At 64.7% G+C, this 111292-nt stretch carries 115 protein-coding genes (2 of these 115 running past the window's edge); 57 read left to right on the top strand and 58 right to left on the bottom strand.

Annotated features, from left to right (window positions below; translation table 11 throughout):
- The 3 genes from ABSY17_RS25100 to hemC all read right to left on the bottom strand — a co-directional run.
- Positions 1-128 carry the 5' portion of a COG4223 family protein gene (locus ABSY17_RS25100; protein ID WP_378947010.1) on the bottom strand. 1234 nt of this gene lie to the left of the window's left edge, so only the first 128 of its 1362 coding nucleotides appear in the window; the start codon lies at positions 126-128; its stop codon lies beyond the left edge, outside the window.
- Between the two features lie 121 nt (positions 129-249).
- A complete protein-coding gene (locus tag ABSY17_RS25095) occupies positions 250-966 on the bottom strand; it encodes a uroporphyrinogen-III synthase (protein WP_378947007.1) in 717 nt (238 codons plus the stop codon).
- The gene (gene hemC, locus ABSY17_RS25090) at positions 967-1896 is read right to left on the bottom strand and encodes a hydroxymethylbilane synthase (RefSeq protein ID WP_378947004.1); all 930 of its coding nucleotides are present in this window, start codon (positions 1894-1896) and stop codon (positions 967-969) included.
- A 98-nt stretch (positions 1897-1994) separates the two neighbouring features.
- Here hemC and tsaD point away from each other — a divergent pair, with 98 nt between their 5' ends.
- From tsaD to ABSY17_RS25065, 5 genes are all read left to right on the top strand, one after another.
- Positions 1995-3080 carry a tRNA (adenosine(37)-N6)-threonylcarbamoyltransferase complex transferase subunit TsaD gene (tsaD, locus tag ABSY17_RS25085; protein ID WP_378953012.1) on the top strand — a complete coding sequence of 362 codons (1086 nt, stop codon included), beginning with the start codon at positions 1995-1997 and terminating at the stop codon, positions 3078-3080.
- On the top strand, positions 3077-4060 hold the full coding sequence (locus ABSY17_RS25080; RefSeq protein ID WP_378947001.1) for an NAD(P)H-dependent glycerol-3-phosphate dehydrogenase: 984 nt from the start codon (positions 3077-3079) through the stop codon (positions 4058-4060). The genes tsaD and ABSY17_RS25080 overlap by 4 nt, the downstream gene beginning before the upstream one ends.
- Positions 4061-4082: 22 nt before the next feature.
- Positions 4083-4376: a YciI-like protein gene (locus tag ABSY17_RS25075; RefSeq protein WP_378946998.1), complete on the top strand. Its 294-nt coding sequence runs from the start codon at positions 4083-4085 to the stop codon at positions 4374-4376.
- A 55-nt stretch (positions 4377-4431) separates the two neighbouring features.
- Positions 4432-4866 carry an EVE domain-containing protein gene (locus ABSY17_RS25070; RefSeq protein WP_378946995.1) on the top strand — a complete coding sequence of 145 codons (435 nt, stop codon included), beginning with the start codon at positions 4432-4434 and terminating at the stop codon, positions 4864-4866.
- Positions 4867-4933: 67 nt separating this feature from the next.
- Positions 4934-5533, top strand: a complete 600-nt coding sequence (locus ABSY17_RS25065) for a class I SAM-dependent methyltransferase (RefSeq protein ID WP_378953009.1) — start codon at positions 4934-4936, stop codon at positions 5531-5533.
- 3 nt (positions 5534-5536) lie between these two features.
- Here ABSY17_RS25065 and gcvA read toward each other — a convergent pair whose 3' ends face one another.
- A complete protein-coding gene (gene gcvA, locus ABSY17_RS25060) occupies positions 5537-6454 on the bottom strand; it encodes a transcriptional regulator GcvA (RefSeq protein WP_378946993.1) in 918 nt (305 codons plus the stop codon).
- A gap of 131 nt (positions 6455-6585) precedes the next feature.
- Between gcvA and ABSY17_RS25055 the strand changes: the two genes are divergently transcribed.
- Positions 6586-6834 (top strand): hypothetical protein, encoded by a 249-nt coding sequence (locus tag ABSY17_RS25055; RefSeq protein WP_378946990.1) that lies wholly within the window; start codon positions 6586-6588, stop codon positions 6832-6834.
- Here the strand turns inward: ABSY17_RS25055 and ABSY17_RS25050 are convergent.
- Positions 6831-7334: a L,D-transpeptidase gene (locus tag ABSY17_RS25050; protein ID WP_378953006.1), complete on the bottom strand. Its 504-nt coding sequence runs from the start codon at positions 7332-7334 to the stop codon at positions 6831-6833. The genes ABSY17_RS25055 and ABSY17_RS25050 overlap by 4 nt on opposite strands.
- Positions 7335-7510: 176 nt before the next feature.
- On the opposite strand from ABSY17_RS25050, the gene ABSY17_RS25045 reads away from it, so the two are divergent.
- Positions 7511-8194, top strand: coding sequence for a response regulator transcription factor (locus ABSY17_RS25045; protein WP_378946987.1), 684 nt, complete (start codon positions 7511-7513; stop codon positions 8192-8194).
- A gap of 73 nt (positions 8195-8267) precedes the next feature.
- Positions 8268-8723: a cyclic nucleotide-binding domain-containing protein gene (locus ABSY17_RS25040; RefSeq protein ID WP_378946984.1), complete on the top strand. Its 456-nt coding sequence runs from the start codon at positions 8268-8270 to the stop codon at positions 8721-8723.
- 367 nt (positions 8724-9090) lie between these two features.
- Here ABSY17_RS25040 and ABSY17_RS25035 read toward each other — a convergent pair whose 3' ends face one another.
- From ABSY17_RS25035 to ABSY17_RS25025, 3 genes are all read right to left on the bottom strand, one after another.
- The gene (locus ABSY17_RS25035) at positions 9091-9897 is read right to left on the bottom strand and encodes an exodeoxyribonuclease III (RefSeq protein WP_378946981.1); all 807 of its coding nucleotides are present in this window, start codon (positions 9895-9897) and stop codon (positions 9091-9093) included.
- A 137-nt stretch (positions 9898-10034) separates the two neighbouring features.
- Positions 10035-10694, bottom strand: coding sequence for an outer membrane lipoprotein carrier protein LolA (locus ABSY17_RS25030; protein WP_378946978.1), 660 nt, complete (start codon positions 10692-10694; stop codon positions 10035-10037).
- Between the two features lie 104 nt (positions 10695-10798).
- Positions 10799-13456, bottom strand: a complete 2658-nt coding sequence (locus ABSY17_RS25025; protein ID WP_378946976.1) for a DNA translocase FtsK — start codon at positions 13454-13456, stop codon at positions 10799-10801.
- Positions 13457-13664: 208 nt separating this feature from the next.
- Between ABSY17_RS25025 and ABSY17_RS25020 the strand changes: the two genes are divergently transcribed.
- On the top strand, positions 13665-14330 hold the full coding sequence (locus ABSY17_RS25020) for a pentapeptide repeat-containing protein (RefSeq protein ID WP_378946973.1): 666 nt from the start codon (positions 13665-13667) through the stop codon (positions 14328-14330).
- 21 nt (positions 14331-14351) lie between these two features.
- Here ABSY17_RS25020 and ABSY17_RS25015 read toward each other — a convergent pair whose 3' ends face one another.
- A complete protein-coding gene (locus ABSY17_RS25015; protein ID WP_378946970.1) occupies positions 14352-15269 on the bottom strand; it encodes a hypothetical protein in 918 nt (305 codons plus the stop codon).
- Positions 15270-15695: 426 nt separating this feature from the next.
- On the opposite strand from ABSY17_RS25015, the gene ABSY17_RS25010 reads away from it, so the two are divergent.
- Entirely contained in the window at positions 15696-16115 is a 420-nt protein-coding gene (locus tag ABSY17_RS25010; RefSeq protein WP_378946967.1) for a hypothetical protein, read from the top strand.
- Between the two features lie 143 nt (positions 16116-16258).
- Here the strand turns inward: ABSY17_RS25010 and ABSY17_RS25005 are convergent, their stop codons facing one another.
- The 3 genes from ABSY17_RS25005 to ABSY17_RS24995 all read right to left on the bottom strand — a co-directional run bounded on the left by ABSY17_RS25005 (position 16259) and on the right by ABSY17_RS24995 (position 19092).
- On the bottom strand, positions 16259-17638 hold the full coding sequence (locus ABSY17_RS25005) for an ammonium transporter (protein WP_378946964.1): 1380 nt from the start codon (positions 17636-17638) through the stop codon (positions 16259-16261).
- 30 nt (positions 17639-17668) lie between these two features.
- A complete protein-coding gene (locus ABSY17_RS25000) occupies positions 17669-18007 on the bottom strand; it encodes a P-II family nitrogen regulator (RefSeq protein ID WP_378946961.1) in 339 nt (112 codons plus the stop codon).
- Between the two features lie 221 nt (positions 18008-18228).
- On the bottom strand, positions 18229-19092 hold the full coding sequence (locus tag ABSY17_RS24995; RefSeq protein ID WP_378946958.1) for an acyl-CoA thioesterase: 864 nt from the start codon (positions 19090-19092) through the stop codon (positions 18229-18231).
- A gap of 93 nt (positions 19093-19185) precedes the next feature.
- Here ABSY17_RS24995 and ABSY17_RS24990 point away from each other — a divergent pair, with 93 nt between their 5' ends.
- A complete protein-coding gene (locus ABSY17_RS24990) occupies positions 19186-20448 on the top strand; it encodes a ubiquinone biosynthesis hydroxylase (RefSeq protein WP_378946955.1) in 1263 nt (420 codons plus the stop codon).
- A gap of 116 nt (positions 20449-20564) precedes the next feature.
- Complete coding sequence (locus tag ABSY17_RS24985) at positions 20565-20990, top strand: OsmC family protein (RefSeq protein WP_378946952.1); 426 nt, start codon at positions 20565-20567, stop codon at positions 20988-20990.
- Between the two features lie 49 nt (positions 20991-21039).
- Here the strand turns inward: ABSY17_RS24985 and ABSY17_RS24980 are convergent, their stop codons facing one another.
- Positions 21040-22083: an AraC family transcriptional regulator gene (locus tag ABSY17_RS24980; protein WP_378946950.1), complete on the bottom strand. Its 1044-nt coding sequence runs from the start codon at positions 22081-22083 to the stop codon at positions 21040-21042.
- Positions 22084-22202: 119 nt separating this feature from the next.
- Between ABSY17_RS24980 and ABSY17_RS24975 the strand changes: the two genes are divergently transcribed.
- Positions 22203-22355 carry a hypothetical protein gene (locus ABSY17_RS24975; RefSeq protein ID WP_378946947.1) on the top strand — a complete coding sequence of 51 codons (153 nt, stop codon included), beginning with the start codon at positions 22203-22205 and terminating at the stop codon, positions 22353-22355.
- A 234-nt stretch (positions 22356-22589) separates the two neighbouring features.
- Here ABSY17_RS24975 and ABSY17_RS24970 read toward each other — a convergent pair whose 3' ends face one another.
- The 4 genes from ABSY17_RS24970 to sdhC are packed head-to-tail and all read right to left on the bottom strand — an operon-like array spanning position 22590 to position 26032.
- Positions 22590-23369, bottom strand: coding sequence for a succinate dehydrogenase iron-sulfur subunit (locus ABSY17_RS24970; protein WP_378946944.1), 780 nt, complete (start codon positions 23367-23369; stop codon positions 22590-22592).
- A gap of 15 nt (positions 23370-23384) precedes the next feature.
- Positions 23385-25214 (bottom strand): succinate dehydrogenase flavoprotein subunit, encoded by a 1830-nt coding sequence (gene sdhA, locus ABSY17_RS24965; RefSeq protein WP_378946941.1) that lies wholly within the window; start codon positions 25212-25214, stop codon positions 23385-23387.
- A gap of 4 nt (positions 25215-25218) precedes the next feature.
- On the bottom strand, positions 25219-25614 hold the full coding sequence (sdhD, locus tag ABSY17_RS24960) for a succinate dehydrogenase, hydrophobic membrane anchor protein (protein WP_378946938.1): 396 nt from the start codon (positions 25612-25614) through the stop codon (positions 25219-25221).
- Position 25615: 1 nt separating this feature from the next.
- Complete coding sequence (gene sdhC / locus ABSY17_RS24955) at positions 25616-26032, bottom strand: succinate dehydrogenase, cytochrome b556 subunit (protein WP_378946935.1); 417 nt, start codon at positions 26030-26032, stop codon at positions 25616-25618.
- Positions 26033-26435: 403 nt separating this feature from the next.
- Here sdhC and ABSY17_RS24950 point away from each other — a divergent pair, with 403 nt between their 5' ends.
- On the top strand, positions 26436-26816 hold the full coding sequence (locus tag ABSY17_RS24950; RefSeq protein ID WP_378946932.1) for a hypothetical protein: 381 nt from the start codon (positions 26436-26438) through the stop codon (positions 26814-26816).
- A gap of 22 nt (positions 26817-26838) precedes the next feature.
- Here the strand turns inward: ABSY17_RS24950 and ABSY17_RS24945 are convergent, their stop codons facing one another.
- From ABSY17_RS24945 to rplS, 5 genes are all read right to left on the bottom strand, one after another.
- Entirely contained in the window at positions 26839-28062 is a 1224-nt protein-coding gene (locus ABSY17_RS24945) for a diguanylate cyclase (RefSeq protein ID WP_378946930.1), read from the bottom strand.
- Positions 28063-28231: 169 nt separating this feature from the next.
- Positions 28232-29641, bottom strand: a complete 1410-nt coding sequence (gene leuC / locus ABSY17_RS24940) for a 3-isopropylmalate dehydratase large subunit (RefSeq protein ID WP_378946928.1) — start codon at positions 29639-29641, stop codon at positions 28232-28234.
- A 239-nt stretch (positions 29642-29880) separates the two neighbouring features.
- On the bottom strand, positions 29881-30699 hold the full coding sequence (locus tag ABSY17_RS24935) for an amino acid ABC transporter permease (protein ID WP_378946925.1): 819 nt from the start codon (positions 30697-30699) through the stop codon (positions 29881-29883).
- A 119-nt stretch (positions 30700-30818) separates the two neighbouring features.
- On the bottom strand, positions 30819-31616 hold the full coding sequence (locus ABSY17_RS24930) for a transporter substrate-binding domain-containing protein (protein ID WP_378946922.1): 798 nt from the start codon (positions 31614-31616) through the stop codon (positions 30819-30821).
- 178 nt (positions 31617-31794) lie between these two features.
- Positions 31795-32319 carry a 50S ribosomal protein L19 gene (rplS, locus tag ABSY17_RS24925; protein WP_378946919.1) on the bottom strand — a complete coding sequence of 175 codons (525 nt, stop codon included), beginning with the start codon at positions 32317-32319 and terminating at the stop codon, positions 31795-31797.
- Between the two features lie 357 nt (positions 32320-32676).
- Between rplS and ABSY17_RS24920 the strand changes: the two genes are divergently transcribed.
- The 3 genes from ABSY17_RS24920 (at position 32677) to ABSY17_RS24910 (ending at position 34251) form a co-directional block, all read left to right on the top strand.
- Complete coding sequence (locus tag ABSY17_RS24920) at positions 32677-33432, top strand: sulfite exporter TauE/SafE family protein (protein ID WP_378946916.1); 756 nt, start codon at positions 32677-32679, stop codon at positions 33430-33432.
- A 79-nt stretch (positions 33433-33511) separates the two neighbouring features.
- Complete coding sequence (locus ABSY17_RS24915) at positions 33512-33808, top strand: type II toxin-antitoxin system HigB family toxin (RefSeq protein ID WP_378946914.1); 297 nt, start codon at positions 33512-33514, stop codon at positions 33806-33808.
- Positions 33808-34251, top strand: a complete 444-nt coding sequence (locus ABSY17_RS24910; protein ID WP_378946911.1) for a type II toxin-antitoxin system HigA family antitoxin — start codon at positions 33808-33810, stop codon at positions 34249-34251. The genes ABSY17_RS24915 and ABSY17_RS24910 overlap by 1 nt, the downstream gene beginning before the upstream one ends.
- A gap of 118 nt (positions 34252-34369) precedes the next feature.
- Here the strand turns inward: ABSY17_RS24910 and trmD are convergent, their stop codons facing one another.
- Both trmD and rimM read right to left on the bottom strand, forming a co-directional pair.
- The gene (gene trmD / locus ABSY17_RS24905; protein ID WP_378953003.1) at positions 34370-35062 is read right to left on the bottom strand and encodes a tRNA (guanosine(37)-N1)-methyltransferase TrmD; all 693 of its coding nucleotides are present in this window, start codon (positions 35060-35062) and stop codon (positions 34370-34372) included.
- Positions 35059-35661, bottom strand: a complete 603-nt coding sequence (gene rimM, locus ABSY17_RS24900; RefSeq protein WP_378946908.1) for a ribosome maturation factor RimM — start codon at positions 35659-35661, stop codon at positions 35059-35061. The genes trmD and rimM overlap by 4 nt, the downstream gene beginning before the upstream one ends.
- A 70-nt stretch (positions 35662-35731) precedes the next feature.
- Here rimM and ABSY17_RS24895 point away from each other — a divergent pair, with 70 nt between their 5' ends.
- The 3 genes from ABSY17_RS24895 (at position 35732) to ABSY17_RS24885 (ending at position 38327) form a co-directional block, all read left to right on the top strand.
- Positions 35732-36670 (top strand): tyrosine recombinase XerC, encoded by a 939-nt coding sequence (locus ABSY17_RS24895; RefSeq protein WP_378946905.1) that lies wholly within the window; start codon positions 35732-35734, stop codon positions 36668-36670.
- A gap of 55 nt (positions 36671-36725) precedes the next feature.
- Positions 36726-37796, top strand: coding sequence for a TraB/GumN family protein (locus tag ABSY17_RS24890; protein WP_378946903.1), 1071 nt, complete (start codon positions 36726-36728; stop codon positions 37794-37796).
- A gap of 144 nt (positions 37797-37940) precedes the next feature.
- Positions 37941-38327 (top strand): hypothetical protein, encoded by a 387-nt coding sequence (locus tag ABSY17_RS24885; protein ID WP_378946900.1) that lies wholly within the window; start codon positions 37941-37943, stop codon positions 38325-38327.
- A gap of 72 nt (positions 38328-38399) precedes the next feature.
- Here ABSY17_RS24885 and lpdA read toward each other — a convergent pair whose 3' ends face one another.
- From lpdA to acnA, 9 genes are all read right to left on the bottom strand, one after another.
- Positions 38400-39806 (bottom strand): dihydrolipoyl dehydrogenase, encoded by a 1407-nt coding sequence (lpdA, locus tag ABSY17_RS24880; protein ID WP_378946897.1) that lies wholly within the window; start codon positions 39804-39806, stop codon positions 38400-38402.
- Between the two features lie 25 nt (positions 39807-39831).
- Positions 39832-40587 carry an SDR family oxidoreductase gene (locus ABSY17_RS24875; protein ID WP_378946894.1) on the bottom strand — a complete coding sequence of 252 codons (756 nt, stop codon included), beginning with the start codon at positions 40585-40587 and terminating at the stop codon, positions 39832-39834.
- Complete coding sequence (locus tag ABSY17_RS24870) at positions 40584-41051, bottom strand: hypothetical protein (RefSeq protein ID WP_378953000.1); 468 nt, start codon at positions 41049-41051, stop codon at positions 40584-40586. Before ABSY17_RS24870 ends, ABSY17_RS24875 begins: the two co-directional genes overlap by 4 nt.
- Positions 41052-41197: 146 nt before the next feature.
- Positions 41198-42454 (bottom strand): 2-oxoglutarate dehydrogenase complex dihydrolipoyllysine-residue succinyltransferase, encoded by a 1257-nt coding sequence (odhB, locus tag ABSY17_RS24865; protein ID WP_378946891.1) that lies wholly within the window; start codon positions 42452-42454, stop codon positions 41198-41200.
- Between the two features lie 25 nt (positions 42455-42479).
- Positions 42480-45467 (bottom strand): 2-oxoglutarate dehydrogenase E1 component, encoded by a 2988-nt coding sequence (locus ABSY17_RS24860; RefSeq protein WP_378946888.1) that lies wholly within the window; start codon positions 45465-45467, stop codon positions 42480-42482.
- Positions 45468-45661: 194 nt separating this feature from the next.
- Complete coding sequence (sucD, locus tag ABSY17_RS24855) at positions 45662-46564, bottom strand: succinate--CoA ligase subunit alpha (protein WP_378946885.1); 903 nt, start codon at positions 46562-46564, stop codon at positions 45662-45664.
- Positions 46565-46568: 4 nt separating this feature from the next.
- A complete protein-coding gene (sucC, locus tag ABSY17_RS24850) occupies positions 46569-47765 on the bottom strand; it encodes an ADP-forming succinate--CoA ligase subunit beta (protein WP_378946882.1) in 1197 nt (398 codons plus the stop codon).
- Positions 47766-47774: 9 nt separating this feature from the next.
- Positions 47775-48743: a malate dehydrogenase gene (mdh, locus tag ABSY17_RS24845; RefSeq protein WP_378946879.1), complete on the bottom strand. Its 969-nt coding sequence runs from the start codon at positions 48741-48743 to the stop codon at positions 47775-47777.
- Positions 48744-50378: 1635 nt separating this feature from the next.
- Entirely contained in the window at positions 50379-53069 is a 2691-nt protein-coding gene (acnA, locus tag ABSY17_RS24840) for an aconitate hydratase AcnA (protein WP_378946876.1), read from the bottom strand.
- Between the two features lie 283 nt (positions 53070-53352).
- Between acnA and ccmA the strand changes: the two genes are divergently transcribed.
- The 4 genes from ccmA (at position 53353) to ABSY17_RS24820 (ending at position 55727) form a co-directional block, all read left to right on the top strand.
- Positions 53353-53964: a heme ABC exporter ATP-binding protein CcmA gene (gene ccmA / locus ABSY17_RS24835; RefSeq protein ID WP_378946873.1), complete on the top strand. Its 612-nt coding sequence runs from the start codon at positions 53353-53355 to the stop codon at positions 53962-53964.
- A 231-nt stretch (positions 53965-54195) separates the two neighbouring features.
- Positions 54196-54861 (top strand): heme exporter protein CcmB, encoded by a 666-nt coding sequence (gene ccmB / locus ABSY17_RS24830; protein ID WP_378946870.1) that lies wholly within the window; start codon positions 54196-54198, stop codon positions 54859-54861.
- A 120-nt stretch (positions 54862-54981) separates the two neighbouring features.
- A complete protein-coding gene (gene ccmD, locus ABSY17_RS24825; RefSeq protein ID WP_378946867.1) occupies positions 54982-55152 on the top strand; it encodes a heme exporter protein CcmD in 171 nt (56 codons plus the stop codon).
- Positions 55149-55727 carry a DsbE family thiol:disulfide interchange protein gene (locus ABSY17_RS24820; RefSeq protein WP_378946864.1) on the top strand — a complete coding sequence of 193 codons (579 nt, stop codon included), beginning with the start codon at positions 55149-55151 and terminating at the stop codon, positions 55725-55727. Before ccmD ends, ABSY17_RS24820 begins: the two co-directional genes overlap by 4 nt.
- A 37-nt stretch (positions 55728-55764) precedes the next feature.
- Here ABSY17_RS24820 and ABSY17_RS24815 read toward each other — a convergent pair whose 3' ends face one another.
- From ABSY17_RS24815 to dapF, 5 genes are all read right to left on the bottom strand, one after another.
- Positions 55765-55932, bottom strand: coding sequence for a hypothetical protein (locus tag ABSY17_RS24815; RefSeq protein WP_378946861.1), 168 nt, complete (start codon positions 55930-55932; stop codon positions 55765-55767).
- Between the two features lie 166 nt (positions 55933-56098).
- Positions 56099-56752, bottom strand: a complete 654-nt coding sequence (locus ABSY17_RS24810) for a septation protein A (RefSeq protein ID WP_378946858.1) — start codon at positions 56750-56752, stop codon at positions 56099-56101.
- A gap of 3 nt (positions 56753-56755) precedes the next feature.
- The gene (ftsY, locus tag ABSY17_RS24805; protein WP_378946855.1) at positions 56756-58387 is read right to left on the bottom strand and encodes a signal recognition particle-docking protein FtsY; all 1632 of its coding nucleotides are present in this window, start codon (positions 58385-58387) and stop codon (positions 56756-56758) included.
- 13 nt (positions 58388-58400) lie between these two features.
- The gene (gene mtaB / locus ABSY17_RS24800) at positions 58401-59684 is read right to left on the bottom strand and encodes a tRNA (N(6)-L-threonylcarbamoyladenosine(37)-C(2))-methylthiotransferase MtaB (RefSeq protein WP_378946852.1); all 1284 of its coding nucleotides are present in this window, start codon (positions 59682-59684) and stop codon (positions 58401-58403) included.
- A complete protein-coding gene (gene dapF / locus ABSY17_RS24795; protein ID WP_378946850.1) occupies positions 59684-60568 on the bottom strand; it encodes a diaminopimelate epimerase in 885 nt (294 codons plus the stop codon). Before dapF ends, mtaB begins: the two co-directional genes overlap by 1 nt.
- Positions 60569-60787: 219 nt before the next feature.
- Here dapF and ABSY17_RS24790 point away from each other — a divergent pair, with 219 nt between their 5' ends.
- The 5 genes from ABSY17_RS24790 (at position 60788) to ABSY17_RS24770 (ending at position 64996) form a co-directional block, all read left to right on the top strand.
- The gene (locus ABSY17_RS24790) at positions 60788-61321 is read left to right on the top strand and encodes a protease inhibitor Inh/omp19 family protein (protein ID WP_378946847.1); all 534 of its coding nucleotides are present in this window, start codon (positions 60788-60790) and stop codon (positions 61319-61321) included.
- 32 nt (positions 61322-61353) lie between these two features.
- The gene (zapE, locus tag ABSY17_RS24785; protein WP_378946844.1) at positions 61354-62544 is read left to right on the top strand and encodes a cell division protein ZapE; all 1191 of its coding nucleotides are present in this window, start codon (positions 61354-61356) and stop codon (positions 62542-62544) included.
- Positions 62545-62789: 245 nt separating this feature from the next.
- Positions 62790-63563, top strand: a complete 774-nt coding sequence (locus ABSY17_RS24780; RefSeq protein ID WP_378946842.1) for a DUF1223 domain-containing protein — start codon at positions 62790-62792, stop codon at positions 63561-63563.
- A 393-nt stretch (positions 63564-63956) separates the two neighbouring features.
- Positions 63957-64343 carry a DUF2794 domain-containing protein gene (locus tag ABSY17_RS24775; protein WP_378946839.1) on the top strand — a complete coding sequence of 129 codons (387 nt, stop codon included), beginning with the start codon at positions 63957-63959 and terminating at the stop codon, positions 64341-64343.
- A 131-nt stretch (positions 64344-64474) separates the two neighbouring features.
- On the top strand, positions 64475-64996 hold the full coding sequence (locus ABSY17_RS24770) for a GNAT family N-acetyltransferase (protein WP_378946836.1): 522 nt from the start codon (positions 64475-64477) through the stop codon (positions 64994-64996).
- A 135-nt stretch (positions 64997-65131) separates the two neighbouring features.
- Here ABSY17_RS24770 and ABSY17_RS24765 read toward each other — a convergent pair whose 3' ends face one another.
- From ABSY17_RS24765 to ABSY17_RS24735, 7 genes are all read right to left on the bottom strand, one after another.
- Entirely contained in the window at positions 65132-65683 is a 552-nt protein-coding gene (locus tag ABSY17_RS24765) for a DUF308 domain-containing protein (protein WP_378946833.1), read from the bottom strand.
- Between the two features lie 128 nt (positions 65684-65811).
- Positions 65812-66678 carry an SDR family NAD(P)-dependent oxidoreductase gene (locus tag ABSY17_RS24760; protein ID WP_378946830.1) on the bottom strand — a complete coding sequence of 289 codons (867 nt, stop codon included), beginning with the start codon at positions 66676-66678 and terminating at the stop codon, positions 65812-65814.
- 86 nt (positions 66679-66764) lie between these two features.
- Positions 66765-67208, bottom strand: a complete 444-nt coding sequence (locus ABSY17_RS24755) for a nuclear transport factor 2 family protein (protein ID WP_378946827.1) — start codon at positions 67206-67208, stop codon at positions 66765-66767.
- A gap of 19 nt (positions 67209-67227) precedes the next feature.
- The gene (locus ABSY17_RS24750) at positions 67228-68133 is read right to left on the bottom strand and encodes an NAD-dependent epimerase/dehydratase family protein (protein ID WP_378946824.1); all 906 of its coding nucleotides are present in this window, start codon (positions 68131-68133) and stop codon (positions 67228-67230) included.
- Between the two features lie 84 nt (positions 68134-68217).
- Positions 68218-69870 carry a copper resistance CopC/CopD family protein gene (locus tag ABSY17_RS24745; RefSeq protein WP_378946822.1) on the bottom strand — a complete coding sequence of 551 codons (1653 nt, stop codon included), beginning with the start codon at positions 69868-69870 and terminating at the stop codon, positions 68218-68220.
- A gap of 1 nt (position 69871) precedes the next feature.
- Complete coding sequence (locus ABSY17_RS24740) at positions 69872-70402, bottom strand: copper chaperone PCu(A)C (RefSeq protein ID WP_378946819.1); 531 nt, start codon at positions 70400-70402, stop codon at positions 69872-69874.
- 105 nt (positions 70403-70507) lie between these two features.
- A complete protein-coding gene (locus ABSY17_RS24735; protein ID WP_378946817.1) occupies positions 70508-70888 on the bottom strand; it encodes a hypothetical protein in 381 nt (126 codons plus the stop codon).
- 189 nt (positions 70889-71077) lie between these two features.
- Here ABSY17_RS24735 and ABSY17_RS24730 point away from each other — a divergent pair, with 189 nt between their 5' ends.
- The gene (locus ABSY17_RS24730; protein ID WP_378946814.1) at positions 71078-72019 is read left to right on the top strand and encodes an acyl-CoA thioesterase; all 942 of its coding nucleotides are present in this window, start codon (positions 71078-71080) and stop codon (positions 72017-72019) included.
- A gap of 66 nt (positions 72020-72085) precedes the next feature.
- Here ABSY17_RS24730 and ABSY17_RS24725 read toward each other — a convergent pair whose 3' ends face one another.
- Positions 72086-73600, bottom strand: a complete 1515-nt coding sequence (locus tag ABSY17_RS24725; RefSeq protein ID WP_378946811.1) for an aldehyde dehydrogenase family protein — start codon at positions 73598-73600, stop codon at positions 72086-72088.
- Between the two features lie 949 nt (positions 73601-74549).
- On the opposite strand from ABSY17_RS24725, the gene ABSY17_RS24720 reads away from it, so the two are divergent.
- A complete protein-coding gene (locus ABSY17_RS24720; RefSeq protein WP_378946809.1) occupies positions 74550-75188 on the top strand; it encodes a protein-L-isoaspartate(D-aspartate) O-methyltransferase in 639 nt (212 codons plus the stop codon).
- A 4-nt stretch (positions 75189-75192) separates the two neighbouring features.
- Here ABSY17_RS24720 and ABSY17_RS24715 read toward each other — a convergent pair whose 3' ends face one another.
- From ABSY17_RS24715 to ABSY17_RS24700, 4 genes are all read right to left on the bottom strand, one after another.
- On the bottom strand, positions 75193-75768 hold the full coding sequence (locus tag ABSY17_RS24715) for a GNAT family N-acetyltransferase (protein WP_378946807.1): 576 nt from the start codon (positions 75766-75768) through the stop codon (positions 75193-75195).
- A gap of 102 nt (positions 75769-75870) precedes the next feature.
- Positions 75871-76650 (bottom strand): Bax inhibitor-1 family protein, encoded by a 780-nt coding sequence (locus tag ABSY17_RS24710; RefSeq protein ID WP_378946804.1) that lies wholly within the window; start codon positions 76648-76650, stop codon positions 75871-75873.
- Positions 76651-76845: 195 nt separating this feature from the next.
- Entirely contained in the window at positions 76846-79389 is a 2544-nt protein-coding gene (locus tag ABSY17_RS24705; protein WP_378946801.1) for an ABC transporter permease, read from the bottom strand.
- Positions 79390-79531: 142 nt separating this feature from the next.
- Complete coding sequence (locus tag ABSY17_RS24700) at positions 79532-80239, bottom strand: ABC transporter ATP-binding protein (RefSeq protein ID WP_378946798.1); 708 nt, start codon at positions 80237-80239, stop codon at positions 79532-79534.
- Between the two features lie 66 nt (positions 80240-80305).
- Between ABSY17_RS24700 and ABSY17_RS24695 the strand changes: the two genes are divergently transcribed.
- Positions 80306-80938, top strand: a complete 633-nt coding sequence (locus tag ABSY17_RS24695) for an arylesterase (protein WP_378946796.1) — start codon at positions 80306-80308, stop codon at positions 80936-80938.
- Between the two features lie 137 nt (positions 80939-81075).
- On the top strand, positions 81076-81672 hold the full coding sequence (thpR, locus tag ABSY17_RS24690) for an RNA 2',3'-cyclic phosphodiesterase (RefSeq protein WP_378946793.1): 597 nt from the start codon (positions 81076-81078) through the stop codon (positions 81670-81672).
- Here the strand turns inward: thpR and ABSY17_RS24685 are convergent.
- Positions 81576-82094 carry a low molecular weight protein-tyrosine-phosphatase gene (locus ABSY17_RS24685; RefSeq protein WP_378946790.1) on the bottom strand — a complete coding sequence of 173 codons (519 nt, stop codon included), beginning with the start codon at positions 82092-82094 and terminating at the stop codon, positions 81576-81578. The genes thpR and ABSY17_RS24685 overlap by 97 nt on opposite strands.
- Before the next feature lie 54 nt (positions 82095-82148).
- On the opposite strand from ABSY17_RS24685, the gene ABSY17_RS24680 reads away from it, so the two are divergent.
- From ABSY17_RS24680 to ABSY17_RS24670, 3 genes are all read left to right on the top strand, one after another.
- Positions 82149-82445 carry a 4a-hydroxytetrahydrobiopterin dehydratase gene (locus ABSY17_RS24680; protein ID WP_378946787.1) on the top strand — a complete coding sequence of 99 codons (297 nt, stop codon included), beginning with the start codon at positions 82149-82151 and terminating at the stop codon, positions 82443-82445.
- A gap of 61 nt (positions 82446-82506) precedes the next feature.
- Positions 82507-82875: a YkvA family protein gene (locus ABSY17_RS24675; RefSeq protein ID WP_378946784.1), complete on the top strand. Its 369-nt coding sequence runs from the start codon at positions 82507-82509 to the stop codon at positions 82873-82875.
- Between the two features lie 247 nt (positions 82876-83122).
- The gene (locus tag ABSY17_RS24670) at positions 83123-83626 is read left to right on the top strand and encodes an invasion associated locus B family protein (protein WP_378946781.1); all 504 of its coding nucleotides are present in this window, start codon (positions 83123-83125) and stop codon (positions 83624-83626) included.
- 37 nt (positions 83627-83663) lie between these two features.
- Here ABSY17_RS24670 and ABSY17_RS24665 read toward each other — a convergent pair whose 3' ends face one another.
- Positions 83664-83993 (bottom strand): DUF1294 domain-containing protein, encoded by a 330-nt coding sequence (locus ABSY17_RS24665; protein WP_378946779.1) that lies wholly within the window; start codon positions 83991-83993, stop codon positions 83664-83666.
- Positions 83994-84129: 136 nt separating this feature from the next.
- On the opposite strand from ABSY17_RS24665, the gene rlmN reads away from it, so the two are divergent.
- From rlmN to ABSY17_RS24650, 3 genes are read left to right on the top strand one after another with little or no spacing between them, the layout of a single operon-like run.
- Positions 84130-85365: a 23S rRNA (adenine(2503)-C(2))-methyltransferase RlmN gene (rlmN, locus tag ABSY17_RS24660; RefSeq protein ID WP_378946776.1), complete on the top strand. Its 1236-nt coding sequence runs from the start codon at positions 84130-84132 to the stop codon at positions 85363-85365.
- Positions 85362-85853 (top strand): hypothetical protein, encoded by a 492-nt coding sequence (locus ABSY17_RS24655; RefSeq protein WP_378946773.1) that lies wholly within the window; start codon positions 85362-85364, stop codon positions 85851-85853. Before rlmN ends, ABSY17_RS24655 begins: the two co-directional genes overlap by 4 nt.
- A 39-nt stretch (positions 85854-85892) precedes the next feature.
- Positions 85893-86525 carry a GNAT family N-acetyltransferase gene (locus tag ABSY17_RS24650; protein WP_378946771.1) on the top strand — a complete coding sequence of 211 codons (633 nt, stop codon included), beginning with the start codon at positions 85893-85895 and terminating at the stop codon, positions 86523-86525.
- Positions 86526-86540: 15 nt separating this feature from the next.
- Here the strand turns inward: ABSY17_RS24650 and ABSY17_RS24645 are convergent, their stop codons facing one another.
- The 4 genes from ABSY17_RS24645 to cas9 form a co-directional block, all read right to left on the bottom strand.
- Positions 86541-87218, bottom strand: a complete 678-nt coding sequence (locus ABSY17_RS24645; RefSeq protein ID WP_378946768.1) for an outer membrane protein — start codon at positions 87216-87218, stop codon at positions 86541-86543.
- Between the two features lie 100 nt (positions 87219-87318).
- Positions 87319-87960, bottom strand: coding sequence for a LysE family translocator (locus tag ABSY17_RS24640; RefSeq protein ID WP_378946766.1), 642 nt, complete (start codon positions 87958-87960; stop codon positions 87319-87321).
- Positions 87961-88114: 154 nt separating this feature from the next.
- The gene (locus tag ABSY17_RS24635; RefSeq protein WP_378946764.1) at positions 88115-89380 is read right to left on the bottom strand and encodes a Glu/Leu/Phe/Val dehydrogenase; all 1266 of its coding nucleotides are present in this window, start codon (positions 89378-89380) and stop codon (positions 88115-88117) included.
- 82 nt (positions 89381-89462) lie between these two features.
- Positions 89463-91688 (bottom strand): type II CRISPR RNA-guided endonuclease Cas9, encoded by a 2226-nt coding sequence (gene cas9, locus ABSY17_RS24630; RefSeq protein ID WP_378946761.1) that lies wholly within the window; start codon positions 91686-91688, stop codon positions 89463-89465.
- 429 nt (positions 91689-92117) lie between these two features.
- Between cas9 and ABSY17_RS24625 the strand changes: the two genes are divergently transcribed.
- From ABSY17_RS24625 to ABSY17_RS24595, 7 genes are all read left to right on the top strand, one after another.
- Positions 92118-93179 carry a dipeptidase gene (locus ABSY17_RS24625; protein ID WP_378946758.1) on the top strand — a complete coding sequence of 354 codons (1062 nt, stop codon included), beginning with the start codon at positions 92118-92120 and terminating at the stop codon, positions 93177-93179.
- Between the two features lie 32 nt (positions 93180-93211).
- Positions 93212-94852 (top strand): ABC transporter substrate-binding protein, encoded by a 1641-nt coding sequence (locus ABSY17_RS24620; protein WP_378946756.1) that lies wholly within the window; start codon positions 93212-93214, stop codon positions 94850-94852.
- Between the two features lie 131 nt (positions 94853-94983).
- A complete protein-coding gene (locus tag ABSY17_RS24615; protein ID WP_378952997.1) occupies positions 94984-96030 on the top strand; it encodes an ABC transporter permease in 1047 nt (348 codons plus the stop codon).
- A complete protein-coding gene (gene nikC, locus ABSY17_RS24610; protein ID WP_378946753.1) occupies positions 96027-96944 on the top strand; it encodes a nickel transporter permease in 918 nt (305 codons plus the stop codon). The genes ABSY17_RS24615 and nikC overlap by 4 nt, the downstream gene beginning before the upstream one ends.
- The gene (locus ABSY17_RS24605; RefSeq protein ID WP_378946750.1) at positions 96941-97774 is read left to right on the top strand and encodes an ABC transporter ATP-binding protein; all 834 of its coding nucleotides are present in this window, start codon (positions 96941-96943) and stop codon (positions 97772-97774) included. Before nikC ends, ABSY17_RS24605 begins: the two co-directional genes overlap by 4 nt.
- Positions 97771-98520 carry an ABC transporter ATP-binding protein gene (locus ABSY17_RS24600; protein ID WP_378946748.1) on the top strand — a complete coding sequence of 250 codons (750 nt, stop codon included), beginning with the start codon at positions 97771-97773 and terminating at the stop codon, positions 98518-98520. The genes ABSY17_RS24605 and ABSY17_RS24600 overlap by 4 nt, the downstream gene beginning before the upstream one ends.
- 141 nt (positions 98521-98661) lie before the next feature.
- Positions 98662-99102, top strand: a complete 441-nt coding sequence (locus ABSY17_RS24595) for an RbsD/FucU family protein (protein ID WP_378946746.1) — start codon at positions 98662-98664, stop codon at positions 99100-99102.
- Positions 99103-99306: 204 nt separating this feature from the next.
- On the opposite strand, the gene ABSY17_RS24590 is transcribed toward ABSY17_RS24595, so the two are convergent.
- The gene (locus ABSY17_RS24590; RefSeq protein WP_378946743.1) at positions 99307-100089 is read right to left on the bottom strand and encodes an IclR family transcriptional regulator; all 783 of its coding nucleotides are present in this window, start codon (positions 100087-100089) and stop codon (positions 99307-99309) included.
- Between the two features lie 227 nt (positions 100090-100316).
- Here ABSY17_RS24590 and ABSY17_RS24585 point away from each other — a divergent pair, with 227 nt between their 5' ends.
- From ABSY17_RS24585 to ABSY17_RS24550, 8 genes are all read left to right on the top strand, one after another.
- Positions 100317-101066, top strand: a complete 750-nt coding sequence (locus ABSY17_RS24585) for an SDR family oxidoreductase (protein WP_378946740.1) — start codon at positions 100317-100319, stop codon at positions 101064-101066.
- Between the two features lie 15 nt (positions 101067-101081).
- Entirely contained in the window at positions 101082-101966 is an 885-nt protein-coding gene (locus tag ABSY17_RS24580; protein ID WP_378946737.1) for an amidohydrolase family protein, read from the top strand.
- Complete coding sequence (locus tag ABSY17_RS24575) at positions 101963-103501, top strand: sugar ABC transporter ATP-binding protein (protein ID WP_378946734.1); 1539 nt, start codon at positions 101963-101965, stop codon at positions 103499-103501. Before ABSY17_RS24580 ends, ABSY17_RS24575 begins: the two co-directional genes overlap by 4 nt.
- Positions 103498-104496: an ABC transporter permease gene (locus ABSY17_RS24570; RefSeq protein WP_378946731.1), complete on the top strand. Its 999-nt coding sequence runs from the start codon at positions 103498-103500 to the stop codon at positions 104494-104496. The genes ABSY17_RS24575 and ABSY17_RS24570 overlap by 4 nt, the downstream gene beginning before the upstream one ends.
- 98 nt (positions 104497-104594) lie before the next feature.
- Positions 104595-105542 (top strand): ABC transporter substrate-binding protein, encoded by a 948-nt coding sequence (locus ABSY17_RS24565; RefSeq protein WP_378946728.1) that lies wholly within the window; start codon positions 104595-104597, stop codon positions 105540-105542.
- Positions 105543-105607: 65 nt separating this feature from the next.
- On the top strand, positions 105608-106462 hold the full coding sequence (locus tag ABSY17_RS24560) for a fumarylacetoacetate hydrolase family protein (RefSeq protein WP_378946725.1): 855 nt from the start codon (positions 105608-105610) through the stop codon (positions 106460-106462).
- Positions 106463-106483: 21 nt separating this feature from the next.
- The gene (locus tag ABSY17_RS24555) at positions 106484-107761 is read left to right on the top strand and encodes an L-fuconate dehydratase (RefSeq protein WP_378946722.1); all 1278 of its coding nucleotides are present in this window, start codon (positions 106484-106486) and stop codon (positions 107759-107761) included.
- Positions 107762-107772: 11 nt separating this feature from the next.
- A complete protein-coding gene (locus ABSY17_RS24550; protein ID WP_378946720.1) occupies positions 107773-108549 on the top strand; it encodes an SDR family oxidoreductase in 777 nt (258 codons plus the stop codon).
- A 9-nt stretch (positions 108550-108558) separates the two neighbouring features.
- Here ABSY17_RS24550 and cls read toward each other — a convergent pair whose 3' ends face one another.
- Entirely contained in the window at positions 108559-110016 is a 1458-nt protein-coding gene (gene cls / locus ABSY17_RS24545) for a cardiolipin synthase (RefSeq protein WP_378946717.1), read from the bottom strand.
- A 178-nt stretch (positions 110017-110194) separates the two neighbouring features.
- Here cls and ABSY17_RS24540 point away from each other — a divergent pair, with 178 nt between their 5' ends.
- The 3 genes in view from ABSY17_RS24540 to ABSY17_RS24530 are tightly spaced (each overlapping or abutting the next) and all read left to right on the top strand, a layout consistent with a single transcriptional unit that may run on beyond the window.
- A complete protein-coding gene (locus ABSY17_RS24540; RefSeq protein WP_378946714.1) occupies positions 110195-110503 on the top strand; it encodes a PqqD family protein in 309 nt (102 codons plus the stop codon).
- A complete protein-coding gene (locus ABSY17_RS24535) occupies positions 110500-110967 on the top strand; it encodes a lasso peptide biosynthesis B2 protein (protein ID WP_378946711.1) in 468 nt (155 codons plus the stop codon). The genes ABSY17_RS24540 and ABSY17_RS24535 overlap by 4 nt, the downstream gene beginning before the upstream one ends.
- Positions 110960-111292 carry the 5' portion of a hypothetical protein gene (locus tag ABSY17_RS24530; protein ID WP_378946708.1) on the top strand. It continues 684 nt past the right edge of the window, so 333 of the gene's 1017 nt are visible here — the first part of the coding sequence; it begins with the start codon at positions 110960-110962; the stop codon falls past the right edge of the window. Before ABSY17_RS24535 ends, ABSY17_RS24530 begins: the two co-directional genes overlap by 8 nt.

The raw sequence follows: 111292 nt of genomic DNA, 5'->3' as shown, positions 1-111292 counted from the left end.
GCATCCTGGTTAGCCGCCGCCGGCTGACCTTCGGCCGCCTCGACGCGCGACACCGCACCGGGCTCCAGTTCGATCGTCACTGGCTCACGATGCGTCTTCGAATGGCGCGTCTTCGGCGTCTTGACCATGTTTGCGGCTCCGCGATTTGTTGGCACAGGCCCCGCGACGGATGCGAGGATCGAAGAAGAAAATCAGTAACACCCACCGTCCAGCTAAAAAAGGCCGCGTGATGGCAAGGGTCAGGAGCAGTCAATCCGGCATGCCCAAAAGCTCAAAAAGGGCATCCTCATTGGGGGCGGGTGCTATTTCTGCACGCAAGCTGCCTCCAAGCGCCGCAGCGATGCGCCCCGACAAGCAAAGACAGCGCGCCGAGGCAATCAGACGCTCGGCCTCCGGCTGCATGGCCATCAGTTCGCTGAGGGCCGTGGCCGACGTCGCCGAATAGACCAGCACGGCATCGACCGGCTGTCCGCCGAACTGCTGTCGGACAATCGCCTCATCGGGCGTGAGCGCCACAGTGTCATAGGTTTCGATCGCCACGATGCGCGTGCCGTTCATCTCGAGCCGGCGCTCGAAATCCGGCATCCGCACCCGGCCGCAAAGATAAGCGAGCGTCGCGCTGCCGAATTCCCTGGCGATCTGGTCGGCAAGTCCCTCTGCATCACCAGGGCCTTCGCGCACGGAAAAGAAGCCGGCTTTGCTTGCATGCGCCGCCGTCCGGGTGCCGACGGCATGACAGGGCAGGCTGGCGAGGCGCTCGATCAGCCCGCTCGGCGCGTGGCGTAGCGCATTGGCGCTGGTCACCGCGACCGCCACGGCATCGGAAGGCACGCTATGGCGCGCGACGGGCAGCGCGCGCGTCTCGGAAAGCGGCAGCAGCACCGGCTCGAAGCCGAGTGCTTCAAGGCGCCGCGCGGTGCGGGTGGCGCCGGGATCCGGCCTCGTCACCAGCACGCGGCGTGTCATTTAGCTCCACCCCTCGAAAAACTTCTCGCCGGCGCGCGCCCGCACATCTTCGCCGGCCTTGCGGCCGATTTCGGCGGCGTCCGCTGCACGGCCCTCGGCCTTGGCGTCATGCCACTTGGTGCCGTCGGGCGTCAGGATCAGCCCCGAAAAGGACAGCTTGTCGCCGTCGATCACCGCATGACCGGCGATCGGCGTGCGGCAGGAGCCGTCGAGCGCTGCGAGAAACGCCCGTTCGCAGGCCAGCGCCTGCCCTGTCGGCTTATGGTCGATCGCCGCGAGCAGGTCGGTGATGCGCTTGTCGCCGATCCGGTTTTCGATGCAGATCGCCCCCTGCCCCGGCGCCGGCGGAAAGACGTCGAGCGGCATCAGGTCGGTGATGATGTCTGCGAGACCGAGACGCCTCAGCCCGGCATTGGCAAGCATCGTGCCCTGCGCCACGCCCTCGTCGAGCTTGCGCAGCCGCGTCTGCACGTTGCCGCGGAACATCACGACGTCGAGGTCGGGACGCATGCGCCGGATCAGCGCCTGCCGCCTGAGCGACGACGAGCCGACTACCGCCCCCTCGGGCAGGTCCATGATCCTGGGTGCTGCGCGACCGATGAAGGCGTCGCGCACGTCCTCGCGCGGCAGGAAGGCCGACAGTTCGAGCCCGTCGGGCAGTTGCGTCGGCATGTCCTTGGACGAATGCACGGCGAAGTCGATCTCGCCCGAATAGATCGCCTCTTCCAGTTCCTTGGTGAACAGCCCCTTGCCGCCGGCCAGCGCCAGCGGCCGGTCCTGGATGCGGTCGCCGCTGGTGGAAATGACCACGATCTCGAAGGCTTCTTCGGGCAGGCCGTGCGCCGCCATCAGCCGTGCGCGCGTCTCATGCGCTTGTGCTAGCGCCAGCAGGCTGCCGCGGGTTCCGATTCTCAAGGCTTTTGTTTGCATGTCGCCCAGTCCGTGATAACCCCGCGCTGGCGGGGCGGTGCCGTCCCTCCTATCTAGTAAACTACCACCGGGCAATCATGCAGGGTAGCGACCAATTGATCCGTGTTCTGGGCATCGAGACGAGCTGCGACGAAACCGCCGCCAGCGTGGTGGCGCTCGAAGCCGGCCAGGCGCCGCGCATCCTGTCGAGCACCGTACTCAGCCAGATCGAGGAGCATGCGGCCTTCGGTGGCGTCGTTCCCGAAATCGCAGCCCGCGCCCATGTGGAGGCACTCGACGGCATCGTCGAGGCGGCACTTGAGGATTCGGGCGTCTCGCTTGACGACATCGACGCCGTCGCCGCCACTGCTGGCCCCGGCCTCGTCGGCGGCCTGATCGTCGGGCTGATGACGGCCAAGGCCATCGCCGCCGCCTCGGGCAAGCCGCTCATCGCCATCAACCATCTCGAAGGCCATGCGCTGACTGCGCGGCTGACAGACGGTCTCGACTTCCCCTACCTGCTGCTTCTCGTCTCCGGCGGCCACACCCAGATCGTGCTTGTGCGTGGCGTCGGCGACTATCAGCGCTGGGCCACCACCATCGACGACGCGCTCGGCGAGGCCTTCGACAAGACCGCCAAGATGCTCGGCCTGCCCTATCCCGGCGGCCCCAATGTCGAGAAGGCCGCCGCCACGGGCGACGCCACACGTTTCGTCTTCCCGCGCCCGATGAAGGGTTCGGCCCAGCCCGACTTTTCCTTCTCTGGCCTCAAGACGTCGGTGCGGCAGGCCGCGACAGCCGTGGCGCCGTTGAGCGACCAGGACGTCGCCGACATCTGCGCCTCCTTCCAGGCCGCCGTCACCGACACGCTTGCCGACCGCGTCCGCCGCGCGCTCGACCGCTTTCGCAAGGAATTTCCCCAAAGCAACCAGCCAGCGCTCGTCGTTGCCGGCGGCGTCGCCGCCAACAAGCAGATCCGCGCCAAGCTGGAACAGCTCTGCGCTGACAACGGCTTCACCTTCACGGCCCCGCCGATGGCGCTGTGCAGCGACAATGCCGCCATGATCGCCTGGGCCGGCATCGAGCGGCTGCGCGCCAACCTTGTTGAACCAGACGCATTCGATTTCGTGCCGCGCTCGCGCTGGCCACTGGACAGCGTCTCGACACCGGTCGTCGGCTCCGGCAGGCGGGGAGCCAAGGCATGAGCGCATACAAGGTCACGGTTCTCGGCGGCGGCGCATGGGGCACGGCCCTGGCGCTTGCCATGCTGCGCGCCGGACACGCCGTCACCCTCTGGGCCCGCGACGCCGCAAGCGTCGAGGCGATCGCGCAGGGACAGAATCCGCGCTACCTGCCCGGAATCACTTTTGAGACCGGCATCGCCACCACCACGGACCTTGCCACCGCACTTTCCGGCACCGACTGCGTTCTCGTCGTCACCCCGGCGCAGGCGCTTCGCGCCGTGCTCACGGAGGTCAAGCCGCATCTCGCCGCCCATGTGGCGTTGGTGCTCTGCGCCAAGGGTATCGAGCGCGACACCGGTCGGCTGCTGTCCGACATCGCGGCCGAAATCCTGCCCGACAATCCGGTCGCAGCCCTTTCCGGCCCGAGCTTTGCCACCGACGTTTCGCGTGGCCTGCCGACCGCCGTCGTCGTCGCCGCCGAGGACGAGGCGCGTGCTTCGGCGCTGGCGCTACGCTTTTCCGCCGCCAATCTTCGCTGCTATTCGTCCGACGACCTGGTCGGCGTCGAGATCGGCGGCGCGCTGAAAAACGTCTTCGCCATCGCCGCCGGCGCAGTAGCTGGTGCTGCCCTTGGCGCCAGTGCCCAGGCAGCACTCGTCACCCGCGGCTTCGTCGAACTGCGCCGCATCGGCGCGGCCTTCGGCGCCCGGCCCGAGACGCTGATGGGCCTGTCCGGCCTCGGCGACCTGATGCTCACCTGCTCGTCGGCCCAGTCGCGCAATTTCGCCTACGGCATGGCGCTGGGTCGGGGCGAGGAACTGTCCGGCCGGCCGCTCGCGGAGGGCGTCGCCACCGCCTATATCGCCGCCCGCCTGACCCGCGAGCGCGGCGTCGACGCGCCGATCGTTCAGGCGGTCGTCGCCCTGCTCGACCGCGCCATCACCATCAACGAGGCGATTGCCGGGCTGATGTCGCGGCCGCTGCGCGCCGAAGCCGACTGATTTGATTGTTGGAGAGGACAACATGCTTTTCGCACTGATCTGCAAGGACAAGCCGGGCCATCTCCAGGTCCGCCTCGACACCCGCCCCGAGCACGTCGCCTTCCTCAACGACCTCAACGCCAAGGGCACGCTGAAATTCGCCGGCCCCTTCCTCGATGCAGAAGGCAAGCCCGACGGCAGCCTGGTGGTGATCGAGGCAACCGATGCTGCGGCGGCCAAGGCCCTTGCCGACGCCGACCCCTATGCCAACGCCGGCCTGTTCGACAGCGTCGACATCCGGCCGTGGAACTGGGTCTTCAATAACCCGGCCGCATGATTTCCTGAACGTCCGCGCCGAAAAACTGGGGGACGCGCCGCCGGCGCGTGAGACTATGAGTGACAAGAAATACTGGCTGTTCAAGTCCGAGCCGTTCAAATTCTCCTGGGAGATGCTGAAGGCCCAGGGCAAGCAGGGAACGCAATGGGACGGCGTGCGCAACTACCTCGCGCGCAACAACATGCGCGCCATGCAACTCGGCGACCTCGGTTTCTTCTACCACTCCAATGAGGGCCTGGAGGTCGTCGGCATCGCCGAGGTCTGCGCGCTCGCCCATCACGACACCACCACCGACGACCCGCGGTGGGAATGCGTCGACATCCGCTACCACAGCGATATTCCGCGCCCCGTCACCCTCGCCGACGTCAAGGCGAACCCGGCGCTGGAAAAGATGTCTTTGGTCACCTCGATGCGCCTTTCCGTTCAGCCGGTCACACTGGACGAGTGGCAAGAGGTCTGCCGCATGGCCGGTCTCGACAAAGCCCCTTGAAGACACCGTGAAGAAGCAGCTTACGCCGGAAAGTGCGGAAAACTTCATCCTCGCCAACACGGCGTTGATGCAGCCGCCGCATGTCCCCGAGATCGCGCTGCGCCTCGCCGACGAGGCGCACGACCTTTGGCATCGGACCGAGGAGGAACTGGCCGAGATCGGCCTGCCGCCACCGTTCTGGGCCTTTGCCTGGGCCGGCGGCCAGGGCCTGGCGCGCTATGTGCTCGACCATGCCGAAACCGTGTCCGGCAAGCGCGTGCTCGACTTCGCCTCCGGCTCCGGCCTCGTCGCCATCGCCGCGATGCAGGCCGGTGCGAAAGAGGTCGTCGGCGCGGACATCGACCCGTTCTGCGAGGCGGCGATCCGCCTCAATGCCGAGGCCAACAAGATGGCCGTGAGCTTCACCGGCACTGACCTCGTCGGCCATGACGGCGGCTGGAACGTCGTGCTCGCCGGCGATGTCTTCTACGAAAAGCCCTTCGCCGACCGGCTGGTGCCATGGTTTTCAGCACTGCGCCAACGCGGCGCCGAAATTCTCGTCGGCGACCCCGGCCGCGCCTATCTGCCCAAGGATCGGCTGGAAAAGCTGGCGACCTACGAGGTGCCGGTCACTCGCGCGCTCGAGGACGCCGAGGTCAAGCGCACTACGGTCTGGCGTTTCGTTTAAGCGTCACATCTGCGACTGCGCCGCTTCCATCAGGATCCATTCCCGAAACGCCCCAATGCGCGGATCGTCGGCCACGCCCTGCGGATAGACCAGGAAATAGGCGAACTCGCGCGACACCCTGATGCCGAGGTCGAACGGCCGCACCAGCCGGCCTTCCGACAGATCGTTGGCGACCATGGCGAAATCGGCGAGCGCCACGGCACCGCCGTCGATCGCCGCTTGCACCGCATCGGATGAGTTGGTGAACACGATCGAGCGGCTATCATCAAAATCGTCGACGCCGGCGGCGGCCATCCAGATCCGCCAGTTTGGCCAGGTCACGCCCTGCTGCGACCATTCGATATGCACCAGCGTGTGGTTGAACAGGTCGCGCGGCACCCGCAGCGGCGGCCCGTCCCGCAAGAGGTTCGGGCTGCACACCGGGATGATCATGTTGTCAAACAGACGGTCGGCGCGCAGCCCCGGATATTTGCCCATGCCGAAGCGGATGGCGACGTCGACGTCGTCGAGGTCAAAATCGCGCACGTCATAGCTGATGTCGAACCTGAGCTCGATGTCGGGATGCAGCTTGCGGAAGCCGTCGACACGCCGCATCAGCCATTTCGCCGCAAACTGCGCGTCGAGCGTGACCTTGAGTTGCGCCGTTCCACGCGTCAGCTTGCGTGCCCTCGACACCGCCCGGTTGAGCAGTTCGATGGCATCGGCCGCCGCGTCGCACAGCGCAGCACCCGCCTCGGTCAACCTGATGCTTCGGCTGGTGCGGGTGAACAGCAATACGCCGAGCTGGTCCTCGATTTCCTTGATCTGGTGGCTGACCGCCGCCGGCGTCAGGCCAAGTTCGTCGGCAGCACGGGTGAAGTTGAGGTGCCGGCCGGCCGCCTCCAAGGTCCTCAGCGCACGTGTCCCGGGCATCGAACGCATCGTCGGATCTTCAAACCAGACTTGATGATCGAGAAAGAACTACTCGTTTCTCTTTTTTCTTTCAGGACCTCATCATGAGGCCGGTTCAAATAATGTCAAACCGGATTTGATGTCCTGATACGAGCGAGACGATGTCCACCGATATCCTGAAGGTCCCTCATGTGCAGCCGGCCCGGCTGCAGCCCTTGATCGATTGGCTTCGCCAGATGTGGGCGGCACTTGACGCGCCAGCGCAGGATTTCGGTTGCCTGACCGAGCACTACCGGCGTGACACCGGCATCGCCTGCAAGGATATCGGCCAAGCCGTCGACGCCGAACTCGGCCTGCTCGGCCTTCGCGACATCGGCTGGCAGCAGCCGCGCCGTCCCAGCAACCGTTAGCGAACCACCTTCAGCACCGTGCGATCAGACAGAAGCGGCAACAGCCGCGCCATCACCCGCGCTGTCACCGCCACGCAGCCCTGCGTCGGGGTGAAGCCAGGCCGCGCCAGATGGAAAAAGATGGCGCTACCGCGCCCGCGCCGGCGTGGCCTGATGTTCCAGTCGAGCACGATGCAGGCGTCGTAGAGCCGGTCGTCACGCTTCATGCGCTCATGGCTCGCGCCGTAAGGAATCTTCACCGGCCTGTTGTAGTTGCGGTCGTCGGGCACCTCGCACCAGCCGAGATTTTCGCTGATCGGGCGCATGGCGAGCCGGCTCCGCCCCGGCACGAACTGGTCGCGCCGAAAATAGCCCGACAGCAGGCGCATCGCGCCGAGCGGCGTGGCGCCGTCGCCTTCGCGCTTGTCAGTGGAGATGCCGCCGCGACCCAGCGCACAGGGGAACACCGTCCCTCCCACCTGCAACAGGCCCTTGGTCCGGTCGCCCGGCTTTGCCCGCACGATGATCGTCGAAATACCTGTTTGCAAAAAGATCACCCGCCGCAATTGCGCCCATGATATTTCTTGTATGATCTCGTGGCGGAACAAATCACCCCCGCCGCAAGTTGTGGCGATCAGCTTCCGCATTCGATTGCCGCGGTCAACAGAATACTGATTTCAGAACAACGGATTGATTCATGACCTCTCGCACCATCCTCATCGTCGACGATGACGACGATCTGCGTAGCACACTGGTCGAGCAGCTCGCGCTCTATGACGAGTTCGAAGTCCTGGAAGAAGCCACCGCCGCCAAGGCCGTCAACGTCGCGCGAGGCGGCCTCATCGACCTGCTGATCATGGACGTCGGCCTGCCCGACATGGACGGCCGCGAAGCGGTGAAGATCCTGCGCAAGGGCGGCTACAAGGCGCCCATCATCATGCTCACCGGCCACGACACCGATTCGGACACGATCCTGGGCCTGGAAGCCGGCGCCAACGACTATGTCACCAAGCCGTTCCGCTTCGCCGTGCTGCTCGCCCGCATCCGCGCGCAGCTGCGCCAGCACGAGCAGAGCGAGGACGCCACCTTCTCGGTTGGCCCATACACCTTCAAGCCGAGCCAGAAGCTGCTGATCGACCAGCGCGGCGGCAAGGTCAGGCTCACCGAAAAGGAAGCCTCGATCATCAAATACCTCTACCGCGCCGACCAGAAAGTAGTCACCCGCGACGTGCTTCTCGAAGAGGTCTGGGGCTACAATTCGGGGGTTACGACGCATACTCTGGAAACACATGTCTACAGGCTTCGGCAGAAGATCGAGCGCGATCCTTCCAATGCTGAAATTCTTGTGACAGAAAGCGGCGGATACAAGCTGGTCCCCTGACCGGCGGTTTCGGCGGGTGGGGCCGCCGGCCAGCGACAGGGAGGGGGAGCCGGGCTGAGAAGTCGGGGACACAATGGCGCTGGATGACGACATCCGCATCCTGTCCGGCGTGAAGCTGTTTGACGGCTTCACCCAGGAGCAGCTGCGTTTGCTTGCGTTCGGCGCGGAGACTGTCCATCTTCCCGCCGAGCGCAAGCTCTATCGCGAGGACGACGAGGCCGATTCGGCCTACGTCGTCGTCAGCGGCCGCATCGCGCTGTACCGCGAGGTCGGCGATGATCGCACCGAACTGGGCTTCGCCGGTCCAGGCGCGATGCTCGGCGAACTCGCCCTCATCGCCGACACCAGGCGCCTGACAAGCGCATCCGCGGCCACTGATTCGGAAATCATCCGGCTCAACCGGAAAATGTTCCACCGCATCCTCGAGGAATATCCCGAGCTGGCGGCCAGGCTGCACGAGCACATCCTTGCCGACCTGCAGGAGCTGATCGCCGACATCGAGACCATGGCGCCGAGATTCGGGAAGTAGCTGCGGCTCGCCGCTGCCAGCAATCGCCGTGGCGGGGCGCCCGGACTAGTTAGCGTAACGGCATGGATTCCCGACACTCTCCGCTCGTTTCACTCGCTCACGAGGTCGGGAATGACGAGCTTCCTATGATGTCTCCGCCAATCTCCAACGGTGGACATTGGCAGCAAGGTGCAGGCAATCCGTCATTCCCGACCTTGTGAGCGACCGGAGGGAGCGGAGAGTGTCGGCAATCCATGCCGCAACGCGGATGACATCAAAAACGGTCGAAGAATCTGCTCGTCTTCTCCCCACAATGGAAAAAGAAGGCGCACGCATAGCTACTGTCCTGCCCGGGAAGGAAAGGGCAGCCCGCCCTCACCTGAATCTCTCAGTCCAGATCGAATCTCGCAATGACAGGTACATGGTCCGACGGCCGTTCCCAGCCGCGGGCATCGCGCAGGATCTCGATGCCGGCAAGTGTCGGTGCGAGATTGGCTGACGACCAGACATGGTCGAGCCGGCGGCCGCGGTCGGACAGTTCCCAGTCCTTCGCCCGATAGCTCCACCACGTATAGATCTTCTGCTCGTCCGGCACGTTGAGCCGCATCAGGTCGACCCAGTCGCCGGCCTTGCGCATCGCCTCGAAATTCTCCGTCTCGACCGGCGTGTGGCTGACGACGTTGAGCAGCTGCTTGTGCGACCACACGTCGTGCTCCAGCGGCGCGATGTTGAGGTCGCCGACCAGCACCGAGGCGGAAGCGTCATCATGCAGGGCGCGGATCTCGTTCATCTCGGCGACGAAATCGAGCTTGTGGCGGAATTTCGGGTTGATCTCCGGGTCAGGCTCGTCGCCACCGGCGGGAACGTAGAAATTGTGCAGGGTGAGCTTTTTGCCGCCGGCCTCGAAGCGGACCGACAGGTGCCGGCTGTCGTCGTTCTCGCAGAAGCGACGCTTCTCCACGATCTCCAGCGGCCGCCGCGCCACGGTTGCGACGCCGTGGTAGCCCTTCTGGCCGTGGAAGGCGATGTGCTCGTAACCGAGCTTGCGGAACGCTGCGCTGGGAAACTGGTCGTCCGGGCACTTGGTCTCCTGCAGGCACAGCACATCGGGTGCCTTCTCCAGAAGCAGGCGCTCGACCAGCGGCATGCGCAGGCGCACGGAATTGATGTTCCAGGTGGCTATTGAAAAAGGCATGTCTGGCGTCGTCCGGCGTGATTTCGCGCGGACCCTGCCAGCCAGGGCTGGCGATGACAAGCCGCAACGATGGATGCCGCGCCGGGGGCGCCGCTTTCCACAACTAACGCGATCGCGCCAATGCTACCGCTGTCGCGTCAGTCGTTCTTCTTCCTGGTGTTGAGCTCGCGGTTGAGCTTGTAGTCGATCCGGAAGGTATCGGGCCCGAACGTGCCGCCTTCCTTGACGTTGAACACCATGACCGTGGTGTCCTTGCCCTGGGCATCGGTGATCGTCCACTGGCGCAGTTCGTAGGTCTTCGGATCGAACATCATGGTGATGGTCGAGCGACCGAACAACGCCCCGTCCGAAAGCTTGATGGTGGTCAGGTCTTCTTCTTCCCTGACGCTCTTGACCTTGCTGCCGCTGAGGTCGATGCGGTCGTCGAGCAGGAGCTTCAGCGGCGTCTTCGACAACGGGTAGACGTCGGAGGTGCGCATCTTGGAATTGAAGATGACCACCGACTGGCCGTCCGAGATCACCCTGAAGGACGACGGCGCCTCATAATTGAAGCGGATCTTGCCGGGGCGCTGGAGATAAAACTTGCCGCCCGTCTGCTCGCCGCGCGGGCCGAACTGCACGAACTCGCCCGACATCGAGCGCACGCTGGAGAAATGGTCGGCGATCCGCTGCGCAGCGTCGGATGCCTGTGCGGCGGCCGAAGCCGAGGGCACCATCAGCGGCGCTGCCGTGAGCGCCATCGCAGCCGCGAGCCCTAGCAGGCGCCGGCGCGTCGGGGCGAAGAGATTGTCGGTCATAGCTCTCGTCTCATTCCAGTTGGACAACCTATCGCTGCTTAGTTGGGCCGAAGTTTGACACAACGTCACGCTGTGAACGCAAAAACGTGATTCCGGTTCCGTCCTCACATCTTGTCGTCTTCGGTCGGCACCAGGATCTCGCGCTTGCCGGCGTGGTTGGCCGCACCCACGATGCCTTCCTTCTCCATCCGCTCGATGATCGAGGCGGCGCGGTTGTAGCCGATGCCGAGCCGGCGCTGGATGTAACTGGTCGAGGCCTTGCCGTCGCGCAGCACCACAGCCACCGCCTGGTCGTAAGGATCGTCGGAGTCCTCGAAATTGCCGCCACCGCTGCCGCCCTTGCCCGACGGCTGTTCGTCGTCCTCGCCGTCGTCTTCGGTGATGGCGTCGAGATATTCGGGCACGCCCTGCAGCTTGAGGTGGGCGACGACCTTCTCGACCTCGTCGTCGGAGACGAAGGGGCCGTGGACGCGCTGGATGCGGCCGCCGCCGGCCATGTAGAGCATATCGCCCATGCCGAGCAGCTGTTCAGCGCCCTGCTCGCCCAGGATGGTGCGGCTGTCGATCTTCGACGTCACCTGGAAGGAGATGCGGGTCGGGAAGTTGGCCTTGATGGTGCCGGTGATGACGTCGACCGACGGCCGCTGTGTAGCCATGATGACATGGATGCCGGCCGCGCGGGCCATCTGTGCGAGGCGCTGCACCGCGCCCTCGATGTCCTTGCCGGCGACCATCATCAGGTCGGCCATCTCGTCGATGATGACGACGATGTAGGGCATCGGCTCGAGATCGAGATCCTCGGTCTCGTAGATCGCCTCGCCGGTCTGGCGGTCAAAACCGGTCTGCACGGTGCGCGAGATCTTCTCGCCCTTCTTGTCGGCTGCCGCCACGCGTGCATTGAAGCCGTCGATGTTGCGCACGCCAACCTTGGACATCTTGCGGTAGCGGTCTTCCATCTCCCGCACCGTCCACTTCAGCGCCACCACCGCCTTCTTCGGGTCGGTAACGACAGGCGTCAGCAGATGCGGGATGCCGTCATAGACCGACAGTTCGAGCATCTTCGGATCGATCATGATCAGCCGGCATTCCTGCGGCGTCATGCGGTAGAGCAAGGACAGGATCATCGTGTTGATGGCCACCGACTTGCCCGAGCCGGTGGTGCCGGCGACCAGCACGTGCGGCATCTTGGCGATGTCGACGATGACCGCCTCGCCGTTGATCGACTTGCCGAGCGCCAGCGCGAGCTTCGCCTTGGTCGTCTCGAAGTCGCGGCTGGCCATGATCTCGCGCAGATAGACCGTCTCGCGCCTGGCGTTGGGCAGTTCGATGCCGATGGCGTTGCGGCCCGGAACCACGGCGACACGGGCGGCGATCGCGCTCATCGAACGCGCGATGTCGTCGGCAAGGCCAATGACGCGGCTCGACTTGATACCCGGCGCGGGCTCCAGTTCGTACAGTGTCACGACGGGACCGGGCCTGACATGGATGATCTCGCCCTTGACGCCAAAGTCTTCGAGGACGCCCTCCAGAAGCCGCGCATTCTGCTCGAGCGCGTCCTTGGACAGCGTTGCGTCGCGGGCGACATTCCTGGGCTCGGCGAGGAAGTGCAGCGACGGCATCTCGAAGGTATCCGTGCCGATCAGCGAGGTCTGCGCCTCGCGCTGCACCCGCGCTCCGGGCACCGGCCGGGGGGCGGGCACATCGATGCGGGCGGAGGCTGCCGGCTGGGCCGGCGAGCGGTAGTTCTGCACCTTGGCATTGGCGCCCCGGCGCGGCTCCGGCGCTACAGACGGCATGTCGAAGCCGTCGTCGTCGCCGAACACGTCCTGATCATCCGGATCGATGGAGGCGGTGCGTTCCCGCGACACCATCTGGGCGAAGAATTCCGGTTCCACCCGCGCCCGGCCGCCGTCGGTGACGCGCGCTTCCGCCCGCTCCGCTTTCTCGACGCGCTCTGCCGCCTGCCGCCAGGCGCTCTCGCGCTTGACCGGCAGGTCATAACCGTCCTCTTCGCGGCGCTTGGCGGCGCGACGGCGCAAATAGGCCTTGGCCGACAGCCACCAATGGGTGACGGCGCCGAGCGCCATGAAGCCCTCGCCATCTTCGTCGTCCTCGTCGTCGAAGCTGGCGAAATCCTGCTCGCGCATGTCGGGCTTGGGCTTCGCATTGATGACCGCAAAGCCGTTCTGGCGGTTGAGCAGGCCCGCGCCATGGGCAAACAGCCAGATCGCAGGCGCAATCAGCAGCACGCCGATGACGGTGGCGACCAGGCCTTTGGGATAGCCGCCGATGAACAGACCCGGCACCTTGAGCACCATGTCGCCGAACACCCCGCCCAGCCCGGTCGGCAGCGGCCAGGTCGGTGGCGCGTCGACGCAGCCGGCGATGCCCGCTGCCAGAATTGCTGACCCGAACCAGGCAAGACCGCGCCTGGGCATGCGGTCGACCCCGCGCGCTGTCGCCAGGAACACCCCCCAGATGATGGCCGGCACAAGTGCCGCGACCGAGGCCAGGCCGAAGAATTGCATGGCAAGGTCGGCAAATACCGCGCCGGGATAGCCCATGGCATTGGTCACGGGGTTGTCGGTCGCATGGCTGAAGCTCGGGTCGGCGACGTTCCAGGTGCCGAGTGCCGCGAGCCCGAAGACGACGGATACGAACAAGCCGAGCCCTGCCGCGCGGCCTGCCTGGCGTCGCGCGAATGCCTGGATGCCGTGCCCCGTTGCGGTCAGCGCGAGCGGTGAGGAAACCTCAGAACGCATGCCTTGTCCCCGTCCATAGATGTCTTGCCCACGCGCATGCGCAGCAGGCGGATTCGGCTGCCAGACTATCGAGGGGAAGGTTAAGGCGGCATTAAGGTTAAGCGTTTGTTCCCCGACCCGCAGCGGCGGAAACGGCCGTGGCGCGGTTCCGCCCGGCCTTCCGATCTCTGGAAGGGTATGGAATACACGGCACGACAAGGAGAATCGCATGTCCGCCAACCAGCACGAGGCCAAGGCTTCGCTCGTCGCCGAAATGCAGCGCGGCGAGCGTGCATTCGAAGGCATGAAGGCTGCCGGCAGCGATCTTTCCCGTCTCGACCTGACAGGCTGCGAATTTTCCCGTTGCGACTTCACCGGATGCGACTTCACCGCGGCAAATCTCGCTGATGCGCGCTTGACCGACTGCCGTGTCGGCGGCGCGCAGTTTGGCTCGGTGAAAGCCGTCGACGCGCATTTCCACAACTGCGATTTTGCCAACACGGACTGGTCCCGTTCGAAGCTCAACGGAACAAGATTCAGCCAGTGCAAGCTGACCGGGGCAAACTTCTTCGATTGCGATCTCGCTGGAATCGAGTTTCAGGAGTGCAAGCTCGTCAGCGCCTTCCTGCCGGACGCCTCGTTTCGCAAGAAGACGCTGACCAATGTCGACTTCAGCGATGCCGACCTCAGGGGATGCGACTTTCGCGAATGCACCTTCGACGGCTGCAGCATGCGAGGCGCGAGTTTGCGTGGCTGCCGCTTCGAAAAGGCTGACCTGCGCGGTTGCGACCTCGGTGGCTTGAAGTTGAACGAGGCAGCGATCCTCAAGGGCGCCGTCATCTCGAAAGGCCAGGCCACCGACCTTCTGGCAAGTTTCGGGCTGCTGGTACTTTAGCGCTGCTTGGGCGAAAAGCTTCTACCGCCCCAGCCACTCGCGGTCGAAGAGATCGACAAGCCGCTGAAAGTCGCTTTTCGAAATCTTCTCCACCCCAGCCGCGACGGGCGGGCTCAGGAATGACCTCATCACGTCCTCGGCATCCTGCTGCCCGAGATCGATGCCGAAGTTTCTGAGGTCGTCCACGATCATCACATCGGGGTCCATGTAGCCACCCAGGATTTCAGGCTGGCTTTCGGGCTCCCTGACCCGCGCCAGGACCATCCGCGTAATGGCCGGCTGGGACTGCGCCCCGAACACCGGCGCCCCCGTCATGAAGCCGCCGAGAACGCTGCCGGGCGACGAAAACGGGAACAGGGTGAAAAAGAAATGGTGGTCGTCGCCCGTCCCTGTGACATGGATGTAGACGCCGCGTCCGGTGACGAAAACTTGCCCCTTGGCCTGCAGCAGCACCGTGGGCAGATGCTCGGTATAGGTCGCCGTCAGCCGCTGCGGCCCGCCCTCCTGCTCGATTACCAACGAACTGCGCATCAGCTGTCCCTCGGTATAGGGCGACCAGGCATGCGAATAGCAGATATACTTGCCGGTGATGGTGGCACCCTGGTCGTTCTGCGCCAGTCGCGGCGACTTGCCGAACCCCAGGGCCCGGCGCTCCAGTTGCTCTCGATCCTTGCCGTGCTGGCCGCATATCCGCACGATGAAGGTTTCAATATCGCAGTCGCCGATCCAGTCCGCGGTCTCGGGCACGTCAAGCAGCTTGATCCAGTCCTCGTAGACGCTGAATTGCCGCGGGGTCGAGCGCCCCTGCAGCCATTTGTCCGCCCGGTCGACGTCGAACGCGGTCGCCGGATTGACGCGCCGAAACGCTGCCGCCAGGTCCTTGCGCGTCGCCGCTCCGACAAGAGCCGCAGTCAGCCGCAGTTTCTTGTCGATATTCATGCGACAAATCCCCGAAAAATCTGTATCGGCATATTTTATGCTTCGCACGCGAAAGCAATGCGTCAAAAGAACATCCTGGAAGTTCCCGTAGATTCCAGATGTTCCATTCCCACTGCATTTACATCGTCGCCAGCGCGCGAAATCTTGCCGCTGCTCGATCGGGCATCGTCGCCGGGGGCAGGATGCTTGAGAGGGTTGCGGGTTTCCTGGCCGAACCGGCGATGCCGGCTTGGCCGGGAAATCCCCATTGCACCAGTTGCTGACCCCAGCTTTCACGCCGCTCCCGGTGAGCCGCACCGGGACAAAAACCAAGGCCTCGCGCCGCAAGCTGCGGGGTTTTTGCATGCAGTTGGTTGCCAAGCCTTGCCGCCGCCCGGCAGCGCCATAGTTTCCCCTGATCAGCTACCTCAGCACCAGGAGGCGATGATGAAGTACCAAAGCATCGAGCAACTGCAAGCCTATGCCGAAATCCAGTCCGGAAATCCTCAACTGCAGATGTCACGGACCGAGCGCCTGGAGCGCTGGGCCGAGCTTCTGGAACGCGAACCCGACAGACGACTGGGCACGCTTTCCGGCACCGAATTCGCGCCTTACGAGGCACGACAGACGATGCGGGCATCGGGTTCGCCGCTCACCGTGGCGTTCGAGGATGTGGCTTTCCGGGCGGCCGGCCTCACCGACGACAGCTATGGCGAGGCAAAGCGCTTCTTCTCCCTGTCGGATCGGCAACTGCACAATATCGTCTGCTATTGCCACTTCGGCGAAACGGTGAAGGGCGACATCGCGGCCCGCCGCGTCCGTTCGGCGATAGGCTTGTGGCCCCGAATCCGGGCCTTCTTCGCCTGAATTCGACCTCATCCCATTGCTCGATCGTCATAAAAAAGGAGGCCCGGATCGCTCCGGGCCCCAAAGCGTGTCCGCTTTTTTGAGCGGCCACGACGGGATTGGGAGGATGCGGCCGCCTGCGTGGGGCGGCCGTTTCGCGCTAGCTAGACGTGGTAGGCCACTTCGCCGTGCGAGGTCAGGTCGAGGCCCTGGCGCTCGGCTTCCGGCGTCGGGCGCAGGCCGACGATCAGGTCAACGACCTTGTAGAGAATGGCCGAAGCCACGCCGCACCACGCAACCGTGATCAGCACCGCGACGATCTGCGTCCAAACCTGTGCTCCCATGGTCACGCCCTCGGCATAGCCGACGCCACCGAGCGAGGACGACGCCAGCACACCGGTGCCGATGGCGCCGACGATGCCGGCCACGCCGTGGATACCGAAGACGTCGAGCGAGTCGTCGTAGCCGAGCTTGATCTTGACCACGGCCACGAAATAGTAGGCCACGGCGCTGGCGATGGCGCCCAGGACAATCGCGCCGACCGGGCCGACAAAGCCGGCAGCCGGAGTGACTGCGACCAGGCCAGCGACGATGCCCGAGGCGCCGCCGAGCATCGAGGCCTTGCCGCGGACAATCTTCTCGATCGCGGCCCAGGAGACCACTGCGCCGGCGGTCGCGGTGAAGGTATTGATCATGGCGAGCGCTGCGGTGCCGTTGGCGGCCAGCGCCGAGCCGGCGTTGAAGCCGAACCAGCCCACCCACAGAACCGCGGCGCCGATCAGCGTCAGCGGCAGCGAGTGCGGGGCCATGTTGTCCTTGCCGTAGCCGACGCGCTTGCCGATCATGATCGCACCGACCAGGGCGGCAATGCCCGCATTGATGTGGACCACGGTGCCGCCGGCAAAGTCCATCGTGCCCCAGCCGAAGAACAGGCCGTGGCTATCCCAGGCCATGTGCGCGATCGGGAAGTAGACGAAGGTCGCCCACAGCACCACGAACAGGATGACGGCGGCGAACTTCACACGCTCGGCGAAGCCGCCGATGATCAGCGCGGGCGTGATGCAGGCGAAGGTCATCTGGAAGCAGATGAAGACGAATTCGGGAATGCTGCCGGATTCGGAGCTCGGGCTCACGCCGGCGAGGAACACCTTGCCGAGGCCGCCCCAATAGGGGCTGTCGCCGCCGCCGAAGGCAAAGGAATAACCCCACAGAACCCACACCACGATCATCGCGGCGGTGATCATCGTGCTCTGCATCAGGACGGAAAGGATGTTCTTGGCGCGCACCAGGCCGCCATAGAACAGCGCCAGGCCCGGCAGGATCATGAACAGCACGAGGATGGTCGAGACAAGCATCCAGGCGGTGTCGCCGGAGCTGAGGGCCGGTGCTGCGGCAGCAGGGGCTTCGGCAGCAGCCGGTGCCGCCGCTTCCTGGGCGAAGGCAGCGACCGAACCGAGCGCGCCCATGGCCAGCGTGCCGAGCAGAGCCGAGCGCGCCGCCGACTTCAGTGAGGCCCTTGTCTTCAAAATGGAAGGAATTTGCATTGAGGTCTCCATGACAATTGGTTGGGCCGCTCAGAGCGCGTCGGTGTCGGTTTCGCCTGTGCGGATGCGCACGGCCTGCTCGATGCCGAAGACGAAGATCTTGCCGTCGCCGATCTGGCCGGTCTTGGCGGCGGCGCTGATCGCCTCGACCACCTTGTCGACGAGGTCGGTGCTGACAGCGACTTCGATCTTGATCTTGGGCAGGAAGCTGACGGCATATTCGGCGCCGCGGTAGATCTCGGTGTGCCCCTTCTGCCGCCCGTAGCCTTTGACTTCGGTGACGGTCAGGCCCTGGATGCCGACATTGGTGAGCGCCTGGCGCACCTCGTCGAGCTTGAACGGCTTGATGATGGCCATCACGATTTTCATCAGGTTTCACCCCTTGCTGATGCGGGTCCCCCGCGATTGCAGTCATCGCCGGCGGACCCGAAAGCCACCGGTGAATGCAAAAGGTGATTCAAGGACCGTGCCAATTGCGCCAGCACGAGCCAAGTGATTGAAATAACGATGTAAATTAGTTCACGCGTGCGGCAGGCTTCGCAGGTGCAGCCGTGCACATGCCTACAAAATGCGCATTACTGAAAGAATGCCTATTTTGTGCGCAGACGGATCAGGCCTTCCTGCGCCACCGAGGCGATCAGCGTGCCGTCCTGGGCGTAGAGTGCGCCACGGGTGAAGCCGCGCGCGCCCGATGTCGAGGGACTGTCCTGGGTGTAGAGCAGCCAGCCGTCGAGCGGATGCTCGCGATGGAACCACATGGCATGATCGAGGCTCGCCGCCTGGATATCGGGATCGAAGATGCCGCGGCCATGGGCGAAGGTCGCCGTATCGAGCAGCGTCATGTCGGAGAGATAGGCAAGCAATGCGCTGTGCAGCGCCCGGTCGTCCGGAACCGGGCCGGTCAGCCGGATCCACACTTTCTGCAGCGGTGGCAGCTTGTCGCGGCTCGAATAGTGCTCGACATAGACTGGCCGCAGCTCGAGAGGCCGCTCCTTGGCCCAGAACAGGCGGACCACGTCGGGCACGTGCGGCGCCTCCTCGAGCAGTTCGCGCTGCGATTTCAGCTCCTCCGGAGGCGGCACGTCGAGCGGCATCGGCATCTGGTAGTCGAGGCCCGGCTCATCGACCTGGAACGAGGCTTCGAGCGAGAAGATCGCATGGCCATGCTGGATCGCCACCACGCGGCGGGTGGTGAAGCTTGAGCCGTCGCGAATGCGGTCGACCTCGTAGACGATGGGCACGGTGATGTCGCCCGGCCGCATGAAATAGCCATGCAGCGAATGCACGTGCCGGGCGGGCTCGACGGTGCGCTGCGCCGCCACCAGCGCCTGGGCGATGGTCTGGCCGCCGAACACGCGCTGCCACTTAACCTGCGGGCTGCGACCACGATACAGGTTGTGTTCCAGCTCCTCGATGTTGAGAATGCTGAGAAGCTCTTGTATGGGCGCTGGCATGCTTTCCCCTTTTGCGGGACGGAAGTATACCCGGTTTCCATCAGGACGCCCCGTCGAGTCAAGGCGGGTTGCCAAGTCGGAGAGGATGCTACCATGGCCACGCACGAGACCGACGAAAAGAAATCGACCAAGTTCGACGTGCTCGTCGCCGGAGCCGGCTATGTCGGCCTTGCCACCGCGGTTTCGATCAAGCAGGCACGTCCCAGCCTGCACGTCGCCATCGTCGACGCCGCCCCGCCGGAGGTCTGGCGCAAGGACGGCCGCGCCTCGGCGATTGCCGCCGCTGCCTGCCGCATGCTCGATCGCCTCGGCTGCTGGGAAGAGATCGCGCCCGAGGCCCAGGCGATCACCGACATGGTCATCACCGATTCGAAGGCCGCCGATCCGGTGCGCCCGGTCTTTCTCACCTTCGACGGCGAAGTCGGCGCCGGCGAGCCCTTCGCCCACATGGTCGAGAACAAGGCGCTCAACGGCGCGCTGCGCCGCCGCGCCGCCGAACTGGGCATCGACATCATAGAGGGCGTCGCCGTCCAGTCCTTCGAAACCGCGGGCGCCATCACCAAGGTGCATCTCGCCGATGGCGTCAGCATGGATGTCAGGCTGCTGGTCGCCGCCGACGGCGTCAATTCCAGGCTGCGCGACATGGCCGGTATCAAGATCGTGCGCTGGGACTACGGCCAGTCCGGCATCGTCTGCACCGTCGCGCACGAGCGTCCGCATGGCGGCCGCGCCGAGGAGCATTTCCTGCCCGCTGGCCCCTTCGCCACGCTGCCGCTCAAGCCGACCAAGGACGGGGTCAACCGCTCGTCGATCGTCTGGAACGAGCGCACCGAAGATGCCGAGAAGCTGGTCAAGGGCGACCCCTTCGTCTTCGAGGTCGAGCTCGAGCAGCGCTTCGGCCTGAAGCTCGGCGAAATTCGCGTCGAGGACAAGCCGCGCGCCTGGCCGTTGGGTCTCACGCTCGCCCGCTCCTTCGTCGCGCCGCGCTTCGCGCTGGCCGGCGACGCCGCCCACGGCATCCACCCCATCGCCGGCCAAGGCCTCAACCTCGGCTTCAAGGATGCGGCCGCGCTCGCAGAGACCATCGTCGAGGCCGACCGCCTCGGCCAGGACATCGGCGCACTCGACGTGCTCGAGCGCTACGAGGTCTGGCGCCGCTTCGACACCGTGCGCATGGGGGTGACCACCGACGTGCTCAACCGGCTGTTCTCCAACGACATCGGCCCCATCCGCGCTGTCCGCGACATCGGCCTCGGCCTCGTCGACCGCGTGCCGCGGCTCAAGGAGTATTTCATCCGCCAGGCCTCGGGGCTGACGGGGGAGACGCCACGCCTGCTCAAGGGCGAGGCGATCTGACGGCGCTTCTCGTCAAGGCGCGTATCGGCAATTCACGGACTGACCCACGCCGAGCCTGGCGCTATAGTTAGGTCGGCGCCGCCCTGTGGCCGCTCGCCGAACAAAGGGAGAAAGTCATGAACCGCACCGCCAATGCCGTCTGGAAAGGTACGCTCAAGGAAGGCTCCGGAACGCTCGACACGCAAAGCGGCGTACTCAAGGGCCAGTCCTACTCCTTCAAGATGCGCTTCGAGGACGAAAGCGGCAAATCCGGCACCAATCCGGAAGAACTGATCGCCGCCGCCCATGCCGGCTGCTTTGCCATGCAGCTGTCGCACTTTCTCGCCGAAAACGGCACACCGGCCGAAAAGCTCGACGCCAAGGCCACAGTCACCCTGATCCCCGGCACCGGCATCACCGAAAGCGCGCTCACCCTGGTCGGCACCGTGCCGGGCATCGACGCCGCGAAGTTCCAGGAACTGGCGGCCAAGGCCAAGGAAGGCTGCCCGGTGTCCAAGGCGCTCGGCGCGATCAAGGTCTCGCTCGACGCCAGGCTCGCCTGAGCCCATTCGGTCGCGGGCGCTGCAACAGGCCCACAGGCGTCCGCGGCCGTCACGCCGCCAGCGTGTTCGCCCTGATGTCTGACGGCGTCGCGTCGTAGCGCCGGCGGAACGCCCGGTTGAAATAGGACAGGTCGTTGAAGCCGGCGTCATAGGCGATGTCGGTGATGCTCTGGCACGCGCGCAGCGGATCGTTGAGCATGTCGTGCGCCCGCTTCAGCCTTTGGCCGAGCACGAACTCGGTGAATGACAGCCGCTCACTCTCGAACAGTTTGCGGACGTAGCGAGGCGACAGCTTGTGCTGCGCCGCGATCTCATCGGCCGAGAGCCCGCGCAGGTCGGCGCGGCTGGCGATGTCGGCCTTGATGGCGGCGAGCCTCGCCGCGCTCAGTCCGCGCCCGAGCGCAACTTGTTCCGCATCGCGCGTCGCCCCGAGCGTCAGCGCGCTCAGGTCCAGCAGGTGGCTCGCGACAGTGCGCGCCATGTTGCCCGGCAATGTCGCGTCCAGCTTCTGCAGCGCGGTGGCGTAGCTCAGCAGAAGATGCAGGGGCCCCTCATGTACGGGGAGCGGCCGCATCAGCATCCCGGAGACGTCGCCGACCAAGGGCTGCAGCGCCTTGCGCTCGAAGCGCAAATTGACATAGGTGAAGCCGGGCCGCGTTACGTTCGCGCCCACCCGGCCACCGGGCACAAACATTGCGCATCCCGGCAGCACGCTTTCTTCCTGCTGGCCGATCCGCATGTGGCTGCCGCCGGCCAAGGCGGCGAGCAGGATGACATCGTCGTTGTCAATCATCTCGGATTTGACGGCAACCCTGATCGGCGAGGCCGATCCGGTGGCGATGCCGACGCCTGGCAGCAGCCGCACCCGCATGTCCATCCCAACAGGGGTATCGCCGACCGGCTCAAGGTCCGCCTTGAGGATCGTGCGCCCGTAGACTTCACGCAGGACCGGCAAGCGCTCATGTGCCGGGAGTTGGTCGGTCTGCACGCGGAATGAACTGAACTTGCCCTCAGCAGCTGTCATCGACCCACCTAACGCAACACAACCAAAACGCGAGGCGCGCCTTTTAGTTCGCGCGGTGCGATACGTCAATCCAGGACCTCCCGGTCCGTCAGTCTGTGCCGTCCAGTCCAAGAACCCGGCGCGAAGGGTGGATAGTTTGCCCCGGCGAATCGAAGTGGGCCAGTCCATGCGGCACAAGGACAACGGACATGCACCACCTTCAGTTTCTCAAGACGCTCGCGGCGCTCGCCGCGGCGGGCTTCAACCCGCGCGCCTTCCTTGCGCCTATGGCGCTCGGCAGCAAGGAGCCGAAGCCGGCGGAACCGAAGCCGCCGAAGGAGCCTGAAGAACCGAAGCCCTGACCGCTGCGGCGGCCGGGATGAGAGATCCGGTTGTGCGCAGGCAATGCCTGGGCAGTGGCATCCTGTGCCAGCCGGTGGCCGGACGCTGGGGGGCAGACCTGCGTCCGGCCATCTTTTTGTCGACCCAAGGGCACGGCGACGTGGCGAGCGGACTCTTCTGCCCGGCCACAAATGCAAAGCGGCCCGACTGCGAAGGCAGCCGGGCCGTCTTGTTGTCGGACGATGAGCCTGGGACTACACCCGGCGCTCGACCATCATCTTCTTGATTTCGGCGATCGCCTTGGCCGGGTTCAGACCCTTCGGGCATGTCTGGGCGCAGTTCATGATCGTATGGCAGCGATAGAGCCGGAAAGGATCCTCGAGATTGTCGAGGCGCTCGCCCGTGGCTTCGTCGCGGCTGTCGATCAGCCAGCGATAGGCCTGCAGCAGCGTGGCCGGACCAAGATAGCGGTCGCCGTTCCACCAGTAGCTCGGGCACGAGGTCGAGCAGCAGGCGCACAGGATGCACTCGTAGAGCCCGTCGAGCTTGGCGCGGTCTTCGTGGCTCTGCAGCCATTCCTTCGCCGGCTCCGGCGACACCGTCTTCAGCCACGGCTCGATCGAGCGATGCTGGGCATAGAAGTTGGTGAGATCAGGCACCAGATCCTTGACGACGGGCATGTGCGGCAGCGGGTAGATCTTCACCGCACCCGAAATATCGTCGCAGCCCTTGGTGCAGGCCAGCGTGTTCGAGCCGTCGATGTTCATCGCGCACGAACCGCAGATGCCTTCGCGGCAGGAACGGCGCAGCGTCAGCGTCGGGTCGATCTTGTTCTTGATGTAGAGCAGCGCGTCCAGCACCATCGGCCCGCAGTCGTCGACATCGACGAAATAGGTGTCGATGCGCGGGTTCTCGTCATCATCTGGCGACCAGCGGTAGATCCGGTACTCGCGCAGATTGGTGGCGCCTTCCGGCTTCGGCCAGGTCTTGCCCGGCTTGACCTGCGAGTTTTTCGGGAGAGCGAGTTCAACCATTCGAAATCGTCCTTCTCAATAAACCCGCGCCTTCGGCGCGATCTTGGCCAGGCTGATACCGCCGTCCTCTTCCTTGACCAGCGGCTCGGTGTGCACCGGCCTGTAGGTCAGGGTCACCTCGCCATCCTCGGCGACATGGGCCAGCGTGTGCTGGCGCCAGTTGACGTCGTCGCGGGCCGAAAAGTCCTCGCGGGCATGGGCGCCGCGGCTTTCCTTGCGGGCTTCCGCGCCATAGACGGTGGCGATCGCGTTGGCCATCAGGTTTTCGAGCTCCAGCGTCTCCACCAGATCCGAATTCCAGATCAGCGAGCGGTCGAACACCTTGATGTCCTTCATCTCGCCCCAGATCTCGGAGATGCGCTTGCAACCCTGCTCCAACGATTCCTGGGTGCGGAACACGGCGGCGTCGTCCTGCATCGCCTTCTGCATCTTCTCGCGTAGGACAGCCGTCGGCGTGCTGCCATTGGCGTTACGCAGCCGGTCGAAGCGGGCCATGATCTTTTCGACGCAGGCCTCGTTCGGCGCGGGGATCGGTGCATCGCGGTCGACCACCTGGCCGGCGCGGATAGCCGCCGCACGGCCGAACACCACCAGATCGATCAGCGAGTTCGAACCGAGACGGTTGGCCCCGTGCACCGAAGCGCAGCCGGCCTCGCCGACGGCCATCAGGCCCGGCGACACACGGTCCGGATCTTCCTTGGTCGGGTTCAGCACCTCGCCCCAGTAGTTGGTCGGGATACCGCCCATGTTGTAGTGGACCGTCGGCAGCACCGGGATCGGCTCACGGGTCACGTCGACGCCGGCAAAGATTTTTGCCGATTCCGAGATGCCCGGCAGACGCTCGTGCAGCACCGCCGGATCGAGATGGTCGAGGTGCAGGTAGATGTGGTCCTTGTTCTTGCCGACGCCACGGCCTTCACGGATTTCCAGCGTCATGCAGCGCGAAACCACGTCGCGCGACGCCAGGTCCTTGGCCGACGGCGCATAACGCTCCATGAAGCGCTCGCCCTCGGAGTTGACGAGATACCCCCCTTCGCCGCGCGCGCCTTCGGTGATCAGGCAACCCGAACCATAGATGCCAGTCGGGTGGAACTGCACGAACTCCATGTCCTGGAGCGGCAGGCCAGCACGTGCGGCCATGCCGCCGCCGTCACCGGTGCAGGTGTGCGCCGAGGTGGCGGAGAAATAGGAGCGTCCGTAGCCGCCGGTTGCCAGCACCACCATCTTCGCCGAGAAGCGGTGGATGGTGCCGTCATCGAGGTTCCAAGCAACGACGCCGGTGCAGGTGCCGTCCGGCTCCATGATCAGGTCGAGCGCGAAATATTCGATGAAGAACTGCGCGTTGTGCTTCAGCGACTGGCCATAGAGCGTGTGCAGGATGGCGTGGCCGGTGCGGTCGGCGGCAGCGCAGGTGCGCTGCACGGGCGGACCGTCGCCATAGTTCATCATGTGGCCGCCGAACGGGCGCTGGTAGATCTTGCCGTCCTCGGTGCGCGAGAAGGGCACGCCGTAGTGCTCGAGCTCATAGACGGCGGCCGGCGCCTCGCGCGCCAGATACTCCATGGCATCGACGTCGCCGAGCCAATCCGAGCCCTTGACGGTATCGAACAGGTGCCACTGCCAGGAATCGGGACCCATGTTCTGCAGCGAGGCGGCAATGCCGCCCTGTGCTGCGACGGTGTGCGAGCGGGTCGGGAACACCTTGGTGATGCAGGCCGTCTTCAGGCCCTGCTCGGCCATGCCGAGCGTGGCGCGCAGGCCGGCACCACCGGCGCCGACGACGACGACGTCGAACTTGTGATCGACAAATGTATAGGCGGATGCTCCGCTGGACTTGCTGGCCACCGTATCAGCCTCCGAATGCCATCTTGAGCAGGGCGAAGAGCGATGCTGCGCCGACTGCCACGGTAAAGAATGTGTTGAGCATGATGAGCGCCAGCTTGGCGCCCTCGCCATGCACGTAGTCCTCGATGACCACCTGCATGCCGAGCCGCATGTGGTAGAGGCCCGAAATCAGCATCAGCGCCATAATCAGCGCCACGAACGGGTTGGCGAGCGCGGCGCGGACGGTAGCGAAATCGGCACCGTTGAGCGCGACCAGCAGGCCGACGAAGAACAGCATCAGCGGGACGTTGGCGACGGCCGTGAGGCGCTGGCGCCAGAAATGCTCGGTGCCTTCGCGGGCGGAGCCCAGGCCGCGCACCTTGCCAAGGGGCGTGCGCATGTCGTTGTTGGAGCCGCTCATCTCAAATCCCCCGCGCCATGTAGCCGACGACCCAGATCAGGGCAGTCAGCACCACCGACGCAAACACGGTCGCCCAGGCGATCTTCGACGCGGTGTGCTTTTCGAGCCCCGCACCGGTGTCCCAGATCAGGTGACGGATGCCGCCCATCATGTGAAAAATCAGCGCCCAGGTGTAGCCGAGCAGCACCAGCCGGCCGATCCAGCTACCGAAGACCCAGCTGACGAAGTCGAAATATTCCTGCGAGGTCGCTGCGGCGATCAGCCACCAGGCAACCAGAAGCGTGCCGAAATAGAGCGCGCCGCCGGTGATGCGGTGCAGGATCGACGTCGTCATGGTGATCGGCGGCCGATAGATGGAGAGGTGCGGCGACAGGGGCCGCGCGCGCGATGTGGCTTGGGTTGCTTGTGATTTGCTCATGGCTCCCCCGGGTCTGCATCCGAGCGTGGCTATGTTTGAATACGGCGCAGTCGCACCGATATGCGACGTCGAACTGCGCGCTTTCTAATGCTCTTTTTGCATCGCGTCAAAGTCGGAAAACCGTTCTGGCGCACCTATTTAGTCACTTTGCAGCTTCAATCGATTGAAGAAATGGCTTCGCAGCGCGAGAGTGCGGCCATCAGGGCCGCCGCGTAGGCAATCGCGACTGCGATGCAACATCCCAGGAACGCCCACCAACCCGCTCACCAACTGAGTCGGGCCCGCACCGCCAAGACAAAATTAACCAAGCGCATTAATCTTTTCGGCCGCGCTATTAACAAAGATTAAGAAAGGATTAAGTATCGATTCGAGAATTCGCGCCGCCGACCATGGAGATTGTGCGATGCGCCCTTTGACTGCTGCAACCGGAATTGCTCTTACCGTGGCCTTGGGCCTGCCTGCGCCTGCTGCCGCCCAGGGAGCCGGCTCGGTGCGTGTCTATGCCGATTCCTTCGGCAATCTCATCTTCGACCGCCCCGGCGGCCCGAAGCGAATCGTGGTCGGCCAGGGGGGATCCGCGCGCCAATACGCAAACTATTCAGGGCCTGCCAATTCCGGGCCCGCCAATTCCGGGCCTGCCGCACCTCAGGCCGGCAATCCCGACCAGCAGGGCGGAGGTGCTGGCCCCTATTGCTACAGCCCGCCGGTCCTGGTCTGGGGCCGCAGCTACATGTACGGCTTTCACGAAGGGGTAATTCCCCAGATCGGAATGGTCTGCCGTTAAGCCATTCCTCGTCCGGCAACCTTCATGCTGACGGCGGCTTGCCGCCAAACGACACGATGTTCGAATCGGCAGGCAGTTGGGCCATGTTGCCCGCAGCTAGGCGGACGCAGTCGCGGCCGTCCTTCTTGGCCTCGTAGAGTGCTGCGTCGGCGCGGCGCAACAGTTGGTCGATGCCTTCACCGGCGACGAGCTCGGCTACGCCGAAACTCGCGGTGAAGCGACAGCTCGCCGGAAGCCCCTGGATCGGCAGGGCGGAGAAAGCACTACGCGCGCCCTCGGCAAACAGGCGCGCCGCAGCCAGATGAGTTCCCGGCAAGATGATGGCGAATTCCTCGCCGCCGATACGTCCAGCGATATGATGTCCAGCCTTGGATTCATGGATGAAGTGCGAAAAGGCTTCGATGACGCGGTCGCCCGACGCGTGGCCGTAGCTGTCGTTGATTGCCTTGAAGTGATCGAGGTCGGAGATCACCAGCGTCACCGGCAACCCTTGGCGCACGGCGTCGCGCAGGGCAGCGGCGGCGTGCCGCTCGAAACCGCCACGATTGAGCAGGCCCGACAGCGCGTCGGTCTCCGAGCGGGCGGTGGCTTCGCCAAGCACGTCGCGCACCAGCACCACCAGTATCAGAAGTGCCAATGAAATGCTCAGTACCGTTCCCAGCGACTGCGAAAACAGCGCATAGGTGCTGCCCAGATAGGCCTGCGGATCAGTCCCCCAGCCGCCGAGCGCATGTGCCATGAACGGCTTGGCGATGAAATGCGCGCCGCTGACCGACAAGATTGCCATCAGCCCATAGTCGAGCCGGTCAAGCCGCTTGCGCGCCGACCATACCAGAAGCGCACCGGCGAACTGCATCGCGCCAAACGGCAACTGATAGGCCATCATGCGCCCGAGCGAGTGGCGCGGCAGGTCCTGGACGAAATAGACGACGAGGGTGGCAAGCGCCAGGAATGCCAGCATCGGTTTCCATGGCGGCATGGAATCGTATTTGTGGGCCAGCCCGACATTCAGGACGATGGTGGCGCCGAGAAATGTGGCAAAGCCGAGCACCACCGCCATGCGGGCATTCGACATCAAGGGAATGACGGCCTCGATGGCCAGATAGGCGACACCGAGCGCATAGGCGAGAGCTAGCCAGCGCGCGGAAATGCGCCTGACATCATAGACCGCGATCATCATGAACGCACTGGCCAAAAGGCCCGCAACGAACAGGTTTATCGCAAGTATGAACCCTGCACCGCTCATCGTTCGAGGTCGTCTCCCTTGCCGTCAGTAAATCATGCCAAGGCGAAAAAGACGTTAACGTGCCCTTGCGGAAGCTGGCATGGATCAATTGATCCTCAACAAAAAGCAAAGGCGGCGGGATGAACCCGCCGCCTCTCGTCCGTCACCGTCCGAAGATCGGCGCGGCTGCTCAGTTCCAGTCGCGAATGTCGACGAAGTGGCCGGCAATTGCCGCCGCCGCCGCCATCGCCGGCGACACCAGATGGGTGCGGCCCTTGAAGCCCTGGCGACCTTCGAAGTTGCGGTTCGAGGTCGAAGCGCAACGCTCGTGCGGCTTCAGCCGGTCGTCGTTCATGGCCAGGCACATCGAGCAGCCCGGTTCGCGCCAGTCGAAGCCGGCAGCAACGAAGATCTTGTCGAGGCCTTCGGCTTCAGCCTGTTCCTTGACCAGGCCGGAACCCGGCACGATCATGGCGCTGACGGTGGAAGCCACCTTCTTGCCCTCGACGACCTTGGCCACCGCGCGCAAATCCTCGATGCGGCCGTTGGTGCACGAGCCGATGAAGACCCGGTCGATGGCGATGTCGGTGATCTTGGTGCCGGCGGTCAGGCCCATATAGTCGAGCGCGCGCTTCTTGGAGTTGCGCTTGTTCTCGTCGGCGATCTCTTCGGCATCCGGCACCACGCCGGTGATGGCCACGACGTCCTCGGGCGAAGAGCCCCAGGTGACGATCGGCGGCAGCTTGGCTGCATCGAGCACGATCACCTTGTCGAAATGCGCGCCTTCGTCGGTGTGCAGCGTCTTCCAGTATTCGAGCGCCATGTCGAATGCCTCGCCCTTTGGCGCGCGCGGCTTGTCCTTGACGTAGGCGTAGGTCTTCTCGTCGGGCGCGATCAGGCCTGCGCGGGCGCCACCCTCGATCGACATGTTGCAGACCGTCATGCGGCCTTCCATCGACAGCGCGCGGATCGCCTCGCCGGCATATTCGATGACATAGCCTGTGCCGCCGGCAGTACCGATCTCGCCGATGATGGCGAGCACGATGTCCTTGGCGGTAACGCCTTCCGGCAGCTGGCCGTCGACACGCACCAGCATGTTCTTGGCCTTGTTCTGGATCAGCGTCTGGGTGGCCAGCACATGCTCGACCTCGGAGGTGCCGATTCCGTGGGCCAGCGCGCCGAAGGCGCCGTGCGTCGAGGTGTGACTGTCACCGCAGACGATGGTCATGCCCGGCAGCGTGAAGCCCTGCTCGGGGCCGACGATGTGGACGATGCCCTGGCGCTTGTCGTTCTCGGAATAATACTCGACATTGAAGTCGGCGGCGTTCTTGGCGAGCGCCTCGACCTGGATGCGGCTTTCCTCGTTCTTGATGCCGTTCTTGCGGTCCGGCGAGGTCGGCACGTTGTGATCGACCACGGCCAGCGTCTTCTCCGGATGGCGGACCTGGCGGTTCGTCATGCGCAGGCCCTCGAAGGCCTGCGGGCTGGTCACCTCATGCACGAGGTGGCGGTCGATATAGAGCAGGCAGGTGCCGTCGTCCTGGCGGTCGACAACGTGATCGTCGAAAATCTTGTCGTAGAGGGTACGCGGTGCGCTCATGGTCTTTGATCCGTCGATGGCGATAAGATGGAAAGAGGCCGGCAGCAACGCCGGTGGCAGCCCGTCGGCTCAGGAAAGTCGGCAGCTAAGCGCGCCGGAAATCAGCGCAAAGAACCTCGACGGCAGGCGCTTGTGGTCCTGCAGCACGAAACCCTTATAGGCCGGATCTCCAAAGAGCTCTTCCATGGCCCCGCTCATATCAAGGTTTTGCGCTTCCGGCAATTGCGATGGCAGCGGCTCTATTGGGCATGTCCCCGCCGCAGCCGCCGCTCCAGCGCCCTGAGCCCCAAGGACAGGCTGACGGTCAGCAGCAGATAGACATAGGCGACGATGGAATAGGTCTCGAAGAAGCGGAACGAGCCCGAGGCATAGACCTTGGCCATCTGGGTGATGTCGGCGACGCCCAGCACCGATACCAGCGAGGAATCCTTGACCATCGCCACGAAGTCGTTGCCCAGCGGCGGCAGGATGGTGCGGATCGCTTGCGGGAAGACGATCAGCCGGAACCGCTGGGTGCGCGACAGGCCGAGCGCCTTGGCGGCCTCGATCTGGCCTTTGTCGACGGCCTGGATGCCGGCGCGGAAGACCTCGGCGATGAAGGCCGAGTAGCCGATGGTCAGTGCGATGATCGCCCGCCACAGCAGCGAGAAGTCACGCACCATCACCTCGCCGACATAGCCCGCCTCGCGCAGCGGCGCGAGCGCCCAGTTCCACGCCGCAACCCCGGCCGGCGCGCCGACGAAGGCGATCCAGAACAAGAGCACCAGGATCGGCACGCCGCGGATGATCTCGACATAGAAGCGCGCGATCTGCCTGAGCCAGATCGAGCCCGAAAGCGCCATCAGTGCGATACCGAGCCCAAGCGCCGAGGCCAGCCCGAAGCCGACGATGGTGACGAACAGCGTCACCCACAGGCCCGTCGCCACCGTGGAGAAGATCTGGCTGTAGACGTCGCTGGAGACGATCGCCAGCGCCGCCGCAACGGCGATCACCCCGGCGGCAACGAGCCACCAGGGGAAGTCTTCCTTGCTAACCGAGTGAGGGGAAGGCGCCTGCATCTACCGAGCGATTGCTCGGGGAACTGACATTGCGGCCTGCCGATCTCCCCCCTTGAAGGGGAGATGGCCGGCAGGCCAGAGGGGGGCGACGTAGAGCGTAGACACTGCCAGTTCCCCGCTCACTGCCCCATCTTGTAGTCGAGGAACCACTTCTTGTTCAGCGCATCAAGCGTGCCGTCGGCCTTGAGGGCGGCGATGGCGGCATTGACCGGGGCGACAAGGTCGGCCCCCTTGGGGAAGATGAAGCCGAAGTCCTCGCTGCCGAGCGGCTCGCCGACCACCTTGAGCTTGCCCTCGGAGGCGTCGACATAGCCTTGCGCGGCGACCCCGTCGGTCAGCACCAGATCGACGTCGCCGGCCTTCAGCGCCTGCACGGTGGCGCCAAACGTCTCGAACAGCTTGATGCGCGGGTTCTGCTCATTGCCGTCGAGGATCTCGTAGACGGCCGTGTAGAACGGCGAGGTGCCCGGCTGCGCCGCGATCAGCCCGTCCTTGAACGCGCCGAAGCTCTTGGCGTCGGTGAAGCGGCTCTCGTCGCCGCGCACCAGCATGAACTGCTGCGAGCGCATGTAGGGATCGGAGAAATCCACCTTCTCCTTGCGGTCGTCCTTGATGGTGATGCCGGTCATGCCGATGTTGTACTGGCCGTCGGAAACCGATTGGATCATCGCATCCCAGCTGGTGTTCTGGTACTCGACCTTGAAGTTCAGCCGCTTGGCGATCTCGTCCATCGCATCATATTCCCAACCGATCTGCTTGCCGGTCTTGGGATCGACGAACTGCAGCGGCGGATAGGCGTTCTCCGTCACCACCACCACCGTCTTGCCGCCGAGATCCGGCAGGCCTTCGGCATGAGCGACAAAGGGCGAAAGCACGACGGCGAAGGCGCCGGCAAGTGCGAGCTTGAGATTGCGCATGTTGGGTTCCCCGAAATGACGAGACCGGTTGGCCCGGTCGATTGGGCGAGACTTTAGCCGTCCCGTGCCGGCTTGCAAGCCGGTGCAATGCCTCCACCCGGGAAGAATAGGAATTCTGTTCCCTCAAACGCAAAAGGGCGGCACGAGGCCGCCCTTTCGGAACTGGTGTCGCCGGATCTTATTCGGCGGCGGGTTCGGCCGCAGCGGCTGCTGCCTTCTCGGCGGCTTCCTGCGCTGCCTTCTCGGCGGCGAGGGCCTGTGCTGCAGCGATCTTCTCGGCCTCGATGCGGGCCTTCTCGGCGTTGGCTGCTTCGCGCTCGGCGTCGTTCAGCTTGCGGGCGCGCACGCTGGTGTTCTCGACGATACGCGCCGACTTGCCGCGACGATCACGCAGGTAATAGAGCTTGGCGCGGCGAACCTTGCCGCGGCGGACGATCTCGACGCCCTCGATCATCGGCGAGTAGACCGGGAACACGCGTTCCACGCCTTCGCCATAAGAGATCTTGCGGACGGTGAAGTTTTCCTGGAAGCCAGCGCCTGCACGGGCGATCACAACGCCTTCATAGGCCTGGACGCGGGTACGCGAACCTTCGGTGACGCGAACCAGAACGCGAACGGTGTCGCCGGACTGGAATTCGGGAAGCGTGCGCTTGGCTTCGATCTTGGCGGCCTGTTCGGCCTCGAGCTGACGGATGATGTCCATCGTAGGTACCTCTTCTTGTTCGTTCCGACAGCCAGAGCGCCCTACGCTCGCCTCGCAGTCACATGGACCGCTCGGTTATGCCTCTTTTCACTTTCGATCGAAAAGGCAGGGGCGACTACACCGTCACTATTGACGGGTCCGGTCGATTCTTCGTCCGGTCGGGCGGGCACATAGCGCTATTTCGGCCATTTGTCACGCCTTTGCCCGCGTCTTTTTTGCGACCATGGCGTGCAGCAGGCGGCAATCGGCCTTCGATACCCGATGTTGGGCCAGCCCGCCGCCATCGGGCGGCCATGGCTTGCGTGGCCGCGCACCGCTTCCTAAACGACAGAGACGCAAACGTCTCAGGCAGCCAAAGTGTCGCTCATCTCTGTCGCAATACTGTTTCTTTCGGGCTTTTTCTCGGGCGTCGTCAACGCCATCGCCGGCGGCGGCACTTTTCTCACCTTCGGCGCACTCACCATGACGGGCCTGCCGCCGATTTCGGCCAATGCCACTTCGTCGATCGCCCAGTTCCCAGGCTACATCACTTCGACCTATGCCTATCTCCACGACATCAAGGCGATGTGGCGCGGTGCGCTGGCCTTCGCCGTCATCTCGGCCATCGGCGCCCTGCTTGGCTCGCTGCTGCTGTTGTCGCTCGACAATGTCTCGTTCGGCGCGCTGGTGCCGTGGCTTCTGCTTGCCGCAACCGCCCTGTTCGCCGCCGGTCCATGGCTGCGCCCGAAGAAGCTCGCCGAGCGCCCTGAAGGCGCGACCTCATCGCTTGCCGGCCGCATCATCCAGTTCTTCACCTCGATCTATGGCGGCTTCTTCGGCGCCGGCATGGGCGTGATGATGCTCGCGACCCTCGGCCTCACCGAGGGTGGCGACTACCACCGGCTCAACGCGCTGAAGAACCTGCTCTCCATCGTCATCGCAGCGGTCGCCATCGTCATCTTCGCCTCCGGCGGGGTCGTCGCCTGGATGCAAGCCGCAATCATGGTGCCGGGCGTCGCACTTGGCGGCTATGCCGGCGTCTGGACTGCACGGCGCGTACCGCAAGGCGTCGTCCGCGCGCTCGTCGTCGCGGTCGGACTGTTTTTGGCCTTGCATTATTTCACGAAGGGGTGAGACCTCTGGGGGCACAGCACCTGACTTCCCGGATTGGGAATATTGTTGTTCCCATGTTGGGAAACAGCTATATGAAATCATGCAGATACTGAGCAAGAAGACGCTGCGTGACTTCTGGGAAAAGCACCCACAGGCGCAACGTCCTCTGACTGCATGGTATCAGGCAGTCGGCACAGCGGTGTGGACAGGCCCAGCTGACGTGAAAGCCACCTTCGGTGCCAACGTCGACTTTGTCGCCGACAACCGCATTGTCTTCGACATCGCCGGCAACAAATACAGGCTGGTCGTGCATGTCAGCTACACGTTCAAGCGCGTACTGGTCAAATTCGTCGGAACGCATGCCGAATACGACAGGATAGACGTGGAGAAGGTGTGATGGAGAATATTCGCCCCATTCGAAACGATGACGACCTGGAATGGGCCATTGCCGAGGTGGCCAAGTATTTCGAGAATGAACCCAAACCGGGCAGCGCGGCTGCGGAACGCTTTGACGTGCTTTCGACCCTCATCGAGTCCTATGAGGACAAGCACTATCCGATCGATACTCCGGACCCTGTCAGTGCCATCGTCTCATATATGGAAATGCGGGGACTGAAGCAGCGCGACCTGGCAACTGTCCTGGGCTCGGCATCGCGCGCCTCCGAAATCGTGAACCGCAAGCGCATGCTCAATGTCGACATGATCCAGCGGCTTCACGCGCAATGGAAGATATCGGCGGAGGCGCTAATCCAGCCCTACCACTTGGCAGCATCGGAAGTTCATCGCGTAGCGAGGAAGCCGTCGAAGCGCGCGGCAGGCCCCGTCACGCGCAAATCGTAGGACGTCGATGCCAGTGTCCTCCCTCCCCCTTGTGGGGAGGGATAGAGGATGGGGGCACCGTCCTCTTGGCAAATCGGCGGTCAGCCGCAAACTGATTTCCGGCAGACACCGGAAACGTTCAGCGTTTATGTTGCGCCCACAGATCCGGCCGCCGCTCCTTGGTCAGCTTCTCCGCTTCCGCGCGCCGCCATTTCGCGATCTTGCCATGGTTGCCCGAGGTCAGCACTTCGGGGATAGCGCGGCCCTCGAATTCCTGCGGCCGCGTGTAGTGCGGATGCTCGAGCAGCCCGCCCTCGAAGCTCTCTTCGTCGCCCGACACCTCGTTGCCCATGACGCCGGGCAACAGCCGGACCACCGCGTCGAGCAGCACAAGGGCCGCCGGTTCGCCGCCAGAGAGAATAAAATCGCCGATGGAAATCTCTTCCAGCTCACGCGCGTCGATGACACGCTGGTCGACGCCTTCGAATCGGCCGCACAGGATCACGGCCCCCGGGCCGGCTGCGAGCTCCCGCACGCGTTCCTGCGTAAGCGGCTTGCCGCGCGGGCTCATCAGGATGCGCGGGCGCGGATCGCCCTCGGGCGAAGCAAAATCGATAGCCTTCGCCAGGATATCAGCGCGCATCACCATGCCCGCCCCGCCGCCGGCCGGTGTATCGTCTACCGTGCGATGCTTGTCAGTGGCGAAGTCGCGGATCTGTACCGCCTCCAGCGCCCAGTCGCCGCGCTCCATCGCCCGCCCCGCCAGCGACACCCCCAGCGCGCCGGGAAACATCTCCGGATAGAGCGTGAGCACAGTTGCGCGGAACATCAGCGATTGCCCCCGGCGTCCTTCGGCCCGCGCGGCCGGCGCTTGTGCTCGAACTCGCCGTCGGAAGGAGCCTCATCGTCATCTTCGCTCTCGACAAGCCCGGCCGCCGCCGTGTCGATGCCGACGAAACCGCCAGCCACATCGACCACCGGCACCGCGGCTTCAGTGAACGGGATCAGCACGCCCTTGCGGCCCTGGTACTGGATTTCCAGAATGTCGCCGCCACCGAAATTCTGGACGGCAAACACCTTGCCGACCGGCTCGCCGGTCTCGTCGCGCACGGCAAGCCCGACCAGGTCGGCGTGGTAAAATTCGCCCTCTTCGGTGTCGTCGGGCAGTGCTGCGCGGTCGACGAACAGCTCGGTGTTGGTCAGGGCCTCGGCGGCATTGCGGTCGGTCACGCCCTTAAAGCGCACCACCACCACCTCGTTGGCCGGCCTGATGTCGGTGATCTCGAAGGCGCGGCCGTCCTTGGCGTAAAGCGGCCCATAGTCGCCAAGGGCCAGCGGATCGCCGGTGAAGGTCTTCACCCTGAGTTCGCCCTTGATGCCGTGGGCGGCGCCGATCACGGCCATCTGGACTGGATTATTGAGTTTGGCCATCGCCTACGCTTCACCGGTTGCTAACTTCGTTAAGTCATCACTGACTTATTCAATCGGACCCGCGCTGCCAATGCAGGAATTCCTCATCGCCGCAAAACCCGACCTCCAGTCGGCGCGCGAAAGCTGGCTCAGGTCGCTGGCAAGCGAACGCCGCCTGTCGGCGCTGACAGTCGACGCCTATGAGCGCGACACCCGCCAGTTCCTGCAATTCCTCACCGGCCATTGCGGCGGCCCGCCCGGCATTGCCGACATCAGCGACCTGCGCCCGGCCGACCTGCGCGGCTTTTTGGCCACCCGCCGTGCCGACGGTGCCGGTCCCCGCACGCTCGGGCGCGGCCTCGCCGGGGTGCGCTCTCTGTTGCGCTTCCTCGAACGCCAGGGGCTGGTCAACGCCGCCGGCTCCGCAGCGCTGCGCGCGCCAAAGCAGCCGAAATCGCTACCCAAACCCTTGACCGCAGTCGACGCCAAGCGTGTCGTCTCGGCCCGCGAACAACTCGCCGAGAAGCCGTGGATCGCCGCGCGCAACGCCGCCGTGCTGACCTTGCTCTATGGCTCGGGCCTGCGCATCTCCGAGGCGCTGGGGCTCACGGGCGCCGATCTCGCCTCATCCGCCGACACCGTGCTGCGCGTCGCCGGCAAGGGCGGCAAGACGCGCCTGGTGCCGGTCCTGCCCGTCGCCCTCCAGGCGGTGGCGGAATACCGAAAACTCTGCCCCCATCATCTCGGCGCCGAGGGCGCGCTGTTCCGCGGCGCCCGCGGCGGACCACTCGACCCTGCCATCATCCAGCGCGACATGCGCAAGCTGCGTTCGGCGCTCAACCTGCCTGATACCGCCACCCCGCACGCGCTGCGCCATTCCTTTGCCACCCATCTGCTCGGCCGCGGCGGCGACCTCAGGACCATCCAGGAGTTGCTCGGCCACGCCAGCCTGTCGACCACCCAGATCTACACCGGCGTCGACACCGCCCGCCTGCTCGAGGTCTATGAAGCAGCCCACCCGCGCGCCTGACAATTGTCACTGCGGCGTTAACCATTTTGCCGCTTTTGGCGGCTACGCTGGCAGCATGAAACGTATCGTCGCACTCGCCGACCGTGCCTCGCTTCCCGCGCTGAAGCTGCTCGCAGCGCTCAACGTGCTGTTCTTCATCCTGTTCTTCGCGGTGGCATTCCTGGTCGCCGGCAAGGTGCATGCCGAATCCCCGGGCTGCAAGGGCAAGGACATGCTCGCCGAGCTCGCCGCGAGCGACCCGGCCCTGCTCGGCAAGATCGAGGCCGAGGGAAAGGCTACCCTCAATGGCGAAGGCCTGCTGTGGAAGCTGGAAAAGCCGGGCCAGAAGCCGTCCTGGCTCTACGGCACGATGCATGTCGCCGATCCCCGCGTCACCGCGCTGGAGCCCGCCGCAACAAAGGCCTTCGACGCATCGCATACGCTGGTCATCGAGACCACCGACGTGCTCGACCAGCAGGCGATGCTCGCCTCGCTGATGAAGCAGCCCGAACTGATGATGTTCACCGACAACACCACGCTCGCCTCGCTGATGACACCGGACGAAGCCAAAACCGTCAACGCAGCCCTGCAAGCGCGCGGCATCCCGCCCGCCAGCGTCACCAAGATGAAGCCGTGGATGCTGTCGGCGATGATTGCCCTTCCGGCCTGCGAACTCGCCCGCAAGACAGGCGGCGCACCGGTGCTCGACGTTCTTCTTGCTCAGCAGGCCAAGGCCGCCGGCAAGGAGGTCAAGGGCCTGGAGACCGCCGCCGACCAGCTTTCGGCCATGGCCTCGCTGCCGATGGAGTTCCACATCAAGGGCCTGGTCGAGACGCTCAAGCTCGGCGACCGCATGGACGACATCATTGAGACGATGATCGTCATCTACCGGCGCGGCGACACCGGCATGTTCTGGCCGCTGTTCCGCAATGCCTTGCCCTCGAGCGCCTCCGACGAGTCAGGCTACGCCGCCTTCGAGGAGGCGATGGTCACGACCCGCAACAAGACCATGGCCGAGCGCGCCGATCCGATCCTCGCCCAAGGCGACGCCTTCCTGGCCGTCGGCGCCATGCACCTGCCCGGCCCCGACGGGCTGGTCGAGCTGTTCCGCAAGGCCGGCTACACCGTCACATCAGCGGACCGGTGAAGCTTTCTTGCTTCCACAGACGTTGAACGCCCAGTCTATCCAAGATTTCCCGAGATTTTTCGGCACAGTTGAAACCGAAACGCGTTTCGCGCGTTGATTGCGACGTTCACGCAATCATTGCGGAGCAAGCTGAGGGAGATTTCAATGGCGAACAATCCAGATCCAGGCCGCTCTGGCGGGCAATCGGGCATGGGCAGTACTTGGCTCATCGCCATCATCATCGTGCTGTTGGCAGCGCTGGCCTACTACCTCTTTGGTCAGAGGGCCGCCAAGACGCCAACTCCCGCACAGCCGCCGGCGGCAACCGCGCCGGCACCTGCCCCGGCCAAGCCTGCTCCCGCGCCTACGACGCCAGCGCCATCCACGACCGCGCCAGCTCCCGCTCCGACAACGCCTGCCCCGGCACCGGCGCCATCAGGCGGCGGCACGACAGCGCCAGCACCTTCGGGTGGCGGCACCACGGCTCCCGCTCCGGCCCCGTCGGGTGGTGGCGGCACCACGACGCCAGCCCCGGCTCCGTCAGGCGGCTAAGTTCACTGACCAAAGCAAACGGCCCGCTCATGGCGGGCCGCTTCTTTTCATCCAGTTTGGAACTGCCGTTCCTTACATGTGAATCGGCTTGAAGAAGGTGGCGAGCGCCGCCTCCTTGACCGCTTCCGACATCGTCGGATGCGCGTGGCAGGTGCGGCCGAGGTCTTCCGACGAACCACCGAACTCCATCAGCACCGCCGCTTCGTGGATCATCTCGCCGGCGCCGAAGCCGACGATGTGCACGCCCAGCACCTTGTCGCTGTCCTTGTCGGCCAGCACCTTGACGAAGCCATCGGTGTGCAGCATGGCGCGCGCCCGGCCGTTGGCCGTGAACGGGAACTTGCCGACCTTGTAGGCGATGCCGGCCTTCTTGAGTTCCTCTTCGGTCTTGCCGACCGAGGCCACTTCCGGGCTGGTGTAGACCACGCCGGGGATGACGTCGTAGTTCACATGCCCGGCCTGGCCGGCGATGATCTCGGCCACCGCCACGCCCTCGTCCTCGGCCTTGTGCGCCAGCATCGGGCCGGCCACAACGTCGCCGATGGCATAGATGCCCGCAACGTTGGTGCGCAGGTGGCCGTCGGTCTTGACGCGGCCGCGCTCGTCCATCTCGACGCCCGCTTCCTTGAGGCCGAGGCCGTCGGTGTAGGGCTTGCGGCCGGTCGCCACCAGCACGACGTCGGCCTCGATGGTCTCGGCAGCCCCGCCCTTGACCGGCTCGAAGGTCACCGTCGCACCGTTCGTGGACTTGGCCGCACCGGTCACCTTGGAGCCGAGCTTGAACTCAAAACCCTGCTTGGCCAGCATGCGCTGGAACTGCTTGGCGACATCGCCGTCCATGCCACCCAGGATGGTGTCGAGATATTCGACCACCGTCACCTTGGCGCCGAGACGGGCCCAGACCGAGCCGAGCTCGAGGCCGATGACGCCGCCGCCGACCACCACCAGGTGACCAGGCACCTTTTCCAGCGACAGCGCGCCCGTCGACGACACGATCACCTTCTCGTCGAAGGCCACGTCCACGCCCGGGATGCCGGCAACGTCAGAGCCGGTGGCAATGACGATGTTCTTCGTCTCGAGCTCCTGCGACTGGCCGTCGTCGCCGACGACCGCCACCTTGCCGGCGCCCAGCACCTTGCCGGTGCCCCTGAAGCTGTCGATCTTGTTCTTCTTGAACAGGAACGAGACGCCCGAAACGTTGGCGTTCACCGTCGTGTCCTTGTGCGCCATCATCTTCGTCAGGTTCATCTTCGGCGTGCCAACCTCGACACCGAGAGCGTCGAATGAGTGCTGCGCCTCGGCGAGCATTTCCGACGCATGCAGCAGCGCCTTGGAGGGAATGCAGCCGATGTTCAGGCAGGTGCCGCCGAAGGTCGCGTTCTTCTCGACCACGGCCACCTTCAGGCCAAGCTGTGCCGCCTTGATGGCGCACACATAGCCGCCTGGGCCGGATCCGATGACGACGACGTCATATGCCATGTTTCAGTCCTTCTTTCCTGGGCGGTCAGCGGCCGCCGCTCACGTTCAAAATCGAGCCCGTCGAATATGATGCCTCGTCCGACAAAAGCCAGAGGACGGCACGGGCGACTTCTTCGGCCTTGCCTTCGCGCTTCATCGGCACGATGCCGCGAATGGCCGCAATGCGGTCCGGCTGGCCGCCGGACGCATGGATTTCGGTGTCGATGATGCCGGGGCGCACGGCATTCACCCTGATGTTCTCGGTTGCCACCTCGCGGGCCAGTCCGATGGTGAAGGTGTCGATCGCGCCCTTGGAGGCGGCGTAGTCGACATATTCGCCCGGCGAGCCCAGCGAAGACGCAGCAGACGAGACGTTGACGATGGCCCCGCCTTTCCCGCCATGCAGGCTCGACATGCGCTTCACGGCCTCGCGGGCGCAGAGCATGGAGCCTATGACATTGATGCGCATCATGCGCTCGAGCCGGGCAGCGTTCATCTCGTCGACGCGCGCCTTGACGTCGACGACCCCGGCATTGTTGACCAGCGCATCGAGCCGCCCATAGGCAGCGTCGACCGCCCGGAACATCGCGACTACGTCGGCCTCGCTGCCGACATCGCCCTTGATGGCGATCGCCTCGCCGCCGGCAGCCTTGATCTCGGCCACAAGCGCATGGGCGGCCTTGTCGTTGGACGCATAGTTGATGGCGACACGATAGCCGGCCTTGGCGGCGAGCCGGCAAATCGCGGCACCAATGCCCCGACTGCCGCCAGTCACCAGCAAAACCTTGCCTTCAGTGCTCATTCCTGGCAGCCCTGCAACTCGAACACGTCCCACGGCACTTTCGAAAAACCGCCTGGCCCATAGGCCGCCGACGTGCGCAGCGAATGGCCGAGGTCGGACAGGAGCAGCTTCTGGGGCGCGGGTGTGCCCTCGGCCGGCAGCAGCCCGACATTGCCGTCGCCGTCGACGCTGTAGATGACACCCTGCCATACGGTGCAGGCGTCGAGTTCCTCGCCGGTCACGTCGCCCTCCGGGCACTGGTACATCAGCATGCCGTTGGGCCGCCCGACGTCCTGCGACCACATCACCACCCCGTCGAGCACGACGTCGTTTTCCAAAACCATCTTGAAGCGGTTGGTGACCGTCACCGATTCCAGCGTCGGCTGAAAATCGATCGACGCGGCCTTGTCGCGGTCGCCATAGACCGCAAGCTCAACCGGGCATGCGGCGAGCGCCGGTGCGGTCGTCGCGGCCACCAGCGCCATCAGCCCCGCGAGACGTCGCGCCGCGCGCGACGCTTGCCGGACAGCCATGTGGATCAGAGGGATTTCCGCATCGAAAGCCATGAACCGGTCCTTTGGGCTGGCGCGTCGGGAGCGGGCCGTTGCGGCCCGCCCCTCGGGCTTGAACCTTACAGGTCGAGAACCAGGCGTTCCGGATCTTCCAGGCTGTCCTTGACGCGGACCAGGAAGGTCACGGCTTCCTTGCCGTCGACGATGCGGTGATCGTAGCTCAGCGCCAGATACATCATCGGACGGATGACGATCTGGCCACCGACCACGACCGGACGGTCCTGGATCTTGTGCATGCCCAGGATGCCCGACTGCGGCGCGTTCAGGATCGGCGTCGACATCAGCGAACCGTAGACGCCGCCGTTGGAGATGGTGAAGGTGCCGCCCTGCATGTCGGCGACCGACAGCTTGCCGTCGCGCGCGGCGAGGCCGAGGCGGCCGATTTCCTTCTCGATCTCGGCGATCGACATCTGGTCGGCATCGCGCACCACCGGCACCACCAGACCCTTTTCGGTGCCGACGGCGACGCCGACATGGGCGAAGTTCTTGTAGATGATGTCGGTGCCGTCGATCTCGGCGTTGACGGCCGGGATTTCCTTCAGCGCATGGGTCACCGCCTTGGTGAAGAAGCCCATGAAGCCAAGCTTCACGCCGTGCTTCTTTTCGAAGATGTCCTTGTACTTCGAACGCAGCGACATCACCGCGCTCATGTCGACCTCGTTGAAGGTGGTCAGCATGGCAGCCGTCGACTGTGCTTCCTTGAGGCGGCGGGCAATCGTCTGGCGCAGCTTGGTCATGCGCACGCGCTCTTCACGCGGGGCATCCTCGGTGCTGGACGGCGCGCGGGCGGCGACCGGTGCGGCGGGAACCGAAGCCGGAGCCGTCACGCCCTTGGCGATGGCGTCGAGCACGTCACCCTTCAGCACCTGGCCGCGCTTGCCCGAACCGGCAACCTGGTCGACCGCGATGTTGGCCTCGGCGAGCAGCTTGGCGGCAGCCGGCGCGGGGGGCATCTTGCGCTCCTCGATGGCCGGCGCGCCGGCGACCGAAGCGGTCTGGGCGACGGCCTCCTTGACGGTGGAGGCTGCGGTCGGTGCAGAAGCCTGGGCCACGGCCGTCGGCTTGACGGCAGCGCCGTCACCGGCGGAAATCATGCCAAGCAGGGCGCCGACGCCAACGGTCTCGCCTTCCTTGACGGTCTGCTCGGCCAGTACGCCTGCGCTAGGTGCCGGCACTTCGATGGTGACCTTGTCGGTCTCGAGCTCAACTAGGGGCTCGTCGACGGCGATCACGTCGCCGGCCTTCTTGAACCACTTGCCGATGGTCGCCTCGGACACGGATTCGCCGAGGGTGGGGACACGGATTTCGGTAGCCATTTGTCTTGCTGTCCGTTTCTTTGCGTTATTCGCCGAGGGCGTCGTCGAGGAATGCCTGGAGCTGTGCCAGGTGCTTGGACATCAGGCCCGTCGCCGGGGAGGCGGCGGCCGGACGGCCGGTGTAGCGCACGCGCTGGTGCTTGGCGTCGATATGGGCGAGCACCCATTCCAGATAGGGATCGATGAACGACCACGCACCCATGTTCTTGGGCTCTTCCTGGCACCACACCATCTCCGCGTTGCGAAAACGGCTGAGTTCGGTGATCAGCGCCTTGGCCGGGAACGGATAGAGCTGCTCGACGCGCAGCAGGTAGATGTCGTCGATGCCGCGCTTCTCGCGCTCCTCATAGAGGTCGTAATAGACCTTGCCGGTGCACAGCACGACGCGGCGGATCTTCGAATCCTTGACCAGCTTGATCGGCTCGTTGCCGAGATACTGGGCATCGTCCCACAGCAGGCGGTGGAACGAGCTCTCGCCCGAGATCTCCGACAGCGACGACACGGCCCGCTTGTGGCGCAGCAGCGACTTCGGCGTCATCAGGATCAGCGGCTTGCGGAAGTCGCGCTTCAGCTGCCGGCGCAGGATGTGGAAGTAGTTGGCCGGCGTGGTGACGTTGGCCACCTGCATGTTGTCTTCGGCGCAGAGCTGGAGGAAGCGCTCGAGGCGCGCCGAGGAGTGCTCGGGGCCCTGGCCTTCATAGCCGTGCGGCAGCAGGCAGACGAGGCCCGACATGCGCAGCCACTTGCGTTCGCCAGAGGAGATGAACTGGTCGAACACCACCTGCGCGCCGTTGGCGAAGTCGCCGAACTGCGCCTCCCAAAGCGTCAGCGCCTTGGGCTCGGCCAGCGAATAGCCATACTCGAAGCCGAGCACGGCCTCTTCCGAGAGCATCGAGTTGATGACCTCGTAGCCAGCCTGTGCTGCCGACAGGTTGTTGAGCGGAATGTAGCGGTTCTCGTCGCGCTGGTCGTAAAGCACGGTGTGGCGCTGCGAGAAGGTGCCGCGCTCGGAATCCTGACCCGACAGGCGGATCGGATTGCCGTCGAGCAGGATCGAGCCGAACGCCAGCGATTCCGCCGTTGCCCAGTCGAGGCCTTCGCCCGATTCGATCGCCTGGCGGCGGTTTTCGAGGAAGCGGGCGATGGTGCGATGGACTTCAAAGTCCTTCGGCACTTCAGTCAGCTTCTTGCCGATTTCCTTCAGCGTCTTGACCGGCACGGCGGTCTTGCCGCGGCGCAGCTCGTCCTGGTTGTCGGCGGCGCGCAGCCCCGACCAGGCGCCGTCGAGCCAGTCGGCCTTGTTGGGCTTGTAGGCCTGGCCTGCCTCGAACTCGGCTTCCAGATTGGCGCGCCAGTCGGCACGCATCTGGTCGATCTCTGGCTGGCTGACCAGCCCTTCGGCGACCAGCTTTTCGGCATAGATCTGCGCGGTCGTCTTGTGGGCGCGGATGTTGCGGTACATCAGCGGCTGGGTGAAGCCCGGCTCGTCGCCTTCATTGTGGCCGAAGCGGCGATAGCAGAACATGTCCACCACCACCGGCTTGTGGAACTTCATGCGGAATTCGGTCGCGACCTTGGCCGCAAACACCACCGCTTCCGGATCGTCGCCATTGACGTGGAAGATCGGCGCCTCGATCATCTTGGCCACATCGGACGGATAGGGCGACGAGCGCGAGAATCGCGGGTTCGTCGTGAAGCCGATCTGGTTGTTGATGATGAAATGCAGCGTGCCGGCAACGCGATGGCCGCGCAGGCCCGACAGGCCGAGGATTTCCGCAATCACGCCCTGGCCGGCGAATGCCGCGTCGCCGTGCAGCAGCAGCGGCATCACCTTGGCGCGCTCTTCCTGCGGCACGATCTCGCCGCGGGCGCGGCCGAACAGCTGGTCCTGCTTGGCGCGTGCCTTGCCCATCACGACCGGATCGACGATCTCGAGATGCGAGGGGTTGGCGGTCAGCGACAGGTGCACCTTGTTGCCGTCGAATTCGCGGTCCGAGGAGGCGCCGAGATGGTACTTCACGTCGCCCGAGCCTTCGACGTCGTCAGGCGCATAGGAACCGCCCTTGAACTCGTGGAAGATGGCGCGGTGGGGCTTCGCCATCACCTGGGAGAGGACATTGAGACGGCCGCGGTGCGCCATGCCGAGCACGACCTCCTGCAGGCCGAGCGAGCCGCCGCGCTTGATGATCTGCTCGAGTGCGGGGATCAGCGATTCCCCGCCATCGAGGCCAAAGCGCTTGGTGCCCTTGTACTTGACGTCGATGAACTGCTCGAAGCCCTCGGCCTCGACCAGCTTGTGCAGGATCGCCTTCTTGCCCTCGGCGGTGAAGCTGATTTCCTTGTCCGGCCCCTCGATGCGGGCCTGGATCCACGCCTTCTCCTCGGGATCGGAGATGTGCATGAACTCGACGCCGAGCGTCGAGCAATAGGTGCGCTTGAGGATCTCGAGCATCTCGCGGATGGTCGCGTATTCGAGCCCGAGCACATGGTCGATGAAGATCGGCCGGTCGTAGTCGGCCTCCGTGAAGCCGTAGGCCTCGGGCGACAGCTCGTTGTAGTCCTCGAGCGGCTTGGCGATGCCGAGCGGATCGAGATTGGCGTGCAGGTGGCCGCGCATGCGATAGGCGCGGATCATCATGATGGCGCGGACGGAGTCGCGCGTCGCCTGCAGCACGTCGACCGGCGAAGGCTTGGCGCCGGTGGCGGCAGCCTTGTCCTTGACCTTCTTTTCGATGTGCTTCTCGACCATGCCCCAGTTGCCGTCGAGCGCCGACACCAGTTCGCCATTGGCCTGCAGCGGCCAGCTCGGCCGCGACCACGACGCGCCCTTGGCGTTCTTGCGGATGTCGCCGGCGTCGTCCTTCAACGCCGAGAAGAAGTCGCGCCATTCGGCGTCGACCGATTCCGGATCGTCAAGGAAGGCGGCATGCAGCGCCTCGATATAGTCGGCGTTACCGCCGTAGAGGAACGAAGTGAGGGAAAATTGGTCGTTGGCCTGATCTGATCGCGCCATCTGAAATCCGGAGCTCTGCTCCGTCTCCTTCTACGTTTTTCCTTCGCGCCGCATCGCCCACCCGCTTGCCGTCGCGTCACCCTTTGGGGTTCCAGCGCCGACGCCCTCCCCCCGCGTCATGCGGGGAGAGGGTCTGCGAGTTCTGTGATTTGCCGGGCTTTCGTCGCGAAAGACTCCTTCTCAGCCTAAGCTATTCAGCCCTTGATCGCTTCGACCAGCGTGGTGCCAAGACGTGCCGGCGACGGCGACACGCGGATGCCCGCTGCCTCCATGGCCGCAATCTTGTCTTCCGCGCCGCCCTTGCCGCCCGAGATCACGGCACCGGCATGGCCCATGGTGCGGCCTTCCGGTGCAGTGCGCCCGGCGATGAAGCCGGCCATCGGCTTCTTGCGGCCGCGCTTGGCCTCGTCGATGAGGAACTGTGCTGCGTCCTCTTCGGCCGAGCCGCCGATTTCGCCGATCATGATGATCGACTTGGTCTCGTCGTCGGCGAGGAACATCTCGAGCATGTCGATGAATTCCGTGCCCTTGACCGGATCGCCGCCGATGCCGACAGCCGTCGACTGGCCGAGGCCTGCATTGGTCGTCTGGAACACCGCTTCATAGGTCAGCGTGCCGGAGCGCGAAACAACGCCCACCGAACCCTTGCGGAAGATGTTGCCCGGCATGATGCCGATCTTGCACTGGTCGGGCGTGACGATGCCGGGGCAGTTCGGGCCGATCAGGCGCGACTTCGAGCGGTCGAGGCGCGCCTTGACCTTGATCATGTCGGTGACCGGGATGCCCTCGGTGATGCAGACGATCAGCGGGATCTCGGCTTCGATCGCCTCGAGGATCGCCTCGGCCGCACCTGCCGGCGGGACATAGACCACGGACGCGTTGGCGCCGGTCTTTTCCTTGCCTTCGGCCACGGAGGCGAAGATCGGGAGCTGTTCGCCCTTCGAGCCGGTCCAGTTCTCGCCGCCCTTCTTGGGGTGGATGCCGCCGACCATCTTGGTGCCGTGATAGGCCAGCGCCTGTTCGGTGTGGAACGTGCCGGTCTTGCCGGTCAGGCCCTGCACCAGGATCTTGGTGTTCTTGTCGATGAGAATGGACATGGATTTAGTTACCCTTCACCGCAGCGACGATCTTCTTTGCAGCGTCGTCGAGGTCGTCGGCCGAGATGACGTTCAGCCCGCTCTCGTTGATGATCTTCTTGCCGAGCTCGACATTGGTGCCTTCGAGACGGACGACCAGCGGAACCTTCAGGCCCACTTCCTTGACCGCCGCGATCACGCCCTCGGCGATGACATCGCACTTCATGATGCCGCCGAAGATGTTGACCAGGATGCCTTCGACGGCCGGGTCGGCGGTGATGATCTTGAACGCCGCCGTCACTTTCTCCTTCGAAGCGCCGCCACCGACGTCGAGGAAGTTGGCGGGCTCGGCGCCGTAGAGCTTGATGATGTCCATCGTGGCCATCGCCAGGCCGGCGCCATTGACCATGCAGCCGATGTTGCCGTCGAGGGCGACATAGGCGAGGTCGTACTTCGACGCCTCGATTTCCTTGGCGTCTTCTTCGGTGGTATCGCGCAGCTCGAGCACGTCGGGGTGACGGAACAGCGCGTTGTTGTCGAACGACACCTTGGCGTCGAGCACGCGCAGGCGGCCGTTGGTCATGACGATCAGCGGGTTGACCTCGAGCAGGCTCATGTCCTTCTCGACAAAGGCCTTGTAGAGGATCGGGAACAGCTTTTCGCCGTCGGCAGCTGCCTCGCCCGAGAGCTTCAGCGCAGCATTCAGCGCCTTGAGGTCGTCAGCCGTCACGCCCGCTTCCGGGTCGATCGCAACGGTGATGATCTTCTCGGGCGTGTCATGCGCGACCTGCTCGATGTCCATGCCGCCCTCGGTCGAAACCACAAAGGCAACGCGGCCGACCGAACGGTCGACCAGCAGCGACAGATACAGCTCGCGATCGATGTCGGCGCCGTCCTCGATGTAGAGGCGGTTGACCTGCTTGCCGGCCGGGCCGGTCTGCTTGGTCACCAGCGTGTTGCCGAGCATTTCCTTGGCAAACGCCACGACTTCCTCGACCGACTTGGCGAGGCGAACGCCGCCCTTGGCGTCAGCCGGCAGTTCCTTGAACTTGCCCTTGCCGCGGCCGCCGGCATGGATCTGGCTCTTCACCACATAGAGCGGACCCGGCAGCGCCTTTGCAGCCGCTTCCGCTTCCTCGATCTTGAACACCGGAACGCCAGCCGCAACCGGCGCGCCGAAACCCTTGAGCAACTGCTTGCCCTGATACTCGTGAATATTCATCGGAAACCCTTACTTCTTGGCCAGGTTCGGCGCGATCGCGACGCAGGCGTCGCAGAGGCCCTTGACCGCCTCGACCGACTTTTCGAACATCTTCTGCTCGGCCTTGTTGAAATCGATCTCGATGATGCGCTCGACGCCACCGGCGCCGATCACCACCGGCACGCCGACATACATGTCCTTGATGCCGTACTGGCCCGACAGGTGCGTCGCGCAGGGCAGGACGCGCTTCTTGTCCTTGAGATAGGCTTCGGCCATGGCGACCGCCGAAGAGGCCGGCGCATAATAGGCCGAGCCGGTCTTGAGCAGGCCGACGATCTCGCCGCCGCCCTTGCGAGTGCGCTCGACGATGGCGTCGAGCTTCTCCTGGCTGGTCCAGCCCATCTTGATGAGATCCGGCAGCGGGATGCCGGCAACGGTGGAATAGCGCACCATCGGCACCATGTCGTCGCCGTGGCCACCCAGCGTCATGGCGCTGACGTCCTCGACCGAAACCTTGAACTCGTCGGCCAGGAAGTAGCGGAAGCGCGCCGAGTCGAGCACGCCGGCCATGCCGACGACGTGGCTCTTGGGCAGGCCCGAGAACTTCTGCAGTGCCCAGACCATGGCGTCGAGCGGGTTGGTGATGCAGATCACGAAGGCGTTCGGGGCATACTTCTTGATGCCGGCACCGACCTGTTCCATGACCTTGAGGTTGATGCCAAGCAGGTCGTCGCGGCTCATGCCCGGCTTGCGCGGCACGCCGGCGGTGACGATGCAGACGTCGGCACCCTCGATGCCGGCATAGTCGTTGACGCCGGTGTAGCGCGAGTCGAAGCCGTCGACCGGCGAGGACTCGGCAATATCAAGCCCTTTGCCCTGCGGAATGCCTTCGGCAATGTCGAAGAGAACGACGTCGCCGAGCTCCTTGAGGCCGATCATGTGGGCGAGCGTACCGCCAATCATGCCCGAGCCGATGAGGGCTATCTTGTTGCGTGCCATGTAGGAATTTCCCTTTGCCTTTAACGACGCCGTGCCGGCGGGGTGGAACAGGTTTGGGCCAGAGAGGCTGCGAGCATGCAGCCAGAAATAGCGGCCCGCAATAGCCCTGGCCGGGCAAAAATTCAACCGATTATTTTGAGGTCAACTATTTCAATCGGTTAGAAACAACAGGATTTACGTAAACGTCAAAGTTTTGTGACAAAAACGCAAACAAAGTATGAAGCCGACGGGCCTGCCGGACACAGCTCGACCGGCACCCTCGATTCCGCCGCGCCCCATTCCTCCCTCGCGATCATGGCAAGCCTGTGGCGGCGCTGCCAGGCGATTGGCAGCAGCGCAGATGTGCACCCGGCAGCCGCAACATTTGGAGTGGCGTGTGGTGATTTTTCTCCCCGGATGGGGAAAGAGTTTCCATGGGCCGTAATCTTTTGCGACACCGCGTTGCACTCTCTTGTCAGCGTCGCGCTTTCTCGCGCCCCCTCTGGGCTGCCGCCCATCTCCCCCACAAAAGGGGGAGATCACGCCGTCATCGGCGCCATCACGACGGTGCTGCCCCGCCATTGCGACGACGATCGCCGCTGCGTGCAGTTTCCCGTGTCCGGCACCGCAGCGCCAGCTTCGCCATCACGGCATGGATCCCCGGGATCTCCGCTGTTCGCTTCGCTCGCGCTCCGACCCGAGGATGACGGCTGGCATGGATGCCGTCGCCAACCTGTGGGCTCTGAAGGATGCGCCAACTTTGGCGATTTGCCGTGACCGCCCATGACCTCGTCATCCTCGGGCGTCGCAGGCGCGCGAGCGCCGTCGCGGCGTCCCGGGGATCCATGCCGTGACGGCGGAATTGCCGCTTCGGTCCAGAACCAGCTCTCGAGACTGTCAGCATCTGTCACCAACCCGCGTGGAAATCCCGCCCCGTTTTTCCACGCCCCCAAAACCTCCCGTATCATTGGCCTCGCGATCTTCCACGGGACCCCGGCTGCGCACCGGGCATCGGGGGGAAGCGCCGGTGCCGGGCTGGTGGGAGGTCGGTTCTTCCACTGGGTGTTTCACCCCCAAGCCCGGGCCTTGCGGCGGCTGGCGGCGGAAATGCCGAAGCGACTGAGCGGGGCAAGCAACCGGGCGGGGGTGAGACATGTCCGGCCGCAGGCCGGCGAAAAGCCAGCGATTTGGCTTTTCGAATGTCGAACGCCCGGAGCCATAGCGGAGGGCCGGCGCGCGCCACAAAGAATACTATCGGAAGGCTCGGCCTCGCGCCACGCTTCCCGAACACCTCCCGACAAGGGAGTGCTCTTTGACAATGGCCAGACCGGAAACGGGTCGTGGCAGTGAATAGGCTTCGCGCAAACGCAGGCGCCGTCATCCCGGAAGCCGGAGCGCAGCGCAGGCTATCCGGGACCCATTGACTGGAACATCGTCTGGCACGGCCGGGTCCTCGCCTTGGCGCACTTCATCAAGGCAGCGGTAACCAGACCCCGGCCGCGCCGATCAATGGGTCCCGGGTCTCGCTGCGCTCACCCGGGATGACGCGCGCGACCTGCCCTTTCCCACAAGGAGAGAAAGCACGCCGCGCGCCCAAAACAAAAGCCGCCGGAGCTTGCGCCCCGGCGGCTTGTTTCACGTGAGTCTAGCGAACGCTTACGCAGCCAGGTCGCGCAGCACGTACTGCAGGATGCCGCCGTTCTTGAAGTAGTCGAGCTCATCGAGCGTATCGATGCGGCAGAGGATCGGAACCTCCTTCACCGAACCGTCGACGAAGGTGACCTTGGCGATCATCTTCTGGCGCGGCTTGATCGAGGTCAGGCCGTCGATGGTGACGGTCTCGTCGCCCTTCAGGCCAAGCGTCTTCCAACTCGTGCCTTCCTCGAAGGTGAAGGGAACGATGCCCATGCCGACCAGGTTCGAGCGATGGATGCGCTCGAAGGACTGGGCGATGACTGCGCGCACGCCGAGCAGGTTGGTGCCCTTGGCTGCCCAGTCGCGCGACGAGCCGTTGCCGTACTCGACGCCGGCGAAGATCACCAGCGGCACGCCTTCGGCGCGGTACTGCATCGCCGCATCGTAGATCGGCATCTCTTCCTTGGACGGATAGTGGATGGTGTAGCCACCCTCGCGGCCGTTCTCGCCCAGCATGTGGTTGCGGATGCGGATGTTGGCAAAGGTGCCGCGCATCATCACCTCATGGTTGCCACGACGCGTGCCGTACTGGTTGAAGTCGGCGACGCCGACGCCGTTGTCCGTCAGGTACTTGCCGGCAGGCGACGCCGCCTTGATCGAACCGGCGGGCGAGATGTGGTCGGTGGTGATCTTGTCGCCGAACAGGCCGAGCACGCGCGCGCCCTCGATCTTGCCGATCTCACCCGGCTTCGAACCCATGCCGACGAAGTAGGGCGGGTTCTGCACATAGGTCGACTTGTCGTCCCAGGCATAGGTCTGGCCTTCCGGCGCCTTGACGTTCTGCCAGTTCTCGTCGCCCTTGAAGACGTCGGCATATTTGCGGGCAAACAGCTCGCGGGTGACGTTCTCGGCGATGAACTGGTCGATCTCGTGGTTCGTCGGCCAGATGTCCTTGAGGAACACCGGGTTGCCGTCGCGATCTTCACCCAGCGGCTCTGATGTCAGATCCTTGGTGACCGAACCGGCGAGCGCGTAGGCGACAACCAGCGGCGGCGAAGCCAGGTAGTTGGCCTGCACGTCGGGCGACACGCGGCCTTCGAAGTTGCGGTTGCCCGAAAGCACGGCCGCACCGATCAGGCCCTTGTCGTTGATGGTCTTCGAGATCGGCGCCGGCAGCGGGCCGGAGTTGCCGATGCAGGTCGTGCAGCCGAAGCCGACGAGGTTGAAGCCGATCTGGTCGAGTTCCTTCTGCAGGCCGGCCTTTTCGAGATACTCGGCAACCACCTGCGAACCGGGAGCCAGCGAGGTCTTGACCCACGGCTTCTGCTTCAGGCCGATGCGGTTGGCGTTGCGGGCCAGAAGGCCGGCGCCGATCAGCACGCTCGGGTTCGAGGTGTTGGTGCAGGACGTGATCGCGGCGATCACCACGTCGCCATGGCCGAGGTCGAAGTTCTCGCCTTCAACGGCATAGCGCTTGGCCTGATCGACGGTCTTCTTGTACTCGGCTTCGAGCGCGGTCGCAAAACCCGAGGCGATGCCTTCGAGCGGAATGCGGCCTTCGGGGCGCTTCGGGCCGGCCATCGAGGGAACGACGGATGCAAGGTCGAGCTCGAGCAGGTCGGTGAAGACCGGATCGGCCGACGAGGCGTCGCGCCACATGCCCTGTGCCTTCGAATATTCCTCGACGAGCGCGATACGATTTTCGGCGCGGCCCGACATGTTGAGGTAGCGGATGGTCTCGGAATCAACCGGGAAGAAGCCGCAGGTCGCGCCATATTCGGGCGCCATGTTGCCGATGGTGGCGCGGTCGGCCAGCGTCATGTTGGACAGACCCGAGCCGAAGAACTCGACGAACTTGCCGACGACGCCCTTCTTGCGCAGCATCTGGGTGACGGTCAGCACCAGGTCGGTGGCGGTCACACCTTCCTTGAGCTTGCCGGTCAGGCGGAAGCCGATGACCTCGGGCAGCAGCATGGAGACCGGCTGGCCGAGCATCGCAGCTTCAGCCTCGATGCCGCCGACGCCCCAGCCCAGCACGCCCAGGCCGTTGACCATGGTGGTGTGCGAGTCGGTGCCGACGCAGGTGTCCGGATAGGCCGTCGTCACGCCGTCCTCGGTGTTGGTCCACACCGTCTGGGCGAGGTATTCGAGGTTGACCTGGTGGCAGATGCCGGTGCCGGGCGGCACGACGCGGAAGTTGCGGAACGCCTGCTGGCCCCACTTCAGGAACTTGTAACGCTCTTCGTTGCGCTCGTATTCGAGCTCGACGTTGCGGGCAAAGGCCTTCGGCGAGCCGAACTCGTCGACGATGACCGAGTGGTCGATGACGAGGTCGACCGGAACCAGCGGGTTGATCTTTTCGGGATCGCCGCCGAGAGTCTTGATGCCGTCACGCATGGCGGCCAGATCGACGACGGCGGGAACGCCGGTGAAGTCCTGCATCAGCACGCGAGCCGGGCGATAGGCGATCTCGACGCCGGCAGTGCCCTTGTCGGCCAGCCAGCCGGCTACGGCCTGGATCGATTCCTTGGTGACGGTGCGGCCGTCTTCGTTGCGCAGCAGGTTCTCGAGCAGCACCTTCATCGAATAAGGCAGCTGCGAAACACCGGTCAGGCCGTTCTTCTCGGCTTCGACCAGGCTGTAATAGACATAGTCGGCGCCACCTGCAGTCAGGGTGCGGCGGCAATTGAAACTGTCGAGTGATTTGGACACGTGCGATCCATCCTTGTCTGTTCAGCCTACGCGGGAACGGACTCCGATGGGCATGCAATCACGCGCAAAGGTGCGGGTACGGCCATTTCCGCTGTCCGCTCCCAAGCAACCCGAGCCGTTCAAGGCGGCGCGTGAGCTGGTTCGGCGCAAATTCTGTTCCCATGCCGACCGCTGGCATGGTCGAGTGGCATATAGAGAATTTATTGGAATAGTTCTAGACCGAGATTCGCTTAAATTGCTGCAGCGCAAAGTACAGGCACAAGGCTTCGGCGATGGGGGAAGAATGCGGCTGATCGCCGAAAATCTGAGCGGAGAACGCGGCGGCGAAACGGTTTTCGCCGGCGTCGGCTTCGCGCTTGGCGACGGCGAGGCACTTGTCGTCACCGGTCCCAACGGCTCGGGCAAGTCGACGCTGCTGCGCGTCATCGCCGGGTTGCTGCCGCATGTATCAGGGCGAATCGCCGTCGAGGACGGCGGCGAGGAATTTTCGACCGTGGCGCTGGCCTGCCACTATCTCGGCCACCAGAACGCGATGAAGTCGGCCCTCACCGTTCACGAGAATCTCGAATTCTGGCGCGACTTCTCAGGCAACGAAAAGCTTAGCATCAGCGAGGCACTGGAGGACGTCGGCCTGGGCGGCCTCGGCCACCTGCCCTTCGGCTATCTCTCGACCGGCCAGAAGCGCCGTGCAGCCATCGCCAAGCTGCTCATCAGCCATCGGCCGGTCTGGCTGCTCGACGAACCGACCGCCGGGCTCGACAAGGCCTCGGAGGCGCAGTTCGCCGCGCTCATGCAAGCGCATTGCGCCTCAGGCGGCATCATCATCGCCGCCACCCATCTGCCGCTCGGGCTGGAAGGGGTGAAGACGCTGGAAATGGAGCGGGTGCATGTTTAGCAACATGTTCAACCTGCAGCGCTCCTTCTCGCCCCCCTCTAGCCTGCCGGCCATCTCCCCCACAAGGGGGGAGATTGGCAGCTTGGCCCGCGGCGCCGAAATTGGGACGTCGAAAATTAGCGATGGTCGCACTGAGGTCGTGATCTCCCCCCTTGTGGGGGAGATGGCCGGCAGGCCAGAGGGGGGCAACGTAGGGCTCGTCCTCTCCACAAGCCACGCTGGAGGCAATCCATGCTAGCCCTCTATCTCCGCGACCTGCGCATGGGCATCCGCGCCGGCGGCGGGGCGCTGACCGGCGTGCTGTTCTTCCTGGCGGTCATCGTCACCATCCCCTTCGGCGTCGGCCCCGACCTCAACCTGCTCGCCCGCATCGGCCCGGCGATCTTGTGGATTGGCGCCCTGCTCGCCAGCCTGCTCGGCCTCGACCGGCTGTTCCAGGCCGACCGCGAGGACGGTTCGCTCGACCTTCTGGTGCTCAACGCCGACCGCCACATGCTGGCGCTGACGGTGTTCGTCAAATGCCTCGCCCACTGGACGGCGAGCGTGCTTCCGCTGGTCATCGCCGCCCCCCTGCTCGGCCTGTTCATGAACATGTCGCCGCTCGGCATCGGGGCCGCAGCACTCACGCTTCTTGTCGGCACGCCCGCCATCATCTTCATCGGCGCGGCCGGTGCCGCCGTCACCGTTGCCCTGCCGCGCGGCGGCATGCTGATTTCGGTGCTGATCCTGCCGCTGGTGATCCCGGTGCTGATCTTCGGCGTGACCGCCGCCTACGGCGCGGTCAACGATCCCGACCCGTTCACCCCGCCCTTCATGATCCTGTGTGCGCTGACGATGTTTTTGGCGGTCATCGGCCCGCTGGCAGCGGCAGTGGCATTGCGCTCGGGCACCGACTGATCACGATCGCTTCAACCTTGGCAGTGCGGCGCGGCGTCCGATTGCACCGGGCCGTTGCCAAGGCTAAGTGAAGGACATGGCCGGAAACGTCGACATGAAGCATTTTTGCCGAGGCACACGATGAGCGCGCACGCCCTTTATGTCACCGCTGCCTATGGCGTGTCGGCGCTCGCCATCGCCGGGCTGATCATCTGGATCCTCGCCGACCAGCGCGCCCGCAAGCGCGAAATGGCCGAACTCGAGGCCGCAGGTCTTCGCCGCCGCTCCGACCGCAGCGGGGCTGCCGCATGAGCACCGAAACACAAAAGCCAGCCGGCTCGCGAAAACTGTTCGTGCTCTTGCCGCTGCTGGTGTTCCTGGCGCTGGCCGGGATCTTCCTGATGCAGCTTTTGTCGGGCCGCGATCTCTCGGTGATCCCTTCGGCGCTGATCGGCCACGACGCGCCAAAGACCGAACTGCCGCCGCTCGAGGGCATGTCGGTGCCCGGCCTCAACTCGGCGGATTTCGTCGGCAAGGTGACGCTGGTCAATGTCTGGGCGTCATGGTGCGCGCCCTGCCGCGAGGAACACCCGGTTCTGTTGGAACTGTCCAAGGACCAGCGTTTTGCCATCGCCGGACTGAACTACAAGGACAAGCCGGAGAACGCGCGGCGTTTCCTCGGCGACCTCGGCAATCCCTACAGGGCCATCGGCGTCGACCAGCACGGCCGCACCACCATCGACTGGGGCGTCTACGGCGTTCCTGAGACTTTCCTTGTCGGCAAGGACGGCAAGATCGCCTTCAAGCATGTCGGGCCGCTATCACCCGAAGCTGTCACGGCCACGCTCATGCCGGCAATCGAAAAGGCGCTTGCGGCATCGCAATAGCGCACCGACCGGCCTGTCGCCGGCCCGAGAGATAGTCTTAGCCGTAGACCTGCTTGTAAGCCTGGAACAGCATCTCGCTGCGGTCGGCGCGGATGTCGGCCAGATCGCGGCTGGAGAAACCGTCGATCTCGGCGACGAGGCGCTTGTACTGCTTGCGCTTGGCCGCGCTTTCGCGGGCGCGGGCAATAAGGCTGTCAAAAAACATTGCTTGTTCCTTTCATCATGCCGCTCGGCGCGGCGCGATTTGACCTCCCTGATCAATTCAAGGATGACATAGGAACTATTGCACTGCAAAATAAGATGCTGCATTGCAGCAATGCACACGACGCATAACGCTCCGCCGAGGTGTCAGTGTCGTGCAGGGCTTCGGCCTATTTGCCGGCCTGCTCGTCGAGCGAGTGGCGCATGATCAGCGGCATCTGGCTGAAAGTGAAGAGCAAGGTAATCGGCATGATGCCCCACACCTTGAAAGCCACCCAGGTGTCGGTCGAGAACGAGCGCCACACCACCTCGTTGACCACGGCGAGGAACAGGAAGAACAGCCCCCAGCGGAAAGTGAGCTTGCGCCAGCCCTCGGCATCGAGCCGGAAGGCCGAGTCGAAGACGTAGCCGAGCAGCGATTTGCCGAAGGCGAGCCCGCCGAGCAGTACTGCGCCGAACAGCGTATTGATGATGGTCGGCTTCACCTTGATGAAGACGTCGTCCTGCAGATAGAGCGTCAGCGCGCCGAAGACGAAGACGACGACGCCCGACACCAGCGGCATGATCGGCAGCGAGCGGGTCAGCACCCACGACGCTGCCAGCGCTACCGCGGTGGCTGCCATGAACAGGCCGGTGGCGATGAAGATCGGCCCGCCGAGTTCCGCCAGCGCCGGAAAATGCGAAGCCAGCCATGCGCCACGTGCATTGGCGAAAAAAAACACCACGAGCGGCCCGAGTTCCAGCACCAGCTTGAGCAGCGGGTTGACCTCTTGCTTCTGCCGCTTGGGATCGGACGGGTCGCGTTCGAGGATCGGTGCGTTCATTGGTCAGGCAACTCCTGCGATCGCCTTGGCGAAATCGCTTGCCGAGAAAGGTTCGAGATCGTCGACCTGCTCGCCGACGCCGATGAAATAGACTGGCAGCCGATGCTTGGCGGCGATTGCGACCAAGATACCACCGCGCGCCGTGCCGTCGAGCTTGGTCATCACCAGGCCGTTGACACCGGCGATGTTGCGGAAGATCTCGACCTGGTTGAGCGCGTTCTGGCCGGTGGTGGCGTCGACCGTCTGCAGCACGGTGTGCGGCGCCTCGGGATCAAGCTTGCCGAGCACGCGCACGATCTTTTCCAGTTCGGCCATCAGCTCGGCCTTGTTCTGCAGCCGGCCTGCCGTGTCGATGATCAGGACGTCGGAGCCGGCTTCCTTGGCCTTTTCGAAGGCGTCATAGGCGAGACCGGCGGCATCCGCCCCGAGTTTTGTGGCTATGACCGGCGATTTCGTCCGCTCGCCCCAGATCTTGAGCTGCTCGATGGCGGCGGCGCGGAACGTGTCCCCGGCGGCGAGCATGACTGAGAGCCCGCCCTCGGTGAGCTTTGCCGCGAGCTTGCCGATGGTGGTGGTCTTGCCGGTGCCGTTGACGCCGACGACGAGGATGACATGCGGTTTGTGCGAAAGGTCGAGCTCCAGCGGCTTCGCCACCGGCCCCAGGACCTTTTCAACTTCGACGGCCATGATCGAGCGGACCTCGTGGTCCGAAACATCCTTGCCGTAGCGGCTCGACGCCAGCGCATCGGTGACGCGAAGGGCCGTCTCGACGCCGAGATCGGCGCGGATCAGCACGTCTTCCAGATCCTGCAGCGTGTCCTCGTCGAGCTTTCGCTTGGTGAAGATGCCGGCGATGTTGCCCGACAGCTCCTTGGATGAGCGCGACAGGCCCAGCCGCAGGCGCTGGAACCAGGTGAGCCTGGGCGCCGGCGCTGCCGCTTCCACGACCTCAGCCTTCTGCTCGACCTTACTGCTGACAGTGACCTTGCCGGCAGCGGGCTTTGCGGCCGGGGCGACGGGCGCGACCTCCTCTCCCCCCTTGAGGGGGAGATGGTCCGAAGGACCAGAGGGGGTACTCTCAACCTGCTCCTGCTCCTGCTCCTGCTCTTCCGCCGCGTCTGACGATTCGGCGTCCCCTCCCGGCCGCTGCGCGGCCACCCTCCCCTCAAGGGGGAGGGAAATCTCCGCCTCACGCATCGTCGGCTCGCCCTGCGGCAGCTCCGGCTCGTAGGGGATCTCCTCGGGCAGGTCTGGCTCAGCCGGCTCTGCCGGCGTCACCGGGATCTCGACCGGCAGCGGTTCGGGCTCGGACGGGGTCGGTTCAGGCACCGGCTGTTCGGCCGGCTTTTCCGGCGCGGGTTCGGGCACCTCGGGCGGTGCCGGCTGCGGCGCGGGCTCGACCGGCGCGGCCTCTTCTCCCCCCTTGAGGGGGAGATGGTCCGAAGGACCAGAGGGGGTCATCTCAACTGCCGCCGCAGCTTCTGTGGCTGCAAGCGCTTCCGCCGCGTCCGACGATCCGGCGACCCCACCCCGATCGACTGCGTCGATCGACCCTCCCCTCAAGGGGGAGGGGGACTCCAGCGCTTCCTCCTTCTTGCCGAAGGAAAAGACTTTCTTGATGAACCCGAATGCCATGCGGTCGCTTTCGTCAGGCCGCGTACGCGGCGGCCGGTGCCGCTTTCAGCCGCTCGCCGTCATGTCCGGCGATGTCGACCTCGATGATCTCGCCCGCCACACCCCGGTCGAGCGCGACGAGCGTAAAGCCTTCCGTGCGGCCGAGGCCTTCGCGCTCGACCAGCACCTTTTGCCGCGTGTCATCCAGGGCCGCGAGGTGGCGCTGGTAGGCCGCCTCCCCGGCGGCGCGCAGGCGTGCGGCGCGCTGCTTGACGATCTCGCGCCTGACCTGCGGCATGCGCGCGGCGGGCGTGCCCTCGCGCGGGGAGAACGGGAAGACGTGGAGATGGGTCAGCCCGCACTCCTCGACGATCCCAAGCGAATTCTCGAACATTTCGTCGGTCTCGGTCGGGAAGCCGGCGATGATGTCGGCGCCGAAGACGATGTCGGGACGCAGCGCCCGCACGTCCTGGCAGAACTGGATCGACTGGTCGCGCAGGTGGCGGCGCTTCATGCGCTTGAGGATCATGTCGTCGCCCGACTGCAACGACAGGTGCAGATGCGGCATCAGCCGCTTTTCGGTGGCGACCGCCTCGAGCAGATCCTCGTCGGCCTCGATGGAATCGATCGAGGACAGCCGCAGGCGCCTGACGTCGGGCACCTGGCGCAAAATGGTCTTGACCAGCTTGCCAAGACGCGGCGCACCGGGCAGGTCGGCGCCGTAGCTGGTCATGTCCACGCCCGACAGCACCACTTCGGCGTAGCCGTTGCCGGCAAGGCGCTTGATCTGCTCGACCACAGCCCCCATCGGCACCGAACGCGAATTGCCGCGGCCATAGGGGATGATGCAGAAGGTGCAGCGATGGTCGCAGCCGTTCTGCACCTGAACGAAAGCCCGCGCGCGGCCCTCGATGGCATCCACCATGTGGCCTGCCGTTTCGCGCACGGAAAAAATGTCGTTGACGCGGGCCTTCTCGAAATCATTGACGCCGAAATCGGGCAGCGCGCGATAGTTATGGCTTTTAAGCTTTTCCTCGTTGCCGAGCACGAGGTCGACTTCGGCCATCTCAGTGAAGGCGGCCGGATCGGTCTGCGCGGCGCATCCGGTGACGATGATGCGCGCCTCCGGATTGTCGCGGCGCGCCTTGCGGATCGACTGCTTGGCTTGGCGCACGGCTTCGCTTGTGACGGCGCAGGTATTGAAGATCACCGCGCCACCGACGAGATCTTCAAGTCCCGCAGCCTTGGCCTCGCGCTTCATCACCTCGGATTCGTAGGTGTTGAGGCGGCAGCCGAAGGTGACGACGTCGATTCCCATCAGGCGACGTCCTGCTGGTCGCGGACCCATGCGCCTGAGGCAGGATCGAAGGTCCCTGAAAATTCCCACTCGGCTGGGCCGGTCATGACCACGTGGTCGTCGGCGCGCCAGTCGATCTTGAGCACCCCGCCGCTCGGCACAGTCACGGTCACGCTGCGGCCGGTGCGGCCGGTGCGCGCAGCCGACACAGCGGCAGCACAAGTGGCCGATCCGCAAGCGCGGGTCAGGCCGGCACCGCGCTCCCAGGTGCGCAGGTTCATGGTTTCACGCGACGTCACCTGGGCGATCGAGATGTTGGCGCGCTCGGGGAAGATCGGATGGTTTTCCAGCATAGGGCCGAAGCGGTCGAGGTCATAGGACCAGACGTCGTTGTCGACCCAGAAGATGGCGTGCGGATTGCCCATCGAGGCGACCGAGGGCGAGTGCAGCACCGGCGCGTCGATCGGGCCGATCTGCAACTCGATGGCGCGCGTGTCACGAAACTCCTCGGCCAGCGGAATGTCCTGCCAGCCGAAACGCGGAATGCCCATGTCGACGGAAATCAAGCCGTCCTCGTGCTCCTCGGCGTTGAGGATGCCGGCCACCGTCTCGAACGTAAAAGCCTTCTGGCCGGTCTCCGCAGCCAGCGCCTGGACGACGCAGCGCGTGCCGTTGCCGCAGGCCTGGGCATGGGTGCCATCGGAGTTGATGATCTCGATGTAGTTCGCCGTGCCCGGCCTGCGCGGGTCGTGGATAGCCATGATCTGGTCGAACTTGGTCGCCGGATCGGCAGCTAGCGCCACCGCAGCCGCCGGTGCAACGCGGTCCGCACGGCCGCGCATGTCGGCAACGATGATGTCGTTGCCGAGCCCGTTCATCTTGGCGAATGGCGCCTGATTGGCCATGGCGGAAATTTCTCGCGGCTGTTTGGGGCCTATATGGCGGAAAGCTTGCGCAATTACCAGACTCGGCCGTCCGCCAGATGATTGCGACAATTTTGCAACATTCTCCGACGCAAACCCTATTTTAACCATATCGGGTTGAAATTCTGCCAACTTCGCCGCTTTAGAGGCGACTGACCGATCGCGCGGGGGCGCCCCCTGAACTGCCCCGGAGGGACTGCAATGGCATTTTCCAAAACCGGCCTGCTGGCCGCATCGCTGGTTGCGCTGATGACGGCCGCCGGCTGCAACAGCACGCGTCTTGCCTCGATGGACACCCAGCCGGCCCCGCTGCCGGCGGCGCCCGCGGGCGTCGTGACCAGCGGCCAGCTGCCGCCGCCCTCGGCACCGGGAGCCTCGCAGTTCCCGGCCGCACCGCAACAGACCCAGGTGGCATCGCTGCCGGCCGATGGCGGCGCTGCCGCTGCCAACGCGCCCGACCTGACCGCCGGCAATGTCGCCGGCGTCTGGAGTGCTTCGGTTTCCGGCCAGAGCTGCAAGGTGGCGACGCCGCAGACCAGATTCGGCCAGGGCTTCCGCGCCGGGCCGCTGCGCTGCCCCGCCCCGGTCGACGGCGTCAAGTCGTGGAACGTCGCCGGCAAGCAGCTGACGCTTTATGATGAAGGCGGCTCGCCGCTGGCCAGGCTCTATTCGTCGGGCGAAGGCCGCTTCGACGGCCAGACCTCCAACGGCCAGCCGATCACGCTCAGCCGCTGATCCGGCATCCTTCGCAATAGCCAGAGTGGACCATGCATTTGCGTGACGGCCTGCAAACCCATGTGACCGTCAGGCAGCGCTATGACCACCTGGTCGAGACCGGCGGCGTCCGCCGCGATCCGGCGCAACTGGCGATCGTCACTGCGCTCGACCACCTGATCGATGAGATCTCCGAGAAGCGGCTCGCGCGCAAGTCGAGCGCGCTGGGATGGCTGTTTGCCAAACGCAAGCCGCGCCATGAGCCGGTCAAGGGACTCTACGTCTATGGCGGCGTCGGCCGCGGCAAGACGATGCTGATGGACATGTTCTTCGAGCTTGTGCCGGTCCGGCACAAGCGGCGCGTCCATTTCAACGACTTCATGGCCGATGTGCACGACCGCATCCAGAAGCAGCGGGCGGCGCGCAAGAACGGCACTTCGCGCGACGACGACCCCATCCCCCCTGTGGCGGCGGCACTCGCCGAAGAGGCTTGGGTGCTGTGTTTCGACGAATTTTCGGTGACCGACATCGCCGACGCGATGATCCTGTCCAGGCTGTTTTCCGCCCTGTTCTCGCTCGGCGTCGTGCTGGTTGCTACCTCCAACGTAGCGCCTGGGGATCTTTACCGCGACGGGCTCAACCGCCAGCTCTTTTTACCTTTCATTGGCCTGCTCGAGCAAAACGCCCAAGTGCTCAACCTCGACGCCGATACCGACTACCGGCTGGAGAAGATCGACCGTGTGCCGGTCTATCTGACCCCGCTGGGCGAGGCCGCCGACCGCGCGATGGACGATGCCTGGGCAAAAGTCACCCATGGCGCCCCTGCCGAACCCGCCACCGTGGCCGTCAAGGGTCGCAAGGTGCATGTGCCGGCAGCCGTCGGCAATGCGGCCCGCTTCGGCTTCGCCGATCTCTGCGACAAGCCGCTGGCCGCACGCGACTATCTGGCGATCACGGCCCGCTACCAGACGATCTTCGTCGATCACGTGCCGGTCATGGCGGAAGCCAACCGCAACGAGGCCAAACGCTTCATCCTGTTCATCGACACGGTCTACGACCAGCATGTGCGGCTGGTGCTGAGTGCCGCCGCCACACCCGACAAGCTCTATGTCGGCAAGCGCGGCCACGAGGCCTTCGAATTCGACCGCACCTCGTCGCGACTGATCGAGATGCAGGGAGCCGAATGGCTGGAGGCCTGGGCCGAACGGCATGGTGCGGCGCCAAAGGTTGCGCCAAGTCCCTGAAGGTGCACGGCGGCTTAGCGACAATCGATCCCGATCGGATTGTCGCGGCCATGCACCTGTGCCCAATCGCAAGCAACGGGAGCTGCATCTTTCAGCAACGGATCCGCCGCCTGTGCCGGGCACGGGAGAAGGGCTGCGTGCAAAAAGTTTCACCGCAACGTGACTTCCTGTTGAACGACACATCTGTCAAATATTCGGCCAATTACAAAAAAAGCCGGCAAGACGGCTGAGGATGTGGAACGGTCATGGAATCGCGAAGGTTTATTCGGCTGGCGGCGCTGGCGCTGGCTGCGTTTGGATTTGCCCGTGCCGCAGATGCCGGCGCGACAGACCGCCCTCTCGCTGTAATCGAGCTCTTCACCAGCCAGGGCTGCAACTCCTGCCCGCCGGCCGACAAGCTGTTCGGCCAGTTCGCCGCCAGGGATGACATCGTCGCCCTCGCCTATCACGTCAACTATTGGGACTATCTCGGCTGGCAGGACAAACTGGCCAACCCAGAGAATACCGAGCGACAGTACGCCTATATGCGCGCCTTCGGCACGCCCTCGGTCTACACCCCGCAGGCCGTCATCAACGGCCGCACCCATCTCGGCGCAGGCAAGAAGCCGGACGTCGCGCTCACCCTCGACCAGCTCGCCGAGACCGGGCAGGGCATGAACATCGACCTGCACGTCTCCGAAAACAGCGACACCTACATGATCGATGTCGGCGCGGCGAAGGCCCCGACCAGTTCTGCCCATGTGATTGTCGTCCACTATCAGCCGCCACAGGTGGTCGACCTCAAGAAGGGCGAAAACAAGGGTCTCAGCGTTACCTACTGGAATGCCGTCAGCGACTTTCACACCGCAGGCATGTGGCATGGCAAAGAGCAGCGCTATGAACTGCCCAAGAGCGAAGTCGAAAAGAAGGGCGGCTGTGCGGTGTTGTTGCAGGCGGTGGGCAAGGACGGCCTGCCCGGCCCGATCCTGGGCGCAGCCATTGTCCGCAGGCCTGTGAACAGCCTTGAGGTGAAAGGCTGACGGGCAGACAAAAAGACCGGCGCCAGCTTGCGCCAGTCACCGGCCGCAGATGTTGGGATCGTCGCACCTGGTCGTTCCAAAGGAAGCACCGCGAGGTTGGTTCGATCCGACTCGGGCCCGTGGGCGGGGGGCTTGGGGTTTACGAGCCAGTGCCGGACCGAACCGTCTCAGGCAACAAGCGTAAACTCGTAGGACAATGGGGCGCAAGCGCGGATAAAAAACGGCAGCAATGTGACGCCTCATCACCAATTCCAACAATCTGTTTTGCAACCGTTACCGTAATTGCCGCTCTCGAACCGCACTACTGGGGTCTCTGCTCCTTGGCCGGGGTTGCATTTCGCCTGTGAAAGCGCGACCTTCTCTGCAGGTCAGGATCTGAAAAGGGTATGATTGATGGCCGATCGCGGTGCTGGAGCGGAGGATGGTGAAACATCCGCAGTCTTGATCCCGCTCCATCAGGCACGCAGGGAGCACCAGGGTCTTCCGGTGGCTTTCGAAAGGCGTGAACTCGACCAGATCCTCAGGCTCTACAGCCGCATGGTCGCTGCAAACGAATGGCGCGACTACGCCATCGACCATCTCAGCGACCGCGCCGTCTTCTCCGTTTTCCGCCGCACCAGTGAGACGCCGCTGTACCAGATCGTCAAGGATCCCAGGCTGGCGCGCAAGCAAGGCGCCTTCAGCGTGGTCGCTGCAGGCGGCCTGATCCTCAAGCGCGGCCACGAACTTGCCCGCGTGCTCGGCGTTTTCGACAAGCGGCTCAAGCTGGTCGAAGCCTAGAGCATGCCCCCGAAAATCGGAACCGATTGTCGGAAAGGATCATGCACCAATTCAAAGTGTTACAGCGTCTTTTGCGCGTCCAAAAGGACGCGCGGCGCTATAGCGCGAAACCTGCCGATCCGGCCGAAAGCATGACCGCCACCTTCCAGCCAGTTGCACCTGCCATCAGTATCCGCCACGCCACGGTGGACGACGTGCCCATACTGCTCAAGGCGATCGTGGCCTTGGCCGAGCATGCCGACGATGCGGATGAAGTTGCATGCACCGAAGACGATCTCCGGCGTTTCGGCTTCGGCGAGAACCCGGCCTTCGAGGCGATCGTCGCCGAGGTTGGTGGCACCTTCGCCGGCATGTGCCTGTTTTTCCCGATTTTTTCGAGCTGGTTCGGACGCCCCGGCGTCTTCGTCCAGGACCTCTTCGTCGAGGAACGATATCGCGGCCTTGGACTGGGCGAGCGCCTGCTGCGCCATGTCGCCGGCCTGTCGCGCGACCGGGGCGGCGTCTATATGCGCCTGTCAGTCGACGAGAACAACGGCCGCGCGCGGGACTTCTACGAAAGGCTCGGCCTTGCGTGGAGCCATGACCAGCGATCCTACATCGCCAGCGGGCAGATCTTCGCCGCGCTTGGCGAAACCGGTGGAGCGCGCAAATGAAAATCTTCTACGCCGAGTAACGGAAGCGCCACGCCGCCTGCGCCTTCCTGCCGGCGGGCTCGACGCCTCCGAAGGCTATCCGTTCGGCGGCTTGACGGCTTTCCTCACCGGCTTCGCCGGCGCACACAGGTTGAGTTAAGCGCCGGCGCGGGTGCGCCAGGCGCGATAGAACAGCAGGGCTGCATAGAGCAGCATCAGGATGGTGGCGACGCGCAGTAGCGTCGCGGCACTCGACAGCGGGACGAACATCAGTGCCAGGCCGAAGGCGGCGTAGACGGCGCCGCCGACCAGGGTCGGCCAGAGCCGCGTCTGGCGACCACTGTCTAGGAAGCTCGAGGCCATCTCGAACAGCCCGACCAGGAGGGCGAGCAGGCCGACGGTGCTGGTCAGGAAAGCCAGCGTAAAGACATTGACGAGGAGACCGCTGGCAAGCACGAGCACGCCTGCCGCGATGGACAGCACGTTGCGCGCCAGCGTGAGCCAGTAGCCGGTCGTGCGCCGCGACGAGAAGTCGATGCCCACCAGCCCCAGCACGCCGTCGACCAGCAGCAACCCGCCGCCGACCAGGACGAGCAACCTCACCGCCTGCGTCGGATAAAAGAAGGCAACGAGTGCGGCGGCTGCAATCAGCACGCCTCGCAATGCCGTCAGGGTTGCATCGAACCGTTTCGTATCGCCCGCAGCCATTTTTCTCTCCCGAGGAGTTCACGCAACCAATAGTCGAGCATTGGCACGGATTTGCAAGTAGGCCAAGGGTTTTTCAACCGTGCAGCCGGCTTGAACGCCGGGCACGTCCCGGCTTGAGGGACAGGTCCCTATTTCGCGTGCGGACGCGGCGTGTAGCCATCCGACTCGATGATCGGCAGATGCGTCCAGCCGGCATCATTGGGCAGGCGCATCCACGCGCCGGCCGCCAGCGCACCGCCGTCGACAGGAATGGTGCAGCCCGAGACCCAGCCTGAAAGGGTGTCCGACGCCAGAAACAGCGCAGCACCGGCCGAATCCGAGCCTTCGCCGAAACGGCCGATCGGAAACCAGCGCGAAATGTAGTCGCGGTTTTCCGCCGGCACGCGTGGGGTGGCAACGATCTGGGCCGAGTTGGTGGTCTCGGGCGCGATCGCGTTGACGCGGATGCCATACTGGCCGAGCTCGACGGCCAGGCTCTGGGTAAATCCGGTGATCGCCGCCTTGAAGGCCGAATAGACGACCGTCATCGGGATGCCCCGGAAGGCCTCGACGGTCGACACGTTGATGATGCTGCCGCCTGCGCCGCCGGCCCGCATCAGCGGAATCGCCGCCTTGCAGACATGGAACATGTGCAACAGGTTGATGCCGTAAAGCGCGTCCCACTCCGCTTCGGTCGACTGCTCGAACGCCGTCTTGTAGCCGAGATAGTCGCCGACATTGTTGACGACGACGTCGAGCCGGCCGAAACGGTCCTGCAGCGCCTGCATGACCTTCGCCACGTCGTCGGCCTTGCGCACGTCGGCCTGGACGACCAGATGCCCCTCGCCTAGCGCCTCGCGCACGGAGGCGACGCGCGCCGGGTCGATCTCGGCGACAGCAACCTTCATGCCGGCGCGGGCGTAGAGTTCCGCCGTGGCGCGGCCGATGCCGGCACCGCCGCCGGTGACCAGCGCGACTTTTCCGGCAAGGCCAAGGATGGAGAGTTCGTCCGACATGCTGTCCTCCGCAGTCTTTAGTTCGACGCCGCTTGGCGCGCGCCGGGATTCAGGTCAGGCCGACACCACCTGAATCCCGATGCGCCCTAGCTTGCAGTTTCCTGCGCTTCGTAGGTGTGGGTACCGACGATCACCAGTGCGCGACGGGCAAGCTTCCAGCCGTCAGATGTTCGGGCGAAGCGGTCCTGGTAGCGGATGGTCATCTCGTAGCAGAGGTAGCGGCCGGCCGGATCGCGGAAATAATGGCGCGCGATGCAGTAGGTTTCGCCCGCAGCACCACCCTCGACCGGATTGAGCACTTGGTTGAGCACGGCGTGGAGGGTCTTGAGATAGCGACCGGCGACCATCGCCGGGATGCCGCGAAGTTGCTCGATGCCCTCGAACTTCCCGCGCGGTGATTCCACCACGCCATCGGGCGTGAACAGCGCGGCGAACATGTCGCCGTCTCCGCTGTCCACCGCATAGGCGTAGCGCTCGGACAGGCGCCGAAGCGCCACGTCCATCAGCAATGTTGCCTGATCGTCGGCCATGTCGCCCCCACGCGCTGCGTTACTTGCCGGTCACCTGCGCGAAGACCTCGCGGATGGCACGCTGCACGTCGTTGCGGCGATAGCCGAGCTGCTTGGTCTCCTCGGCGTCCGGCTCGTAGGCGAGGATGTTGCCACGTCCCGGCACGATGAACATGTCGGGCAGCAGCGGATGCTCCTCGTTGCGCTCCTCGACCTGGTGCGGATTGCCGACGGCGTCGAACAGCGCCTGGAAATATTGCTGGAAGGTCAGGTTCTCGTCGCCGACCAGATAGGCCTTGCCGCTCTCGGCGCGCTGGAAGGCACCCCAGATCGCCTCGGCCAGCGACTGCACCGACATGTAGTTGGTGCCGCCGGGCGGTGCAAATATCGGCAGGTCGAGCTCGCCGCGCGCATAGGCCATCAGCGTCTCGTAGCGCTTGGTCGGCAGGCCCTTCACATAGCCCACGATCGACGGCGGGTTCAGAGTCGAGACGTTGAAATCGTCGGTCGCCAATGCGCGCACGCCCTCGTCGGCAAGGCTGCGGCCGCGCACATAGGCGTTGGTCTCTACGAGCTTCGGCATCACCTGGTGATAGTAGCTGCCGATATGGACGACGCGGCGGACACCCGCCTTGCGCGCCAGTTCGACGAAAGTCGGCACGCTTTCGATCTGCGTCTTGGTCCAGAACTCGTTCTCGTCGACGCCCTTGGGCAGGTGGCGGATGTCATTGCCGGCGGCAAACAGGATACCGTCGAACGGTGCGAGGTCCGCGGCGGAGAATTCACCCTTGGTGTAGTCGCCGAAAATCGTCGGGAAGGCGGCCATCGGCGTCGATTCGGGCGCCGGCTTGCGCGCCGCCAGAACCACCTCGTTGCCCTGGGACTTGAGGTAGCTGGCGGTGTGGCCGCCGATCATGCCCGTTCCACCAATGATAAGGATTTTCATGCGCATTCTCCCGGGCATTTCCAAATCGATGCCCGGACGATAGGCGGCGATGCCGGTGCGGCATCGTCCGTATCGACTACGACCCTACGGCCGGAGGACGACCTCGCCCGTCAGCGTCGTCCGCTCGCTCGCGGAAATCTCGATGTCTATCGCCACTGTCCATTTGCCGCCGACCGGCAGGTCGAGAGCATCGACGCGCCAAGTGCCATCGCCGGGTTTATGCGCGCCAGCGCTGATCGGCGTCGCATCGGCTTGCGGGTTGGCCAGTCGCAGCGTCACGGCCCGCGCGTCGAGCGGCCCGAAATCGCCTGACATCACCACGATCGAGGCGGCGACCACACCGGCATGGCCGGGCGTGATGCTGAGTTCAGCCATGGCCTGCGCCGTATGGATGTGGAGTGCTATGGGCTCTGCCGCCTCGACCGCCAACACACGCGGCGGCGGGGTGAAACGAAAGCCGGCGACGACGGCGAGGATCGCGACCATCAATAGCGTCTCCAGGCCGATGTTGCGCACGAGCCGGCGCCGCGCGTCCGACTGGCCGGCCAAGGCCGGTTTGGTCAGCCGCCAGCGGTTGGCGGCGGCGAGCAGCAAAAGCGGCACGATCAGCGCGAGTTTCAGCAGCAGCAGCCGGCCATAGGCGGTCTGCCAGAGGGCGGAAACCGTCCCGACCTGGACGAAGGCCAGCACCAGCCCGGCGACAATGAGGGCCGCGACCACATAGGGGACCGTCACCGACAAGCGCCTGAGCGCTGGGCCGGCATCCGCAGCCTTTCGCCGATAGGCGAAACCAAGCGGCAAAAGCGCACCGGCCCAAAAGGCAATGCCGACGCCATGGACAAACACCATCGGTCGGGTCAGCCATTGCGGGGCGGCAGCACTGGCGTGACCACTGGCGGCAAGGGCGGCCCCCACCCCGGCGAGTGCGCCGAGCGACAGCCAGCGCGCCATGCTTTTCTCCGCCGCCAGGGCCAGGAGCGCGAGCGCCAGCGCGATGAAGGCGGTCGCGGCGGTCAGGGCATAGCTGGTCGCAGCCGCCGTCTGCCAGACCATGGCCTGGCCGAACAGGCCAAGCGGCGCGCCGAGCGCGTCGAGCCCCTGCAGGGCGAAGGAGAGCGGGGCTGCGGCAAGACCAAGCCCGACCAAGGCCCCGACGATGCCAACGCCCGAACGGCTGCCAGGCGTGAGCCAGGCCAGCGCGAAGGCGCCACCGGCACCGAGGAACAGGCCGAGATAAAGGGCGAGCTTTGCGCCCCAAAGGACGATCTGCAGCGCCCGGTCGGTCAGTTCGGGCGCGACGGGCGCCGCGGCGCTGGGGGTGCCGCTTGAAAACGTCAGGTTTCCAGCGACCGGATGTCCATCGGCCGACACCACCCGCCAGGATAGGAGATAAGTCCCTTGCGACGCCACCTCGTTCGCCGGCAAGGCGATGCGCACATCGGCGCCCGACACGCCGGCAACGAGACTGGCTGGCCTGCCATCCGGGCGCAGGAGTTTTGCGACCAACGGCGTCACCGGCTCGCTGAAAGTCAGCACCACCTGCACTGGTGCATCCCGGATCACCTCACCCTCGACAGGCGTCGAGCGCAGCAGCGACGCGTGGGCGCTGACTGCTTCCGTCGCCGCAAACAGGGCGGCGACGGTGACTAGAAGGCAAGCAAGCAGGTGAAGAGCGCGCGCACCACCGAGCGCAGCGAAGCCACCTCGCCCGAAGAAAGAATGACGCGCGCCCACCATGTCAGTGTCCGGAGTGATCTTGGCTCTGGCCGCTCATCGCGTCGACCGCGAACTCGACCGTCACCGTGCCTGCTTTCTCGAAGGTCAGCGTGCCCGCGAACGTCTCGCCCTCGTTCTTCGGCGCCTTCAAGCCCATGAACATGATGTGGTAGGACCCCGGCTTGAGCGCGACCTCGCCGCCGGCCGGAATCTCGACGCCGCCGGTCACCTGGCGCATCTTCATCACGCCATTGGCATCGACGCCCATCTCATGGATCTCGGCCTTGTCGGAAATGTCCGACTGGACCGAAACCAGCCGGTCCGCCTTTGAACCGTTGTTCTTGATGGTGAGGTAGCCGGCCGCCACCTTGGCGCCGGCCGGCGTGGCGCGCGACCAGGGATGGCCGATCTCGAGCTCGCCGGCCTTGAAACCGTGGGCGAGCAAGGCATGGGTCGAGGCAAACAGCAGCATCGCGGCAAAGACGGCGATGCCGAGACGCTCCTCGAAGCTGCGGAAGAGCGGGCGCGCAAAAGCGCGTGCGGAAATGGTCATGGAATGACTCCGATATGGAATGAGCGCGCCAATGCTTGTGGCGCAAGGTTCGTTTTGTAGGCGAAATATTTTTCGGGCCGCGGGCGTCTGCGCGCGGAAAAGACCTCAGGCTGCCAGCGGCGGGGCGCGTGGACTGCCGGGATCGTGCTCAGGCGCCGTGGACGGGTCGAGCCTTGCCGGATGGAAGACAACCAAGGTTTCCAGGCGGCGTTCGACCACAAGCGCCATGCCAGCCGGCGGCGAAGCCTGCAGGCTGGAGAACATGCTGCAGCCGAGCGTGCAGCATTCGGGCAGGCTCGGATGCTCGCCCTTTGCGGGCGCGGTGTGGTCGGTGCTGGTGGTGATGCAGAGTGGGTTGCCGAAGATGTCGAGCGGCGGCGTCCCCTGCCCCAGCGCAAGTGCTGCGGCCGCCATCTGCAGGACGAGCATCAGCGCCGCGGCAAGCGCGACCCCAAATCCCCATCCCCTGCGGCGAAACACGACCAAGCGCGCTACCCTCTGCTTCGAGTTGCATTGATAGCACCAACATCGTGCCCGGCAAATCACGGGCCGCTGCGACATTTTCTTGCCATTGGTGGACGGACCGGCAACGACTAGCATCGTCCGATGCGACGATGAGCGGCTTTGGCCCGCCGCTTACGATTTGCGTTGGCAGCAGGGCGGGGAGGATACGGCATGACTGAGGAAACAGGACTGCGCGATGTCTGGCGCGGCGGCGTCGCGACCTGGGAATGCGACGAGATGGGCCACATGAACACGCGCTTCTATGTGGCGCGCTGCATGGAGGGCGTGGCCATGCTGTTCGGCCATGCCGGCCTGCCCCGGCTGTTTGCGCCCGGCGCGGCGACGACGCTCACTGTCGAGAGCATGCACATCCGCTTCCTACGCGAGCTGCGCGCCGCCGCATGCGTGCATGTCAGCGCCGGCTTCACCGCGCTCGGCCCCGACAGCGCTTCCGTCGTTGCGGTGATGTTCAACAGCCAGACCGGCGAGCGTGCCGCGACATTCCGCATCGATCTCCGGCATGTGGCGAGCGACGCTGGAACTGCGCTGCCCTGGCCCACCTATTTTGTTGAGCGGGCCGGCGTGCAACTTACCGAGGTGCCGGCAATCGCGCTGCCGCGCGGCGTCGGCGAAGTCCCACGCGCCACATCGGCCTCGTTGCTGCGGGCCGATGCGCTCAATCTCGGCTGTGTCGGCATGGGGGCGGTCGATGCCGCGGGCTGCGATCCGTTCGGCCGCATGCTGCCGCAGGCCTTCGTCGGCGCCATGGCCGACGGCGTACGCCAGCTCATCACCCCGCTGCGCCAGCTGGCGGAGCGTCACAGCGACAGGCCGGGCCCGCATTTCGGCTCAGCCGCCCTGGAGTTCCAGATCGTCAATTCGGGCTGGCCGCGTGCCGGCGACTGCTACGAAATCCGTGCCGGCCTCGAAAAGGCCGACGCGCGAACCCAGTCGCTGATCAACTGGATGCTCGATCCGTTCACCGGGCGCAGCTTCGGGGCGATGCAGGTCATCGCCATCTGCTTCGATCTCGAAGCCCGCAAACTGATCCCGATCAGCGCTTCGGCATTGGCCGAGCTCGACGGCTTGTCGGTGCCGACGCTGGCGCTCTGAGCCTTCATAAAGAAAAAGCGCCACCCGCTTGCGCGGGCAGCGCCTGATTTCAGTTCACCGGATCGCTCAGTCGATGTCGAACGACACGCCCTGGGCGAGCGGCAGCGCCTTGGAGTAGTTCACCGTGTTGGTGGCGCGGCGCATATAGGCGCGCCACGCGTCCGAGCCGCTCTCGCGGCCGCCGCCGGTCTCCTTCTCGCCACCGAACGCGCCGCCGATCTCGGCCCCCGAGGTGCCGATATTGACATTGGCGATGCCGCAATCGGAGCCCTCGACGGACAGGAAGCGCTCGGCCTCCTGCAGGTCAAGCGTGAAGATTGACGACGACAGGCCCGCACCGACCGCGTTGTGCAACTCGAGCACCTGGTCGAAGTCGGAATACTTCATGACATAGAGGATCGGCGCAAATGTCTCTTCGAGCACCGGGCCGACCTGGCCGGGCATCTCCACCAGCGCCGGCTTGACGTAGTATGCGCCGTCATGACCCTGGTCGACACGCATGCCGCCGGTGACCTTGCCGCCATGCTCGGCCGCTTGGCCGAGCGCCTTCTGCATGCCGTCGAACGCTGCCTTGTCGATCAGCGGACCAACGAGGGACGCCGTCTCCAAGGGGCTTCCGACCGAAACGCTCTCATAGGCCTTCTTCAGGCGCGGCACGAGCGCGTCATAGACGCTGTCATGCACGAACAGGCGGCGCATGGTGGTGCAGCGCTGGCCGGCGGTGCCCATGGCGCCGAAGGCGATGGCGCGCAACGCCATGTCGAGATTGGCCGAGGGGCAGACGATGCCGGCATTGTTGCCGCCGAGCTCGAGGATGGCGCGCGCGAAGCGCTTGGCCAGGCGCGGACCGACGTCGCGGCCCATGCGGGTCGAGCCGGTGGCCGAAACCAGCGGCACCTTCGGGTTGTCGACCAGCGCCTCGCCGACGGCGCGGTCCCCGATCAGCACCTGCGACAGGCCCTCGGGCGCGTCAGTGCCGAAGCGCTTTGCCGCGCGTTCGAAGATCGCCTGGCAGGCGAGCGCGGTCAGCGGCGTCTTTTCCGACGGCTTCCACACTACCGAGTTGCCGCAAACAAAGGCGAGCGCCGCATTCCACGACCACACCGCGACGGGGAAGTTGAATGCGGAAATGACGCCGACGACGCCGAGCGGATGCCAGGTTTCCATCATGCGGTGGCCGGGGCGCTCGGTGGCAATCGTCAGGCCATAGAGCTGGCGCGACAGGCCGACGGCGAAGTCGCAGATGTCGATCATTTCCTGGACCTCACCGAGGCCCTCGGACGGGATTTTTCCGACTTCGATCGACACAAGACGGCCGAGATCGGTCTTGGCGGCGCGCAGCTCCTCGCCGAGAAGGCGTACGAGCTCGCCGCGCTTCGGCGCCGGCACGTTGCGCCACGCCTTGAACGCCTTGTCAGCGCGTTCGATGGTCTTGCCGGCGTCATCTGGCGAAATCGACTTCAATGCGCCGATTTGCTCGCCCGTCACCGGGCTGCGCACGATCAGGTCACCGCCGGTAAAGGCCGAGCGGGCAACGCCGAGCCGCTCGAGAAGGGCAGCGGTTTCGTTCGTCACGTTCATGCTGAATTCCTTTCCTCGTTCCTCACCCGCTCGCGGTCTCGGCGCGGCTTCCTGTCCGTCGCCGGCCGGAGCGGCCATTGCTTCGTTCTACCCGGCATCAGCAGGGAGACGCTTGGCAATGCCTATAGCCTGTAAGGTCCCTCGAACGCCACACCGCTCGTTGCGGCAGGCGCTCTGTCCGGCGCTTTGCGCGCCTGTGGTCCAGCGGACCGGCGTCACCGAGCGGAAATATGGGAATGGGGAGGTCCAAAAAGCACAACACCCGCCGGGGGAGGAGGTCCGGCGGGTGTCGTATTTGTGGCCAGCGCCTGGGAGGAGGTAGACACTGACCTATTCGTCGGAAACCTGGGAGGAGGTAGGCCCGACAAATTCAATGAGTGATATCTAGCTCCGGCGCCTCTAGATTTAAAGTGTTGATATTGCATAGGAGCCCTGCATTTTGTGCAATGCAATATGAGCTACCGCGACGCAACAGCGCCGTGCGCCCGAACGGACGCACAAAGGACGCTCTGACTTATTGGACCTGCGCCTCGTGCTTGCCGAAAATCGGTTCGACTTTCGCTTCGCGGGGTTTCGGCTCGGGCCGATGCGTGAGGGCAGCGGCGGATGTCGGCATAATGAGATGGGGAGGGCTGAAAAGCACAACACCCGCCGGGGGAGGAGATCCGGCGGGTGTCGTATTGGTGGCCAGCGTCTGGGAGGAGGTAGACACTGACCTATTCGTCGGAAACCTGGGAGGAGGTAGGCCCGACAAATTCGATGAGTGGTATCTAGCTCCTGTGCCTCGGGATTTAAAGTGTTGATATTGCATAGGTGCCTTGCATTTTGTGCAACGCAACACAAACTGCCGCGCCGCAACAATGCAGCGACGCTGCGGCACCTGCGGCAGCCCGCCGCAGTAACGGGAACCACGCGCCCCCCCAGTGGTTAAAGGGGAAAAGGCAGGACCATGATCGACTATCGGCCGGGGCGCCTGAAAATGGTGGAGCAGCAGATCGCCCGGCGCGGGATCAGCGACCAGGCGGTGCTGGAAGCGATGCGTACCGTGCCGCGCGAAGAGTTCGTGCCGCAGCAGATGCGCGACTACGCCTATGAGGACACCGCCCTCCCCCTTGCGCAGGGCCAGACGGTGTCGCAGCCCTATATCGTCGCGCTGATGTCCGCGGCTGCCGAGGTCAAGCCCGACAGCAAGGTGCTGGAGATCGGCACCGGCTCCGGCTACGCCGCAGCGGTGCTCGCCGAGATCGCCGGCCGCATCGTCACCATCGAGCGCCTGTCGTCGCTTGCCGAGGCGGCAACCGAGCGCCTCCAGCGGCTGGGCTATGCCAATGTGCAGGTGATATCTGGCGACGGCACGGACGGATGCGAGGCGGAGGCGCCGTTCGACGCCATCCTTTCGGCGGCCGGATCGCCTGAAGTTCCCGAGGCATGGAAACGGCAACTGGCGGTGGGCGGCCGGCTGGTCCTGCCGCTCGGTCCGCCCGGCGACCAGATTCTGGTCAAGATCGTCAGGCTCGGCCCGGAGGAGTTTTCCCAAAAGGCGCTGGCCGCCGTGCGCTTCGTGCCGCTGGTCGCGGGCCAGAGCTGACGTTTCAGCCCTTGCCGCCCCTGGCGCGGAACTGCCGTTCGGGCATCGAATTCGGGTCCGGCGGCGTCGAGGCTCCGCCATTCAGCGGCATCTGCATGAACACGGTGTCGAGCCAGCGGCCGTGCTTGTAGCCCGAGCCGTCCATGCGGCCGGTGTGGCCGAAACCGAGCCGCTCGTGCAGGCGCACCGAAGCACTGTCGGCATGGCCGTCGCCGATGACGGCGACGATCTGGCGGAACCCGAGGCCGGTGCACTCGGTGATCAGCGTTTGCATCAGCGCCTTGCCGATGCCCGCTCCCTTGGCCTCGGGCGCGATGTAGATCGAATCCTCGACGATGAAGCGGTAGGCCGGCCGCGCCCTGAATGGCCCGGCATAGGCGTAACCGACGATGACGCCTTGGCGTTCGGCGACGAGGTAGGGGTAGCCGCCATCCATCAGCGCCGCGAAACGCTCACCCATATCAGTGCGCGTCGGCGGCTCCAGCTCATAGGTCGCCGTGCTGTGGAGCACAGCGTCGGCATAGATTTCGGTGATCCGGTCGAGGTCGCCGACGAGTGCGTGTCGTATCGTTATGCTCATTTTTTAGGCAGCCCATTTTGATGCCGATCATAAGAGCAAACTGCAGCCCAAAAGAAAAGGGCGGCCAATGGCCGCCCTCGGAGGACTTCTGATCCAGCCTGTTTAGTCGCGGTTGCCCAGGAACGACAGCAGGAAGGTGAACAGGTTGATGAAATCGAGATAGAGCGTAAGTGCGCCCATGATGGCCTTGCGGCCGGAGACGAGCACGTCGTCGCCTTCGAAATACATTTCCTTGATCTTCTGCGTGTCGTAGGCGGTCAGGCCCGCAAACACCAGCACGCCGATCGCCGAGATGGCGAACTGCAGGGCCGACGACTGCAGGAAGATGTTGACCACCATCGCAATGATCAGGCCGATCACGCCCATGGCGAAGAACGTGCCCATGGCCGTCAGGTCGCGCTTGGTCGTGTAGCCGAACAGCGACAAGCCGCCAAAGGCGGTGGCCGTGATGAAGAAGGTCTGCACGATGCTGGCGCTGGTGTAGACCAGGAATATCGACGACAGCGACAGGCCCATCAGGCCGGCGAAGACCCAGAACGCGGTCTGCGCGCCCGAGGCACTCATCGACTGGATGCGGGCGCTCAGGAAGAACACCATGCCGAGCGGAGCCAGCATGACGACCCACTTCAGCGGCGAAGTGTAAAGCGTGACGCCGAGGCTGGTCAGCATCTTGCCGTTGCCCATCGTCGCCACGGCGGCAGCCGGGTCATTGGTGGTCGCCAGCATCATGGTGCCGAAGGCAGCCAGGCCGGTGATCACGAGGCCGAGCGCCATAAGGTTGTAAACCTTGAGCATGTAGGCGCGCAGGCCCTCATCGATCGACGCATCGGTGCGGGCACCGGCGGTCGCCATGCGCGTCTGGTAATTTCTGAAGTCAGACATGGTTTCCTCTGTAGCTTCTGCCCCGTCGGGTGTCAGGCCACGAAGGCCAGGCGCCGCTGGCGGGACTCCAGCATGCCTGTGGCGAAATATGATGCTTCTTTCGGGCCAGAACAAGACTGTAACCGCTTGAAAAGCTAGGTGAGACAACAATTCTCATACAAATGCACTTGATCTGCCCCCCGCCGGCCTGTGCGATTACTCGCTCCGCAGCACCGGCGCCGCCTTGTGGCCGAGCACGCGCCAGGTTCCGACCAGCCCGAATCCGACCGTCAGCACCAGGGCCGCGACGATCGTCGCCACCGCCACTTCGGGCAGGAAATGCGACGGCAACTTCATGATGCGGGCGACGACGAACCATGCCGCGACCCCGCCCGCAGCGAGCGCGAAGATGGCGGTGGCAAACCCGATCAGCATGTATTCGAGCGAAAAGGCCGATATCAGCGTCCGTCTGGTCGCGCCTAGCGTCTTGAGAATCACCGCATCGTGGATGCGGGCACGGTTGCCTGCGGCGAGCGCACCCGCCAGCACCAGCACCGAGGCGATCAGTGCCACGCCGGCCGCAGCCCGGATCGCCGTGCCAAGCTGGGCGACCAGCCGGTTGACCACGTCGAGCGCATCCTTGACCCTGACGGTGGTGATCGCCGGATAGGCGCGCGTCACGGCATTGAGGATGCGCGCCTCGTCGGCGGGTGCTGCCTTGGCCTCCATCAGCGTGGCGAGCCAGCTATGCGGGGCGCCAGCGAATGTGTTGGGCGAAAACACCATGACGAAGTTGATGCCCATCGATTCCCACTGCACCTCGCGGAAATTGGCGATCTTCGCAGTCACGTTGCGGCCCAGCACATTGACCGTCACCGTGTCGCCGAGCTTCAGGCCAAGCTCGCGCCCCTCCTGCGCCGAAAACGACACCAGCGGCTCGCCGGCATAGTCGGCCGGCCACCACGCGCCCTGCGACAGAGTGGAGTTTTCGGGAATGTTCTTGGCATAGGTCAGGCCGCGGTCGCCGCGCAGCACCCACGCGCCTTCAGGCGGCACATTGAGCTTCTGGACGTCGGTGCCGTTCAGCGCCATGACGCGGCCGCGCAGCATCGGCACGCGCACCAGCTTGCCACCGGGCGCCTCTTGCGCGACCAGCTTGGCAAAGTCGTCGACCTCGCCCGGCTGGATGTCGACGAAGAAGAAATTCGGCGCCTGCGCCGGCAGGCTGCCGGCGATCTGGCGGCGCAGATTGCCGTCGATCAGCGCCAGCGTCACGAGAAGCGTCAGCCCCAGGCCGAGCGACAGCACCACCGACGGTGTCAGCGCGCCGGGCCGGTGGATGTTGCCGATCGCCAGCCGAAGTGCGGTCGAGCGCACGCGCGGGCTTTTGCGCGCCAGCCATTGCACGGCTACCGCCACCGCGCGCAGCACCAGGAAGGCAAAGACGGTCGCACCGACGAAGGTCGTGGCGATGCGCCGGTCGCCGGCAAACCAGATGGCGAGCAGCGCCAGCAACACGGCGATGCCCAATGCTGTTGCGATGTAGACCAGACGCGGCAGGCCGCGTCCCTCGAACCCCATTTCGCGGAACAGTGCGGTCGCCGGCACGTCGCGGGCGCGGCCGAGCGGCAGGATGGCAAAGGCCAGCGTCACCAGCACACCGAAGAGTGCTGCCACGGCCAGGGCCGCCGGGTAGATGCCGGCCTCTGAAGGCACCGGAATGACCGATTGCAGTGCCGCACTCGCTGCAAACGGCATCGCAGCGCCGAGCACCAGGCCGATGATAATGCCGAGGCCCGCGATCAGCAGGATCTGGATGAGATAGACGGTGAGTACAAAACCGCCGGAAGCGCCAAGGCTCTTGAAGGTGGCGATCACGCCGCGCTTGCCGTCCAGATAGGCGCGCACCGCATTGGCCACGCCGACGCCGCCGACGACCAGCGAGGTCAGGCCGACCAGCGTCAGGAATTGCGAGAAGCGCTCGATGTTCGACGACAGCGCGGGCGCAGCGTTGGTGCGCGTGCGCACGTTCCAGCCGGCCTCGGGAAATTCGGCGTTGGCGCGTTCGCGCGCAAGGTTGACCTTGGCCTCGCTGGTGCCGGCGGGCATGCGGATCTTGTAGGCATGCTCGACCAGGGAACCCGGCTGGATCAGCCCGGACGCGGTCAGTCCCTCCATCGACACCAGCAGCCGCGGCGCGAAACCAAAACCGTCCGAGACGGCATCGGGCTCGGTGATCAGCTTCGCCCGTAGCTCGAAGGTCGCACCGCCGAGTTTTACCCGGTCGCCGAGCTTGAGATTGAGCCGCTCGAACAACAGGTCGGGTGCGGCGGCACCGAAGACGCCGCCCTTTTCCGCAAACAGCTCCGCGCGCGGCAAGGCCGGTTCGGTGACCAGCGCGCCATAGAGCGGATAGGCATCGTCGACCGCCTTGGCCTCGACCAGCGACTGGTCGGAACCGTCGATGAGGCGAGCCATCGAGCGCATGCCGGCAGAGTGCGACACGGCGCCGAGGCCTTCAAGGAACGAGCGCTCCTTGTCGGTCGCCTCACGCTGGATCAACTGGAAGCGCAAATCGCCGCCGAGCAGCGCCTGGCCTTCGCTGGCAACGCCGGCGGTGATGGCACGCGCCACCGAATTGACGCCGCCGATCGCCGCCACGCCGAGTGCGATACAGGTCAGGAAAATCAGAAAACCGCGCAGGCCGCCGCGCATCTCACGCGAGGCGAAGCGGAATGCGAGGGGGAGATCCTTCAGCATGGGCGCACCGCATTCTGAAGCATGTGCGCTCGACGTCGCCCCCCTCTGCCCTGCCGGGCATCTCCCCCACAAGGGGGGCGCTGTCCCGCGAACCTGTCAGCCGTCAACGAAGTTCGGCGACGCGAAGAAACGGCACCCATCCTCATGCCCGCACCTTCTCGGCCAGCGGCGAAACCGTCGCCGCCTCGATGCGTCCCGAGCGCATCGCCACCTGGCGGTCGCAGCGCGCGGCAAGGGCGGGATCATGCGTCACCAGCACCAGCGTCATGGCGCGCTCGGCCGCCTTGGCAAACAAAAGATCGGCGATCTGGCGGCCGGTGGCCTGATCGAGATTTCCGGTCGGCTCGTCGGCGATCAGGATGGCAGGCTCCGGCGCAAGTGCGCGGGCAATCGCCACGCGCTGCTGCTCGCCGCCGGAAAGCTCGCCGGGGTAGTGGGTGATGCGGTCGGCGAGGCCGACTGCCGCAAGCTCGCGCTCGGCGATGGCGAAGGCATCGCGCTTGCCGGCCAGCTCCAGCGGCACCGCGACGTTTTCCAGCGCCGTCATGTTGGGGATGAGGTGGAACGACTGGAACACGATGCCGACGTTGCGGCCCCGGAACGCGGCGATCTGGTCCTCGCTGCGGCCGTTGAGCAATTCGCCGGCGATCCGCACTGTGCCGGCATCGACCCGCTCCAGCCCGGCCAGCACCATCAGAAGCGTCGACTTGCCGGAGCCCGACGGCCCGACGATGCCGGTCGCCTCGCCGGCCGCGACGTCGAGGCTGACGCCCTTCAGCACATGGACCGACGACGGTCCGTCGCCGAGCGTCAGCGATACATCCCTCAGTTCGATGACGGCTTCTGTCACGGCAAATCTGTCCTATATGGAGAAATGAAAGGCGGGGATCGTCTTCGTCATATCGGGTCTGACTTTATGGTTTTCAAACAACTCGTTACGGCCGCCCTGCTGACGATCGCGGCTGCATTGGCCGCCCCCGCGCTCGCAACGGCCGAACCGGTTCGCATCGTCGGCTTCGGCGACAGCCTGATGGCCGGCTATGGCCTTGGCCCCGGCGAGGGTTTTCCCGAAAAACTCGAAGCCGCGCTACGCGCCCGCGGTCACGATGTGGTGATCACGAATGCCGGCGTGTCCGGCGACACCACCAGCGGCGGCCTGTCGCGACTTGACTGGTCGGTGCCCGAGGGCACGCAGTTGGTGATCCTCGAACTCGGTGCCAACGACATGCTGCGTGGGCTGTCGCCCGACATCACCGAAAAGAACCTCGACGCAATGATTGCGCGGCTCAAGCTGCGTGGCATCGGCGTCTTGCTCGCCGGCATGCGAGCTGCACCCAATCTCGGTGCGGACTACCAGGCGGCCTTCGACGGCATCTATCCACGCCTTGCCGAGAAATATGGAATTCCGCTCTATCCATTCTTCCTCGACGGTGTCGCCGCCGACCCGCAGCTGTTGCTCGAAGACGGCATGCACCCGAGCGCGGCCGGTGTCGAGCGCATGGTCGAGCGTGCCTTGCCGACGGTCGAAAAGGTCATCGCCGTCAATTGACCGCCGTGTAACGGGCGGCACCGCTTCCGCGATCTGCCTGCGGCGAAACGGCAGGGGCCCCACAAACAGCTTGCCCGCCGGGCCGATCGATGATTCGCTGAGGCTACGGATTTCGATTCGAGGAAGGGAGCCTGGCCATGCCGCGACTTTTCACCGCCCTCGAAGTTCCGCGTGATGCGGCACTTTCACTGTCCCTGCTGCGGGGAGGCCTGCCCGGTGCGCGCTGGATCGACATCGAGAACTACCACCTCACCTTGCGCTTCATCGGCGATGTCGAAGGCCATGTCGCCGACGAGATCGCCGAAGCGCTCGACCGCGTCGACCGTCCCGGCTTCCAGGTGACCCTCTCCGGCGTCGGCGCCTTCGGCCAAAAAAAGCCGCATGCGGTGTGGGCCGGGGTGGCGCCATCGCCCGAAATGAACGCGTTGCAGGCCGATATCGAACGCATCTGTCAGCGTGTCGGCGTGGCGGCCGACCCGCGCAAATTCACCCCGCATGTCACGCTGGCGCGGCTCAGGAACACCAGTCCGCTCGATGTCGCCCACTATCTTTCGGCGCGCGGCAACTTCGCCGCCCTGCCCTTCCGCGCCAGCCGCTTCGTGCTGATGTCGTCGCGCGACTCCGTCGGCGGTGGCCCCTATGTCGTCGAGGAGGCGTGGCCGTTGAGCACTGCCGATCCCCGCGCATCAAGCCTCTCGGCCAGCGCCTCGGAAGCCTCACGGATCATGCGGTAGACGTCGAGAAAACCGTCTTCGCCGCCATAATAGGGATCGGGCACGTCCTTGGTCCGGCCGGTCGCGTGGCAGAGGAAAAGCTCGATCCGTCCGGCGCAATCAACCGGAGCGATGGACTTGAGGTCGTCGACATTCGCACGATCCATGCCGAGGATGAGGTCGAAGCGTTCGAAATCGGCTGACACGACCTTGCGCGCCTGCTGTGCCGAAATGTCGATGCCATGCCGGGCGGCCACCGCGATCGATCGCGGGTCGGGTGCGGAGCCGGCGTGCCAGCCGCCTGTGCCGGCCGAGTCGAGGATGAAATCCGCCTCCATCCCGCGCTCGGCAAGGACCGTGCGGAAGACACCCTCGGCCAGCGGCGAACGGCAGATGTTGCCGAGGCAGACGAACAGGATCGATTTTACCGGCTTCTCGTTCATCGCGCCCACGCTATGCTTGATAAGGAAATGTCTCGACTACCACGGGAGGCCGCGATGGCCAGACAGAAACTTGCAGAGGCAGTGCTCGCGGAGGAGCTTAGCACGCTCGAGGGCTGGACGCTCGCCGGCGACGGGCTATCGATCTCGCGGAGCTTCGTCTTCAAGAACTTCAGCGAGGCCTTCGCCTTCATGACCCGCACGGCACTGGCAGCCGAAAAGCTCGACCACCACCCCGACTGGTCCAACGTCTACAAGACCGTTGACGTCAAGCTGAACACCCACGACGCCGGCGGGCTGACCGAGCTCGATTTCAAGCTGGCCAGGCGGATGAACGCCTACTACGGCGCATGAGCCTCGCACTTGCAGCGACGGGCGAAGCTTCCCACATTGGCAGGCGAAGGAGAGCATGCAGATGGTGAAAATTCCGGGTTTCGACCAGTTCCGGGGTGATGCGGGCGATACCGCCGCCAATGAAGGCGAAGTGCGCGAAAAGTTCTGGCGCAAGGCCAAGAGTGCGGCGCGCCACATTCCTTTCATGGAAGAAGTGGTCGCCGCCTATTATTGCGCGATGGACAAGGACACGCCGCTGCGCGCCAAGGGCGTCCTGCTTGCCGCACTCGGCTATTTCATCCTGCCTTTGGACACCATCCCCGACGTGATCCTCGGCCTCGGCTTCACCGACGACATCGCGGTGCTGACGGCCGCCCTCACCGCCGTGCGCGTCAACATGACCCCGGCCCACCGCCTTGCCGCAAAGGAAGCACTGGCCCGCGACTGGTAGGGCCCGGCCGATCCGTGTTTCCGCCTGAAATCTAAAGTCAAATTCTTGCCGCTTTCTCGGGCTTCAACCGGCAAAGGGACAGGAAGGCGCGCGCGGGCGCGACGATTCGGGCCATGGTTCCAGCGGGCGAAAGATGCTTTTTTGCGAAGCAATTCACCCTTTGGTAACCCAGATTAAATCAAAATGAAGCGAACGGGTGGGCATGCTGCCGGCCTGCCCCGGCTCTATTTGAACTACAGGAAAAACGATGCGCGGATTGATAGCTACAGTTTCGGGTCTGGTCCTTGCCGTTTCGGCGATGCCGGCGCTGGCCCAGTCGGCGACCAAGATCGGCCAGCACAATTCCTGGGGCACCTACAGCTACCAGGCGCAGAACGGCAAGGTCTGCTACGTGCTGACGGTGCCGACCGACAAGCAGCCGACTACGCTCGACCATGGCGACATGTTCTTCTTCGTCAGCCAGCGCCCGGGCCAGAAAGTGTCGTTCGAGCCGCAGTTCATCGCCGGCTACAATTTCCAGGAAAACTCCAAGGTCTCCGTCACCATCGGCGACAAGAGCTTCTCGATGTTCACCAAGGGCAAGTCGGCCTGGGTCGAGAACGCCGCCGAGGAGCCCGCACTGATCGCAGCGATGAAGACCGGGGCCGACATGAAGGTCCAGGCCAAGTCCGGCCGTGGCAACCCCACGTCCTACGTCTTCTCGCTCAAGGGCATTTCGGCGGCGCTGACGTCGATCACCGCCTGCAAGTAAATCTGGATTGCCGGCCGAAAAGCGGCCGGCGCCCCTATTACCCTATCATGGCGCGCAGAGCCTGCAGCAGCCCCGCGAGCCAGTGCGGGGCAATCAGCCAGATCACCAGCACAACCACGGCGGCCAACTGCAGCGCCACTATGGCGTAGAGCATGGTTCGGAACGGCTCGTTGCGCGTCTTGTGTCGAAACAGATGCTGGGCGCAAACCGCCCCCACGCTGCCGCCGACCAGCGCAAGCGACAGCAGCGTGCTTTCGGAGATGCGCCAGCTGCCTGCCCGGGCGCACCTTTTGTCCCACCAGAACGCCCCGAAGGCGGCAACGTTGACGCCAAGCAGGGCCAGGACCATATGAGCGACGCTGATCATCGGCCGAGACTCGCAGCATTTGCCTAACAAGGCGCAAACCAGCCGGGCGGCGGCAAAACGTGACGCAGCGCCCGAGCTGTGATATGTCGCCCGGAAATCCCGCATACGCCCGACATTTGAACCGAACTGAGCCCGAATGACCCTTTCGCTCGACCTTACCGCCGATGCCACCCGCGATGCGTTGCGCGCCCGTGCGGCCGCGCACGTCAAGGAATCGCTGATCGGCCTCACCCGCGAGGAGCTCGCCGCAGCGCTCGTTGCCTCCGGCATCGTCCCCGAACGCCAGGCGAAGATGCGCGTCCAGCAGCTCTGGCACTGGCTCTATGTCCGCGGCGTCTCCGACTTCGCCGACATGTTCAACATCTCCAAGGACCTGCGCGCCGAACTCGCCAAGCACTTCACCATCGCGCGTCCCGAGATCGTCGAGGAGCAGATTTCCTCCGACGGCACGCGCAAGTGGCTGTTCCGCTTTCCCCCGCGCGGTGCCGGTCGCCCGGTCGAGATCGAGACCGTCTATATTCCCGAAGAAGGCCGCGGCACGCTGTGCATCTCGTCCCAGGTCGGCTGCACGCTGACCTGCTCGTTCTGCCACACCGGCACGCAGAAGCTGGTGCGCAACCTGACGGCGGAAGAAATCCTCACCCAGCTGATGACGGCGCGTGACCGGCTCGGCGACTTCCCCGACCGCGACACGCCCGCCGGTGCCATCGTGCCATCAGAGGGGCGGAAAATCTCCAACATCGTCATGATGGGCATGGGCGAGCCGCTCTACAATTTCGAGGCGGTGAAGAAGGCGCTGCTGATCGCCTCCGACGGCGATGGGCTCGCGCTATCCAAGCGCCGCATCACGCTGTCGACCTCGGGCGTCGTGCCCGAGATTTTCCGCACCGGCGAGGAGATCGGCGTCATGCTGGCGATCTCGCTGCATGCCACCAACGACGATCTGCGCGACCTTCTGGTGCCGATCAACAAGAAGTACCCGCTCAACGAGCTTATCGACGCCTGCCGCAAATATCCCGGCCTGTCGAACGCGCGGCGCATCACCTTCGAATATGTGATGCTCAAGGACGTCAACGACTCGCTCGAAGACGCCAAGGCGCTGGTCAAGCTGCTCAGGGGGGTGCCGGCCAAGATCAACCTGATCCCGTTCAATCCCTGGCCCGGCACCAATTACCAGTGCTCGGACTGGGAGCAGATCGAGAAATTCGCCGACTACATCAACCAGGCCGGCTACGCCTCGCCGATCCGCACGCCGCGCGGCCGCGACATCCTCGCCGCCTGCGGCCAGCTCAAGTCAGAGTCGGAGCGCATGAAGAAGACCGAGCGCCTGGCACTGGAGGCGATGATGATCGCCGGACACGGCGAGGCGTGAACCGCGTCCTGCTCTATCTCGGCAAATTCGCCCATATGGTTATGGGCTACCTGACCGCGTCACTGGCCGCCGGCGCGTTCCTCAGCGTGGTTTTCCTCGGCGCGACCCGCCTGGCGACGAAGGACATGCCGCCCGAAGTGATCAGCGGATCGATGATCTTTTCGATACCGTTCACCGCACTTGTCGTCGCCTATTTCGCCTTCGTGCCGGCGGTCGTCGTCATGGTGCTCGCCGAGATCCTGGGCAAGCGCGACTGGCTGTTCTACGCACTGTCAGGCGGATTCGTCGGCCTGGTGCTGGACGGCTTCGCCTACCAGGGTGGCGACCCCGATTTCGCTTACATGGACCCGCTGGTGCCGGTTTCCATCATCGGGGCCGGCGTCGTCGGCGGCATCGCCTACTGGTTCGTCACCGGCCGCTTCGCCGGGACGTTGCGTACGCGGCAACAAACCGACTCACATTTGCCGCAAGACCGAAACCGGTCTTGACCGCCTCAGGACGGTTGGCCATGAAGCGATATGCCAAAAATGCCCGATCCGCGCCGCCGTCCGCTTCTGACACCGCTAGCCGCCGCCGGATTGAAGCCGGTCTTCGTCGACGTTGCCGACGAGCACTACCGCGTTCGAACGCTGAGGCCCCAGGAAGTCACGGATGAGATCGCCACCTGGCTGACCGACCCCGCTGTCATGGAGGGCTTGAACGCTCCCCAGAAGGCGATGGGGTTGGAAGCATTCCGGACCTATGTCGCGAGTTTCGACAACCTCAAGCGCAATTTGGTGGCGATTCGCCGCCGCGCCGACGATACGGCGCTCGGCCTGCTGGTGCTCGAGGTCGACCTCCGCCACAGGCTCGGCTCACTGCATGTCGTGATCGGAGACGCCGATAGCCGAGGCCAGAAAATGGCTCAGCATGGATCGCTGCTGCTGGTCCGGCATTTCTTCGCCGAAAGAAAGCTGGAAAAGCTGACCTTGCAGCCGCTGGCTCGCAATGCGGCGGCAATCGCCGTCTGCGAAAAGTGCGGGCTGCGGCTCGAAGGTGTCCTGCGCGCGCACCGCATCGATGGCCGCACCGGCGAACGCCTCGACCAGATGCTCTATGCCATCACCAAGGACGAGTTCGAAGAAGGCGACCGCCGGGGCATCTGGGCGAAGGTCAGCTAAGGGTGCCGCCGGTTGCTAGAACCGGTAGGCCAACCCGAACTTGACAGTGGTCAAAGTCGGACTGAAGCTTGCCCCAGGCATACCTCCCGGACCCGGCTCGATATCGTCGAAGATGTAGTGCAGTAATTCGGTCTTGGCCGACCAGTTACCGGAGAATGCATATTCGACGCCAGCGCCAAACACGCCGCCCAGCTTGATGCCTCTGAAGTCCGACTGGGACGGCAGCGACACTCCACCCCATGGATAGTCATAGCTACTTGCCTCGAAGTGGGCAGCAGCTAAACCGCCGGTACCGTAGACCAGCAACCGGTCAACAGGCGTATAGCCGACTCGCGCACGCGCCGTCGCTGCCCAGTCGATGTCGTAGGTGTAGGCCTCGCCCTTGCCACCTCCGAAAATATCAAAGGCCTCAAAGGCAATGTCGTCGACTGATATCGCATCGAAATCGGCGACAACGCCATAGATGAGATTGCCCGCCTGCCAGTCATGGCCGACATAGACGCCACCCAGGAACCCGTCCTCATTGTAACTGTCCGCAAGCTTCGTTCTGTCGCCATCGAAATCGACCGACGAATGGGCATAACCGGCCTCGACGCCGACATAGCTGCCCGACCAGTCATAGGCGCCGTTCTGCGCATAGGCATCGGGAACGACCAGCGCGAGCGCGGCCGACGCCAAAAGAACGCTTTTCATGAATTCCCCCGAACTAACCCCATGCCTTCATAAGGCGAAGGCAATGCCAGCGACACACATCAGTGATTGAAGCGGCCGCCGCCACCTCCGGTTGAACCACCTACTTCGCCTGCGCCGTGATGATCTTCAGCGCAAAGGCGGAGAAAATGCCGGCGAACAGATAGTCGACGACGCGCGTCACCCGCGGGCTCTTCTTCAGCAGACCGGCGAACTTGTCGGCGGCGATCACCATCGGCGCCACGATCGGCAGCGACAGCACGATGAACATAGCCCCGAGGAAGAACAGCTTGGCCGGCGCATTGGTGTCGTGGGCCGAGACGAACTGCGGCAGGAAGGTCATGAAGAACAGGATGATCTTCGGGTTGAGCAGGTTGATGCCGAGCCCCGTCGCCCAGTTCTGGAAGAACGAGCGCGGCTCGCGCTTGGTGGTGTCGGGCGAAAAGGCCGAGCCCTTGGTGATCGCCTGCCAGGCCAGCCAGACGAGATAGCCGGCACCGCCGATCTTGAGCGCCATGAAGGCCTGCGGCGAGGCGACGATCAGCGCCGACAACCCGAGCGCCACCAGGGTGGTGTGGATGACGATGCCGGTCATCGCGCCCGCCATGCAGGCAAAGCCCGCCTTGCGGCCTTCGGAAATCGCCCGGCCGACGAACAGCGTCATGTCGGGGCCAGGCGTGATGGCGATGATGAAGGTGGCGACCGCAAACTGCAGGATGGTCGACCAATCGGGAATGAAGGACATTGTCGCGCCGCCGGTTTTGCCTTTGAGGCATGATGCTGGGGGATCAGTCGGGATTTCGCCCAGAGACCTACGCCCACGGCATTGGCGCTTCAACAGAAATGTTTAGGACCACGCCGCCGGACCATTTCGGCCCGGCGGCATGTCTCAAAGCTGGTTAGCTCGCGAAGTAGTTCTGCGTGCCGTGCGCCTCGATGGCCTCGGCGAGGCGACCGAGCGCGTGCACGTAAGCCGCCGTGCGCACGGAGACGTCCTTGTTCTTCGAGACCTCCCAGATGGCGCGGCCCTCGCGCTCCATGATGGTGCGCAGGCGGTCGTGGATCTCCTCGATCGGCCAGTAGAAGCCCTGGCGGTTCTGCACCCACTCGAAATAGGAGACGGTGACGCCGCCGGCATTGGCCAGGATGTCGGGCAGGACTATGACACCCTTCTTCTCCAGGATGGCATCGGCTTCCGAGGTGACCGGGCCGTTGGCGAGCTCGAGCACGATGCGGGCCTTGACGCTGTCGGCGTTGTCGATGCGGATCATGTTTTCCAGCGCCGACGGCACCAGGATGTCGCAGTCGACGCCGATCAGGGCGTTGCCGTCGAGCATCTCATGGCCGGCATGGCCGGCGGTGGTGGTCACCGAATGGCCGCTGTCCTTGGCGACGAAGAGACGGTCGAGATCGAGCCCGCCCGCCGCCTGCACCGCACCTTCGGAGTCCGACACCGCGACGATCTTGTGGCCGTCGGCAGCGAGAAGCCTGGCGATGTGCTGGCCGGCATTGCCAAAACCCTGGACGGCGATGCGCAGGCTGCCCTTGAGGCCGAGTTCGTCGGCGAGGTGGCGGACCAGATAATAGCCGCCGCGCGCGGTGGCGTCGCCACGGCCGAGCGAACCGCCCAGCGCCAGCGGCTTGCCGGTGATGACGGCGGGCGAAGCCTGACCGACGATCTGGCCATATTCGTCGGCCATCCAGCCCATGATCATCGAGTTGGTGTAGACGTCGGGTGCGGGGATGTCGCGGTCGGGCCCAATGATGCGGGCGAAAGCCTGGATATACGCGCGTGAGAGACGTTCCAATTCCGCCTTCGACAGCTTGCGCGGGTCGACCTGCACAGCACCCTTGCCGCCGCCATAAGGCAGGTTCATCACGGCGCATTTGAAGGTCATCCAGAAGGCCAGCATCTCGACCTCGTCGGCCGTCGATTCCGGGTGGAAGCGGATGCCGCCCTTGGTCGGGCCGCGCGTGTCGTCATAGCGGCAGCGCCACGACAGGAACGATTTTCGCGAGCCGTCGTCCATTCGGATCATCAGGCGGGCTTTGGTGGTCTCTCGGGCAAATTTCAGTTTCTCGATCACATCGGCGTCGATGTTGAGGTGTTTGGCCGCCTCGTCGAGGCGCACCAGTGCATGATCGAGAAGACTGACTTCTGACATTAGTGATTTCCTGTGATGATAAATGGTTTGGCAATGCGGGCAGCAGCTTTTCAGCCACACGTGCGACTTGCACAAAAAAGTATCAGATTTCAATCGTAAACATCGACGCAGTTGCACGCTGGCCGCGAAAGCGGCTGACGGGAGTGGGCCGCGCCGCGTTCCCTGCTAGAACTCGCTGCCGCTTGTCCATCCTGCCGGCTGCCGAAGCCTCGAACTGCTCCATCGCGTCGGGTCGGAAGCGCCAGCGCTTGTTGGGCGAAAGCCGCTCGGCGCGGGCGGCGATGTCGCCCCATTCGGACGAATGGCCAAAGGCTTCAAAGGGCGTCCTGCCGCGCTTGATGTGGTTCATGTCGCGGAAGCACAGCACCTTGTTGGCTGCGGAATCGTCGAGCGTGCGCGAACGCGGCAGGATATGCTCGATCTCGATCTCGGACGAGAACAGCTGCGCAATCCCGATCGGCCGGCCGGAGAACGGGCAATGAGCGATGCCGTTGCCCGCCTTTTCCTGCTCCTCGTAGAGCTTCAACCGGGCGCGGGCCTCGCCGTCATTGTCGATGCCCTGTTCGTCCAGTTTCTTCGCCCGCTGCGCGTTGGCGTCGCGGTTGTCGCGATTGCGCTTCAGCTCCTGTTCCTTCTGCCTGGCGGTCATCTTCAGCTCGCGCGCCAGTTCGACCACGATCTGGTCCGGCGCGCCGAACTGGTCGATCAGCGCATTGACCAGACGCCTGAGTTGGTTGAGGCCGATATGCACCGAGGGGTTCATGATGCGGCCCCAGAAGGCGGCATCGTCCTTGCGGTCCCTGGGATCCATCGTGCTGGGCAGGATGTGGCGCTGCAGCACCTCCCCGTAATAGGGCAGCCGATCGAGCAGTTCGCCGTCGCGTTCGTCGGAATGATGCCAGGCGCGGCCGAGCTTCTCGCCTGCGCGCTTCACTGCCTTGTCATAGGTAAGCACGAAACCCTGCTCGTCGCGCTCAGAAATCAGCGCGTCGAGGATCGCCGCATTGGCCGTCGACCCGAGGCGGGAGTAGCCATCGGGCAGCGGAATGGAGGCGCAATTGCGCGCGGCGGCCTCGCTCAGGCCATGCTGCGCGATGATGTCGGCGACCAGCTTTTCCTCGTCGCTTTCATCGAGCAGGCGGGCCACGAAGGCATCCTTGGCGGCCCAGGAGAGCGCGCGCCAGCGCGGTCCGAAATGGTCGTCCTGGGTCAGCAGCCGGTTGGTGCGCAACTCGGCCAGGCCCTTCTCGCCCATTTCCTCGAAATTGATCTTCACCTCGCCGCCGAGCTTCAGCGCCTTGCGCATTTCCTTGAAGCTTAAGCCGTCCGTCTTGCCGACCCTGATCTTGGTCAGCCCGACATGCAGCAACGCGGTGGCAAGCTCGTCGCGCCCGGCCGCCCGCAGCGCCCGGTCGCTGCCGGCGTCGGTCGACAGTCTGAGATGCCCGAGCCGTTCGTAGATCTCGCGCGCCTGGACCGACGGCAACGCCTTGGGCAGGCGCAACTCTCCGGCTTCATATTCAAAGGTGCATTTGCCGATCTTCGGCGGCTTGAGCTCGCGTTGGCGGAACAGGATCGTTGCGATTTTCTCACGCGCTGCCGGGCTCAACAGGGCGGGATGGTGCACAGCCTGTGCCTCCCAAAGCGCCTCGAACTCATGCCGGAGCATGTCGCGCGTCGGGTAGAATGCGTAGAGCGACTTGGCGCCCTCGCCATCGAGGCGGATGCGCGTCGGCTGGCGGCCGGGATCATGATTGGCGCCGCGATGGCGGGTCCACAGATATTCGCCGAAGGTGCGGCAGTTCATGGTCACCAGCAGGTCCCGCAGACGCTGCGACGCCTCGGCGATTTTGCCCTGGTCCTTGTCGTTCGCCTTGCGGTCGGTCCTGCGGTTCGACTTGAAGCCGCGGCGTTGGTGCAGGTGAAACAGCGCCCGGCCGAACTCGTGTGGCGAAAGCGCCGCGTCGAGCCCGTTGGCGCGAAGCTGGTATGGGTCGCGCAGGGCGAGCGCCCGGCGCTCGCTCTCGTTTGCCGGCATCAGCCCGGCTTCGACGAGGGCCGCGATCAGGGCCTCGCGGCGCAGCACGAAGCGGTCGCGGCGCTTGCGCGCCTGCTTGGGCACGCGCCGCATGGCGGCGAGCGACTGGCCGTCCTTGGGATTGCGCCCATCCTTGAACAGCCGCACGCCGGCGCCCAGCAATTCCAGCGGCGCATCGCGGCCGAAAATACCCAGCGGATCGAGGCCGGTGCGCCACACCGCCCATCCGATGGAATTGGTGCCAATGTCAAAGGAATAGCGAATGCCCAAGATGTCCTCCCCCCGGAGTACTTACGAGACGCCTCGCCTATCTTGACGTATTCATCCGCGAACTTGCAACTATTGCTTTTATTTATAGCCATGCTAAGCATAAGGCGTTCTAGCAAGGAACGCGGTGTGGCCTCTCCGTTAACAAGGCTTCATGCCACCAAATGAGGCGGGCTCCGGTCCGCCTTTTTGCTGCGCGGTGCAAATCCCGCCCACGCACCGCTCGCCATGCGCATTTCCGGAATTTTTCGCCCACAGCGTGCACGCAAGTGCGACAAGCGACCTATGCTTGTAGGCCAGATTCGGACATCTATTGGTCCTGTCGCGGTTTCTCCATCCTGACGCTGCGGCAGCGGGGGTGCCGGTCGCGGCGGTGCGATTGACTCCACACCGTCGGCGTCCTTCAACTCGCTCTTTCTCATGGAGCGAGAGATGCAGCCAGTATTCGACGGCCACAACGACGTGCTTCTGCGGTTGTGGTCCAACGCCGCCAAGGGTGCTGATCCGGTAGCCGAATTCATGGAAGGCACCGGGGAAGGCCACATCGACATGCCCCGCGCCCAAAAGGGCGGTCTCGCAGGCGGCCTGTGCGCCATCTACATCAGCTCCGGCGACATCGGCGACGATAACCGCGACGCCAACGGCCACTACGCCGTGCCGCTGTCAGAACCGCTCGAACGCGCGCCGTCACTCGACATCGCCCTCGACATGGCCTCGATCGCCTTCAGGATCGACCGCGCCGGCGGCTGGAAGATTTGCCGCAATTCCAAAGACATCGCCGCCGCCGAGGCCGAAGGCAAGTTTGCCGCCGTCCTGCACATGGAAGGCTGCGAGGCGATCGACGCCGACCTCGCCGCACTCGACGTGTTCTACGCCGCCGGCCTGCGCTCGCTCGGCCCGGTGTGGAGCCGCCACACCATCTTCGGCCATGGCGTGCCCTTTGCCTTCCCGTCGAGCCCCGACACCGGCCCCGGCCTGACCGAAGCCGGCAAGCGGCTGGTCAAGGAGTGCAACCGCATCGGCATCGCCATCGATCTCGCCCACATCACCGAACAGGGTTTTTGGGATGTCGCCAGGCTTTCCGACAAGCCGCTGATCGTCAGCCATTCGAACGCCCATGCGCTGACCCCGATCAGCCGCAACCTGACCGACAAGCAGCTCGGCGCGGTACGCGAGAGCAACGGTCTGGTCGGCCTGAACTTCGCCGTCACCATGCTGCGCGCCGACGGCGGCAAGCGTGCTGACACGCCGCTGTCCGACATGATCCGCCATGTCGACCACCTCGTCGAGCATGTCGGCATCGATGGCGTGGCGCTCGGCTCCGACTTCGACGGCGCTACCATTCCGGCCGAGATCGGCGATGCCGCCGGGCTCCAGAACCTCGTTGCGGCACTGCGCGACGCTGGCTATGGTGACGCCGAACTCAAGAAGATCTGTCGCGACAACTGGCTGCGCGTCTTGCGCGCCGCCTGGCACGAGACAGAAGCGAACTAACGAAGAACTGCCAAACTGGGGGACTGCAAAAAATGTTTATCGGAAAACTGAACGGCAAATACCGTCTGATGCTTGCTGGCGCTGCCTTGTCGGCGATGGTCGTTGCCGCGCCCGCGCTGGCCGTGACGCCAGCCGACACGCTGGTCCAGGCCTGGGCGATCGACGACACCATCACGCTCGACCCGGCTGAATCCTTCGAGCTCAGCCCGGCCGAATTCCTCGGCAATGCCTATGACATGCTGGTGCGCCTCGACATCAACGACACCACCAATGTCCGCCCCGGCGTCGCCGAAAGCTGGACCGTCTCCGACGACGGCCTGACCTACACCTTCAAGCTCAAGCCGGGTCTGAAATTCGCCTCCGGCAATCCGATCACCGCCGAGGACGTCGCCTGGTCGTTCGAGCGCGTCGTCAAGCTCGACAAGAGCCCGGCCTTCATCCTGACCCAGTTCGGCCTGACCAAGGACAACGTCGCCGAGAAGGCCAAGGCTGTCGACGAAAACACCTTCGTCTTCACCGTCGACAAGTCCTATGCGCCGTCCTTCGTGCTGAACTGCCTGACCGCCACCGTCGGCGCCGTGCTCGACAAGAAGCTGGTGCTCGAGCATGTGGCCGCGGTCACGCCGACCGACGACTACAAGTTCGACAACGACTTCGGCAATGGCTGGCTCAAGACCGGCTATGCCGGCTCCGGTCCGTTCAAGATCCGCGACTGGCGCGCCAACGAGATCCTCGTGCTCGAGCGCAACGACAACTATTATGGCGAAAAGGCAGCACTCGCCCGCGTCATCTATCGCCACGTCAAGGAAAGCGCGACCCAGCGCCTGATGCTCGAAGCCGGCGACATCGACGTCGCCCGCAATCTCGAGCCGGGCGACCTGGAGGCGATCTCGAAGAACGCCGAGATGGCCACCACCAGCGCACCCAAGGGCACGGTCTATTACATCAGCCTCAACCAGAAGAACCCGAACCTGGCCAAGCCTGAAGTACGCCAGGCGCTGAAGTATCTGGTTGATTACGACGCCATCGGCTCGACCCTGATCAAGGGCATCGGCGAAATCCGCCAGACCTACCAGGCCAAGGGCGTGCTCGGCGCGCTGGACTCGAACCCGTTCACCTTCGACGTCGCCAAGGCCAAGGAACTGCTGGAGAAGGCAGGCCTGAAGGACGGCTTCACCGTCACCATGGACGTGCGAAACAGCCAGCCGGTGACCGGCATTGCCGAATCCTTCCAGCAGACGGTGGGTCAGGCCGGTATCAAGCTCGAGATCATCCCCGGCGACGGCAAGCAGACGCTGACCAAGTACCGCGCCCGCAACCACGACATGTATATTGGTCAGTGGGGCATGGACTATTGGGATCCGAACTCCAACGCCGAGACCTTCACCTCCAACCCCAACAATGCCGACGACGGCACAGTGAAGACGCTGGCCTGGCGCAACGCCTGGGACGTGCCGGAACTGACCGAAAAGACCAAGGCCGCCCTGCTCGAGCGCGACAACGACAAGCGCGCCGCCATGTACAAGGAACTGCAGCAGGCAGCCCTCGACACCAGCCCGTTCGTTCTCGTCTTCCAGCAGACCGAGGTCGCCGGCCTGCGCGGCAACGTCAAGAACTACAAGCTCGGGCCGAACTTCGACTCGAACTTCGTCGCTCCTGTCACCAAGGATTGATCCATGACAGCGCCGCGCGTCCAATCGGGGGCGCAAAGGGCGCTGTGACAATTTGAGTCCGTGCATGATCCCTGCCCGAAAGCGGGGTCATGCACCAAAGGATCAGTCCATTGAGCAGCATGGAAACCCAGATGCCGGCGAGGCGCGCCAACAAGCGCGCCTCCGCCATTCTCAAGGCGGTCGCCAGTTTCGTGGTGATCGTGGCAACGACCTATCTCGGCCTTCTGGCGGTGACCTTCTTCATCGGTCGCGTCGTGCCGATCGATCCAGTGCTCGCCATCGTCGGCGATCGCGCCCCGGCCCATGTGGTCGAGCGCACGCGCGAGGAAATGGGCTTCAACCTGCCCTACTACCAGCAGTTCTTCCTCTATGTGAAAGGCGTGCTGCAAGGCGATTTCGGCACCTCGGTGCTGACCACCAATCCTGTCATGGCCGATATTCGCCGCGTCTTCCCCGCGACCATGGAGCTTGCCACGCTAGGCACCATCATCGGTGCCGCCATCGGCATCCCGCTCGGCGTGCTGGCCGCGGTCAAGCGCGACAGCCTCGCCGACCAGATCGTGCGCATCGTCGGCCTCGTCGGCTATTCGGTGCCGATCTTCTGGCTCGGCCTTTTGGCGCTTCTGGTCTTCTATGCCAAGCTCGGCTGGACCTCCGGCCCCGGCCGCATCGACGTGGTGTTCGAATACACCTTCACGCCGATCACCGGCTTCTACTTGGTCGATGCCGTGCTGACCCGCGACTGGGCGGCGTTCCGCGACATCTTCTCCCACATCATCCTGCCAGCCTCGCTGCTCGGCTATTTCTCTTTGGCCTATATCAGCCGCATGACGCGTTCCTTCATGCTCAACGAGCTGAGCCAGGAATATATCGTCGCCGCCCGCGCCAAGGGCCTGTCGGAAACCCGCATCATCTGGGGCCACGCTTTGCGCAACGCTGCCGTGCCGCTGGTCACCGTGATCGCGCTTTCCTATGCCGGACTGCTCGAAGGCTCGGTGCTCACCGAAACCGTCTTCGCCTGGCCCGGCCTCGGCCTCTACATCACCAATTCGCTGCAGAACGCCGACATGAACGCCGTGCTCGGCGGCACCATCGTCATCGGCTCGGTGTTCATCGGCATCAACCTGCTTTCGGACCTGCTTTACCGGATGCTCGACCCACGGACGCGGATCAGATGAGCGACGCAGTCATGACCCGCCGCGAATGGCTGATGACCGATCGGCCGCAGTCGCGCCTGCAGGCCCGGCTTGGCCGCGCCTATCTCACCTGGCGCCGCTTCGCCGCCAACAAGCTGGCCCTCATCGGCATGGTGATCATCCTCGGCCTGCTGTTCGTCGCGGCGTTTGCGCCGCTGCTGGCGCCCCATTCGCCCTATATCGGCGACCTCAAGAACGCCCGCCTGCTGCCGCCGAGCTCCACCTACTGGCTCGGCACCGACGACCAGGGCCGCGACATCCTCTCGCGCCTGATCTACGGCTCGCGGCTGACGCTGCAGGTGGTGGTGCTGGTCGCCGTCATCGCCGCGCCGCTCGGCCTGCTGGTCGGCACCGTATCGGGCTATGCCGGCGGCTGGATCGATGCGGTGCTGATGCGCATCACCGACATCTTCCTCGCCTTCCCCAAGCTGGTGCTGGCGCTCGCCTTCGTCGCAGCGCTGGGGCCCGGCATCGAAAACGCCATCATCGCGATTGCGCTGACCTCGTGGCCTCCCTACGCCCGCATCGCGCGTGCCGAAACACTCACCTTGCGAAACTCGGACTACATCTCCGCGGTCAAGCTGATGGGGGCGTCGCCCATGCGCATCGTGCTTCGCCACATCATGCCGCTGTGCATCTCCTCGCTGATCGTGCGCGTCACGCTCGACATGGCCGGCATCATCCTGACCGCCGCCGGCCTTGGCTTCCTCGGCCTCGGCGCGCAGCCGCCGCTGCCCGAATGGGGTGCGATGATCGCCTCGGGCCGCCGCTTCATCCTCGACCAGTGGTGGGTTGCCGCCGCTCCCGGTGCCGCGATCCTCATCGTCAGCCTTGGCTTTAACCTGCTTGGCGACGGACTGCGCGATGCCCTCGACCCGCGTGGTGGCAGCCAATGAGCGCTCTGCTTCACGTCGAAGACCTGCGCGTCACCTTCCCCACCCGCACCGGCGTGGTCGAGGCGGTGCGCGGCGTCTCCTTCTCGCTCGGCCAGGAACGGCTCGGCATCGTCGGCGAGTCCGGCTCGGGCAAGTCGCAGACCGGCCGCGCCATCATGGGGCTCACCCCTGAGCATGCCCGGATTTCGGCCAAGCGGCTCGAATTCAGCGGCATCGATCTTCTGAAGGCTTCTCCAGCCGAGCGCCGAGCGCTGCGCGGCAACCGCGTCGCCATGATCCTGCAGGATCCGAAATATTCGCTCGACCCGGTCATGACCATCGGCCGGCAGATCGTGGAGACCTTGCGCGCGCACAAGCGGATCGGCAAGGCCGAGGCGCGCGAGCGCGCCCTCGACATGCTGGCTGCCGTCCAGATCCGCGACCCCAAGCGCGTCTTCGACCTCTATCCGCATGAGGTTTCCGGTGGCATGGGCCAGCGCGCCATGATCGCCATGATGCTGATCGCCGGTCCCGAACTGCTGATCGCCGACGAGCCGACCTCCGCACTCGACGTCACCGTGCAGCTCGACATCCTGCGCATCCTCGACCGGCTGGTCATCGACCGTGGCATGGGCCTGGTCTTCATCTCGCACGACCTTCGCCTGGTCTCCACCTTCTGCGACCGGGTCATCGTCATGTATGCCGGCAAGGTCGTCGAGGAGCTCAAGGCGTCCGAACTGTCGCAAGCCAAACATCCCTACACGCAAGGCCTGCTCAACTGCATGCCCAAGATCGGCGCCGACCGGCATCCGCTGCCCGTACTCGACCGCCAGCCGGAGTGGCTGCTGTGACCCCTGCCCTTTCCCTCGACAGCCTGCGCGTCGTCTACGACGAGTTCATCGCGCTCAAGGATGTGAGCCTGACGGTGGCGCAGGGCGAATCCTTCGGCCTGGTCGGCGAATCCGGCTCCGGCAAGTCGACGCTGCTGCGCGCCGTCGCAGGCCTGGCGCCCGTCGCCTCCGGCACCATCGACGTCAACGGCAAGCGCCTCGGCAAGACCCGTGACAAGGCCTTCTACCGCCAGGTCCAGATGGTGTTCCAGGACCCCTACGGCTCGCTACATCCGCGCCAGACGGTCGACCGGCTGCTGCTCGAACCGCTTGATATCCACGGCTTCGCCGACACCGAAAAGCGCATCCTGCGCGCCCTCGAAGAGGTCGGCCTTGGCTCGAGCTTCCGCTTCCGCTACTCGCACCAGCTTTCCGGCGGCCAGCGCCAGCGCGTGGCGATTGCGCGTGCGCTGATCCTCGAACCCTCGGTGCTGCTGCTCGACGAGCCGACCTCGGCGCTCGACGCCTCGGTGCAGGCCGAGGTGCTCAACCTGCTCGAACAGGTGCGCCGCGACCGCAAGCTGACCTTCGTCATGGTCAGCCACGACCTCGGCGTCATCACCCATATGTGCGAGCGGCTGATGGTGATGCAGAACGGCCAGGAGGTCGAGCGGCTGCAAGCCGGCGACCTCGCCGCGCGCAATGTCGCCAAGGACTACACGCGCAATCTGCTGGTTGCCTCCGAAGGCTTCGTGCGCGAGGCGTAAAGTGCACCGGGAGACCGTGAAGCGGTCATCCGTCCTGCGTCAGATCGACGAGCGGCTTGCGCGCAGCACCACTTGCCTGCAATTCTGGGATGTGAGGGGCGAGCGCCCCTCATCCACAACCCGCATCCCAGGTGTTCAAACATGCTGCTAGGCATCGATCCATTGCTCGGCCCCGACGTGCTCTACGTGCTGCGCTCTATGGGGCATGGCGACGACCTGATCATCGCCGACGCCAATTTCCCGGCCGAAGCGATCTCGCGCCAGACCGTGTTCGCCCGCCCGCTGCGCATCGACGCCGACATCGTCAGCGTCATGCAGGCGGTGTTGTCGGTGATGCCGGTCGACACCTTCGTTGACGACGCCTTCGCCCGCATGGAGGTGGTCGGCAAGCCGGACGAAGTGCCTGAAGTCCAGCGTGAGGTCGGCAAGCTGATCGAGGGAACCGGCACCAAAATGGTCGGCATCGAGCGCTTCGCCTTCTACGAGCGTGCCAAAAAGGCCTATGCCGTCATCCAGACGCAGGAACGCCGTTTCTACGCCGATTTCGCCGTGCGCAAGGGCGTCGTGCCGCCGGAGGCGTGAGCCACCCACTACGGCCGCGCCATTGCCTGACGATCTTGCCCCCTCATCCGGCCGCTTCGCGGCCACCTTCTCCCCGTTGGGGAGAAGAGGCGAGCGGCAACGCCTCAGACCTCCTCGCCCCACCGGGGAGAGGTCGGCCGAGCGTAGCGGAGGCCGGGTGAGGGGGAAGCTTGCTAAGGACCTTCGTCAGCGAACAGTCGCGCCCTACGACAGCGACAGCTTCGCCGCGACGTCCTTGAGCAGCAAAAGCGTCTGGTCGATATCGGCCTGTGCGTCGTCGATCCTCTGGATATAGGGGCAGGTCAGCACCGCAATGGCAAAACCGTCGGACGACAGGATCGGCACCGAGATGTCCTCGATGGCGCGCATCTGCTGGCTCGCGCCGACGCGGTGGCCGGCCGCGCGATAGGCCCCAAGCACCGACCCCAGCTCTTCCCTGGCGGCGAGCATGTCAGTGCCTTCCCAGCGCGCAGCCGCCTCGGACTGCGAATGCGGGTCCTGGAAGGCGAGCAATATGTGGCCGGAACTCGTGGTCAACAGGTCGATATGGGCGCCGATGCGGATGCCGAATTCCCAGTTGCCGGGCGGGCTGGCATGGGCCACCACGATGGCCGCATCGCGGTCCGGCGCCACGAGATGACATGACTGGCCGGCGGCTATCGAAAACGCATCCATCAAGGGCTGCGCCCGCGCCACCAGCCGCCGCACAGGCGGATGCCGATGCGCCAGCACGAACAGCTTCATGGTCAGCGCGTAGCGGTCGCCCTCGGGCGAGCGGTTGACATAGTCGCGCGCCACCAGCCGTTCGAGCATGCGGTAGACCTCGCTCGGGCCGCGCCCCATCGCCTTGACGATCTCGGCGCGGGTCAGCCCGCCCGGCTGCTCGGACAAAAGTTCGAGGATGTCGAGCCCCTTGTCGAGCGCCGGCGCCCGGTAGCGCTCGTCCTTGTCCGGATCGTTCGGGGTCTTGGCCGGCCGCTTGGGCATTGTCCGAAATCCTCGCCTCGACCGGCCTCGCGCATCGGCGCGAAAATCGCATTCGATTTTCGCTGAGCACGATGCGCAGGTTCAAAAACTTAGAGCGTCCTTTGTGCGTCCATTCGGACGCACGGCGCTCTAGCGATTCCCCGTTGCAAGGCCGGTTCATTTATGAATAGTATGTTCGTATATAGACTAAGAAAGCGCAAGCAGTTTGCTGGGAGGAGGCAACGGTCATGCGGCTTGACGGGAAGCGCATCTTCATTTCCGCCGCCGGCCAGGGCATCGGCCGCGCCAGCGCGCTGGCCTGCGCCAACGAAGGCGCCCATGTCATCGCCACCGACATCAATGACGAGGCGCTGAAGACGCTTGCCGCCGAGAGCGGCAACATCGAGACCCACCGGCTCGACGTGCGCGACAGTGCCGCCGTCGCCGCCTTCGCGGCAGGCCAGGCCGCGCTCGACGGCCTGTTCAACTGCGCCGGCTTCGTCCACCACGGCACCATCATGGACTGCGGCGAGGACGACTGGGACTTCAGCTTCGACCTCAACGTCAAGAGCATGTATCGGACGACGCGAGCCTTCCTGCCCGGCATGCTCGCGCGCGCCGAAAATACCGGCGGCGTGTCGATCCTCAACATGGCCTCGATGGCCTCGTCGATCAAAGGTTTTCCCAACCGGCTGCTTTATGGTGCGACAAAAGCGGCTGTGATCGGCTTCACCAAGGGCATGGCGGCCGACTATGTGCGGCGCGGCGTCCGCTGCAATGCGCTCTGCCCCGGCACCGTCGATACGCCCTCGCTGCGCGGCCGCATCGCTGCCGCCGCCGACCCGGTGCAGGCCGAGAAGGATTTCATCGCCCGCCAGCCCATCGGCCGGCTGGCGACTGTCGACGACATTGTGCCACTGGTCGTCTACCTGCTCTCAGACGAATCCCGCTTCGTCACCGGCCAGGCCGTCCTGGTCGACGGCGGCGTCACCATCTAGGCGGGGGCGGCGGCCATGATCGGAAGGATCGACGGCCACTGCCACTACTGGGCGCTGAAGCGCGGCGACTATGGCTGGCTGACGCCTGATGCCGCCCATCTCAAGCCGATCTATCGCGACTTCGGCACAGCCGACATGCGCCCGCTGGCCGAGGCTGCCGGCATCGAAAGGCGCATCCTCGTCCAGGCCGCTCCCACCGAGGCGGAGACGCAGTTCCTGCTCGACCAGGGCCGCGAGGATCGAGCGGTATCAGGCGTCGTCGGCTGGGTCGACCTCGCTTCCCCCGACAGCGTCGCATCGCTCGAACGCTTTGCCGGCAATCCCTTGTTCAAGGGCGTGCGGCCGATGCTGCAGGATCTTCCCGATCCCGACTGGATCGTCACACATTCGCATCCGGACGCCATTGCCGCAGTCAAACGCCTCGGCCTGCGTTTCGACGCGCTGGTCATGCCGCAGCACCTCGCAGCACTCCTGCGCTTCGTCGACGCCAATCCCGAGCTTCCCGTCATTGTCGACCACGCCGCCAAGCCGGCCCTCGCCGCCCCCGCCGACGATCCGCGCCATGCGATGTGGAATGCCGGCATGGCCGCCCTGTCCGCCCACGAGGATGTCTGCTGCAAGCTCTCCGGCCTGCTCACCGAACTGCCGGCCGAACGCCGCACCACCCCGGAAGCCGCCGCCGCCGCCCTTCGGCCAACGGTAGAAAAACTGCTTGGCTGGTTCGGCCCGAAGCGCCTCGCCTGGGGCTCGGACTGGCCGGTGCTGACTTTGGCCGCGCCCTTCGCCTTCTGGGACGAGGTCACCGATCGCCTGCTCGACGGGCTCGGCGGGCCGGAACGCGGAAGGATCCTCGGCGGCACGGCCGCAACCTTCTACGGCATCGGGGGAGGCGCCGCATGACCTCCCTCGTTGTGATGAAGGACATCGAAAAATCGTTTCCCGGCGTGCGCGCGCTGCACGACGCCCATCTCGACCTGCGCGCCGGCGAGGTGCATGCGCTGATGGGCGAGAACGGTGCCGGCAAGTCGACACTGATGAAGATCCTTGCCGGCATCTACCGCCGCGATGGGGGCGAGATCCTGCTCGACGGCATGCCGGTCGAGATCAACTCGCCGCGCCAGGCCCAGGATCTCGGCATCGGCATCATCCATCAGGAACTCAACCTGATGCCGCACCTGACGGCGGCGCAGAACATCTTCATCGGCCGCGAGCCGCGCAAGGTTTTGGGCCTGCTGCTCGATGAGGCGAAGCTGAATGCCCAAGCCGCCGAAATCTTCGCCAGCATGCATTTGAAGCTCGATCCGCGCACGGTGGTCGGCGGGCTGACGATCGCGCGCCAGCAGATGGTCGAGATCGCCAAGGCGCTGTCCTACCGCTCGCGCGTGTTGATCATGGACGAGCCGACCGCCGCCCTCAACGACGCCGAGATCAACGAGCTTTTCGCCATCATCGCGCGCCTCAAGGCCGAGGGCGTCGGTATCGTCTACATCTCCCACAAGATGGACGAGCTGAAGCGCATCGCCGACCGAGTGACTGTCATGCGCGACGGCGAATATATCGGCACCATGCCCGCCGCCGAGACGCCGGTCGAAAAGATCATCTCGATGATGGTCGGCCGCGCGCTATCGGACGAGCGGCCTGACGTGCCCGACCACTCCAACTCCAAGGTCGTGCTCGAGGTCAAAAACATCAGCCGCGGCGCCGAAATCCGCGACGTCTCCTTCTCCGTCCGCAAGGGCGAGATTTTGGGCTTCGCCGGCCTGATGGGTGCGGGCCGCACCGAGGTCGCACGCGCCATCTTCGGCGCCGACCGGCGCGGCGGCGGCGACATCTTCATGCATGGCAAGAAGGTCGACATCCGCAAACCCGAAGACGCCGTGCGCGCCGGCATCGGCTACCTCTCCGAGGACCGCAAGCATTTCGGCCTCGCCACCGGTATGGACGTGCGCAACAACGTCGTCATGGCGAGCCTTTCGCGCTTCACCGGTCCCGGCGGGCTGCTGAAGGAAGGCGCCATGCATGATGCGGCAAGCCGCTACATCGCCCAGCTTTCGATCAAGACACCCTCCGACCAGCAGGAGGTGCGACTGCTCTCCGGCGGCAACCAGCAGAAGATCGTCATCGCCAAATGGCTGTTGCGTGACTGCGAGGTGCTGATCTTCGACGAGCCGACGCGAGGCATCGACGTCGGCGCCAAGAACGAGATCTACAAGCTGTTGAATGCGCTGGCCGGGCAGGGCCGCGCCATCGTCGTCATCTCCTCCGAGCTGCCGGAAATCCTGCGCCTCAGCCACCGCATCGCCGTCATGTGCGAGGGCCGGCTGACCGGCATTTTGGCCGGCGGCGCCAGCCAGGAGGAGATCATGCATCTTGCCACGCTGCGCGGTGAAGCCGCGAATCGACAAAACAAGCCGGCTAAGGAAGAGGTCCAATGAGCGCGACCGTGTCCAATGCGAATGTTTCACCCGGCGCCAAGTTTTCCGGCGCCCAGCACCGGCTTCTCGCCTTCGCCAGCCTGATCGCGCTGGTCGTTGTCTTTTCCATTGCCTCGCCCAACTTCATGCAGACCTCCAACATCATCGCCATCCTGCAGGCGACCTCGGTCAACGGCGTGCTGGCGATTGCCGCAACGCTCGTCATCATCACCGGCGGCATCGACCTGTCTGTCGGCACGCTGATGACCTTCTGCGCCGTCTGCGCCGGCGTGGTCCTGACCTTCTGGGGCATGCCGCTCGGCCTCGGCGTGCTCGCCGCCATCCTTGCAGGTGCTGCGAGCGGCACGCTGTCCGGCACCTTCGTGGCAAAACTCAAGATCCCGCCCTTCATTGCCACGCTCGGCATGATGCTGATCCTCAAGGGCCTGTCGCTGGTCATTTCCGGAACGCGCCCGATCTATTTCAACAACACGCCCGGCTTCACCCAGATATCGCAAGGCTCGCTGATCGGCTCGGTCGTGCCGTCCCTGCCGATCCCCAACGGCGTGCTGATCCTGTTCCTGGTGGCGATCGCCACGAGCTTCATCCTCGAGCGCACCATTTTGGGCCGCTTCACCTTCGCGCTCGGCTCCAACGAGGAGGCCGTGCGCCTGTCGGGTGTCAACACCGACCGCTGGAAGATCGCCGTCTACGCACTCGCCGGCAGCATCTGCGGCATCGCCGGGCTGCTGATCGCCTCGCGCCTCAACTCGGCCCAGCCGGCACTTGGCCAGGGCTACGAACTCGACGCCATCGCCGCCGTGGTGATCGGCGGCACGTCGCTGTCAGGCGGCCGCGGCACCATCATCGGCACGCTGATCGGCGCGCTCATCATCTCCGTGCTCGCCAACGGGTTGCGCATCCTCTCGGTCGCCCAGGAATGGCAGACCGTGGTCACTGGCTCGATCATCATTCTCGCCGTCTACACCGACATTCTCAGGCGCCGCAGGCTTTGAGCAGGACTTGCCTCGCGCAGCCCATCGGCTGCGCCAACACCAAGAAGAGCGAAAGCGCTCCAGGGAAATTCGATCCAAAACGGAAAAACGGAGGAACCATGTTTACCAGACGCACTGTTCTCGGCGCGCTCAGCGCCATGACGATCCTCGGCTATGGCTCGACCATAGCGATGGCCCAGGACAAGATGTACATCCCGCTGATCTCCAAGGGCTTCCAGCACCAGTTCTGGCAGGCCGTGAAGGCGGGCGCAGACAAGGCCGCCGCCGATCTCGGCGTCACCGTCACCTTCGAGGGCCCGGATTCGGAATCGCAGGTCGATCGCCAGATCGACATGCTGGCCGCCGCCCTCGCCAAGAAGCCGGCAGCGATCGGTTTTGCCGCGCTCGACAGCCAGGCGGCGATCCCGCTGCTGCAGCAGGCCAAGGACGCCAAGATCCCGGTCGTCGCCTTCGACTCCGGCGTCGACAGCGATATCCCGGTGGCCACCGCCTCGACCAACAACATCGCTGCCGCAGCCCTTGCCGCCGACAAGATGGCCGAACTGATCGGCAACGAAGGCAAGGTCGCACTGGTGGTGCACGACCAGACCAGCCGCACCGGCATCGACCGCCGCGATGGCTTCGTCAACCGCATGAAGGAAGCCCATCCCAAGGTCGAGATCGTCGCCATCGAATATGGCGAGGGCGACCACCTCAAGTCGACCGAGATCACCAAGGCGATCCTGCAGGCCAACCCTGACCTCAAGGGCATGTTCGGCGCCAATGAGGGCTCGGCCATCGGCGTCGCCAACGGCGCCAAGGAGCTCGGCCGCCAGTTGGTGATCATCGGCTACGACTCGGGCGCCCAGCAGAAGCAGGCGATCCGCGACGGCCAGATGGCCGGCGCCATCACCCAGAACCCCGTCGGCATCGGCTACAAGACCGTCGAGGCAGCGGTGAAGGCGGCCAAGGGCGAGGCGGTCGAAAAGCACATCGACACTGGCTTCTACTACTACGACAAGTCCAATATCGATCAGCCGGAGATCGCAGCCGTCCTGTACGACTGACGCTGTCCGAAACCCACCGGAGGCGGTTCGCCGCCTCCGGTTTCTTCCAAGCAAGGTGACATCAGATGAAACTGCTCCGCTACGGCCCGAAGGGCAACGAAAAGCCCGGCATCCTCGACAAGGACGGCCGCGTCCGCGACCTCTCCGGCCACGTCGACGACATCGCCGGCAACGTGCTCCTGCCCGAAGGCCTCGCCCGCCTGCGCGGCATCGATCCCGACACGCTGCCGCTCGTTGCCGGCACACCGCAGCAGGACCTGCGCCTCGGCGCCTGCGTCGGCCGCATCGGCAAGTTCGTCTGCATCGGCCTCAACTATGCCGACCACGCCGCAGAGACGGGTGCGGCCATCCCGTCCGAACCCATCGTCTTCAACAAGTGGACCTCCGCCATCGTCGGCCCCGACGACGACGTCGAGATTCCCAGAGGCTCGGTCAAGACCGACTGGGAAGTCGAGCTCGGCGTGGTCATTGGCAAACCCGGCCGCTACATCGACGAGGCCGACGCCATGTCCCACGTCGCCGGCTATTGCGTCATCAACGACGTCTCCGAGCGCGAATTCCAGATCGAGCGCGGCGGCACCTGGGACAAGGGCAAGGGCTGCGATACGTTTGGCCCGACCGGCCCGTGGATGGTCACCGCCGACGAGATCGCCGATCCGCAGAACCTCGCGCTCTGGCTCGACGTCGACGGCAAGCGTTTCCAGGACGGCTCGACGAAGACCATGATCTTCTCCGTCCAGCAGGTCGTCGCCTATCTCAGCCGCTTCATGAGCCTGCAGGCCGGCGACGTCATCTCCACCGGCACGCCGCCCGGCGTCGGCCTCGGCCAGAAACCACCCGTCTATCTCAAGGCCGGCCAGACGATGACCCTCGGCATCGAAGGCCTCGGCACCCAGAGGCAGCGCGTCGTCGCCGCCTGAACCCCTTAGGGATTCCCGACCATGACCAGCATCATCGACATGCGGGTGCTCGACCTGCGCTTCCCGACCTCTCGGCATCTCGACGGTTCCGACGCGATGAACCCGGACCCCGACTATTCGGCGGCCTATGTCATCCTCAAGACCGACACGCCAGGCATCGAAGGTCACGGCCTGACCTTCACCATCGGCCGCGGCAACGAGATCTGCTGTGCGGCGATCGAGGCGATGCGGCACCTGGTCGTGGGGCTGGACATGGACAAGGTTGCAGCCGACATGGGCGCCTTCTGGCGCCATGTCACGTCAGACAGCCAGCTGCGCTGGATCGGGCCCGACAAGGGCGCGATCCATCTGGCGACAGGTGCCGTGGTCAACGCCGTCTGGGACATCTGGGCCAAGTTGGCGGGCAAGCCGGTGTGGAAGTTGGTCGCCGACATGTCGCCCGAGGAACTCGTGCGCTGCATCGACTTCCGCTACATCACCGACTGCGTCACGCCGGACGAAGCGCTCGCCATGCTGCGCGAGAAGGCGCCGGGCAAGGCCGAGCGGATCGCCATCCTCGAGCGCGAGGGCTACCCCTGCTACACCACCTCGGCCGGCTGGCTCGGCTACGACGACGAAAAACTGCGCCGGCTGTGCCGCGAGGCGGTCGAGGCCGGCTTCAACCACGTCAAGATGAAGGTCGGCCGCGACAAGGCCGATGACATCAGGCGCCTGCGCATCGCCCGCGAGGTGCTCGGGCCCGAGCGCCAGCTGATGATCGACGCCAACCAGGTCTGGGAGGTCGACCAGGCCATCGACTGGGTGCGCGACCTCGCCTTCGCCAAACCCTGGTTCATCGAAGAGCCGACCAGCCCCGACGACGTCGAAGGCCACCGCAAGATCCGCGAGGGCGTTGCCCCGGTCCAGGTCGCCACCGGCGAGATGTGCCAGAACCGCATCATGTTCAAGCAGTTCATCATGCGCGGCGCCATCGACGTGGTGCAGATCGACGCCTGCCGCCTCGGCGGCGTCAACGAGATTTTGGCCGTGCTGCTGATGGCGGCGAAATACAACCTTCTGGTCTGCCCGCATGCCGGCGGCGTCGGCCTGTGTGAATATGTGCAGCACCTGGCGATGATCGACTATGTCTGCATTGCCGGCACCCGCGAGGGCCGCGTCGTCGAGTATGTCGACCATTTGCACGAGCACTTCAAGGAGCCCTGCGTTGTCAGCAACGCCGCCTACATGCCCCCCAGCGCGCCCGGTTTTTCCATCGAGATGAAGCCGGCGACGCTGGAAGATTTTCGGTTCAGGGGCTGACGGAGGCTGCGATGGAACTAGGCCTCAGGGACAAAGTAGTCATCGTCACCGGCGGCGGCGCGGGCATCGGCGGCGCGGTCACGCTCGGCCTTGCCGCCGAGGGCGCGATCCCCGTCGTCTTCGGCCGCAGTCCGCTGGCCGACGATTTCGCGGCGGAGCTCAAGGCTGCGTCCCCGCGTGCAAAGTTCATCCAGGTCGAGCTGATGCACGACCCGGAAATCGAGGCGGCGGTCGCCGAGGTGGCAAAAATCTTCGGCCGCATCGACGGGCTGGTCAACAATGCCGGCATCAATGACGGCGTCGGCCTCGACGCCGGCCCGGATGCCTTCCGCGGATCGCTCGAGCGCAACCTGATTCACTATTACACGACAGCGCATCACTGCCTGCCGTGGCTGAAAGCCTCGCGCGGGTCGATCGTCAACGTCTCGTCCAAGACGGCGCTGACTGGCCAGGGCAACACCAGCGGCTACACCGCCGCCAAGGGCGCGCAACTGTCCTTGACGCGCGAATGGGCGGCGGCGTTGCGCGACGACGGCATCCGCGTCAACGCGGTCATTCCCGCCGAGGTGATGACGCCGCTCTACGAGAAATGGCTGAAGACCTTCGACGACCCCGCGGCACGGCTCCAAGAGATCGCCCGTCGCATCCCGCTCGGACAGCGCATGACGACATCGGAGGAGATCGCCGATACGGTGATCTTCCTGCTCTCCGACAAGGCGAGCCACACCACCGGCCAATGGCTGTTCGTCGATGGCGGCTATACCCATCTCGACCGCGCCCTAGACTGACTTAGCCGGCTATAAAACCGGCCCCAGCATCGCGATCGCATTGTTCCAGAGTTGGTGCGGTTTGCTCCATCTGGCCACCATTCGGTCGTCGATGGGCATGGAAGCGTCGATGTAGCTCTGCTGGCGGGCGCGCATTTCGGCGGTCAGCGCCGGGTCATGGAAAAGAATGTTGTTTTCGAAATTGAGTTCGAAACTGCGCCGGTCCAGATTGGCCGAGCCGATCAGCGTCACCTCGCCATCGACCGTCATCGTCTTGGCGTGAAGCAGGCCGCCGGCATATTCGTGTATCGCGACGCCCGCATCGAGCAACTCTCGATAGTAACTGCGACTGGCGGCGGCAACGATCCATGAATCGTTGCGCTGCGGGAAAATGATCGACGTCGCGATGCCGCGGTGGGCGCAGGCGCACAACGCCGCCTGGATCGGCTCGTCAGGCACGTAGTAGGGCGTCGAAATGACCAGCTCGCGCCGGGCGGCGTTCATCAGGGATATGAACATCTCGGGCATCGCCGAATAGCGCGCGGCGGCCCCGGTGCCGATGACCTGGGCGGTGAAGCCGGGTTCCGCCTGCGGCATCGGCTCGCGCATCAGCGGACTGAGGTCCTCCTTGACATGGGCCATCCAGTCGCTGGCAAACAGATGCTGGTTCTGTAGTACGATCGGGCCTTCGAAGCGCATCATGACGTCGACCCAGGGTGCATATCTGGCCTTGATGGTGAAGGCCGGGTCGGCGCAATTCTGGCTGCCGCAGTAGGTGATCTTGTTGTCGATGACGACGATTTTGCGATGGTTGCGCATGTCGACGCGCCCCTTGAACGGCCGCAACAGGGCAATTCCCACCGGCAGGGCACGCGCCGTCAGGACCTTGGCCGAAGCCATCTCCGACCAGTGCGGCGAACGGATCAGCCGGCGTGAACCGATGTCGTCGACCATCACCCGGCACGTCACGCCGCGCCTGGCCGCACGCTTGACCGCCTCGACCATCTTGAGCCCGTTATTGTCGGGCAGCCAGATGTAGAACAGCAGGTGCACGTGATCGGTGGCGGCGTCGATGTCGGCTATGATGGCGTCGATCGTCGTGTCGGAATCGCGCATGAGTTGCGCCCGGTTTGCGCCGACAGGGGGATAGTTGCTGATCGATTCACCTACCCGGTACAGCAGCGCGTAGCGCTCGGGCACGCGCGGCTGGCCCTCCCCGTCCATATCCGCCGCGTTGATCTCGGTGAGCGATGGCAAGCGTCGGAGCGCATCGCGCAGCCTGGCGATGCGGCGACGGCCGACATTGGTGTCGCCGAACAATATGTAGGCAACTACGCCCACGACAGGCGCCACCACGATCACCACCACCCAGGCGAGGCGCGATGCCGGCTCGCGGTGCGGGCGCAGCAGCGCACGGACGCAATAGACAATCTGCAGTGCAATGGGCACGACAACCAAGGCCCAGCCGAAATAGGCGGATGCGCTCATGCTACGGTCACCCCTGCAGGCCACGACCAGACGATAACAGAAAATCCCTGATGGGAGCGACCGGCCATTTGGGCATCCTCGGATCGCCAGCGGCCATCTTGCGCAAAACGGCTGTATGCGGCATGGTTTGCAACCATGCATTGAACTCTTGCGACGGGATGACGCAAAGGAGCCGCAAATGCCAACCCCCACAGCCTTGCTCGCCGTATCGCCCGCCACACGGCTGGCTTTGCCGTCACATGTCTCGTTGCAATCGCTCGGCGAGGAAGACGGAGGCGTGCTGCTCAGAATCGATACCGGAGAGATGTACACCGTCAACGACACCACGCTGAGCTTCCTGCAGGAACTCGACGGCGAACGCAGTGTCGCCGACATTGCCGGGCGGATGGTTCACGTTTTCGACGTGGAACCGGAAATTGTGCTGGCTGACCTGATCGAGGTCGCCAACGGCCTAGCCGCCGAGTCCCTGGTTGTCGTCGCCCCATGATGCCGTTTCCCTCCGCACGGTTGCCATTCCGATGGAACCTGTGGATCGCCGCCAGGCTCATGCCGGCATTCACGAAGAAGCGGCCGTTGACGGAAATTCTTCAGCGCGCCACGCCCGATCCCGGGATGCGCGCCTATGGCGACATGCCGCCCGGCGAGGTGGTTGCCGCGGTGAAGGCCGTCGTCGCACGACCCTGGCGGATGCGCGGGCGGCGCTGTCTGCGCGAGGGACTTTTGGCGTTTCACTATCTCGCCCTGAGCGGCCACAGGCCCGTCCTGCATTTCGCCATTGTGCCGAAAACTGCGCTCACGACCCGGCCGCGCGCCCATTGCTGGGTCAGCCTTGAAGGGCAGACGGTCATGAACCCGCCGCAAGAACCCATGCTCGATCTTTTCTCCTATGACGGGCGCACCGCCGCACCCGCGCAACAAACGGTACAACTGGCGAGCCTCGTTCATGACTGAAGCAGCCATCCTGCTGGATTTCGCCGGCTCGCGGTTCAAGGTGACCGCGGATGACGGATCCTGGATCGATAGGCTGCGCCAGGCCTTTTTGGGCTTTGTCCGTGACGATGCGGGCACGTCACCCGATTTCGAGTTGACGATCCGGGAAACCGACACCCCGGCCTGGACCGGCGGATGGCCGCTCACCTGGGAGGGCCAACTACCCGACGGACATATGGGACGGGTGTTCGAGTCCGACGGATCGGCCGTGCTCGAGGTCGACGGCGGCGGCGTCCTCGTCATCGACCATATCGGACGCAAGGCCCTCGCCGAGTTCCGGCCGGGG

Origin of the sequence: Mesorhizobium sp. ANAO-SY3R2 (genome assembly GCF_042466635.1) — a bacterium.
Classification (GTDB): Bacteria; Pseudomonadota; Alphaproteobacteria; order Rhizobiales; family Rhizobiaceae; genus Aminobacter.
The sequence above is the reverse complement of the archived record's forward strand: the minus strand, read 5'-3'. Positions and strand labels throughout refer to the sequence as shown.

Coding starts and splice junctions, on each gene's coding strand:
- ABSY17_RS25095 (WP_378947007.1), bottom strand. CDS start 966: ATGACACGCCGCGTGCTGGTGACGAGGCCGGATCCCGGCGCCACCCGC.
- hemC (WP_378947004.1), bottom strand. CDS start 1,896: ATGCAAACAAAAGCCTTGAGAATCGGAACCCGCGGCAGCCTGCTGGCG.
- ABSY17_RS25080 (WP_378947001.1), top strand. CDS start 3,077: ATGAGCGCATACAAGGTCACGGTTCTCGGCGGCGGCGCATGGGGCACG.
- ABSY17_RS25075 (WP_378946998.1), top strand. CDS start 4,083: ATGCTTTTCGCACTGATCTGCAAGGACAAGCCGGGCCATCTCCAGGTC.
- ABSY17_RS25070 (WP_378946995.1), top strand. CDS start 4,432: ATGAGTGACAAGAAATACTGGCTGTTCAAGTCCGAGCCGTTCAAATTC.
- ABSY17_RS25065 (WP_378953009.1), top strand. CDS start 4,934: ATGCAGCCGCCGCATGTCCCCGAGATCGCGCTGCGCCTCGCCGACGAG.
- gcvA (WP_378946993.1), bottom strand. CDS start 6,454: ATGCGTTCGATGCCCGGGACACGTGCGCTGAGGACCTTGGAGGCGGCC.
- ABSY17_RS25055 (WP_378946990.1), top strand. CDS start 6,586: ATGTCCACCGATATCCTGAAGGTCCCTCATGTGCAGCCGGCCCGGCTG.
- ABSY17_RS25045 (WP_378946987.1), top strand. CDS start 7,511: ATGACCTCTCGCACCATCCTCATCGTCGACGATGACGACGATCTGCGT.
- ABSY17_RS25040 (WP_378946984.1), top strand. CDS start 8,268: ATGGCGCTGGATGACGACATCCGCATCCTGTCCGGCGTGAAGCTGTTT.
- ABSY17_RS25035 (WP_378946981.1), bottom strand. CDS start 9,897: ATGCCTTTTTCAATAGCCACCTGGAACATCAATTCCGTGCGCCTGCGC.
- ABSY17_RS25030 (WP_378946978.1), bottom strand. CDS start 10,694: ATGACCGACAATCTCTTCGCCCCGACGCGCCGGCGCCTGCTAGGGCTC.
- ABSY17_RS25025 (WP_378946976.1), bottom strand. CDS start 13,456: ATGCGTTCTGAGGTTTCCTCACCGCTCGCGCTGACCGCAACGGGGCAC.
- ABSY17_RS25020 (WP_378946973.1), top strand. CDS start 13,665: ATGTCCGCCAACCAGCACGAGGCCAAGGCTTCGCTCGTCGCCGAAATG.
- ABSY17_RS25015 (WP_378946970.1), bottom strand. CDS start 15,269: ATGAATATCGACAAGAAACTGCGGCTGACTGCGGCTCTTGTCGGAGCG.
- ABSY17_RS25010 (WP_378946967.1), top strand. CDS start 15,696: ATGAAGTACCAAAGCATCGAGCAACTGCAAGCCTATGCCGAAATCCAG.
- ABSY17_RS25005 (WP_378946964.1), bottom strand. CDS start 17,638: ATGCAAATTCCTTCCATTTTGAAGACAAGGGCCTCACTGAAGTCGGCG.
- ABSY17_RS25000 (WP_378946961.1), bottom strand. CDS start 18,007: ATGAAAATCGTGATGGCCATCATCAAGCCGTTCAAGCTCGACGAGGTG.
- ABSY17_RS24995 (WP_378946958.1), bottom strand. CDS start 19,092: ATGCCAGCGCCCATACAAGAGCTTCTCAGCATTCTCAACATCGAGGAG.
- ABSY17_RS24990 (WP_378946955.1), top strand. CDS start 19,186: ATGGCCACGCACGAGACCGACGAAAAGAAATCGACCAAGTTCGACGTG.
- ABSY17_RS24985 (WP_378946952.1), top strand. CDS start 20,565: ATGAACCGCACCGCCAATGCCGTCTGGAAAGGTACGCTCAAGGAAGGC.
- ABSY17_RS24975 (WP_378946947.1), top strand. CDS start 22,203: ATGCACCACCTTCAGTTTCTCAAGACGCTCGCGGCGCTCGCCGCGGCG.
- ABSY17_RS24970 (WP_378946944.1), bottom strand. CDS start 23,369: ATGGTTGAACTCGCTCTCCCGAAAAACTCGCAGGTCAAGCCGGGCAAG.
- sdhD (WP_378946938.1), bottom strand. CDS start 25,614: ATGAGCGGCTCCAACAACGACATGCGCACGCCCCTTGGCAAGGTGCGC.
- sdhC (WP_378946935.1), bottom strand. CDS start 26,032: ATGAGCAAATCACAAGCAACCCAAGCCACATCGCGCGCGCGGCCCCTG.
- ABSY17_RS24950 (WP_378946932.1), top strand. CDS start 26,436: ATGCGCCCTTTGACTGCTGCAACCGGAATTGCTCTTACCGTGGCCTTG.
- ABSY17_RS24945 (WP_378946930.1), bottom strand. CDS start 28,062: ATGAGCGGTGCAGGGTTCATACTTGCGATAAACCTGTTCGTTGCGGGC.
- leuC (WP_378946928.1), bottom strand. CDS start 29,641: ATGAGCGCACCGCGTACCCTCTACGACAAGATTTTCGACGATCACGTT.
- ABSY17_RS24935 (WP_378946925.1), bottom strand. CDS start 30,699: ATGCAGGCGCCTTCCCCTCACTCGGTTAGCAAGGAAGACTTCCCCTGG.
- ABSY17_RS24930 (WP_378946922.1), bottom strand. CDS start 31,616: ATGCGCAATCTCAAGCTCGCACTTGCCGGCGCCTTCGCCGTCGTGCTT.
- rplS (WP_378946919.1), bottom strand. CDS start 32,319: ATGGACATCATCCGTCAGCTCGAGGCCGAACAGGCCGCCAAGATCGAA.
- ABSY17_RS24915 (WP_378946914.1), top strand. CDS start 33,512: ATGCAGATACTGAGCAAGAAGACGCTGCGTGACTTCTGGGAAAAGCAC.
- ABSY17_RS24910 (WP_378946911.1), top strand. CDS start 33,808: ATGGAGAATATTCGCCCCATTCGAAACGATGACGACCTGGAATGGGCC.
- rimM (WP_378946908.1), bottom strand. CDS start 35,661: ATGGCCAAACTCAATAATCCAGTCCAGATGGCCGTGATCGGCGCCGCC.
- ABSY17_RS24895 (WP_378946905.1), top strand. CDS start 35,732: ATGCAGGAATTCCTCATCGCCGCAAAACCCGACCTCCAGTCGGCGCGC.
- ABSY17_RS24890 (WP_378946903.1), top strand. CDS start 36,726: ATGAAACGTATCGTCGCACTCGCCGACCGTGCCTCGCTTCCCGCGCTG.
- ABSY17_RS24885 (WP_378946900.1), top strand. CDS start 37,941: ATGGCGAACAATCCAGATCCAGGCCGCTCTGGCGGGCAATCGGGCATG.
- lpdA (WP_378946897.1), bottom strand. CDS start 39,806: ATGGCATATGACGTCGTCGTCATCGGATCCGGCCCAGGCGGCTATGTG.
- ABSY17_RS24875 (WP_378946894.1), bottom strand. CDS start 40,587: ATGAGCACTGAAGGCAAGGTTTTGCTGGTGACTGGCGGCAGTCGGGGC.
- ABSY17_RS24870 (WP_378953000.1), bottom strand. CDS start 41,051: ATGGCGCTGGTGGCCGCGACGACCGCACCGGCGCTCGCCGCATGCCCG.
- odhB (WP_378946891.1), bottom strand. CDS start 42,454: ATGGCTACCGAAATCCGTGTCCCCACCCTCGGCGAATCCGTGTCCGAG.
- ABSY17_RS24860 (WP_378946888.1), bottom strand. CDS start 45,467: ATGGCGCGATCAGATCAGGCCAACGACCAATTTTCCCTCACTTCGTTC.
- sucD (WP_378946885.1), bottom strand. CDS start 46,564: ATGTCCATTCTCATCGACAAGAACACCAAGATCCTGGTGCAGGGCCTG.
- sucC (WP_378946882.1), bottom strand. CDS start 47,765: ATGAATATTCACGAGTATCAGGGCAAGCAGTTGCTCAAGGGTTTCGGC.
- mdh (WP_378946879.1), bottom strand. CDS start 48,743: ATGGCACGCAACAAGATAGCCCTCATCGGCTCGGGCATGATTGGCGGT.
- ccmA (WP_378946873.1), top strand. CDS start 53,353: ATGCGGCTGATCGCCGAAAATCTGAGCGGAGAACGCGGCGGCGAAACG.
- ccmB (WP_378946870.1), top strand. CDS start 54,196: ATGCTAGCCCTCTATCTCCGCGACCTGCGCATGGGCATCCGCGCCGGC.
- ccmD (WP_378946867.1), top strand. CDS start 54,982: ATGAGCGCGCACGCCCTTTATGTCACCGCTGCCTATGGCGTGTCGGCG.
- ABSY17_RS24820 (WP_378946864.1), top strand. CDS start 55,149: ATGAGCACCGAAACACAAAAGCCAGCCGGCTCGCGAAAACTGTTCGTG.
- ABSY17_RS24815 (WP_378946861.1), bottom strand. CDS start 55,932: ATGTTTTTTGACAGCCTTATTGCCCGCGCCCGCGAAAGCGCGGCCAAG.
- ABSY17_RS24810 (WP_378946858.1), bottom strand. CDS start 56,752: ATGAACGCACCGATCCTCGAACGCGACCCGTCCGATCCCAAGCGGCAG.
- ftsY (WP_378946855.1), bottom strand. CDS start 58,387: ATGGCATTCGGGTTCATCAAGAAAGTCTTTTCCTTCGGCAAGAAGGAG.
- mtaB (WP_378946852.1), bottom strand. CDS start 59,684: ATGGGAATCGACGTCGTCACCTTCGGCTGCCGCCTCAACACCTACGAA.
- dapF (WP_378946850.1), bottom strand. CDS start 60,568: ATGGCCAATCAGGCGCCATTCGCCAAGATGAACGGGCTCGGCAACGAC.
- ABSY17_RS24790 (WP_378946847.1), top strand. CDS start 60,788: ATGGCATTTTCCAAAACCGGCCTGCTGGCCGCATCGCTGGTTGCGCTG.
- zapE (WP_378946844.1), top strand. CDS start 61,354: ATGCATTTGCGTGACGGCCTGCAAACCCATGTGACCGTCAGGCAGCGC.
- ABSY17_RS24780 (WP_378946842.1), top strand. CDS start 62,790: ATGGAATCGCGAAGGTTTATTCGGCTGGCGGCGCTGGCGCTGGCTGCG.
- ABSY17_RS24775 (WP_378946839.1), top strand. CDS start 63,957: ATGGCCGATCGCGGTGCTGGAGCGGAGGATGGTGAAACATCCGCAGTC.
- ABSY17_RS24770 (WP_378946836.1), top strand. CDS start 64,475: ATGACCGCCACCTTCCAGCCAGTTGCACCTGCCATCAGTATCCGCCAC.
- ABSY17_RS24765 (WP_378946833.1), bottom strand. CDS start 65,683: ATGGCTGCGGGCGATACGAAACGGTTCGATGCAACCCTGACGGCATTG.
- ABSY17_RS24760 (WP_378946830.1), bottom strand. CDS start 66,678: ATGTCGGACGAACTCTCCATCCTTGGCCTTGCCGGAAAAGTCGCGCTG.
- ABSY17_RS24755 (WP_378946827.1), bottom strand. CDS start 67,208: ATGGCCGACGATCAGGCAACATTGCTGATGGACGTGGCGCTTCGGCGC.
- ABSY17_RS24750 (WP_378946824.1), bottom strand. CDS start 68,133: ATGAAAATCCTTATCATTGGTGGAACGGGCATGATCGGCGGCCACACC.
- ABSY17_RS24745 (WP_378946822.1), bottom strand. CDS start 69,870: ATGGTGGGCGCGCGTCATTCTTTCTTCGGGCGAGGTGGCTTCGCTGCG.
- ABSY17_RS24740 (WP_378946819.1), bottom strand. CDS start 70,402: ATGACCATTTCCGCACGCGCTTTTGCGCGCCCGCTCTTCCGCAGCTTC.
- ABSY17_RS24730 (WP_378946814.1), top strand. CDS start 71,078: ATGACTGAGGAAACAGGACTGCGCGATGTCTGGCGCGGCGGCGTCGCG.
- ABSY17_RS24725 (WP_378946811.1), bottom strand. CDS start 73,600: ATGAACGTGACGAACGAAACCGCTGCCCTTCTCGAGCGGCTCGGCGTT.
- ABSY17_RS24720 (WP_378946809.1), top strand. CDS start 74,550: ATGATCGACTATCGGCCGGGGCGCCTGAAAATGGTGGAGCAGCAGATC.
- ABSY17_RS24715 (WP_378946807.1), bottom strand. CDS start 75,768: ATGAGCATAACGATACGACACGCACTCGTCGGCGACCTCGACCGGATC.
- ABSY17_RS24710 (WP_378946804.1), bottom strand. CDS start 76,650: ATGTCTGACTTCAGAAATTACCAGACGCGCATGGCGACCGCCGGTGCC.
- ABSY17_RS24705 (WP_378946801.1), bottom strand. CDS start 79,389: ATGCTGAAGGATCTCCCCCTCGCATTCCGCTTCGCCTCGCGTGAGATG.
- ABSY17_RS24695 (WP_378946796.1), top strand. CDS start 80,306: ATGGTTTTCAAACAACTCGTTACGGCCGCCCTGCTGACGATCGCGGCT.
- thpR (WP_378946793.1), top strand. CDS start 81,076: ATGCCGCGACTTTTCACCGCCCTCGAAGTTCCGCGTGATGCGGCACTT.
- ABSY17_RS24685 (WP_378946790.1), bottom strand. CDS start 82,094: ATGAACGAGAAGCCGGTAAAATCGATCCTGTTCGTCTGCCTCGGCAAC.
- ABSY17_RS24680 (WP_378946787.1), top strand. CDS start 82,149: ATGGCCAGACAGAAACTTGCAGAGGCAGTGCTCGCGGAGGAGCTTAGC.
- ABSY17_RS24675 (WP_378946784.1), top strand. CDS start 82,507: ATGGTGAAAATTCCGGGTTTCGACCAGTTCCGGGGTGATGCGGGCGAT.
- ABSY17_RS24670 (WP_378946781.1), top strand. CDS start 83,123: ATGCGCGGATTGATAGCTACAGTTTCGGGTCTGGTCCTTGCCGTTTCG.
- ABSY17_RS24665 (WP_378946779.1), bottom strand. CDS start 83,993: ATGATCAGCGTCGCTCATATGGTCCTGGCCCTGCTTGGCGTCAACGTT.
- rlmN (WP_378946776.1), top strand. CDS start 84,130: ATGACCCTTTCGCTCGACCTTACCGCCGATGCCACCCGCGATGCGTTG.
- ABSY17_RS24650 (WP_378946771.1), top strand. CDS start 85,893: ATGCCCGATCCGCGCCGCCGTCCGCTTCTGACACCGCTAGCCGCCGCC.
- ABSY17_RS24645 (WP_378946768.1), bottom strand. CDS start 87,218: ATGAAAAGCGTTCTTTTGGCGTCGGCCGCGCTCGCGCTGGTCGTTCCC.
- ABSY17_RS24640 (WP_378946766.1), bottom strand. CDS start 87,960: ATGTCCTTCATTCCCGATTGGTCGACCATCCTGCAGTTTGCGGTCGCC.
- ABSY17_RS24635 (WP_378946764.1), bottom strand. CDS start 89,380: ATGTCAGAAGTCAGTCTTCTCGATCATGCACTGGTGCGCCTCGACGAG.
- ABSY17_RS24625 (WP_378946758.1), top strand. CDS start 92,118: ATGCAGCCAGTATTCGACGGCCACAACGACGTGCTTCTGCGGTTGTGG.
- ABSY17_RS24620 (WP_378946756.1), top strand. CDS start 93,212: ATGTTTATCGGAAAACTGAACGGCAAATACCGTCTGATGCTTGCTGGC.
- ABSY17_RS24615 (WP_378952997.1), top strand. CDS start 94,984: ATGCCGGCGAGGCGCGCCAACAAGCGCGCCTCCGCCATTCTCAAGGCG.
- nikC (WP_378946753.1), top strand. CDS start 96,027: ATGAGCGACGCAGTCATGACCCGCCGCGAATGGCTGATGACCGATCGG.
- ABSY17_RS24605 (WP_378946750.1), top strand. CDS start 96,941: ATGAGCGCTCTGCTTCACGTCGAAGACCTGCGCGTCACCTTCCCCACC.
- ABSY17_RS24595 (WP_378946746.1), top strand. CDS start 98,662: ATGCTGCTAGGCATCGATCCATTGCTCGGCCCCGACGTGCTCTACGTG.
- ABSY17_RS24590 (WP_378946743.1), bottom strand. CDS start 100,089: ATGCCCAAGCGGCCGGCCAAGACCCCGAACGATCCGGACAAGGACGAG.
- ABSY17_RS24585 (WP_378946740.1), top strand. CDS start 100,317: ATGCGGCTTGACGGGAAGCGCATCTTCATTTCCGCCGCCGGCCAGGGC.
- ABSY17_RS24580 (WP_378946737.1), top strand. CDS start 101,082: ATGATCGGAAGGATCGACGGCCACTGCCACTACTGGGCGCTGAAGCGC.
- ABSY17_RS24575 (WP_378946734.1), top strand. CDS start 101,963: ATGACCTCCCTCGTTGTGATGAAGGACATCGAAAAATCGTTTCCCGGC.
- ABSY17_RS24570 (WP_378946731.1), top strand. CDS start 103,498: ATGAGCGCGACCGTGTCCAATGCGAATGTTTCACCCGGCGCCAAGTTT.
- ABSY17_RS24565 (WP_378946728.1), top strand. CDS start 104,595: ATGTTTACCAGACGCACTGTTCTCGGCGCGCTCAGCGCCATGACGATC.
- ABSY17_RS24560 (WP_378946725.1), top strand. CDS start 105,608: ATGAAACTGCTCCGCTACGGCCCGAAGGGCAACGAAAAGCCCGGCATC.
- ABSY17_RS24555 (WP_378946722.1), top strand. CDS start 106,484: ATGACCAGCATCATCGACATGCGGGTGCTCGACCTGCGCTTCCCGACC.
- ABSY17_RS24550 (WP_378946720.1), top strand. CDS start 107,773: ATGGAACTAGGCCTCAGGGACAAAGTAGTCATCGTCACCGGCGGCGGC.
- cls (WP_378946717.1), bottom strand. CDS start 110,016: ATGAGCGCATCCGCCTATTTCGGCTGGGCCTTGGTTGTCGTGCCCATT.
- ABSY17_RS24540 (WP_378946714.1), top strand. CDS start 110,195: ATGCCAACCCCCACAGCCTTGCTCGCCGTATCGCCCGCCACACGGCTG.
- ABSY17_RS24535 (WP_378946711.1), top strand. CDS start 110,500: ATGATGCCGTTTCCCTCCGCACGGTTGCCATTCCGATGGAACCTGTGG.